This window comes from Pelagihabitans pacificus (genome assembly GCF_009371985.2).
Taxonomy (GTDB): Bacteria; Bacteroidota; Bacteroidia; order Flavobacteriales; family Flavobacteriaceae; genus Pelagihabitans; species Pelagihabitans pacificus.
The window spans coordinates 1-101,788 of sequence record NZ_VIKU02000008.1 but is presented as its reverse complement, the minus strand read 5'-3'; the positions used below and the strand labels follow the sequence as shown (position 1 = coordinate 101,788).

Genomic DNA, 101,788 nt, shown 5'->3' with positions numbered 1-101,788 from the left:
AGCGTTCATCCTGAGCCAGGATCAAACTCTTCATTGTCGATTCTTATATAAGTACAAGTGCCCACTCCGAAAAACCCGTCCCGGCCCCGTCTCGCCCGGTTCAAATTCTCTTGAGGCCCGGTCAAAGCCGCCCATCGGCGGCGGGACCGGGCCCGTTGTCTTTACAATCTGTCAATGAACTACCAAACTCGCCCGGGCAATCCCCTTCATCGTCCCCCTCATAGCCCCAAAGCGGGTGCAAATATAAGAGGGTTTTTTTGCTTACACAATAGTTATCTATTTTTTTTTGAAAAGCTTTTCCGAAATAGGTCCAATAATCTGATAATTAACATGTTAAGGACTCAAAAAAATATCTTAAAAAATTCGATTTCACAACAATTCCGCTGTCCCGGAAAGACAGTTATACATCACAAAACGACAGAAGTAGTAATCTAACATTCTGAAAACGAATAAAATATTAATGGTTACTGGGTAAAATAGATCCCAAAACCAATTTATCTTTTTAATTTCCCGAAATTCATATTGCTATGAAACCAGTATTCCCTTTTCCCATCATTTGAAACCATCCCGATCCGAGCCGGTCAAGAAACTGGTCATGGTTGCCAATATATACTTTAAGAGAAAAAATTCCACACCAGCCCAAACCGAATGACGAAGTCACGATAAGGGTAATCCGGTGCTGCAAAGTAGTTATCGGTCTCGCCAAAACCGGAATTGAAGTGTTCCGCTTTCAAATAAATCCTTGTCTGTTGTACCCTTGCATTGATGAAGAAATCGAGCAAGGGGTATCCTCCAAATTTTTCACTGTTCTGAATGTAGAACTCCCCCAAAACAGGATTATACGCATTCATAGTATACTCGCTAAAATACTTAAAGGTTACCCCTGTCTGAATATACATGGCCTTTTTGAATACGTCGGAAGAGAAGTACAATGTGTTTCTGGTTACCATTTCCGGCAGATTAACCACTTGATTGGTCTGTGATACGTTCTGGTACATCAACGTATTGGCCAATGCAAATTTTCCCAGCCTAAACTCCTTAAAATACTTTAGTTTGATATAATTGACACTATTGGTTTCCTGAAAAGGCTTGATAATAGCGTTGTCAAGACCGGCCGTTACTTGTTCCTCGGTAGCCGTATCGAAATCAGGGGCGAAATAGGCATAATTGTCCAATCTGGTGTACTTGGCAGTAAGGTTACCCAGCAACTTTGATTCAAGGTCAAATTTCAGACTGCTCACCCGCTCATTTTCAAAAGTGTCGGAGTTCTGCCAGTTATAATTTCGATAATCGCTCTGGTAGAGCAGAAAATTAAAATTAGGCAGGTTGGCCGACGAATGAATCGCGACCCGAAATCGATTATTCTCGTTCAATTCGTAGCCTGCGGAAGCATCCAATATAGTACCGGTAAGTTTCCCGGATACGGTATATCTAAAAGACCCCTCGATATCAAAACCTTTGATTCTCTTTTCATAATCGGCTCCGACTGCTATCTCCTCCCCTTTTAGTTGATTTTCAATCAATTCGTCCTCCGTAATTAGAAGACTATCGAAATAGTAGTTATAATTATAAAGACTAATATTCCCTTGCAGCCTTCCCAAGACCGAATTGTAAAAAGTGGCATTGAACTGATTGTACATTGTCTTTAAAATGGCCTTATCATTAATGGCAGTCAAAAATGAGTCACCGTAATAGTCGTCCTGTTCTTCCTGGGAATAGACATAATATTTGGTTTCATAATTGAACTCATGACCAATGGCCAGGGAGGTTTTTTCCGTAATACTGGAATCTTTCCGTTTTCGAAGCACTTTATATTGATGGTCTAAGAAATACCGTTTTCCCAATACTTGGTTGTCGGCATTGTCGAACCTTATTTCCAACTTTGCCCGATCGGAAAAATCGGATCCCCCATTTACAAATTGGTCCTCGCTAAATGCGAGACCGCCATTTTCCTCCGTCTCAATGTTTTGCGCCGTGACATGCGCCCTAAGACTATACCGTTTGTTCTTGCTCTCGTAATTCGTGGTAGTTCGGAAATTACCTGACTGCGCTTGATTAAAACGATACTTACCCAAAGACCTAAAGCCCTTGTAGGCGATGGAGAAATTCAATCTACGGGAGGTATTGAAGGTGAGCATGGCATCCAACATTTGTCCTTGTTCGAAAGTAGTCTTGAAAAAAATATCGGTCATCGGGGTGGCCACATTGTAGTAATTAATGTCCTGTAGCTCGAAATAGTTGAAATGTTTGGCCTTGGCCCCAAGAGAAGGATACATTTGCCATCGTTCAAAATTCAATCCCAGCCTGTTATAAGGTTGACCCACGTTAGCAAAAGGCATCAACTCAAAATCGTCGCGCCTTAAAAAATTGTACTTATATTCTTTTTGAATGGTAAGGGTGGTATCCAGAAACGTGGTGTCGCGGGCATGGGAAATAATCTTGTAGTCCTTAATAGTAATCTCGGGTTCTTTCTCCTTTTCACTCCTGGTATTCGACTCGGGCTTGGTCTTTCCAAATCTGACTGCTTTACCGGACTTTTTACCAGGTGGAAGGGAATCTTCCTGGGCAAGGAGCGGCATACTGAGAAAGAACAAAACCGATAGAAGGAGATATTTCATAAAGCGGATTACGGGGGTAAAGTTAAATTTTTTTGTTCGTAATAAAATGTGAAATTTTTCAGGTTGTTTCAAAGACAAGGCCCACGATGGACATAAACCCTTTTCCATTGAATTGGATTATATTCGTAATTATCATTCGAACAATCATTGCTTAAATCATTTTTTAAGATAGTTGAAGAAGCCGGTACGGATGAGGCCGGTAGGGGTTGTCTTGCCGGTCCGGTGACCGCGGCCGCAATTATGTTGCCCCAGTCCTTCGAGAACGAAGTACTCAATGATTCCAAACAATTATCCGAATTTAAAAGAACCGCCCTTAGGCCTTTATTGGAACAGGAGGCCGTCACCTATGGCGTGGCCCATATTTTTCCGGATAAAATCGATGAAATCAATATTCTAAATGCGTCCATCTTGGCTATGCATCAGGCGATTGCCCAGCTGCAACCTTCACCAAAACTTATTCTCGTCGACGGCAATCGATTCAAATCCTATGGGAAGATCCCTTTTGAGTGTATCGTCAAGGGCGATAGTAAATTCATGAGTATTGCAGGGGCATCGGTGTTGGCAAAAACCTATAGGGATGCCTACATGGAACGGATACATGAGGAATTTCCCGTATATAATTGGAAACAGAACAAAGGTTACCCCACCAAAGAACATCGGGAAGCTATTCGCACCCATGGGGTCACTAAATATCACCGCCAAAGCTTTCGCTTGCTACCCGGGCAATTGACTTTCGACTTTTAAAAAGTATAGCTCTTCGCCCCAAACTTCCAGATGCTCCCCTGATCAGGTTAATGAAGATAATAAGGTGAAAAAAACTTTTATATGATAACTTTGTACAAACACCTCTTATGAAGCTTAAATCCTTGGTTTTTTTGCTTCCCCTATTGGTCTTTAACTGTGCAAAGGAAAGAACTGCCAAGAAGACGTTGGCAGATTATATCCCTACGAACAGCATTGCAGTCCTGAAAATCAATCATCTTTCGTCCTTGATGGATAGCCTCCCTTCCAACGAATTCGTTGGAAGATTGACTGAAACCGACCCTTATCACCGGATGGTCGAATCATTGGCCTTTTTAAAACAAATGGGGCCGGAGTCACAGGGTATTTTGATTTTTTCAAAACGCGATACCCTACCGATGGACTTTCTCTTTATAACGGAAAATCTTGAAAACATCTTTGGAACCGATAGCCTGCGAATCAAATATGAACAAGGATCGGGTTCTGAAAATGGATTCTCAAAATTTATGATTGAAGACCGGGAGGTATACAGCGCTATTGACAAAGAATTGGTATTTATCGGCTCTTCCGAAAACGCTATTAGGAACGCCCTTGATACCCAGAGCCAGAATCGCACCGACACTATTTTTAGGAAGCTTTTCAATGTTTCGGACTCGAATCAACCCGGCACACTGTTTGTGCGCTTGAACAAATCCGATTCATTCCTATCCCAGATAGTCGCGCACGACTCCCGCTTTAAGCCATCATCCTTTTCGGATTGGATGTCTTTGGATATCCATAGTGAACCGAATCAATTATTACTCGGTGGGTTGACCACTGTGAATGATTCAAGTTCGAACTTCCTGAACTTGTTCCGAAATACAAAACCACTGCCAAATACTACCCCCTCTTTTGCACCAATACAAGCCAGCGGTATGCTGTCTTACTCCTTTAATGACTACCGGGTTTTTGCGAACAACCAAGAGCACTATCTGCAACATTCACCCGTTACCGATTCCTTATTTAGCGCCGTAGAAGAAATAGGCTTCATATATACCGGGAGTGATAGGGCCATTTTACTGAATACCTATGGATCGGAGGATATTACCAACTTTTTGGCCGAACTGCGCCAAGGTGCCCTAGAGCATCAAGGAACCACTATCCTTGAGCTTTCAAAAACGGATTTTCTAACTAACGGATTTAAACCCCTCATCGACGGGTTCGAAGCGAGGTACAGTGTAATTTTGGAAAACGCCTTTTTATTTTCCGAAAATCCCGAGGTATTACGGGAAATTATCAGTAATTATAAAAATGGAACCACCTTCAACCAAGGTTCATTATACAAAACGGCCCAGAACAACCTATCCGCTGCTTCCACCATTCTTTATATTGGAAGTCCAAAGCACATGGAGAACCTTATAAAAAAGGAACTAAAACCTGAGTTTTACCGGCAAATTAAAACGCCGAAGCTCTCGGGATATGTATTCAGCACCCAGGTCGTGGCCGATGGAGGCTTTTTCCATACCAATCTCAGCATACAAAAATCAAGCTCGATGAGGAGAAGCCTTGGCGTACAGCCCTTATTTCGGGTTCAGTTGGAGGCAGAAATAGCGAATAGGCCGCAATTTGTCATCAATCATCTTACGAACCAAAAAGAAGTAGTCGTTCAAGATCAGGAAAATCGGCTCTATCTCATTTCAAAGGATGGGAAAATACTTTGGAAAAAAGCATTGAATGCCCGTATACGGGGCAAGATACATCAAGTAGACCTGTTTAAGAATGGCCGTTTACAACTGGCGTTTACAACTAACGATCATTTATGGGTACTCGACAGAAATGGCAAAGAGGTGAAAATGCTCTGCAAACGTTTTCCGGGTGGTAATCTGAATCCGCTCGCCGTATTCGACTACGATCAAAAAAGGGAATATCGACTGGTGGTCACCCAAGGCAATCGGATTTCGATGTACGATCGAAAAGGAAAAATTGTCAAAGGCTTCACGTACACCCGATCGGAAGCGCCCGTTCTCAACGCCCCAAAACATTTGGTTATCGGCAACAAAGACCATCTGGTCTTTCAACTGGAGAACGGCCTCCTAAAAATTCTAAATCGAAAAGGAGCGGTTCGTGTAGAAGTGGCAGAGCCTATCGATTTCTCTACCAACGAGATCTTGCTTTATCAAAGTCAATTTGCCATCACCGATACCAAAGGGGTGTTGCACCAGATCGACCAAAACGGAAAAGTAACCCGCACCCCACTTTACCTCAATCCAGAACATGGTTTGGACGCTACCTCAAAAACCTTGGTGTACATAAACGATAATGTGCTGAGCATAAGGGGTAAAAAAGTAACCTTGGATTTAGGGGTCTATAGCCCGCCTATAATATTTGTAGTAAATGATAAAATTTACATCAGCGTGACCGACCTGCAAAGCGAAAAGATATATCTATTTGATAGCCAAGCAGAAACCATTCCCGGCTTCCCTATTTATGGAAACTCCATGATCGATCTTGCGGATATGGATGGTGATAAAAACCCGGACTTGGTCACTAAGGAAAAAGACAGTTCCTTAACCGTATACAGGATATATCGAGATTTTTGAAACTGTAAACCATACACGATTTAGAACCAATAGCACAGGATTGGGGCCCGACCATAAAAATTTTCTTCCGTTTAAGGTTAACCTTTCTATTTTTCAAGCATTAAATAGGTGCCAAATCGTCTCTTTTTTCCTTCAAATCAACTGATTACGAAGTATTTAGATGATTTCCGTATCTTTAGATAATTCAAAAAAATCAATCTCTATGAAAACGTGTAGAACACTTTTAAAATGTAGCTTTTTATTGTTATTCCTCTTCGCTTTTGCCCCTAATGCCAATAGCCAGCTTCTCAAAAAACTGGGTAAAAGAGCCGAAAAGGCGGCCGAACGGGCGGTAGAACGAAGGGTCGAGAAGGAAACCACCGAGAAAACGGAAGCAGCCTTGGATAGTATCTTGGAACCGGGCCAAAAAGGCAAACAAGGAAAAAGCCCCGTCCCACAGGGTGATGCTCCGAACGAAGGCGACCAAAATGACAACAATACCAATGGCTCATCAAGTGCGCCAAACGAGGGGAATGCGGACAATGACCCCGAATCGATAACCGTTTACAGCAAATTCGATTTTGTTCCCGGCGACAAGGTGATGTTCTACGATGATTTCCAAAACGACTTTGTGGGTGACTTTCCGTCCAAGTGGAATACCAACGGAGGTGGTGAAATCGTTACGGTCAACGATTCCCCTGAAAAATGGTTGGAATTGATTTCTGGCTATAATATCTATTTTTTACCCGACGTACCCAATTTACCGGAAGAGTATACCATAGAATTTGATCTTTTTACCGTTGGACTTGACAGGCGGACCTCTTCCACCTCCAAATTTTCCATTTACTTAAGCGATGACGAGAAGTTCAAAGAGGGTAGCAACTTTGTGCAGGCCAGCCTTCCCTTTTGTCAATACTCTCCTATTGGAATCACAATGGAGAATCGAATCAATGATAAAAGAGAGATTTACAGTGTCGTTAAGGCAGACCTAAGGGACGAAGTGTTGAATCGACCACACGTTTCCATTGCCGTGAACAAGCAACGCTTTCGTTTATGGGTCAATGAGGAAAAGCATATCGATATACCCCGTATTGCCCCTGAAGGAGCTGTGTTGAGTACCCTCAAATTCCATATGAACAATCTTAAGGATGGAAAGGAACGCGTTTTTATTACGAATCTGAAGGTAGCCGAAGGAGGGGTCGATCTTCGAAGAAAATTGATTTCCGAAGGAAAGATTTCTACCAATGGCATTTTGTTCGATAGTGGTTCGGCCAACATCCAACCGCAATCAATGGGCATTATCCGTCAGATTTCCCAGGTATTGCAGCAAGAGACCGCCATGAAGCTCAATATTGTCGGGCATACCGATTCCGACGGGGAGGAAGCGGCCAATTTGGCCCTCTCCAAAAAGCGTGCGGAAGCCGTCAAAAATGCCCTGGTTTCTATTTATAACATTTCCGGCGACCGTCTGCAGACCGATGGGAAAGGGGAGACGGAACCTGTTGGAAACAATGCCACCCCCGACGGTAAGGCACAGAATCGAAGGGTCGAATTCATCAAGACATGATAGTGCCCCGAAACCCTAAAGATCGTCCAAGCGACAAAAATTGAAGTATTGCTTACATCCAAACCCACTAATAAACGTATATCCATGAAAAAATTAATTGCACTCGTACTCGTATCAGCCTCATCGTTCTCCCTGGCATGGGGCCAAAATTGTAGCAAGTTCTACCCCATGACCGAGGGAACCAGCTATGAGTATACCAATTACAACAAAAAAGGAAAGGTCGATGGGGTAACGAGCTATACCGTGGCCAACGTCACTTCGGAAGGAGATGCGACCAAGGCGACGATGGAACTACGGTTTACCGATAAGAAAGGAAAGGAAGTCTTTAATTCGGATTACAACATCACCTGTCTTGATAATGTAGTCCGAGTGGATTACAAATCGTTGTTTCCCAGTCAGATGATGCAGCAGTACAGCGATATGGGCATGGAAATGGACATCAGTGGAACCGATATCGAGCTGCCAAACGATCTGAGCGTTGGGCAAGAACTGGCCGATGCCAATGTAGCGGTTGCGATGAGCATGACCGGCATGACGATGAATATCAATGTAGCCATGACCGATCGAAAGGTCGAGACCAGGGAGAGCGTGACCACCCCGGCGGGCACCTTCGATTGCTATCTCATTACCGAAACCAACACCTCGGAGACGATGGGTGCCAAACAACAAATGAACACCAAACTGTGGTTGGCAGAAGGTGTGGGAATGGTGAAGCAGGAGACGTATAAAAAAAATGGCGATTTGATGTCTCGCACCGAGCTTACGAAGTTCGATCAATAGGCAAATTCTTTATAAGTAAGAAGCCAGGCTTGGCGCCTGGTTTTTTTTCCTACAATGCTTTCAAGCCCTAATAGTTCCAATCACCTATAAAATAGGACCATTGATACAGAATATTTTGCCAACGATACATAATTTTTAGTTTTACAGGTTGCCAAAGCTAACTTGTGACTTCTTCGAAAACAGACCTCCTCGCTCGTATGGCGGAAAGTTTTGGAAGCAACCATGTTAACCTTTTGAATAATCGAACCATAAAAGAATAAACTATAAACGACAATTATGAAAACGAAAGTACTATTTAGCACGCTACTGCTGGCTCTCGTAGTATCCTGTGTAAAGGATTATCATGGCGGAGGTGAGGAAGAACCTTATGAGGGAATACTCACAGAAACCAATTACCTGTATTTTGACGATTTCAGAACCGCTTTTTTGGAGAACCGTATTATGGCTCTCGATGCAGAAATTGAAGAGTTGAATGATAGAATTGGTTCGGGCCAAGGAGATGCCAAAGATGAAGAACGCTTAGAGGAAGCCAAAAATGAAAGGACCTCAAATCAGGAAGAAATAGATTTTATTTCGGAGTATCGAGAACAAGTTTTTAGGGTACGGCCCATGCCGCCCCCGCCACCATGTCCTTCACCGCAAAGCTGTACTGACTGGTTAGACATTGTTATTGTAACACCACCCCCGACATATACAAATTTTCAATTGATAATTTATTCTGAAAATCAGGAAGTCATTGCCGAGACCGATGGTAATCCTGAACCATTGGACGGTTTGGACGGGCTTTTAAACTTCGTGAACCTAAATTGGTACGATCAGGAATACAGGGGGAGCATTTTTATCCAAGTCTTCACGGAGGATCAGCAAGGTAATCTACAGCAAAGTTTCATCGATTCGAGAATAGATTGAAGTGACATATTAATATTCCTCAATAAACCAAACCCCTAATAATAGGGGTTTTTTGTTTTTTTGGATAATTCAAAGGTACTTTTCAACCTATCCATATTCATCTGCAGCTCTTTATCGCATAGTTTTCTTATTTTTAAATTACTAGAAAAGTGCTTTGATCATTAAAAAACCTTTTGTTCTAATTTTTGTCGCATTAAGCGCTTCAGTATTTGGTCAAGAATACGAGGACCGACTTGCATATCTGGAAAGCAAAGCCTTTGAACACTACTATACCCGCAAAGACTCCGCATACTACTATTTTGAAGAAGCCAGAAAACTCGGATTATCAAACGACGATACTATCTATGGCATTGATGCTCTTCTCAGTATTGGCAACATCGCCAGTTTTCACTACGATTTCGATAAGATGAAAGGAGTAATCCAAGAACTGGATTCCTTACTTGCTGTCCACGGGGACAAATTGGATACCCTTCCAGACCGAGGAGATTTTCAACGAAATTATTTGTTATATCACCGAGGCAACTATTTTCACAAACTGGAAGAGTTCAATAAATCTGAGCTATTCTTTGATACCATAGTACAAAAAATTACAGAAAAGCCAGAATACTTGCAAACACCGGATAATGTCAACTTTTTATCGACCAGTTACAGTTTTATTGCCAAAATGAATGCCCTTCAAAACAGGTTTCAAATAGCTGACGAATATTATCAAAAAAACATTCGGCTATTCGCTCAGGCACAACCGGACGACGTCGCCGGTCTGCATCGCGTATATAATCTGTATGCCAATTCGCTGTACATCCAAAAAAAAATCGAGGAAGCCAAAAAACTATGGTTAACTACCCTAAAATACTCCGAACAAAACTTTACTTCCCGAAATCGAAACAGTATTATAACTACCAGTTTTTTGCTTGCAAAGGCTTACAGCGATCTTGGAAAAATCGATAGTGCATATTTTTTCCTTGATAAATATGATAAGTACAAGATACCTCAAGATCCCTTTGCCTACCGCTATTTCAAGACCAAAGGGGAAATTCTTATAGTTGAAAACAAAAACGAGCAAGCATTAAATTCTTTTGGTCGGGCCTTGGAATTGGCACCTCAAGAACAAAAACCGGTAATTCTCAAAAGAATAGGCGATTTTCAATTTGAATTGGGTCAACCGGAGAAATCGCTTGCTACGTACCAAAAAGGACTTCGGGAATTAACACCAAATTTTAACTCCGACGAATTTGATGAAAATCCTAGGCCCTACCAAACGGCGCAAAAACAACTATTGTTAAAATTACTTAACGGCAAGGCCCAAGTTTTAAACTCGATGAAGGAAGAATCAAGCCGGTTAATGGCCTTGCATGCCGTAGAGACCTCCGTTGCCACATTGGATTCTTTAAAACCAAAATTCAAAAACGAGAAGGATAAAGCATTTTTAATTGAAGATGCCTTCCCCACTTTTGAACATGGGCTTCAAGCCCTCTATTCACTTTATCGGAAGTCCAATCGCCAGGACTACCTAGAACAAGCGTTTCATTTCTTTGAAAAAAGCAAAAGCGTTGTATTGTTAGATGCTATTCTAAGTGCACGTGCCAGCGAGTTTTCGCAGATACCTAAGGAACTGTTGGAGCGTGAATCCGAGCTGAAGTCCAAAATATCCATGCTTGAGAAACAAATCGATCTTGGTAGTGATCAGAAGACCTTTTTGAGAGATGAGCTTTTTGACATAAGGAACCAATATCGGGGATTGATTAAATTAATTGAAAAAGAGCATCGGCAGTATTTCAATTTAAAATATAACTCCCATGTTCCTACCTTGGCGGAAGTTAGAGAAAACCTAAACCAGGCGGAACTTATAATCTCCTATTTCTATGGAAACAATGCCCTCTATTCCATTGGGATTTCGAAGGAAAAAAACTCATTTTATAGAACACCGATAGATAGCTTATTTGCGGAAAAAATAAGCGCCTTCTATAGAATGTGCAAAAACTCCAAATCCGATATTGGGAATCTCGCTAAGGAGGGATATGAAATTTATGCTACTATTTTGAAGCCTCACCTTGAAGAACGATCGTTTTCAAATATCCGTATTATGCCCGATGGACCCCTCAACTATCTCCCCTTTGGCGCACTAAACATAGGGGAGAACACCATTGAATATCTAGTTGAGAGCACTTCGATTTACTATGCAAACTCGGAGGCTTTGTTACAAGAACTGAAACAGACAAAGAAAGAAAAAAACTACCTCCTAGCGGTGGCTCCTACCTTTAACGGAATAAAAGTCGAACCTGGAACCACACGAAATACACTTTCAGCCCTTCCCCACAATAAATCGGAGGTAGAACAAATAATGTCCTTTTTTGAGGGAAGCGCTCTGGTGAATCAAGACGCTTCCTTGACAAACTTTTCTTCGAATCTCCAAAATTTTGATATGCTGCATCTGGCAACCCATGGTGACTTTAACGATATGTCTCCCGAATACTCCTACTTGGCATTCACTCCAAAATCAGAAAAAGACTTTCTTCTTTATGTAAAGGATATTTATAATTTAGAACTTAAAGCCAATCTTGTTACCCTAAGTGCCTGTGAAACGGGTATCGGGGAACTCAAGCGGGGTGAAGGTTTTTTGAGCCTCGCCAGGGCTTTTTTCTACAGCGGCGCCAAAAGCATCGCCAGCACCCTTTGGAAGGTCAATGATGCTTCATCTTCCGAGATTATGGGCGATTTTTACCGGTATCTGGCCGAAGGAGCCTCCAAAGACGAAGCACTAAGGCAGGCCAAACTTGTCTTTTTGAAAAACAACAACCAAAATGCGCGGCAACACCCCTACTATTGGGCGGGTTATGTCATTTCCGGCAATATGGAGCCTATTCACAAGACCGATCATAACTGGGTGTGGTTTGTTGGAGGTCTGGTATTGGTAGTGGGAACCGTTTACTGGGTCCGCAAAAAAGCGGCCTAATCTATTTTTTGCAACAATGCCTCCGCCCGTTCCCGGTTGTAGTCAAAACCGGCCGTTAATTTTTGAAGATATCTGGTGGCGTTCTCTTTGTCCCCATTTTTTAAGTGAGCCAGCGCGGTATACCAATGGGCTTCCGCTTCAAACTCTTTTTCCGAATCCATAATTTGTTGGAACAAGGCCAGGGCGGCCTCCGTATTGCCCAGGTTCAAATGGGATTGTGCCATATAGAATGCGATATACGCTTTGTTTTCTTCCCCTTTTAACTCCTCGAGATAATCGATGGCCGACTCGTAATCGCCCGATTCGTAGGCCACAAAGGCCTTTCGCTCCAGGGAATCGTCGGTGTCGCCCCTAGTAATGGTGTACACCGTATTGGGGTACGCCCTAAAGTGCTCTTCGTACAAGGCATCGGAGCTAGTTCCCAAAAAGGTATTGAAGCCCACCCATCCCAAACCGATCAATAGGGCAATCGAGGCCGCAATGGACCAGTTTCTAAATCCGCCTTTGGGTTTGGAGCTAGGTGATTTTTTGGCAATGTCGACCTCGAAACTGTTCAGTTTCGCCTTCAGGTCCTCCCCCTTTTTATGCCGGATTACCTTTTTGAGGCTTTTTTCAAACTCGAACCGTTTCCGGAACTCGGTATCGCTATCCAAAAGCTGGTTCAAAACCGCCTCCCCTTCCTTGTCGAGTTCGTTGGCAAAATATCGATATATGAGGGTTTCCTTATCCATTTTACATACTATTGGCCGCGATCCGTTCCTTTAAGCTTTTCAAACAGCGTGATTTAGCACTTTTCACTACGTTTTCACTATTGTAATGTTCGGCTTCCATAATTTCCTGGATGGTATAGCCTCGATAATAGAAGAGTGTTAACAATTCCTGACATTTTTTTCCCAAGCTATCAAAGTGTTTTCGCAACAGTTGTTGTTCCGAGGTCAGGCTTCCTTCCTCGATATCCAAGTTCTCTATCAAGTGGTCCTCGTCTTTTACAATATCCATGTTAAACTGGGACCCCACTGTTTTTTTATTCTTCCTCATCCGATCAAAAATCAAATATTTTCCAATACTGAAGAGATAGGTCGAAATACTGCTGGTCAGGGTTTCCAACTTTCCACTCATCACGTTATCGTGAAAAATGATAAAGGCATCTTGGTATACATCAACATTTTCCTCTTCCGGCAGGTCATACCTCCGCGCGAAATTCAGGAACTTGTCCCGATTCTCCTCGTACACCTGCCGCAGTACCTCATCGGAACCCTGCCTAACGTCTTCCAGCCTAATCGTTCTTCGTATTGCTTGCACTTTTATGAAAGGGAATAAAAAAGGTTAACACCCATTGAGGCTAATTTAACATTTTTTATAGGAAGAAAATTCACCTAGTGCATAAAACCCCTGAAAAACAAGGGTTTGTAGTAATCGTATTACAACTTGAAATCTGAGCGATAAAATAAATCCCGTTCCTGTTAACCTTTTATCCGCACTGCCATAAAGAGGCAAAATATCAAATTTTAGCATTATGAAAACATTGACATTTAAAAACAATTGGAGATTGCTCGGGCTGTTCACTATCCTGAGCCTGGTAAGCTGTAGCAAGGATGATGGTCCGGAAATACAACCGTTGCCGGACACTATGGAAACTCCTGGCCCAACATCCGAAGAAACGCCTACCGTTTTTGGTATTTGGGAAGCCAAAAGCGGATCCATTGGCGGAGGCGATACGAAATACGTCTTTATCAACGAGGACAATACCATCGATATTCTCGACGAGGATGAACTGGGATTCCGGAGCGATTTCAACACCAACATCACCGTCTCCGAAAATCAAATCACCCTGAGTGGCGGCGGTGAGGGCGGTACCCCCATATATAACTATTCCCTGGAGGGCGATGAGCTCACCATCATACTCCCTTACGAGGCAGATCCGGTAAAATTTGAAAGGGCTTCGTCCGCACCCGATGCCGATACTTGGGTCAAGCCCCTATCTATGTTGAATGAAGGAGTGGTGCCGTGGGAAAGGGACGTAGATATTGCCTTTGATGGCACCTATCTGCTGGGGTTCTATTCGGAAGATCGTGAAATCCTGAAAATAGACCCTACCGACTTTTCGATCGCAGACCGTATGCCCACCACCCGTTCGGCCTATTCCGTAGAAATCGAGAAATCGGATTCGGAATTTAAACAGCTCTTTCAAAGCAGCAACGGCTCCAATAAGTTTTATTCCTATATCTACAGCTCCAACACGCACTACTATGATTCCGAAGAGCTGGGCAGTTGGATCCGAGGCCTTGCATCGGTCAATCCCGGCAACCTGTGGGTATCCAGCAGCAATGCCGAGGCACTTTATCATTACAAATCAAATGGTGCGCTTTCGCCAGGAGAGGTTCTAAAGACCGTGGGGTTGGATTTCCAGCCCGGCGGGTTGGACTACCAAGACGGTTATTTGTACCTAACGGAACGCAATAGGATACATAAGTGTATAACTTCGCCCGAGTTCAGGGCTGTAGCAAGCTATAAGCTATCAGGCCAAAGCGTTAACGGCATTGCCTTCGATGGCAGCCATTTTTGGTTAAGTACCAAAGATTGGGCAGAAGGCACCAGTAAAGTAGTGCAAGTGGTATTCCCTGATTAAACGAACACGTCCCTAAAGAAGCGACCTGTTGCCTATATTGAGGTAGCAGGTCTTTTTTTTACTATTTCCAAATCCTTTTGTTAACCTAGGCCTACCTTCTTCATTAAATAGCGAACCTTAAAATAACAAACAATGAAATCAATCATCAGTTTAAGCCTAGTAGGTCTATTCGGTGTTTTGGGAAGTTGCCATGCGCAAGACAAAAAACAAACCGATACGGTAAAACAAATGAACATTATTGACGAGCAGGTGAAAATCCTGAACTCCGTCTTCGAAATGGGCGATGCCTCGGAGAATCCCCTCGGCGGAGCTACCAACTATATAGAGCTTTTGGAACAAAGCGATATGGACCCTGAGCTTAAAAAAGAACTTCGGGAACAATACAAAATCTACGATCTGAGCCTGGATCCCAAGAAGAAGGATTCGTTGGCCCTCGTATTCAATAAAAAATTGAAGGAGGCCATGGACAAAAGTCTCAATGACCCTCAAAACAAATAAAACAAACCCTTATGAAAACATTACAACTATTGAGTATCGTACTGGTATCAGGAATACTGATTTCCTGCGAAAAAGAGGAACTATTCGTCACTCCGGATGAAAATGGCATCGAGGAAACCGCGACAAATGGGAAGGGTTTTTTGTTCCCAAGCGGTCCCCTGGACTTTACCTTACAGGCCAATTCAAGTAATATGGGTGGTTTCGCCAATCATGAGATTGCCTTATTCAAGGGAAACCTTTGGTTGGTCGGTGGCCACAATGACCATACCCCACCATATACTTCCAGTTCACAGGTCTGGGCCAGTCGTAACGGAAAAGACTGGAAACTTATTACCGAAGGCCTCTTTCCGGAACGGCACAACCATTCCCTCATCGTATATAAAGACCAACTTTGGTTAATTGGAGGAATCGACAGTTCCGGGGAAATCCTTAGCGATATATGGAATTCGACCGACGGGGTGCGCTGGAACCGTGTTACTTCCTTAAATCCGTTAGTAGACATTGGGCAGAACAATTCAGTGGTCTTTAATGAGAGAATATTCGTGTTCCGAGGAAACGGAAGGGAAAAAGAGGAAGTCTGGTCTTCTTCCGACGGTAGCAACTGGAGATTGGAAACCGAAGCTGCATTCCCTGTGCGTAACCATTATAAAACAGTGGTCTTTAATGGCTTCATTTATGTGTATGGTGGTTGGCTGCGCGATGGCGGGTTGACCAATGAAGTCTGGACCAGCCCCGATGGACGCTATTGGTATCAGAAGCCTCCGGCAACGGATATTTTTGCACCCCGTATAAACCACTCGGCTACCGTATATGATGGTTACGTCTGGATCATAGGGGGCGAAAGCTGGGACGCCTCTGGAAAACGAACCTTTTACGGAGATATTTGGTATTCCGAAAATATGAAATACTGGACCCGGTATGAGGGCAAACCGCCCTTTTACAAAGGGCTTCATAGTCATATTGGTTTATCCTATAAAAATGAACTATGGGTATTCGGGGGGTACCGTCCGGATGGTTCCTTGGCAGACGTTGCCACCGGGAAAATCTGGAGTATCGACCAGTAACACCCTAGTGATGTTACTATGAAAACCGAGGCCAATACCTCGGTTTTTTTATGTGCCGATGTTAACCCTTGCACTTCACTAACATAAAGGGATATAACCATAAAAACAAATACGATGAAAACGTTCAAATTTTTAAAAACTTTAGGAATACTGGCAATACTGCCGTTCGCACTTCTAAGCTGTGATCCGGATGAGGAACCTATTGTGGAAGAGACCAGCCCGACCATAGACCTAGCGGTCGAGACCATTTCGTTCTCGGTCGTAAAGACCAGTGACTTTGTCGGCGTTGCGACCATTACCGGCAGTATTAAGAATATTGCCGACAATTTTGTCTCCGGAACGGGGCAACAAAAAGTTTATTTGTACGAACGCAGTTTGGGAACCCCTACCGACCAACCGGGAAATCTGGTAGCCGAAAGGAGTTTTACCAATCTTGCCGCGGGTGAGACCCTGGAAGTTTCGTTCAGCAGGGCATGGAACGCCTCCTCGCCCGCCGAAGGGGAGTTTCCGCCGGAATATATTCTTTACATCGGCTACGATCCCGATATCTACATTGACGGAAACGAACATAACGATGATACCAATACCAGCAACGACGAACTGTTGGAAAGCGGTATGGCCATCAACGACTTATTCCGATAAACTAACATAGCAGCTCATATACTAGGGACCTATCCCCAGTTTTTTGTCTTGATGTTTACCTCTTGACAGAAAACCACTAGAAAAAAGAACAATCACTTTAAAATTAGAAATCATGAAAAAAACAATGAAAACATTCGTATACGGATTAATGGCCTTATCGATTACCATAACCTCCTGTTCAAAAGATGGGGATATCGGTCCGATCGGACCTCAAGGACCGCAGGGTGAACAAGGACCTGTGGGACCACAAGGTCCGGCCGGGGAGGATGGCGAGGCACTCGGGGTGCCCGGGCCACAAGGCGAACAAGGAGAGCAAGGGCCTGCCGGGCCGGCAGGACCCGCTGGTCCGCAAGGAGCAACGGGCGACACAGGTCCGGCCGGACCCACAGGACCAGCAGGGGCCGATGGCGATGATGGGGCTGATGGAAATGCCAATGTTCGTGCGTTTATCTTTGATTTGTCGAGCAGATCTGGGGCAACCGTCATTCAAAATATTCCAGCATTGACACAAGATGTGCTAGACAACGATTTAATTCTAGGATATTTGAAAGCAGTCGATCGGGAATTTAATCCAATTCCCGCCCCAAGATTTCTTGCTGCCGGACAAAAAGATGTGGCGGTCGATTTTGAGGTAGGACAATACCAGATTTTCTTTTATGAAGTAGGAAGCTCGACCCTTACACCGGTATCAACAGGCACGTTGGACGAGCTAAAAGTTATTATAGCAGAGTCAACCAGTACTTCTTCCGGTAAATCAGGAAGACAAGGTATTCTACAAGATATGAAGGTAAATGGGGTGGACGTGAACGACTACTATGCGGTTATGAACTATTTTGGCCTCGATTACTAGACAAATTGGTCAGCTGAAATGTAAAAAACCGAGGCTCACACCTCGGTTTTTTCTTTTATCAATTCCGCTTTGAAAAGCATTTCAAAATGTCGAAGTAGTTTTTGCTTTACTTCCTCCGGGTCCACTTCTTTTTGTCCCAGTTCCACGTTCAGCGAGGTCACCGCCTTGTCCTTGATACCACAGGGAATCATCAAATCAAAATACCCCAGATCGGCATTTACGTTCAGCGCGAACCCGTGCATGGTCACCCATCGGCTTGCCCGAACACCCATGGCGCATATTTTCCGGGCGAAAGGGGTGCCTACATCCAACCAGACACCTGTTTCCCCTTCGGAACGCGTAGCCTTCACACCGTATTCGGCCAAGGTAAGGATAACCATTTCTTCCAAGAGTCTCAAATATTTGTGGATATCGGTAAAGAAATTATCCAAGTCCAATATGGGATAGCCAACGATTTGCCCGGGACCATGATAAGTGATGTCCCCACCCCGATTGATTTTGTAAAATTGGGCCCCTTTTTCTGCAAGAACCTTTTCATCGACCAATAAGTTGTCCTTGTCCCCACTTTTACCCAAGGTAAATACATGCGGATGTTCTACAAACAAAAAATGGTTAGGGGTCGGGATGTCTCCCGCTTCCCGTCGATTCTTAATTTTGATATCGACCGTCTGTTGAAAAAGTGTTTCCTGATAGTCCCAGATTTCCTTATAATCCCTGAGACCCAAATCCTGAAATTGTACTTTTTTGTTCATCGCTCAAACTCGACTTCGATATTAAAATATTCCGGGTCGTTGTTCATTTCGTACATATTGGCTTCGAGTTCGACCCCCTTGAAATCGGAGAGGATTTTCGCATTCGGGTTGCTAACGTTTTTCACCTTAAAAGGAAATCGATACACCTGCTTGAACCGCATCATATCCACAAAAGGATCGTCTGCCTTGAGGGTGGTATCCTTCTTTTGAAGCATATCGGCCATCGCTTTTTCGGTCACCTTTCTCGAGAACCTTTTTTTATTGAATTCCGTGTCGAACGACTCCGCCATTTTGAAAAGGTCTTCCATTCCATTTTTTGGAACGGAATCAGCCCCTCCCGCATCGGCTGGCATCATGCCCTCCATCGGGTTCACTCCTTGGTCGAGCTCCTTGATATCGGCGGCTTCCACAGCTTCCGCAAATTTCGAAATATCTTCCAGTTTGTCAAATGCGTAGCTAAGGCGAATATTCATTTGATTTTCCTCTTCGCTCATCTTCATGGCAAACCGAAGCGGTCTCAGGGCTTCCAATTTTTCCTGCTCCGCCTTTGGCAGTTGGGCGATACTGTCCTTCTTCTCCTCGAGAAAGGTAGCGAAGATGATCAAGGTATCGATAGCCGCCTGCGGTGGCAAGGAGTCGTTTCCCTCTCCCATTTTCATCATCTCCGACATATCGAAGCCAACCTCATAGCTTCCACTACCGTCCTCGTTAAACCGAATTTCCTCCCTGATTTGGCAGCTTGCAAAAAGTAATAACGAAAAGACGCATAGTATTGTATTTCTCATAAACCTTCCGTTAAAGAGATACAAAGATAGGCGATCAATTGGGATTGTTCAGGATGACCAAAGCGGCGATAACTCCCGGGACCCATCCACAAAAAGTGAGTAGCAACACAATTAAAAAAGAACCACAGCCTTTACCAAGCACGGCAAGTGGGGGAAAAATAATGGCCAGTAAGACTCGAATAAAACTCATTGATTTGGAATTTTGATGATTGACGTATCTATTTGACGTAGATTGTGCCCTTTTGTTACAGAATATTTTCACACGGGTTGATTACCACAATAAATCACCGAAATAGTATCTTTGCTGCCTTAATCACCAAGCAAATGCAACTTTCGGAACAAGAAATCGTAAGAAGGGAAAAATTGACCAAATTGAGGGAAATGGGTATCAATCCATATCCTGCCGCACTCTATCCTGTAGACGCTACGGCAAAAAGCATCAAGGAAAATTACGACGAAGGCAAAAAAGTGGTCATTTCCGGTCGATTAATGTCGCGCCGTATCCAAGGAAAAGCCTCCTTTGCTGAACTGCAGGACAGCACAGGGCGCATTCAGGTCTACTTCAACCGGGACGAAATCTGCCCTGGTGAAGACAAGACATTATACAACGAGGTGTACAAGAAGTTGCTCGATATCGGGGATATCATCGGCATCGAAGGCACGCTTTTCACTACCCAGGTTGGTGAGAAAACGGTGATGGTCAAAAACTTCAGTATCCTAAGCAAGGCCTTACGACCGCTTCCCTTACCAAAGAAAGATGCCGAAGGCAATGTATACGACGAGTTCAATGACCCCGAACTACGATACCGTCAGCGGTATGTAGATTTGGTGGTGAATCCTTCTATTAAGGACACCTTTATCAAACGTACCAAAATCACCAACAGCATTCGGGAATTCTATAACGATCGGGGCTATCTGGAAGTAGAGACCCCTATTCTACAACCCATACCGGGAGGGGCCGCCGCACGACCGTTCCTGACCCACCACAATGCCTTGAATATACCACTATACCTACGAATCGCCAACGAGCTCTATTTGAAAAGGTTGATTGTCGGTGGCTTCGATGGCGTTTACGAGTTCTCAAAGGACTTCCGCAACGAGGGGATGGATCGAACCCACAACCCGGAATTCACCGTCATGGAGCTCTATGTGGCCTATAAGGACTATAACTGGATGATGGATACCACGGAACAATTACTGGAGAAAGTGGCCATCGACGCCACCGGTAGTTCCAAGGTAACCGTTGGCGCGCATGAAATCGATTTTAAGGCCCCCTACCCAAGGGTTCCTATCCTGGAGGCTATCAAAATTCACACGGGCATCGACGTGGCCGGAATGGACGAACACCGACTTAGGGAAACTGCCAAAAGCCTAGGCATCGAAGTCGATGAAACCATGGGGGTAGGCAAATTGATCGATGAGATTTTCGGTGAAAAATGCGAGCATCACTACATACAGCCCACCTTTATCATCGACTACCCAAAAGAAATGAGCCCGTTGACAAAAGAACACCGCAGCAACCCTGCCCTGACCGAACGTTTTGAGCTCATTGTCAATGGAAAGGAAATTGCGAATGCCTATTCCGAGTTGAACGATCCCATCGATCAACGCGAACGTTTCGAGGAGCAGTTAAGGCTTTCGGAAAAAGGGGATGACGAAGCCATGTTTATCGACCAGGATTTTCTACGCGCCCTCGAATACGGAATGCCCCCTACCTCGGGCATCGGTATCGGCATCGACCGTTTGGTGATGCTGTTGACCAACAATTCATCGATACAGGAAGTGCTTTTCTTTCCACAGATGCGACCCGAGAAAAAACAGGTAGAACTAAGCGAGGAAGAAAAAACCATTATCAACTTATTGAAACCTACCGGGAGTATGGACCTCAACGCGCTCAAATCCCAAGCCGGACTCAGCGGCAAGAAATGGGATAAATCGATGAAGGCACTTTCGAAGGCCAATTTAGTAAAGGTCATGGTCGAAGGGGATTCGAAGACTGTCTCCCTACAAGGCTAGTTTTGAGGCACTGTCACTGGGAGAAATCCCTAAGCGTATCCTTTTAAATAATCGAAGCACCGTACCAAGAACACAGCCTGGTAATCGGAATAAACGACCCAATGCGTTTTTATACGTGAGCTTTCTTTAGAGCTGGTACCGACTTTTTTATTTGAATCCCTTCAACCTGGAAATTTATTACCTTTAGGATTACGAGCTTATTGGGTCCTATCTATCCGTTATGAATAGACAAATGCTTATCGGAATCACTGGCATCGTCCTCGTGGCGATCGGAACTATTCTTTGGGTTACGCTCCCCTCTTCCGAAAAAGTAGATTTCAGTACGCAAATAAAGCCCATCTTGAACAACAAGTGTATTAGCTGTCATGGTGGGGTTAAAAAAAATGCAGGCTTCAGCCTGTTGTTCGAAGAGGAGGCATTCGCCGCAACCGAGTCGGGAACACCGGCCATTTTGCCAGGCGACGCCTCCGGCAGTGAGTTCATCCGACGGCTGCGCGAAAAAGACCCCGAATTACGCATGCCCTACCAAAAGCCGCCCTTGTCCGATGAGGAAATCGAATTACTGACCCGATGGATCGATCAAGGTGCCGAATGGGGCGAACACTGGGCCTATTCCCTGCCGCAAAAAATCGATGTACCCAAGACCTCACAAGAAGCGGGCTTAGGTTCGAATACCGCATCAACCTTTATCAAAAACGATATCGACCCCTTCATTCTGGCCCGAATGGAAGAACACCAGTTGGTCCCCTCCAAACCGGCGGAGACCAATACGCTCGCACGAAGAGTGGCGCTGGACCTAACGGGACTTCCTCCCGACCAAGAGTTGTTCAGTGCGTTTACGGGAGGAACGCTTTCGTACGGAGGCTTGGTCGATTCCCTGTTGTCACGTTCATCCTATGGCGAAAAATGGGCCAGCTGGTGGCTGGATCTGGCCCGCTATGCCGATACCAAAGGCTACGAACGGGATGCCGGCCGCAGCATGTGGGCCTATCGGGACTGGGTTATCCGCGCATTGAACCGGGACATGCCCTATGATGAATTCACCATTGCCCAGTTGGCAGGCGATTTGCTGCCCGATCCCTCCATCGACCAGCTGATAGCGACCGCCTTTCACAGAAATACGATGAACAACGACGAGGGTGGTACGGAGGACGAGGAGTTCCGAACCGCTTCCGTCATCGATCGGGTGAATACCACTTTCGAGGTGTGGCAAAGCACCACCATGGGTTGTGTACAGTGTCATAGCCACCCATATGACCCTTTCAGGCACGATGAATATTATCGGTTGATGGCCTTCTTTAACAACACTCGGGACGAGGATACCTATAACGAAGATCCGAATCTTTATTTTTTCGGCGATGTCGAAAAGGCCAAAATTGAAAAAATCAAAAAATGGGTGACCGCTTATGGTGATTCCACACTATTGAAACAATACAGTGATTTTCTCAGGTTCAAGGAACCGGTATACCAGGCCCATTTGAGTGAAGACTTTGTCAACGGCGAGCTGGCCGATACCAAATGGCTGGCGCTGTGGGACAATGGCTCGTGCAAACTGAAAAACATCGATACCCAAGGGGCCACATCGATGTATCTTTATTACCGTTCGGGCATCGACGGCACTACCATGACCATCAAAAAGGGCAATGCCCAGGGACCGATATTGGCGCGTTTTGGAATCGATAAAACCCAAGGAAATATCATCCGACGGATTCCCTTTAAAAAAGTGGATGAAAAAGTGACGCTTCACATCGAGGCGAACAATAATGCCATTCCACGGGAAACCTCAACCAGTGCCATCACATGGTTTGCGTTTTTACCGGATCTGCCCGGAAAGGGCAAACCCGGATATCAGGAAATCCTGTCGCTTTTTTTGGAGGTAATGAACGTCCAGGTCCCGACGCTGCCCATCATGGTCGAAAACCCGGACTATATGAAACGTAGCACACAAGTATTTGAACGGGGCAATTGGTTATTGAAAGCGGATACAGTTCAGGCAAAAACGCCGGAAGTCCTTAACGAATGGGAGGCGCAATGGAACAAGGACCGCATGGGACTGGCCCAATGGATGGTGAGCAAAAAGAATCCCTTGACAGCCCGGACCCTGGTCAATCGGGTCTGGCATCAGCTCTTCGGAAGGGGCCTGGTAGCGACCCTCGAGGACATGGGCACCCAATCGGACCCTCCTTCCCATCCTGCACTGCTCGATTGGTTGGCCTTACGTTTTATGAACGATCATGGCTGGAGCATAAAGGCCCTGATCAAGGATATTGTGCTGTCCGGCACCTACCGACAAAGCTCGGAAAGCAGTCCAGGACTTTTTCAAAAAGACCCAGGGAACCAATGGTATGCACGGGCGCCCCGTATGCGATTGAGCGCGGAACAGATCCGGGATCAGGCATTGGCAATCTCAGGTTTATTGAGCACTAAAATGTACGGCCCTGGAGTAATGCCCCCACAGCCGGAGGGTGTTTGGCAAACGGTCTACAGCAATGAACAGTGGGTAGAGAGTAAGGGAGCCGATAAAAATCGAAGAGCCGTTTATACCTATTTGAAGCGAACGAGTCCGTACCCTTCCTTTCTCACCTTCGATGCCGGAAGCCGCGAGGTATGCACGGTTAGGCGAACCGTGACCAATACCCCCTTACAGGCCTTGGTGACCCTCAATGATCCCGTCTATCTGGAAGCTGCCTACCATTTTGCAAGAACCATGCAGGGCAAAGACGTCTCCCAGGCCATATCGGATGGATACAAGAAGGCCCTTTACAGCGAGATCACGCCCGGGAAACTGGAGGCGTTACGGCAACTCTTTGAAACCTCGCTTTTAGAGTTTCAAAATTCGGATGAGGCCGTTACGGCGTTTTTGCCCTTTGAAGAACGACCCGATGCAACATTGGCCGCATTGACGGTAGTTGCCAACGCTATTATGAATTTGGACGAATTCTTGAACAAAGTGTAATGTTTTGAAAAACAATTTAGACCGACTCATACAGGAAAAGATACAACGCGAACTCGGGGCGCAGACACGACGGCATTTTATCCAAAAATGTGCGACGGGCATGGGCGGACTGGCCCTTGGCTCGTTGTTTCTTGGTTGTGATGCGTTCAAGGGAAAACAAGAAAAAAAACAGCTCGGATTTTCGGAGCGCGACCTAAATCCGTTGGCTCCTTTAGCACCCCCTTTCGGGCCCAAGGTCAAGAATGTCATTTTTCTACATATGGCGGGAGCGCCTTCCCAATTGGAGATGTTCGACTACAAACCTGAATTACAAAAACTGCACGATCAGGACTGTCCGCAGTCCTTGCTGGAAGGCAAAAAATTCGCCTTTATCCGCGGTACTCCAAAATTATTGGGTCCCCAAGCAAAATTTGAAAAAGTAGGCGAATCGGGTAATTGGGTTTCGGACAATCTGCCCCATTTCAAAAGCGTTGTCGACGAGGTGGCGTTCTTAAAAGCCGTACATACCGACCAATTCAACCATGGACCCGCACAGTTATTTATGCATACGGGAAGTCCCCGGTTGGGAAGGCCCAGTCTGGGGTCCTGGATTACCTATGGCCTGGGTTCCGAGAATCAAAATTTGCCAGGGTTTGTGGTTTTGACCTCTGGCGGAAAGGTTCCCAGTGCCGGGAAAAGTGTTTGGGGCAGTGGTTTTTTGCCCTCGGTCTATCAAGGGGTACAATGCCGTTCACAAGGCGACCCCGTGCTCTACATCGAAGACCCCCAAGGGATGTCGCGTACCCTGAAAAAACGTACCATAGAGGCCATCAATGCCATTAATAAGGAGGAATACGCCAAATACGGAGATCCGGAGATTTTGGCGCGGATCAATCAATATGAGATGGCCTACCGCATGCAGATTGCGGTGCCCGATGTGATGAACATCAACGATGAACCCGACTACATCAAGGAATTATATGGGGTAGAACCGGGTAAGGAATCTTTCGCCAACAACTGCCTCCTGGCCCGGAAGCTGGTCGAGGACGGCGTGCGATTCGTTCAGCTCTATGACTGGGGATGGGATGCACATGGAACCGCGGAAGAAACATCGGTCGATATCGGTCTTCGCAGCAAATGCCGGGATATCGACCGTCCGATGACCGCTTTGTTGCTCGACCTGAAACAACGGGGGCTGCTAGAGGAAACCCTTGTGGTCTGGGGAGGTGAATTTGGTCGCACCCCCATGCAGGAAAATAGGGAAGGTAAGACCATGGGCTTCAAAGGTCGCGATCACCATGGCGATGCCTTTACCATGTGGATGGCCGGTGGCGGCATTCGAAAAGGAGCGTCCCACGGACAGACGGACGCCATCGGTTTTTCGGGAATCGACGGTCGTGTATCGGTACATGATGTGAATGCGACTATTTTGCATTTGTTGGGCTTTGACCACGAACAATTTACCTTTCAGTTTCAAGGAAGGCCTTTTCGATTGACGGATGTGGAGGGAGAGGTGATTCGGGAGGTACTGGCTTAACTCCTTGATTTGGTAAATACACTGGATATCAATCCAATACATTTTCCAAGAAAAAGCAATTGATTTGGCATTTTTCAAACCAAAAGAAATAGCATAGCTTAGGGGCTCAATTTTATGGTATGCATGTCAGCAAAAAAATTGGCCTTTTTCTAGGGCCGCTTTTGTTTCTTATCGGTAGCAACCTCCCTTTTGAACTCGTATCGAATCAAGGTGATCAGGTCGTCGCCATTGCCGCTTGGATGATTGTTTGGTGGATTACGGAAGCCGTATCGATTTCGGTTACCGCCTTGCTTCCTTTACTGCTTTTTCCTCTGATGAAAATTATGCCTATTGGGGATGTCGGCGCCAACTACGGGAGTCCGATTGTCTTTCTTTTCTTCGGGGGCTTCGTATTGGCCCTTGCCCTTGAAAAGGTCAACTTGCACAAACGAATCGCGCTTAACATTATTAGAATCACCGGTACCACCCCCAACAAAGTAGTACTGGGTTTTATGATTGCCACTGCGGCCTTGAGCATGTGGATCAGTAATACCGCTAGCACTGTGGTGATGTTACCGATTGCGATGTCGGTCATCGGGCTATTGATCAACGATGCGGACGGTTTTACCAAAGACGACCAGAACTTCGCGTTAAGTGTGATGTTGGGCATTGCCTTTTCGGCGAATGCGGGAGGCATTGCAACCGTCATCGGAACACCGCCCAATTCCGTCATGATCGGACTCTTGGAAAATGAATACAACATTCAGATCTCATTTTTGAAATGGATGGTCATCGGACTTCCCTTCTCGATGGTCATGATCGCCATTAGTTATTGGGTGCTGGTCAAATGGATGTTTCCCAACAGACAGCTAAAATTTACCGCTTCAAAAGAAGTTATCCAAAGCGAACTCGCCAAATTGGGGCCCATGAACGGAAAGGAAAAGATGGTGTTGGTAATTTTTGGTGTAACGGTCTTTCTGTGGGTCTTCCGAACCGTTATCAATGGAGTCTTTCCCGATTTGAAGTTGAACGACACCATGATCAGCATCTTTGCCGCCATCGCGCTTTTTTCTATTCCTTACAACCTTAAAAAAGGGGACTTTATAATTGTATGGAAGGATACCTCCAGACTTGCTTGGGGCATATTGATATTATTCGGTGGCGGACTCGCCCTTGCCAAGGGAATGTCGGTAAGCGGTATTGTGGATGTGGTCGCCGATGCGATTGCTACCAGCGACATCAGTATCCTTTTTACGGCTACCTTACTAATTTTTCTAATGCTTTTTATGACGGAACTCATGAGCAATGTAGCCTTGGTAGCAGTTTTGGCCCCGGTGGTGGCGGGTATTGCCATCGGTTTGGACATCCCTATTCTCTATCTACTGATTCCTGTGACCATTGCGAGTAGCTGTGCCTTTATGCTACCGATGGCGACGCCCCCGAATGCCATTGTGTTCGCCAGTGGTTATGTAAAAGTACACGAAATGGCCCGGGTGGGAATTATCTTGAACCTCATTGCCGTGGCCCTGCTGGTAGTGCTATTTCAGTTTATAATTCCCTTGGTTTTTTAAACCACCGAACCCCCGCGTAATACACAGGGGTTTGGTAAAAACTTATTTAAGTCAAAAGGGGTTACTTTGCCTTTTTATATGGGTCAAAGCCTTCGGGCAAATACTGCGTAGTATCGAAGTCCACTTCAAAATCATCCCGTGGATCGATGAAATTGATACCTTCCACATCCGTCGGGAACGCATAGGGGTTAAAATCCTCGGGAAGATACTCCCTTGTATCGAATCCCAAATCGAACTCGATGTCTTCCTCGATTTCTACGATACTGTTTAAATCAAATTCTTCTTTTTCTTTTTCCGGATCGATGGCGAAAGCGTTGTTCGCCAATACGAGTCCAAGAGCGATACTTAATTTCAAATTGCTTGTATTCATAACATGTAGGTTAATTGCATGAACCTGTATAACGCCGTTTTCCCGTATTATTGTGAAGTTGAATGCAAGCCGGTTTTCACAAAATCCTGGTAAATGCGGAATTCACAAATTTTCTGATTAAAACTGGCCAATTTAATAGAATCTACCGTTTTTTATTGGCGCCGCGTCAGGAATAGAAACGAATTTTTAACAAGAGGAAATGAAGAAATTTGGTGTTATTTTTTTGTTAACAGGTTTAAGGAGAGCCGTTTGCCTATCGTTCTATCGGTAAACGGACCCGTATACACCTTTGGTCGGTGCCTCTATTGTAAAAGGAGTTTTGGAAATGGGGCATCGCAAAAAAAATAAAGCCATCCTCAATGAGGACAGCTTTATTCTTGACTAATTCAAAAATGAGAAAATTTATACTTAATAGACTGGTAAAAACCAAAAATGTTACAATACCCAACAATATTTCTATAAAATACTTTTTTTAGTCCTGGTATTTATACCCCAACAATCGCAAAGCGTTGAGCACTACCACTAGGGTAGAGCCCTCATGAAATACAACCGCTACCCCAATATTCGCCCAATTGAAAAGAGTCGCCGGTATCAACAAAGCGACCATGCCCAAACTAATCCAGAGGTTTTGAACGACGATCGCTTTTGCCTTTCGGCTCAGCCCTATGGCGAAAGGCAGGGTCTCCAACATGTCGGCCATTAAGGCAATATCGGCCGTTTCCAGGGCTACATCACTTCCAGCGGCCCCCATGGCAATGCCCACGGTGCTATGGGCCATGGCAGGGGCGTCATTGACCCCATCGCCGACCATGGCCAGTTTATTTTCCTGCTTCATCAGTTCCTTGACCGCCGCAACCTTTTCCTCGGGTAAAAGGCTTCCACGTGCTTCCGTAATCCCGATTTGCCGGGCAACTGCATCGGCTACCTTTTGATTATCCCCGGTAAGCATGATCATTTTTCTGATCCCCAATTTTCCCAATCGCTCCAAGGTACGTTTCGCTTTTGTCCGTGGAACGTCCATCAATCCTAAAATTCCAATAAATTCCGTTCCCCGCCGTACCAACATGGTGGTCTTCCCCTCCTGTTCCAGTCGGGCCACTTGTTCTTTGATCTTAGTAGGGATGACCGCTCCTCCACCCTCATGGATCTTGAGGTTTCCGATGAATACGGTACTTCCCTCCAAATCGGCCTTTACTCCCATTCCTTGAACCGCCTCCAAATTTTGCGCCTGGGGCGGCTGTTTGTTGTTTAGTTGTTGCTTCCCGTCCCGTACTACCGCTTTCGCCAAGGGATGCTCACTCAATGCCTCCACGGCAATAACCGTCTGTAGTAGGTGCTCCTTGCTGGTATTCCCTAGCGGGAGTATATCGATCAATTTTGGTTTTCCTTCGGTCAAGGTACCTGTCTTATCAAAAGCCATGGCCCTCAACACTCCCAAATCTTCCAAAGGCCGTCCTCCCTTTATCAGTACGCCCCCACGGGCCGCCCTTGCGATCCCACTCAATACCGCAGAGGGGGTCGAGATGGCCAACGCACAGGGACTCGCAGCCACCAACACCGCCATCGAACGATAAAAACTATCGCCCCAGGTCTCGTCAACGAACAAAAAAACCAAGTTGAGTAGCGCTACCAACAAAATGACCAAGGGAACGTAGTATTTCTGGAAACTATCGGTCAACAATTGGGTAGGTGATTTCTGTTTTTGCGCTTCCTGTACCATAGTCACCAAACGACTCAAGGTGGAATCGGCCGCTACTTTGGTCACTTTTACTTCCAACAAATTGTTGCCATTAATAGTACCCGAAAACACGCGGTGTTCCGCAGCAATTTGCCTGTCTTTGCCCATTTGGATATCGTTTTGGGTCACGGGGGTCTTATCTACAGGTATGCTTTCCCCGGTAATGGGCGATTGATCCACGCTGCTGTTACCTGCTATGATGTAACCATCCGCCGAAATCTTGCTGTTGGGGGGCACAACAATCGTATCCCCTATCCTCAAGGCCTCGATAGGTACTTCCGAGGTACCATCCTCCTTCTTTAAAAAAGCCGTTTTTGGCGCCAAATCGGTCAAAGCGGCGATTGATTTTCGTGCTTTGCCCATCGCATAGTGTTCCAACGCATGCCCTAGACTAAACAAAAACAAAAGAAGGGCTCCCTCTGCCCATTTATCCAAAAACCCGGCACCGATGGCAGCTACCAGCATCAGAAAATCGATTTCGAACCGCCCCTTGGAAATTTCCTGGATGGCTTCCTTCAACGTATAAAAGCCTCCAAAAAAATAAGACACCAAATAGAGGTACCAAGGAACAGTGTCAAGCACATCGGAAAACGTTTCCAGTAAAAACCCAACCAATAGAAAAAGACCACTTAGAATGGCAAAATAGAGCTCGGTCTGTTGTCCAAAGATTCCCTTTTGGTGGGAATGGTCTTGACCTTCCTTACACATAACGATTATTTATACCAACAAAGATAAATCGACTTTGGATGCAATGGAAGTGCATTAATCGACATTGCAGGAATCACAGAGTCCGTTTACCACGAGATTCATATCTTCCACCAAATAGCCCTTGGGCAGGTTTACCTGTGGAATTTGATGATCGGTAAGGCAACTGGTCTCGTCACAACGTGTACAATGAAAATGCAGGTGCAGATCATGATGTTCCCCATATCGGCAACCTTCGGCACAAATCGCATATTTGGGTATACCGCCACCGTCGTTGATTCGATGTACAATACCGTTTTCCTCAAAGGTCTTTATGGTCCTGTACAGGGTGGTTCGGTCAGATTTCTCAAAGAATACCTCCATATCGGTAAGCGTCACCGCCGTTTTTCTTTTGGCCAACCATCGGAATACCAAGATGCGCATGGCCGTGGGACGCACATTTTTGGAAGCCAGAAAAATTTCAATCTCATTCATACTTTTCCAATTGAGGGAAATTCCTTGCCAAGACAGTGGAAAGGGATGTTTCGAGCCTCTTTATCGGTCATTGGGTACAACCTGCCCAATACAAATATAGCACAATACGCATTACGTATTTCCCAAGCGAATCCCATCAAACCGGCTTATGATTTCGTTAACAACATCTGTCCCATTTTTTTCGGTTCTTTGAAAAAATCCAAAACCAACGTTAGCATGGCAATGAAAAGTTGGGCCCAACTACTGCTGGCCCTTTTTATCTTAAACGTAAGCCCGACGGAGGCACAAATCTTCAAAAAGAAAAAAAAGCAGACCGAACAGACGAACGGAAAATCAAACGACAAAAAAGACAAGATCAAACCGTACGATAAGGTCATCACCAAAGAAGCCAAATCGGACGAAGGGCTGTTCACCGCCCATCAGGTGGAGGAAGACCACTTTTATGAAATACCGGATTCCCTTTTTGGCAAGGAGATGCTGATGGTCACCCGTATTTCCAAAACGGCCAGCGGTATCGGCTTCGGAGGAGGCAAGATTAACACACAGGTGTTGCGGTGGGAGAAGAAACCCACCAAGGTATTGTTAAGGGTGGTATCCCATGATATTGTGGCGGCAGATTCACTTCCGGTGCACGAAGCGGTCGTCAACTCCAATTTTGAACCGGTATTGTACGCCTTCGACATCAAGGCTTTCAAGAAGGACTCCCTGCATCCGGCTACGGTCGTTCAGGTAAACGATCTCTTTGAAAAAGATGCCCAAGCCTTGGGGATGCCCAATTTTTATCGCGAGCGCTACAAAGTATCCCGATTGGATGAAAGTCGCAGTTATATCGAATCGATCAAAAGTTATCCGTTGAACGTTGAGGCGCGCCATGTAAAGACCTATTTGGCCAAAAATCCACCCAGCAACGGTAGCCTCGGATCCATATCGGTCGAAATCAACAATTCGATGATCTTATTACCGGAGAGGCCGATGAAGCGGCGGTACTTCGATGAACGGGTCGGTTGGTTCGCCCGGGGGCAGGTCGATTACGGACTCGAGGCCCAGGAGAGCAAAACCATCAAGTTCTTGGACCGTTGGCGTTTGGAGGTCAAGGAGGAAGATATCGAAAAATATAAAAGAGGGGAATTGGTCGAACCCAAAAAACCAATTGTCTATTATGTAGACCGTGCAACCCCGAAAAAATGGGTCCCCTACATCAAGCAAGGTATCGAGGACTGGCAAACGGCCTTTGAGGAAGCAGGATTCAAGAATGCCATTCTGGCCAAAGACCCACCGACTCCGGAAGAAGACCCGGAATGGTCCCCTGAGGATATCCGCTACTCCGTTGTCCGCTACTTGGCCTCTCCGATTCCCAATGCAAACGGTCCACACGTGAGCGACCCCCGAAGTGGGGAAATCCTGGAATCCGATATTAATTGGTACCACAATGTTATGACCTTGCTGCGTAATTGGTATTTCGTTCAGACCGCGGCAATCAATCCCGCAGCCCGAGGTGTGGAGTTTGAGGATGAAGTCATGGGAAGGCTCATTCGATTTGTGTCCGCCCATGAAGTGGGACATACCCTAGGCCTCCCCCACAACATGGGAAGTAGCGTTGCCTATCCCGTAGATTCGTTGCGCTCGGCGACTTTTACGCAAAAATACGGTACGGCCCCTTCGATCATGGACTATGCCCGTTTCAATTACGTGGCCCAACCGGGGGATGAAGGCGTGGCCCTTATGCCCAATATCGGTGTGTACGATAAGTACGCAATCCGATGGGGGTACAAGCCCATATTTGACAAAACAGCGGAAGAAGAGAAAGCCACCCTGGACAATTGGATCTTGGAACATGCCGGGGATCCCCTGTACCGTTTCGGACATCAACAGGTAGGCGATATAGTCGACCCCAGTTCCCAAACAGAGGATTTGGGCGATGATGCCATCAAGGCAAGTGCCTACGGAATCGAAAATCTGAAACGCGTTCTGCCCAAGCTGGAGGAATGGACAGCCGAGGACGGAAAAAATTACGATGATCTTGAGAAGTTATACGATCAGGTCATTGCCCAGTTTAATCGCTATATGGGGCATGTCTCCAACAATATCGGTGGAGTCTATGAACATCATAAGACCTACGACCAAGAAGGCGCGGTCTATACCCCTGTGCCCAAGGAACATCAGGCGAATTGCATGCAGTTTGTGCAGGAGCAACTGTTCAGCACCCCTGTGTGGTTGTTAGATCAAAATATTTTTAGCAAGACCCAGTACTCCGGTTTTGTAGAACAGGTAAGGGCCATGCAGGTACGGACCTTAAACCGAATGTTGAGTCTGGGCAAAATGGCGCGCCTCATCGAAAACGAGACGGCCAATGAAAGTGAGGCCTACCGTCTCCTGGATATGATGCGGGATCTGCGAAACGGTATCTGGTCCGAACTACGTAACGGAAAAACCATTGACACCTATCGAAGGAATTTACAGAAAGCACATATCGACCGGCTTGAATACCTAATGACCGCAGAGAATCAGAAAAAGAAACCCGAGTTCGGCGGCTATCAAAAATCGACTGTTGTGAACACGAGTCAGTCTGACATTCGTTCGGTGGTCCGGGCAGAACTCAATATCCTACGCGGAACTATTCGGAGCGCCATCGGCAGAACTTCCGACAGCATGAGCAAATACCACTTGCAGGATGCAGCGGAGCGGATTACCGCGATTTTGGAACCGGCCAGGTAATCGATTGAGTGATCAAAAAGCTGGTCTTTGATTTGGCAAAAAGACCGTCGGAAAGATTTTTGACCTGCCAAGCCTGCCCGCGCCGAGCATCGTCGACGCGTCTAGTGCTTTCATCGAGAAACAAGGTCCGCGACAGGTGTACCCTGAACAAAGCTCTGGGGCTCGGATCGACGGCATCATTGATTTGGACATTATCCAGGGGGATGTTGTATTGATTGCCCTTGTCCCAGCCGTCATTACTACAAAGGAAAACTCGATGAACCGGAAAAATATCCGACCAACAAATACCGTTGACTACAACTTTTGCGCCATTGACCACATGGTAAACGCATTTGGCAACAAGTCGCTTTTACAAGTGCTTGCTTTTTATAATTTAGTTCCAGTAATCAAAACCCCGAAACCATGTCCGATAAAGTAAAAAGTCTTATTTATCTACTGTGCTTTTTAACTGCCAGTGCGGCTTATTATAACGTAACCCACAAAGATTCCGAAAAGAACGAGGTTGCACGGGAGATGGTGAACACACCGGTCCAAACGATTTCGGTAAGCAAATAGAAAATGTAGAACTCCCCAACTTCTTACCCTTTACACCATACGGGCGCGACATACTTGTCGTGCCTTTTTGTTTGTTCCAAGGAAGTTAAATGATTCTTAAATCCCCATTCGGGATTAAACCTACTATCCTCCAAGCTGTCCTAGTCTTATAAATCATTAAAAATCAAAACACATGAAAAAAGTTTTATTGGCTACCCTGCTCCTGTCGGGAGTGATGGGAATAGCCCAGGAAAGAATGCATCGCCAAGCGATGGAAGACCTCAGTGCGGAGCAAATCGCCACGCTTCATACCAAAAAAATGACCTTGGCCTTGGACCTCAACGAGGAGCAACAGGCACAGGTGCAAACCATCCATTTGGAAAACGCCCGATTAAAAAAGGTACGGATGGAAGAACGAAAGGCAAAAAGAGAAAATGAGGAAGCTGACAAACCCACCCCCGAAGAACGATACGCCATGCAAACCGAACGGTTGGACCACATGATCGCCCAAAAGGCGAAGATGAAAGACATACTTTCCGAGGAGCAATATGCACGATGGGAAAAGCTTCAGCTGCACAAGGCAAAACAACATCGCGGCAAAGGAAAAGGAGGTCCTCACGGTAAGCACGGTGACCGTAGAAGGTAAGTAAACCTTCCACCACAACCGCAACCATTTGAATAAAAAAGAATGGGCGGCCCGGAAAAATGAACAACCTTGTCATTTACGGCGGAGTCGGGAGCTATTCCCCCTTTATGGGAGTGCTGTTTCGACATTTCTTCGGGAAGACCCTTAGGGCCTCTATGATATAGGTGTTGTGCTTTTCCGGGCCGCCTTTTGCTATCCGTACCCTTGGTGGGACCGTCATTTATCGAAGAAAGCAACCGCTTCGTCCAAAGGTCTTTTTACGAATTTCAAGGCTATCGAATGCGACACCACACAAAAAACGCTTTTGACATCAAAATAAGGGAACTTTCACAACAAACCTGCCTCCACCGCTCAAAAAACGTTGTACTTTGGTATCAGAAATCAAACGCTCATCACAGCGGAACCAAAAGCAAAAAAGCCATGTCGTACAAAGAAAAAAGCCTTCTGTATTTTACAGCCCTAGTGACCGCAAGTATCGTGTATTACCAAGCGGAAACAAAGACCCCGGACACACAGGACATCCAGAATGAATTGGTACGGATGGAGGCCCCTGCGACAAACTCCCAAACAGACCAAATCTTACCATAAATCCCCTATCTTTTTTAACCTACTGTAAGAAAGCGCGGCAAATGCCACGCTTTTTTTATATACTTTGGGCAGCTTTCACAAAATCCGGTAAAAAGTACCGCACGACATCTTAGATAAGCCCGCTTAAAACCTAAAATAGGTTAAAACATCCTTTGGAAGTTGTATATACAACTTTTTAATGTACCTTAGCGTTGTGAACACTATAGATCTGAACACATTTCATCCACAACAGTGCATTTCGGGCAAGGTGATGCGGCTCAACCGAAAGATAGCGAACATCTTTCGACAATACCTGCGCCCTTTTGGAATCACCGATAGTCAGATGAGCTTGTTATTCATCCTTACGAAACGGGACGACCTGAACCAAAAGCAACTCTCCGAGATGGCAGCACTGGAAAAATCCTCCTTGAACCGTAACCTAAATCGACTGGTCGACGCACGGTTGATTACCAAGGAACACTTCCCAACAATCCGTATCACCAAAAAAGGACTGCAACTGGTCCAACAAATCATCCCCGAATGGAACAAGGCGATGGACGAAACACGGGAATTATTGGATAAAGAGGGGATGGCCGCCCTGGACGTATTGATGACTAAAGTGAGCCAAAAATGACCGACGAAAAGACCATCCAACTGACCTTGGAGTATCTCTCCTTTGCCGTTTTGGGGGCGCTGGTCCTATTTCAACTGCTTCATTTTGTGATGGCCGGTTGGCGTTTTTGGAAGGAGAGCCCATGGCGAATCGTTCGTACACTAGCGGTTGGGGCCTTCTGGGTTTTTTACGGACTTTTCTTTGTAATTACCGTCACCGGTATCCCATCCTATAAAGAGGCGGTCCCCTATGTTTTGTGCGGACTTTACGCCCCATCGCTTCTGGCAATCGTTCTGCTGATCCTCTCCCAAAAATTCCGGAAGTTCGTGGATCGGATGTCATTGCGATGGACCATACAAAGCGTGGAAGGACCCGCCCGTATGATCGTCGGGATCCTGTTCCTTTTTTGGTTTTTTGCCGGTCGCTTGCCAGGAGTCGTCGCCTGGGTGGCCGGACCAGGGGACTGGATCGCCGGTTTTATCGCTTTCCATGCCGTTCGTCGATTGCACATTTTTAAGGACGTTGCCGGTATTGGGAACCAACACTGGTCGATTTCGGATTTTAGAAAAGGAATACAAGGGAAGTCGTTCTCCCCGTACAAAGACCGCATGAAGCGCCATCTGAACCTAGCCATCGCCTTTGTCGGCTTTGGTATACTGGATTTTATCCTGGCTCCGGCCTCTACCGCCTTAAGCATTATGCTGGGCGAAGTGCCGGAGGAAATGGGCCGTTTGCCCTTGACCTTGATACCTTTGGTGTTGGTGCCCCAAGTATTGTTGTTGGAGGTATTTGCCATGCACCAATTGATAGGCTTCAAACGCCTCCTACAAACGAACGAAATAAAATAAACGGCCATGATCGAACATCTGCCCCTCTGGATAACCCTCCTTTTTTTACTGACACTCGGTGCCACGGTGTGGCTGTTTTATCTCGCCAACGGAAAACGCAGGATGTTCGCCGGGTTCATTGTCCTATGGTCGTTTGCTCAGGGAATGCTGGCCTATGTTGGATTCTATCAAGAAACCGATACGACCCCGCCACGATTTGCGCTGGTGCTGTTGCCGGTAACCTTACTGCTGATCTATGGGATGCTCCCCAAGCAACGAAATTGGATCTTTACCCATCGAAATACCCAGATAAGCACCTTTTTGCATACGATACGGGTACCGGTCGAAATCGTGCTTTGGCAACTGTACCTTTACGGCGCTATCCCGGAACTGATGACGTTTGAAGGGCGCAATTTTGACATTCTTGCCGGACTCACCGCTCCGGTCGTCGGCTATTTTTATGGTACGGACCGCCAGTCTAAAAAAGGGCTGTTGTGGTGGAATGTCGCGGGACTGGCGTTGGTTAGTTTTATATTGTTCAACGGTATATTATCGGCCGAACTCCCTTTTCAACAATTTGCCTTTGACCAGCCCAATCGGGGTATCACCTTCTTTCCCTTTGTACTGCTCCCGGCCACTATCGTACCCCTAGTCATCTACACCCATCTCACCGATATTCTAAAACTACGACGGGAAATCAGGAACGAAAGGGACGACTGAAAAAGAACTCGATGCCCTTTTCTTTACTATTTACAGGCGTTGATACACTTCTATAAATGTTTACATCGAGAGAAGACTTACCTGTCATGAGCGAAGATTGTCAATCTATACTGAGTACAGAACTTGAAAGATTTTCCTCTGCGCAGCGGATTTATGGGATGCCAATTTATGAAAAAGTGGAGCAAGCCCAGTAGCTAACAAAATATCCTATGGGTATATAAATCAAACCACCCTCAGATCCAGCCGATCTAGGGCCGCAATGGTCTCGTCCAAATCGGAATAGGACAGGGCGTCGTTCAAAAAGTAGCTCTCAAAAGCACTCGGGGGCAAATACACCCCTTGCTCCAACATGCCGTGGAAATAGCGTTTGAAGGTGGCGTTATTTCCCTTGGCGGAAGTAGCAAAGTCGACTACCGGCGTATCGGTAAAATGTACCGACAGCATGCTGCCAAAACGGTTAATCTGGTAAGGTAGTCCTTTCTTTTTAAGCGCATTGTCAAAACCTTCGTGCAGGTGTATGGTCTTTTCCTCCAGACTTTCAAATATCTCGGGCCGTTCGTTCAATTCGGTCAGCATGGCGAGTCCGGCACCCATCGCCAAAGGGTTGCCGCTCAAGGTCCCCGCTTGATATACCGGTCCCTCCGGTGCCAAGTGGGCCATGATTTCCGCATTGGCCGCAAAGGCGCCTACCGGGAGTCCGCCACCGATGACCTTGCCAAAAGTGACAATGTCGGCATCGATGCCCAAGACCTCCTGCGCGCCCCCGCGCGCTAAACGAAATCCGGTCATTACCTCATCAAAAATCAGGAGGATGTTTTCGGCCGTGCAAAGGGTACGCAAGCCTTGGATAAATTTGTCCGTGGGCGGGATACAGCCCATATTCCCCGCGACGGGTTCGATGATCACGGCCGCGATGGCTCCCCGATTGGCCTCGACCAAGGTTCGAACGCTTTCCAAATTGTTGTAGTCGGCCAACAGGGTATCCCTGGCAGTACCCTGGGTCACCCCGGGGCTATTGGGACTCCCAAAGGTAACCGCCCCGCTCCCCGCCTGAATCAAAAAGGAGTCGGAATGACCGTGGTAACAACCTGCAAATTTGATGATCTTGTCCTTCCCGGTATACCCCCGCGCCAAGCGCACCGCACTCATACAGGCTTCTGTACCACTGTTCACAAAACGGATCTTATCGATATTGGGCACCATCGATACCGCGAGTTGGGCCAACTCGGTCTCGATCTCGGTGGGCATCCCAAAGGAGGTCCCTTTCTTGGTCTTCTCGATTACGGCTTGAACCACAGGCTCATGGGCATGTCCCAATATCATCGGGCCCCAGGAGGCGATATAGTCGATCAGGCGGTTGCCATCTTCGTCATAGAGGTAGGCCCCCTTGGCCTCCTTCACAAAGATGGGGTCGCCCCCTACGGCCTTAAAGGCACGGACCGGGGAATTGACCCCTCCGGGAATGTATTTTTTGGCTTCGGCAAAAAGGGCACTGCTGCGTTGGTAGATCATGTATGAATCAGACTTTAGATGTTAAACGTTAGAAGTGAGACTTTAGACACAGGACTGGGCATACGAGGTATTGCTTCACAAGTGTTTGATTCCGTATTAACATGGGTTTTTGGTCACTTATTCACCCGGGAGGGCTGCACGGTCAGTTCCTGCCCCACCGAGATGGTATTGTCGGGTATTTGGTTGATGCGCCGTAGGTCTTCCACGGAAACACTGTACCTTCTTGAAATAGAATAGAGCGTATCGCCCTTTTTGACAACGTAGGTAGTGGGGTTCCGTTGTACACTTGTCGTCTCCTGACCGTATCCCTGCTGTACGACCCCTCGGTCGTATTGATACAGTCGATGCTGCTCAATAAGGCTGATCAACTTTTGGGGATAGCGTTTGTCGGTGGCATAGCCGGCTTGTTTCAGGCCTTTCGCCCATCGTTTGTAATCATCGCTGTCGAGTTCGAAGAGGCCTGCATATCGGGAGCGCCCGGACAGAAAGATACTGTGATCTCGAAAGGAGTACATGGGGTGATTGTACTTTCGGAAGCATTCCCCCGCCTCGTCATCGTCGTGATAGGTACGGTCGCCCTCCCAACCCCGATGGCATTTGATCCCAAAATGATTGTTGCTCTTCAGCGCGAGTTCCCCCCGACCAAAACCGCTTTCCAATAGGCCCTGCGCCAGGGTGATACTGGCCGGGATACCATAGGCCTTCATTTCCATTTGGGCGATTTCGGAAAAGGTATCGATGTATTCCGCGACGGAATTGATGGGAAATTGTACAAATTGGCCCGTATCCTCGGGAAGTGTATAGTAGCCGTTGTCTTCATACGGCTGTTTCTTTACAGGCTTTGAAACGACCTGTTTCTTCGGTGCCGTCCTTGCATAGGTGGTTCTTTTTTTTGCCTTACAGCCGATCAACAATACTCCCAATACAATGAATACTATCCCTTTTTTGATCATAGTTCCAATAGTGGCAAATGTTTTCTTTTCAATCGTTGGTTCATTCCCGCTATCCCTTGCAAGCCTCCGGTATGGATGGCCAAGATGCTGGTGTTGGGAGGAAAAAAATCCTTTTTGATTAAATCCAGAATCCCAAAAACCATCTTTCCGGTATAGATGGGATCTAAGGGAATTCCTGTTTTTCTCCTGAAATCATTGATGAATCGAATGAGCCTTTCGTCTACTTTCGCATACCCTCCGAAATGATAGTCGGTTTGTAACTCCCAATTCCCCTTTTGGGCAAATTTACGAATATCTTCCTTTAAAAAATCGCCCTTTAATGCCGGAAAGCCCAAAACCGACTGTGTCGGGGCCGAGGAATTGATGATGCCTGCCAGCGTGCCACCCGTACCCACGCAACTACAAAGTACGTGAAACCGGGCATCGACATCCTTTAGGATTTCCTCGCAACCCTTAACGGCAAGGGCGTTGGCACCCCCTTCGGGAAGAATGAAGGCCGGACCGTACTGCGTTTGAAGTCCGTCCAGGAACCGGGCATCCGTTTTTGTTCGATAGGTTTCCCTCGATACAAAATGCAACTGCATGCCCTGCGCCTTGGCAAAACGCAAGGTGGGATTTTGCGACCATTGGTCCGCAAGTTCCTCCCCCCTAATAACCCCGATACTCTTGAACCCTTTTTCCCTGGCTGCATAGGCGGTCGCGGCGATATGGTTGGAATAGGCGCCCCCAAAAGTCAAAAGGGACTCAAAACCCTGTTTTCTTGCCTCGATCAGGTTGTATTTTAGCTTTCGGAACTTATTCCCCGATACAAAGGGATGGATGAAATCTTCCCGTTTAATATGGAGTATGATGTTTTTTTGGGATAAAAGGGGTAGCTGTACCGGCTGATTTTCGATCGTCACTTCAAGGGAATCCACTCCCTAAAGATATTTAATAAAGCTAAAAACGCTCCGCTGTTCGGGATAGTCCAGATCGTGCTCATTGAAATAGGCTTCACGTTCAAAACTAATATTCTGGTAACCGCGATAAAAACTGAGAAGCAATAGGGAACGCACCAACCATTCGGTCACATACCAGAGGTAAAAAGGGAGTACCAACAACTCGAGTTGTTGCTTTAGATGGATCTTTTCGTGATTGATCAAGACGGTATCATCCTTTAAGGCATCATCCTTTAAAATGATGAACGGCCATACGGAGAGTCCGACGTAGTTACGGTAAAAAAGATGTTTAAAGACTAGTATCATAATACATCATTTAAACGGCCTTTTTCAAAGATAATTGTTAAAAAGGCACTTTTGGTATCAACAGGCAATTCTTTCCAACAATTGTTCCGGTGGGATGAAAACCGTATAAACTCCTATAAAATGTACGTTTTGTGTCGGATGTTTGGTCGTTTATTAACACAAATGGAGTAATTTTGGGGTAGGACAGACCGGAAAAAAAGGTCCTTTTGAGAGGACCATTCAAGGTTTTTATCGTTCGTAGACGGGGTACTTGGTCGAGCAACGATGGTATCCGTCAAATTTATAATCGGGAGCGCTGTTCCCCGGTATCTAATCGAAAGGAATGAAAAAAACGATTCCCTTGGAGGAAGGCGATTTTTATTGGGCGGAAAACGGGTATCGTGTTTTTACCGCCCAGTATCATCTCAAACGGGGCTATTGCTGTGAAAGTGGCTGTAGGCACTGTCCTTACGGCTACGATCCCAAAACCAATTCGCAATAAAAAAGAGCGTGTTTCGGCATGATTATTGATGCAAATTGGATAGTAAATTTACTACCATAACCCATTAAAAAAATTGATATGAAGGCATTGAAAATATTGGCACTACCCCTGCTGTTGCTAGCGTTCCTGAGTTCGTGTACCTCGGTTAGGGTGCTGACGGATTACGACCGGGAAGCGGACTTTAACGAGTATAAAACCTATGCTTTTTCAAAAACAGGCATTGACAAGGCCCAAATCTCCGATTTGGATAAAAAACGCATATTGAGGGCCATTGAAGATGAGATGGCTACCCGTGGCTTTACCAAGTCTGACAATCCCGATATGTTGGTCAGCATCTTTACCAAAGAGCGCGAGCAGGTCGACGTCTACAACAACAACTTCGGTTGGGGTTGGGGCGGTTGGGGCGGCTGGGGCTGGGGCTGGGGTGCCGGCTGGGGCTGGGGTCCCGGTTGGGGCTGGGGCTGGGGTCCCGGTTGGGGCGGAAGCCAGGTCAGTACCCGAACCGAAGGCTCTCTTTACATCGACTTGGTCGACACCAAAAGCAAATCCCTGGTATGGCAGGGTAGAGGTGTTGGCACCCTGAACAACATCAGGAACATCGAGAAAAAAGAAGAACGTATCCGGGAATTCGTTTCCGAAATCATGAAGGCGTATCCGCCCAATGCGGTCGCCGTGAATTAAGAGACCCTATTCATACATATCCCGAAAAAATCAAAAAATCCCGTTACCGGAACAAAGGGATTTTAATTGTGAGAGTGGTACGATTGCCGATTTCGGAATCCCCCTCCCTACAATATGCACGACCTTTTGTCAAAGCAGGGGAAAACGATTTGTGTGTTTTGGTTCGTTCAACACAAAGGCGCTCTTTACCGTACCAATGTGGGGTAACGAAGCCACTTTGTCCTTTGAGAATTGAAAATAGGCATCCAGATCCTTTACAATGATCTTTAAAAGAAAATCGAACTCACCACCCACTACGTAACATTCGACCACTTCGGGATACTGTTTGATACTATTCGCAAACTCGTCCATCATTTTGCCTTTTTGGGCCTCCAGGGAAACAAAGCTGAAAACGGTAATGGCACCTTCAATCTTGGAACGGTCCAACAAGGCCACGTACTTTTTGATAAATCCTTCTTTTTCCATTCGACGAATACGTTCGTAAATCGGTGTTTTGGTCATATTTAAACGCTCCGCGATTTCCTTGATGTTCATTTTGGCATCCGCTTCCAAAAGCCGAAGGATGCTACGATCTATGTGATCCAATTTTGATGGCGTCATTTTTCCTGATTCTCTTTCCTGCTGAATTCAAAAGTAAAATTTTTCCTTTATAATTCTTTATAAAAGGAATTTTTACTTAATAAATTTATTTAATACGTTCTTTATCCCTTTTTATGTACATTTATTAGAAAATAGGTAAGGATGAATCACTATTTAGCTCAAATTAATATCTCCCGGTTCAAAGCTCCCCTGGGCGACCGTTCCATGAAGGAATTTGTGGATTTTCTAGAGCCTGTCAACAAGTTGGCCGAGGAAAGCGAAGGGTTCATCTGGCGATTAAAGGACGAAGACGGGTTGCCCTCGTCATACCTTCCCTCCCCCTTCGAGGATGATGGGATGATGGCCATGAACATGAGTGTTTGGGAAAATATGGATTCTTTTAAAAACTTTGTATACGGCACGGTACACAGCTACTTTTTAAAGAACAAAAAGCAGTGGTTCGAACCTATCGGAAAACCCTATTTTGTAATGTGGTGGGTTGCGAAGAATGAAATTCCCACGATCCAGGAAGGTAAAGAGAAGCTCGACCTTTACCTAAAAGTGGGCCCATCGCCCCAGGCTTTTACCTTTAGGGAACTCTTTGATGCGCAAGGCCTTCCCATGACATAAATCAAAAAAACGCAACAATGGCACAGCTATATAAAAGTAATCCCATCCTAGATAAGCTGCCAGTGCATTTGCGGCAGTATATCAAACCCCAGAATTACGGGGACTATACTGCTATCGATCAAGCGGTATGGCGTTATGTGATGCGGAAAAATGTCGACTACCTCAGTAAGGTAGCGCATAGCTCCTATTTGGAGGGACTCCAAAAAACGGGCATATCAATCGACCATATCCCGAATATGTATGGTATGAACCGTATTCTAAAGGAAATCGGATGGGCCGCCGTCGCAGTGGATGGTTTTATTCCTCCCGCGGCCTTTATGGAATTCCAGGCATATAATGTATTGGTAATCGCTTCCGATATCCGGCAGCTGGAAAATATCGAATATACCCCTGCCCCCGACATTATTCATGAGGGTGCAGGACACGCCCCTATCATTGCGAATCCCGAATACGCCGAATACCTGAGGCGGTTCGGGGAAATCGGCTGCAAGGCCATTTCCAGCGCAAAGGATTTTGAACTCTATGAAGCCGTACGCTACCTATCGATTATCAAGGAAGCGGCCGGCACGCCCCGGGAGGACATCGAAAAGGCCGAAAAGCATATCGAGGAACTCCAGCAAAATATGGGCGAACCCAGTGAGATGGCCCTTATCAGAAACCTGCATTGGTGGACAGTGGAATACGGCCTTATCGGTACCGTAGAGCATCCCAGGATTTATGGGGCGGGACTACTCTCTTCCATTGGGGAGAGCGCTTGGTGCATGACCAATAAGGTGAAAAAAATACCCTATTCCATCGAAGCGGCCACCACTTCCTTCGATATTACCAAGCCCCAGCCCCAACTATTCGTGACCCCGGATTTTGCCTTCCTTAGCCAGGTTTTGGAGGAATTCGCCAATACGATGGCACTGCGAAAAGGTGGACTGGACGGACTACAGAAACTCATTGATTCCAGGGAATTGGGCACCATCGAACTGAGTACCGGGCTACAGGTATCCGGCAATTTCGAAAAGGTGATTGCCTTCGACCGGAAGCCCGTATTCTTTCAGACGACAGGACCCACCGCGCTCGCCTATAGGGAAAAAGAACTGGTAGGACACGGTATCGCCAACCATTACGATGGCTTCGGATCGCCGATAGGGCGTTTGAAAGGCATCAATCTTGCCATAGAGGATATGAGCCCCAGGGATTTAAAAGCCTATAATATTTATGAAGGGCAAACCGTAACCTTGGAGTTTGAAGGCCACATGAAGATTACGGGCAAGATCATCACAGGTACTCGAAACCTACGCGGCGAAATCATTCTGATCACCTTCCAAAACTGCAAAGTGACCCATAAGAACAAAATCATTTTCGAATCAAGCGATCGGCTGTACAATATGGCCGTGGGCGAACATATCGTTTCCGCCTTCAACGGTCCGGCCGATACCGACAGTTTTGATTTGGTCACCCATGAAATTTCCTCGACCACCATCAAACCCCAACTGTCGGAAGCAAGGCGAAAGCTCATTCAGTATTATCAACAAGTACGGGAGTTTCGGGAAGGGAGAAACACTACCATTTCGAGACACAAGGTGTTCGATGAAATAAAAATGGCCTATCCGAACGACTGGTTGTTATCGGTCGAATTATATGAGCTGGCGAAAAACAATGGGGACATCGATTTTGCCGAAGAAATCGTGCAACATCTTGAAACGGTAAAGCAACATAATCCAAAAGTAGGGCATTTGATCGATGATGGTTTGGCCTTAGTCGACAAAAGTTTAGTAGCTTAGTAGCTCCCTTACCTATTTGACGAACCAATTTTATGATGAAACCAGTCTTTATTTTACTGGCCGTTACGTGTATGATGCAATCCGCTTTCACACAATTCGAACCCAACTACGATGAAAGTAAGGTGCCCCAGTTCGAGGTACCCGACCTTTTGACGACTTTTAATGGGGAAAAAATTACCAAGGCCGAACAATGGGAAGACAAACGCAGACCGGAATTGTTGCGATTTTTCGAGGAAGAGGTCTACGGAAGGGTACCCGGAAACTTGGACGCCTTTTCGTTTAAACTGTTGGAACAGGACGATAGCGCGGTCAATGGAAAGGCACGGCGCAAACAGGTCGCCATTACGCTGGAGAAGAATAAGCGTTCCCTGAACTTCAACTTGTTGCTCTACTTGCCAAAAGGAAGCCCTAGTGCCCCTGTTTTTCTGGGATACAACTTTCATGGCAACCATACCGTGACCCATGACCCCAAAGTATTGATTACCGACGCGTGGAACGAAAACAATGAGGCGTTGGAAATTTCCAATAACAAAGCCACCGAGGCCTCTCGGGGAAAGCGTACCAACCGATGGGCCATCGAAAAGATGATCGATGCCGGTTTTGGATTGGCAACTATCTACTACGGGGAGGTGGATCCTGACAAAAATGACTTTACCGACGGACTGCACGCCCTGTTCTACAAGGAGGGACAGGAACGACCCGAAACCAACGAGTGGGGAAGCATCGCCGCATGGGCCTTTGGGCTACGATGCGCCATGGATTATCTCGAAAACGATGGTGATATCTCGAAGGTCGTCATCTTCGGACACTCCCGCCTGGGCAAGGCAGCCCTCTGGGCAGGAGCCACCGATAACCGGTTTGCGGGAGTTATCAGTAACGACTCCGGTTGTGGCGGGGCGGCACTTTCCAAACGACAATTCGGGGAAACCGTGGGCCGCATCAACCATTCATTCCCCCATTGGTTTGCCGATGCCTTCGAACAGTACAATGGGAAGGAGGAACAACTCCCTGCCGACCAGCATCAACTCTTGGCGCTCATCGCCCCAAGACCCCTCTATGTAGCCAGTGCGGTCGAAGACCAATGGGCAGATCCCAAGGGAGAATTTTTGGCGGCCTATTATGCCTCTACGATTTACGGCTTGTACGGTAAAGCGGGAATCACCACCGATGAGCTACCGGCGGTCGACCGACCTATCCAAAACACCCTTGCGTACCATATTCGCAGTGGTGGGCATGATGTGATGGATTATGATTGGGAGCAATATATCTCCTGGGCAAAAAAGCTCTTTAACTAGCGTCTTTCCCGTCAAAGAAAACGATTAGTCCACCCTACTTTTGATGTATCTAATTTGCCCATTGTGGTTCGATTCGTGTTCGACCACATGAAACCATTTGCAGTAATTGTTCGTAGGCCGACCCCCGAAGAAGGTGGTAGACTCCATCAGCCAATCGTCTCCCCGGTTTTTTAGCTCGGCCAGTGAAAACGCCCGGACCTCGGCCAAGGTATCCAAATAGAACGAAGGGGGTCTTCCCTTGAACGTTTTACGTCCTTCCGCCCCCAAATTACCGGCAGCATTCCATTCCTGATCGCTCAGACCATAACCGAGTTCTTTTCTAGGAACTCCGGTAAAGGTATCGATCTGGTAATAGCGTTCCGTACCGGCCAGATGGATCAACATGGCCCCGATGGTGTTCGATCGATCGTCCAAGAGGAAATCTATCTCTTTTTGGCTGATTCCCCGCACATCCCTTTCGACCACACTTCGCATCCAATCCATCATGGAGACTAGGATGCTGACCTGGTCGGTATAGCCCTCCCGTTTTCCAAATTCATGAATGTTATCGTTCAAGGGCATTGGCGTAGGTGCTGCCTGTTGCAGATTGGGGAGCAGTAATCCGGCTCCTAAGATTCCCGTAGACCTGATAAAATTTCTTCGTTGATTTTCTGTCTTATTAGGTTGCATATGTTGATTTTTTGTCAATGTAGCAACAAAAGGGCATTTTGAAAATCCCTTTAACGATAGTTTAAGGGATACCGGGGGCCAACAGTGGGTCGGAAGCTTCGTGGCTTACGGGGGGCCTACTAAGAAAAATTACGGTACCTGAATCCAGTACATCTACGACTTTACCTATTGCCGCCCGTTTTCAACCGCTAATCCTGGAAGGGTAAACGAAGAAAGTTTTGTTCAACGACCTCGCCCCTATACTCCAATGTCCATCCCAGTGAACTCGTCAGGATGTAAAACTTCTGCAATTCGCTTATTAGGCGGTTTTGGGCATTACTTTTCAGCGATGAGGCCTGTACCTTTTTCATTAGGGAAGCGTTTACATTTTTCTTTATCTGGTTGTAATCGGAAGCGGTAAAGGGGTTCAGGTAATCGGCCGTTACATCGTAGTATTCAAAATCGGGATTCAATTTTATTTCCGGTTCGGGAATGCTTTTGATACGTAAGGTTTTGGTCGCCTCATCGACCTCGAATTCTATCTGGCTTAGGTCATAGGCAATCGTAACATAGGCGTTTACGACCACCAAAGCCTTCTTGTCGGCCGTGATCAATGGCCCGAAAAGCTCCTGGGAATCTTTGTAGTTATAGACCTCGGCAAAATGACCCTCGATCACGATCAATTTGGATACATTGTCGATTTGCTGTTGTATCAACATGGAATTTTCCTGTAGAATGGATTGCTTACGCCGATCTTCCATACAGGAACGAAACACCAGTACCACTGCCAGGGTGATGAGGATGCCAACAAGTAACTTTTTCATTTAATTCAAATCTTCCGGCTTATTCCTAGGTACAACTATCGCTCTCAGGCCCGCTATATTGACTCCCTTGCTAGTTGGGAAACCCCAATCGCATATGAGGGTACTGTTTTTCAAGATACGTAATTTTCCGCTCCAAGGACCTTAAAAATTCCTGATGTTGCTCCGAAAGGGGGTTGAAAGGCCGATGGGCTAGCCCTTTTTGAATCTCCTCCACCTTGTCCATTATTCCGAATACTTCACTGGAAATGAACGTTTGCCGAAATTTTTCCCATATGTACTGAATTCCCACCTGATTCGGATGCACCATATCCGGCTCATAAAAGCGATAGTCCCGAAGTTCATCCATCATAATTTCATAGGAGGGAAAATAGTGTGTATTTATCGATTCCGTCCCGACTGACAGCAGCTCGTGAACCGCGGTGATCAAGTGTGCCTTGCTACGTTGATTTTCGATAAAACCATCCTTGAGATGGCGTACCGGCGAAATGGTCAATACCACTTGACTATTGACATTCTTAGATTGTACCAACTTTAAGATATGTTTTAAACTTTCTACAATTTCGCCGACCGAAAGCAGTTCTTTGGCGAATTCCCGTTGGGGTACCTTGTGACAGTTGGCTACTATGCGATCCGATTCCAAATGGCGGTACACCCAAGCGGTCCCTAAAGTCAGGACAACATGGGTACTTTGTCGAAGTTGATCGAAGGTCGTTTTTAGCCCGTGGTTCAATTGATCCATCAGTTTTTTGTCGGAACTGGCACGCCGATCGGAATGGGCATCAAAACTATGCCATTGACCGTTGAGGGAAAAGAGGTCTTCCTCAATGTATTTTTTGTCGTTGACCGCCCGATCGATCAGATTTTCGATGGCCTTCGGATGAAAGAGAATCCCAAACGGATTTCGAACGACCTGAAATTGATAGTAGTTTAGCTTACTCCCGATATGCTCCGAAAAGCAAGAACCTAGCAGCAATAATCGACTTCGATAGTCGATGGGACCATCCGATGGTGGTAGCGGGATTTCCGTTCGCAGTTTCATGGGGTTTTGGGCCGCACGTTTTGGTTCAATCGGTGAAATACCTGATAGGGATAGATCTCGTAGATGGCGTTGTCCTCATTGATGGTGTTATCGGAATATTCGAAAGCCTTTTGCTCGACCCATTTACCTTGTTCCGTATCCCCTGATTTCGACATGCTTCTGCCCTTAAAATAGAGCGCATCACCGAAATTTCCATAACCCATCAAGGACCGGTCAAAACTTTGAATGGCTTCTTGATAATTGCCCATTTCGAAATCGGCTATTCCTAGGTAAAACCAGTCGAGATAGTGGCAGGCTTCCTCTGGTGGGTCGTTTGGAAAATCCTTTAGTTGCTGTTCCTTGCTCCTAATCAGATATTCCTTTGCCTTTTCAAACTCATTCAGTTGCAGGTAATCCAGTCCGATATAAAAATTATAGGTATGATCCATGACATAGCCATCGCCGAACCTTTCCGTAGCCTCCATCAGCTCGTCTATCGACTCCTGGTATTCCTTGGAAAAAATACACTTTATAAAACCACTGTATTCCAACCATTTCCCGGCGTCATGCTCCACCGCCTTTGCCAAAAAAGGCTTTCCCAATTGGTATTTTCGGGTCTTATAGAGGGGCATTGCCTTTTGTTGCCAAAGCCATCCATCGGTCGGGGTGATCAGCAGGGCGGAGTCTAGATATGCCTGATGTTCCCTGGAGTGCAATGGCGCGGCGTAGGCCCGCACCACATATTCCCGTAGCCTAAGCGAATCGGAGGTGGTCAACTTTCCCTTGACCGTCACCGCCTCGGGGGCATTTATTTCCGGACCCCTTTTGGATTCAGGTGGTTTGACATCCTTGCAAGCGACCATGAACAACAGTGTAAAAACTACTTTTTTAATCATCTTTAGTATGTAATGCCGTTCAGGTCCTTTGCTAAGGAAGCGGGAACAATGTTATACGATGTAGGACCGGGATTTTTCCAGTGCCTCTTTGATTCCAGCCGGATTCTTGCCTCCGGCCGTAGCGAAAAACGGTTGTCCGCCTCCGCCACCTTGGATATACTTACCAAGCTCCCGAACGATGGTGCCGGCATGCAGGTTTTTTGAAGCCACCACCTCCTTCGAGATATAGCATGAAAGGAGTGCCTTTCCGTTCTGTTCGGTCGCGAAAAGTAGAAAAAGATCGTTCCGCTGGTTGCCCATTTCAAAACAGAGGTCTTTGATACCGGCAGCATCCAACTCCACTTTCTTGGCAAGGAATTGCACACCATCGAACGCTTCCAGCTCGGTGATCAGTTCCCTTTTTAGACCTTTTGCCTTTTCCTTCAACAAGTGTTCGACCTCTTTCTTCAAACGGGTGTTTTCCTCCTGCAACGCCTCCACCGCCTTCAAAGGGTCCTGTGCATTGTTCAAACGGTCCTTGATTTCGAAAAGCATTCGGTAATTCTCGGTAAAAAAATCCTTGACCGCATCGGAGGTAATGGCCTCGATACGGCGAACACCGGCGGCCACGGCTCCCTCCGAACGAATCTTAAAATGCCATATATCGGCCGTATTCCGCACATGGGTCCCGCCGCACAGTTCAATCGACTGCCCGAAACGGACGGTACGTACTGTATCGCCATACTTCTCCCCAAAAAGCGACATGGCGCCCTCTTTCAACGCCTCTGCCTTTGGGACGTTTCTGTTTTCCTGCAGGGGCAGGTGCCCTTCGATCCGCGCATTGACAAAATTCTCCACCGCACGCAATTCCTCCGGAGTCAGCTTGGCAAAATGTGAAAAATCGAAACGCAGGTATTTGGAATGCACGGCAGAGCCCTTTTGCTCGACATGGGGGCCCAAAATCTCCCGTAATGCCTGGTGCAATAAATGGGTCGCGGTATGGTTGGCGGCCGTTCGCTCGCGTTGTCTCTTATCAACGACCGCTTTAAAGGTGTCCGAAGTAGTTGTCGGCAACCCTTTTGCAAAATGAATGATCTCGTTATTCTCCTTCTTGGTATCGACAATGTAAATGACATCGCCGTTCGGGGCCTCCAGATAGCCTTTATCCCCTACTTGCCCGCCCCCTTCCGGGTAGAAGGGGGTAAGGTTGAATACCATTTGGTACTGTTCCCCTTCTTTTTTGGAGGTAACTTTTCGGTATTTTGTCAGTTTTACGTCGGCTTCCAGCAAATCATAGCCTATAAACTCCTGCTCCAGGTCTTCCGTCAATACCACCCAGTCTTCCTTCGATATTTCGGAGGCCGCCCGGGACCGGTCTTTTTGTTCCTTCATGGCCTTCCCAAATCCGTCCTCATCCAACGACAAGCCTTTTTCGTTCAAAATAAGAGCCGTCAGATCAATGGGAAAACCATAGGTATCGTAGAGTTCAAAAGCTTTTCGTCCGTCGACCGTTTCACCTTTGTTTTTCCTAATGATATTTTCCAGGAGTAAGAGTCCCTGCTCCAAGGTTTTCAAAAATGAATGTTCCTCTTCCTTGATAACGTTCTCGATGAGTTGCCGTTGTTCCTTTAATTCCGGAAAGGCCTCGCCCATGGTATCGGTGAGCACCTTCACCAAGCGATACATAAAGGGTTGTTTGGTGTTAAGAAAAGTAAATCCGTACCGGATGGCCCTCCGCAGGATACGACGGATAACATAGCCTGCACCGGTATTACTTGGCAATTGCCCGTCTGCAATGGAAAAGGCTACGGCCCGAATATGGTCTGCCACCACCCGAATGGCGACATCGGTTTCGCCTTCTTTTCCGTAATCGGTATGGGTGATGGTCTCTATCTCCCGAATAATCGGTGTAAAGACATCGGTATCGTAGTTCGAGCGCACGTTCTGCAGCACCATGCACAAACGCTCGAAGCCCATGCCGGTATCGACATGTTTGGCGGGTAATGGCTCCAGCTGTCCGTTCGCCTTTCGATTGTATTGCATAAAGACGAGGTTCCAAATCTCTACCACTTCCGGATGGTCCTGGTTCACCAATGAAGCCCCGGATACCTCCGCTTTTTCCTTAGCGGAGCGGATATCGACATGTATTTCGGAACAGGGGCCACAAGGGCCTTGATCCCCCATTTCCCAAAAATTATCCTTCTTGTTCCCTAGGATGATTCGATCCTCGGGTACGATGGCCTTCCATAGATCAAAGGCTTCGTTGTCCATCTCCAATGTATCGTCATCTTCACTTCCTTCAAACACCGATACATACAGGCTGTCCTTGTCGATTTTCAATACGTCCGTTAGCAATTCCCACGCCCATTGAATGGCCTCTTTTTTAAAATAGTCGCCGAAACTCCAGTTGCCCAGCATCTCGAACATGGTGTGGTGATAGGTGTCTTTGCCAACCTCTTCCAAATCGTTATGCTTACCACTCACCCGCAGGCATTTCTGTGTATCGGCGACCCGGTTGTGCTTCGCCTTGCCAATTCCAAGAAAAAACTCCTTGAACTGGTTCATGCCTGCGTTGGTGAACATTAAGGTAGGGTCGTCTTTGATTACCATGGGTGCGGAAGGCACAATTTTGTGGCCTTTTTCTTTAAAAAAGTTCAAAAACTGCGCTCTGATTTCGCTTGAGGTCATGAATATGGTAAGGTTTTATAAAAATTAACAGTTTGTACAAAACAATTTTTATATTTGTTTGTTCTGATAAAACGAGACAAAAATAGGATAAAATACATTCATGTCTAAGGTTAAGTACTATTACGATCCCGATACGCTGTCCTATCGAAAGATAGAACCCAAGAAATCGCGCCGGTATCGGAATATAGGCCTGTTCGTATTGGGTTCTTTCCTTTTCGGACTCCTATCATTGGTGCTCTTGTTAAACACCAACTTGATCAATACCCCTGCTGAACTTTCCCTGCGCAGGGAAGTAAAGAATTACGAATTGCAGTTCGAACTGTTGAATAAGAAAATGGAGCAGATCGAAGATGTACTTTCCAACATTGAGGAACGCGATAACAATATTTACCGGCTGTATTTTGAGGCAAATCCTATTCCAGAGGAACAACGCCGTGCCGGTTTTGGCGGGGTGAACCGTTATAAATCATTGGAGGGTTTTAATAATTCCGAGATGGTCATCGCCACTACCAAGCGATTGGATATCATCAAGAAACAAATGGCCATTCAGTCAAAGTCCTTGGATGAAATCACCAAATTGGCCGAAGAGAAAGAAAAACTATTGTTAGCCATACCGGCGATACAGCCTATCAGCAATAAGGAATTGACCCGCATGGCCTCTGGTTATGGTTGGCGTTCGGACCCCTTTACGAAAGCTAGAAAGATGCATTGGGGTATGGACTTTACCGCTCCCAAAGGCACTCCTATTTATGCCTCGGGGGATGGAAAAGTGACCCGTGCCGACAATAATGCCTCGGGTTATGGAAAACATATCCGTATTGACCATGGATACGGCTACATGAGCCTCTACGCGCACATGAGCGCCTACAACGTAAAAAGAGGCCAACGGGTAAAACGAGGCGACCTCATCGGTTTTGTGGGCAGTACCGGCCGTTCGGAAGCCCCCCACCTTCATTATGAGGTATGGAAAGACAAAGATCGGATCAACCCGATCAATTTCTATTACGGCAGTTTATCACCACAGGAATTTGAAAATATGTTGAAATACGCGAACCAAGAGAATCAATCACTTGACTAATGCAAGTAGAACTTCCTGAAAAATTATATTACGGTATCGGCGAAGTAGCCAAGGCCTTTGGTGTAAATACCTCCTTGGTCCGTTTTTGGGAAAAAGAGTTCGACGTACTGAAGCCCAAGAAAAATGCCAAGGGCAACCGAAAATTCACCCCCCAGGATATCAAGAACCTGCAGTTGATCTACCATTTGGTAAAAGAACGGGGATTTACCTTGGATGGCGCCAAAATACACCTGAAGGAGAACAGGCAAAAAACGCTCGACAACTTTGAGATTATCCAAAAATTGGAGCGTGTCAAGAACGAGCTGATCAAAATCAAGGAACAACTATAATAACCCTATAAAACACTGGAAAATGAAAAAAGGATTAATTGCATTAATCGTCCTGGGAATATTGGCGTTCGGCATTTATCAATGGGCCGTGGGCTTCAACAACACCGCTGTTGAATATGAAGCGGATGCCAAGACTGCTTGGTCGAACGTTGAAAGCGCCTATCAACGAAGAAACGATCTCATCGGAAACCTGGTCAAGACCGTGCAGGGCGCTGCCGACTTCGAGCGTGGCACCCTTACCGATGTCATCGAAGCAAGGGCGAAGGCGACTGCCACCAATATCGATGCCAATAACCTCACCCCTGAAAACATGGCCAGATTCCAGGAAGCCCAAAGCGGCTTGACCGGGGCACTGAGCAAATTAATGGTGGTGGTGGAACGCTATCCCGATTTGAAGGCCAACCAAAACTTTTTGGAGCTTCAATCGCAGTTAGAGGGCACCGAAAACCGCATCAACGTAGAACGAAATCGGTATAACGAAAAAGTGAATATCTACGACATACACACGACCAAATTTCCGGGCAAACTCCTGGCCGGCATGTTTGGGTTTCAGGAGATGGCCCGCTATCAGGCGGATGCCGGTTCGGAAAATGCGCCTGATGTAGAATTCGACTTTAACTAATTTATGTCAAGGGTAGAGGATTTTTTAACGCGCAAGGAAGAGCAGGAAATTGTTCAGGCAATCCTTGAAGCCGAGAAAAATACCTCCGGGGAAATTAGGGTACATATCGAGGCCCACACCCGTCTCGACCATTTTGAACGTGCCAAGGAGGTATTCCACATGTTGAAAATGGATAATACCAAGGACGAGAACGGAGTCATTATTTATGTAGCGGTCAACGACCGAAAATTCGCCATCTATGGCGATCGTGGTATCGATAAAGTAGTGCCCGATAATTTTTGGGACACTACCAAGGATACCATCGAGTCCCAATTTCGAAAAGGAAACTACAAACAGGGCCTCATCAACGGTATTCTAAAGGCCGGAAAAGAGTTGGAAGCCCATTTTCCCTGGCATCATGGAAACGAAAATGAACTGAGCAATGAGATATCGAAAGGCTAGCATACTGCTGTTCTTATTATGTGGCCTTCAATTTGGTTTCGCGCAGTTTCAAATACCGGAAAAACCCAAGGTACAGACCAGTGTCTATGACTATGTGGACTTGCTACCGGAACCCCAGCAAAAGGCACTGGAGCAAAAGCTCATCCGTTATTCCGATAGTACCTCTACCCAGATCGTAGTGGCCATCATCAATTCTACCGAAGGGGAGGATATCGATTTCCTCGGTGCACAATGGGGTCAGAAATGGGGCATCGGACAAGAAGGAAAAGACAATGGCGTACTGATACTACTTGCTAGGGGCGACCGACGCATTGCCATTAGTACCGGTTATGGGGTCGAAGCTACCTTAACGGATGCCATGTCGCGCCGCATTATTCAGAATATTTTGATTCCCCGATTTAAAGAGGACGACTACTATGGGGGGCTCAACGATGGGGCCGACGCCATTTTTAAGGTGCTGAACGGGGAATTTAAGGAAGAACGTACCTTTGATAACAGCGGGGGTGGATTCCCATTTGGGGCGCTTTTGCCGATTATCATTTTCTTTATCATTTTGATCATTCTATCAAAACGCAACCGTGGTAACCGGGGAGGCAGAGGCGGTAACCGTTCCAGAGGCTTGGACCTATGGGACATTATTATTCTTAGCAATATGGGCCGTAGCGGTGGTTCCCGAGGTGGATTTGGTAGCGGAGGAGGATTTGGTGGTGGCGGCTTCGGAGGTGGCTTTGGTGGTGGCGGCTTCGGTGGCGGTGGCGCTTCAGGTGGATGGTAATGGAAAGTGCACCTTCAAAAATAAATGCAGACTCAAGTATACGCCCAAACTCAACGATCAAATTCACACATCAAGATTCACATCAACCTAACATCAGTGCTCCGATGGGTACCATATCGCAAGGGAGATTGTTCTATCTTCTAGCATCCAACTTCCAGCAAACCTACTTCTTCCGCATAAAGATCGTAATCGGTACGCCGGTGAAATCAAAATGCTCCCGTATCTTGTTTTCCAGGAAACGCTTATAGGGATCTCGGACGTATTGCGGCAGATTGCAGAAAAACGCAAATTGCGGATACGGGGTGGGTAATTGGGTAATATATTTGATCTTTACGTATTTGTCCTTATAGGCCGGTGGGGGCGTATGCTGTATAATGGGTAACAACACATCGTTCAACTCGCTGGTCTTTATTTTCTTTGAACGGTTTTTATAGACCTCGACGGCAGTCTCGATTGCCTTGAAAATGCGCTGTTTGTTCAAAACCGAAATAAAGATGATCGGCACATCCACAAAAGGTTCAATGGCCTGCTTAATACGCTTGGTGTATTCTTTCATGGTATTGCTCTGCTTGTCTTCGACCAGGTCCCACTTGTTCACCAAGATTACGATGCCCTTGTTGTTTCGCTGTGCCAACCAAAAGATATTGGATACTTGTCCGTCGAAGCCGCGAGTGGCATCGAATATCAAGATGCACACATCGCTATGTTCGATGGCCCGTACCGAACGCATCACGGAATAGAACTCCAGATCTTCCTTTACCTTGGACTTTCTTCGTATGCCCGCCGTATCGACCAGATTGAATTCAAACCCAAAACGATTGTATTTCGTATCGATGCTATCACGGGTAGTACCTGCAATATCGGTCACGATATAACGGTCTTTCCCGATCAGGGCATTGATGAAAGAGGATTTCCCGGCATTGGGTCTTCCAACGACGGCAAAACGAGGAAGTTCTTCCTCCTCGTCTTTGGTCTCCGGCAGCTCCTGGACCAATGCATCGAGCAGTTCCCCGGTACCGCTTCCGTTAATACTCGAGATGGTAAAGTAATCCCCTAATCCCAAAGCATAGAACTCCACGGCATCCGCGGCTCTTTTCGCATTATCGACCTTGTTCACCACTAAAAAAACAGGTTTTTTGACCCGCCGTAGCAACTTGGCCACATCTTCATCCATTCCTGTGATACCTGCCTCTACATCCACCATAAAAAGAATGGCATCCGCCTCATCGATGGCCAGTTCTACCTGTTTATCGATTTGCTGTTCAAAGATATCGTCACTACCAAGGACATAACCTCCCGTATCGATTACGGAAAATTCCTTGCCATTCCAGTCGCTCTTCCCATAATGACGGTCCCTGGTAACCCCGCTTACGGCGTCGACAATGGCTTCCCGGCGTTGAATCAATCGATTAAAGAAAGTCGATTTGCCCACGTTGGGTCTTCCTACGATGGCAACAATAGCGCCCATACTTTTTAATTTGGAGGCACAAAAATAAGGTATATATGTCGATTGTTAAGAAGTTCGGAGCTTTAGTTTCCCATTCGAGCCCTGACGCTACGAGAGATGCTCCACGCTCGATACCCGGAACTCAGCATTTAAGTGTTGTATCCAAAGCGTCTCAATTGTCGCGCATCACTACGCCAATTCTTATTGACCTTTACATACAGTTCAATATGCACCTGTTTTCCAAAAAACCGTTCCAAGTCTTTTCGGGCCTCGACCCCTACTCTTTTTAGGGCACTCCCTTTATGGCCGATAATGATACCTTTTTGGGAATCGCGCTCCACCATGATTACCGCCCGCATGCGAATGATGTCGTCATCTTCCAAAAACTCCTCGGTTTCGACCTCCACCGCATAGGGAATTTCCTTTTTATAATGCAGCAATATTTTCTCCCGTATGATCTCGTTTACAAAGAAACGTTCAGGCTTATCGGTCAATTGATCTTTTGGATAATACGGTGGTGATTCGGGCAAGAGCTCCAAAATGCGCTCGAACACTTCCTTCACATTAAAGTTTTGAAGGGCAGAAATAGGATGAATCTCTACGGTGGGCAGCATTTCCTGCCAATACTGCACCTGTTCTTCCAACAGTTCCTGGCTCGCCCCATCAATCTTGTTCAACAGGAGCAGCACTGGAATCTTACTGTTCCCGATTTTTTCAAAGAATTTCTCGTCCTTCAAGGCCTTTTCCCCGATTTCGACCATGTACAATAGTATATCGGCATCCTCAAAGGCCGATTTTACAAAATCCATCATGGAGGCCTGTAGTTCGTAGGCGGGTTTAATGATGCCCGGGGTATCGGAAAGGATGACCTGAAAATCATCCCCGTTCACAATCCCTAGAATGCGATGCCGGGTAGTCTGGGCCTTGGAGGTAATAATAGAGAGCTTCTCCCCTACAAAGGCGTTCATCAAGGTAGATTTCCCGACGTTGGGATTACCGATGATATTTACGAAACCTGCTTTATGTTCGGCCATCTTTTAGTTTTTTAAAATACGCTGTTGCCGCCTTGTTGACCTTTGGTGCCAAGAGCAGCACGGCTATCATGTTCGGAATAACCATTAAGGCATAGGACAGGTCGATCAGGTTCTTGACCAGTTCCAAGGAAGCTACCGCTGCGAAAACGATCATCACCACAAAATAGACATTATAGAACTTCCCGATTTTGGCATTGGTCAAAAATGATAGGCACTTCACCCCGTAATAGGAATAGGTGAACAAGGTCGAAAGGGCAAAGGCCGTCACGATCAACATCAGCAAATCGTCCCCATAGCCGAAAAGGGTGCGTTCAAAGGCGGTCAAGGTCATTACGATGCCGCTGCTATCTTCCAAATAGGCGCCGCTTAGAATAATGACCACCGCGGTAAAAGTACACACCATAATCGTATCTATGAAAGGCCCGAGCATCGCCACCAGTCCTTCCCGAATCGGTTCATCGTTTCTTGATTGCCCATGATACATCGGGGCACTCCCGAGTCCGGCTTCGTTCGAAAACATGGCCCTTCGGATACCAATGATGACCAAGCCCCAAAATCCGCCGGTAACCACCGTTTTAAAGTTCCACGCCTCTGTGATGATCATCTTCAAGGATGGCAACACCTGGGAGGCATTCAATGCCATCACCACAATAACGGCGATCAAATATATCGCGACCATAAAGGGCACCAGGGCCGAGGCCACCTTGGCGATTTTATGAAGGCCACCGAAAATGACGAAAGAGGTAATAATGGCCAGTAGGAAACCGATGGTCCATTTCCAATTGAGTTCGCTCATCTCGAACAAGGTGCTGGAAGGTTCTACCACACTCATAAAGGTTTCGGTAAACTGGTTGGCGGTGAATACCCCCAAGAATCCGAATAAACCGCATACCGCAAAGAATATGGCCAGCGGTCTTGCCCTTTGGCCCAAACCTTGGGTGATGTAGAACATGGGGCCACCTTGTAATCGACCCTCCGAATCGGTACCGCGGAACATGATGGAAAGGCTGCAGGAATAAAACTTGATACACATACCGATGAGGGCCGTAGCCCATATCCAGAATACGACTCCGGGACCCCCGTCATGGATTGCGATCGCCACTCCCGAGATATTGCCCAAACCCACTGTAGCCGCCACCGCGGCAGATAGCGCCTGGAAGGAACTCACATCACCCTTGGCATTTTTGTCGTCGTATTTACCGGCCGTAATCGCAATGGCATGCCCAAAATAACGATACGGCAAAAATTTGGAATATATTACTAGAAAGAGGCCGCCTGCGATCAACAAAAGAAACATGGGCCATTCGGTGTAGGGAAGTGCCGAGGAAATAAAATCGTTGATTGCGTCCATAATGAATACTGGTGCCGAAGGTATGCATTTTCACCTTTTTTGCAGCGATGAACTGCAAAAATATTCCTGTCCGAAGTTTTGAATAAACTAAAAAATGGTTGTATCTTTGCCATCCACATCGCGGGATAGAGCAGTAGGTAGCTCGTCGGGCTCATAACCCGAAGGTCACTGGTTCGAGTCCAGTTCCCGCTACAAGGAAGACCATCAATTTCGATTGATGGTTTTTTCGTTTACGGCCGGGCCGGAGCCTGATCCGGTCCTGGAGCAAAGGAAAAAACAGGACCCCGCAAGGCGCATGGCCTTTCTTGTAAAGCCCCTCCCATAGGCCGCTTCCGAAACGCCGGCGAGGAAGCAATCCAGTTCCCGCTACAAGGAAGACCATCAATTTCGATTGATGGTTTTTTCGTTTACGGCCGGGCCGGAGCCTGATCCGGTCCTGGAGCAAAGGAAAAAACAGGACCCCGCAAGGCGCATGGCCTTTCTTGTAAAGCCCCTCCCGTAGGCCGTTTCCCTTCCCACAGTAATTCGATTTCACTATATTTCGGCAAAAATTACCGAACTGCATTCAGCCATACCGTTGAGCAACTACCTAAAACTCACCATACATCATGAACAAACTGTCGAAATTGATTGTCATTCTATTAATGTCAACGATTTGCTTCGGGCAAAAGAAAGCCAATTTTGAGCCAACGTTTACGAAATCAAAAGAAACGACCCACAACATTCCAAAAGGACAGGAATACACTTTTGGATATTTGGAAGTTTTGGAAAATAGGAACGACCCAAATAGCCAAACGATTCAAATCCCTGTCTATATATTTAAAAGCAGAAATGCCCGTCCAAAAACCGACCCGATCATTTATACGGTAGGAGGTCCAGGGTCCACTACTATGCCTTCTGCACAATACATGAATTATTATAAGTACCTTGATGATAGGGATTTCATCCTTTTGGAACAACGAGGAAACTTTTATGCCAAACCACACTTGGATTGCCCTGAATGGTCCAAGGCTTTATCCACTTCAAACCTTCCCGATTTCGATTCAAAAAAATCAGATTCACTTTTTGCGGCAGCTGCCCAATCCTGTAGGGAAAGACTTGTCAATAAAGGGATTGACCTTGAGGGATACACTACGAATGAAATAGCAGCCGATATTAATGATTTGGTCAACGTATTGAACATCAAGGAATACAACTTGCTTACCATATCGTATAGCACAAAAATTGCCCAGGTTCTATTACGGGACTATCCCGAACGAATTCGGAGTGTGGTGATGGATTCTCCACTTCCCTTGGAAGTAAACTATGATGAGGAAAGCGTTAAAAACCTATTGGAATCGGTAGATAAATTACTTTCCGATTGTGAGGCCCATAAGGAATGTATCGGTGCTTTTCCAAATATCAAGAAACGTTTTTTTGATTATCTGACGGAAAAAACAAAAGACCCGCTTGAAGTCACTATAGAAAATCCACAAAGTGGACAAGTAGAAACATTCTATTTGACGGGAGCCGATTTGATTACCGTTTTCACCTCGGCTTCAACGGGAGATGTCGTTCATATTCCACTCGAAATAAATAAGCTGTTCAATAACGATATGACTTCTGTGAAAGAACGGCTTTCATACGTATTTCGGGAACCGGGCAATGGTGCGGGTGTAGGCATGCGACTTTCTGTTTGGTGTGCGGAAGAAAACCCATTCAGTTCAAAAGAAACCATAGATGCCGAAACTACAAAATATCCACAGGTCGAGGGTTTATCGCCAAGCGTATTTGCCAATGAAATCTGTAAAATATGGAGTGTCAAGAAAGTATCGGAAATCGAAAACAAGGCGGTTAGTAGTGCTATTCCGGTGTTGTTAATAAGCGGAGAATATGACAATGAAACGCCCGTTAAATGGGCAGAATCAATGAAGGATAACTTAACAAATAGCTATCATTTGATTTTTAGGGGATGGAAGCATACACCAACGACCAATTGGGGAAATCAATGTGCCATGCAAGCTGCAAACGATTTTTTTAACAACCCAAATACCAAACCGAATCCAGATTGTATCGCGCAAATAGAAAGCCCTGAATTTAAAACGGAGTAAATAACCGCCTACACCGATGCATACGTATTCCTTGTCCCTATCATTGGAACTGCGCGTGTGCCAAGCGTTGTTATATAATAAAGAGTCACCCTATAATCCCGGAAGTCACCACTGTAGAGCCTACGGCTATCGGTCGGTCGCTCCCCGTTACGGATATGGCAGCAGCAAGGGCAGCTTAAAGGTTGGTTGCCCGCCGCGAGATACCGGCATCTTCCGCTTCTTCTTTGCGGCGTTCCAAACTAATCTTTGAAAAGGTACTTACCCTATTTTAGGTTTATAGAATGGTACTATTGTCGAGCCAGCGTTGCATCAGAGTCGAATTATTGGAGATGGCCACCAAATGAAAGGTCGTATAACTCTGAAACACCCTGGAATCCTTCAGGGATTCGATGCGTACCAACGCTGGATACAAATAGTTGGAATGTACCAAGTACAACGCACTATTTCTTTTTAAGACATACCCGACATGGCCTTTGTCGAACCCGATAAAGTAGATGCCGTCTTTTGTAATGCGATCGATTTCACTAAAGGCTTTTTCCGGGTCCATTTCGACCACACTATAAATTTTTTCACCACAGCTCAACGCCTTCGCTTCATCCAAGGGTCCTTTTTGGGCGAGCTTATAGCGGTTCAGTCTTAATCCCATATCACGCAAGGTAGTAGAAATGAAGTAGCCACAGGCAATCTTCCCATGCTTGGGCACAGCGGTATGACCTTCAAAACTCCAGGGAGTATCCAACCAGTAGGGAATGATGTTATCGACTAAATTCTCGACAAACTTCTCTTGGATGCTATCCATCGTTACCGTTCCCTCACGAAAATTCTCCGCAAGGCTCTTGCGCAAATTTGCTATGCCCGTTTTCATCTCACCGTATGACAGGCTATCGGGATCTTTTTTAGTATCAAGGGGCCTAGTGTCGACAGCCATGAGCGCACCCGCGGGATTTACCATATTAGTATTCCCTAAAGGAAGACTCTCCAGTGGGTGACTCTCGGGAAGCATCCCGTTCCAACTTCCAAACAACAACAATGCGATAAATACGTTCATAGCAAAAAATACTTCAGCGATACCTCTCTTTAAACATAACGCAGTTTTTGGGTATCCATTTTGTTTTTAGGGATATTTTATGATAGAAGGCCCTTTAAATCGTCAAATTTGCGGCCCACCACACCTCATAATCCTCAGGAACCAAGGGTCGGTAGCTCTGATACCCTTGGTCTGCAATTCGTATGCCAATGATCTTGCCATTGTCATCGCGTTCATACCGCAGAAAAATGAAGGAATGGCCAAAGGGGTCAAAATCCTTTCCCCGGATACCACGGATTACCTTTTTATAATCATCGTTTCGCTTCCAAACCTGCATTACCGCTCCCGGTCGTAACTCCCCACTCCAGATACCGAACCAATCAACCAAGTCACCCATGCCGGCGTATGCAATGGCACCCGCCCCGCCCCTGCCGCGGTACTTTCTAGGAAGGGTTCGCCACCCTTGATGCCGCCCAAAGGTAGAGGCATAGAGATGGTCGAACACCTGGGAGGGAGAATAGTAGTTCGATGCAATATCGGAGGGTAGATCCCGGTACATCGAATGACCATGAATCGCTTCATAAGCCTTTTGAAAACGGGATTTACTGGCCGCCAAACAATGTCCGCCAGGCTTCTTATTTTGGCTGTTCTCATAATTTTCCACAATCTTCGCCGCTACGGCGCTCAAGGGTTTCACAGTCTTTGGTTCCGGGAGCGCTTCGGGCTCCACGGTAGCCACCTCTAATACCTCGGAAGTATCCATTATAGGATTCACGGGGGCGGGCCCCACCACGGGAACCGATTGAATGTTGTTGTGGTCATCGTTTGCCACGCGTACCAGCTCATCCGCTTCCTCCGTTGGCGAAGCGCCTTGTCCTTGCCGCGACGAGGCACATCCAAAAATCAAAAACAGTACAGGGATGACCAACAGATAGGAAGGCCCATATCCCGACCGTCTGCATTGATTGCTGTATGCGTGTTTCATTTTATTACGTATTATCCACTTTCCCATTTAAGGATTTTTCATCCGTAGCATTGATTTGCTTTCGCAGTTTCATATTCAAAAATTCGACCAACAGGGAAAAGGCGATGGCAAAATATAGGTAGCCCTTGGGAATGGCCCCGACCGATTGCCCAAAAACGACCGTATGGGAAAGGTGGGCGGCCTCGGTAATCAACATAAAGCCTATCAGAATCAGGAAAGACATCGCCAAAAGTTGCATGGATGGGTGTTTGTTAATGAATTCCCGAATCGGATTGGCAAACAACATCATCACCAAAATGGAAACGACCACGGCGATGACCATCAATATCAATGCATCGTTCTGACTTTTGCCAATACCACTGGTCATACCGACCGCCGTGAGTATGGAATCGATGGAAAAGATAAAATCTATAATCACAATTTGAACGATCGCCCGTCGGAGCGAGGTGATTTTCTTGGCCTTTAGCACTTTCTCGTCGTGCTGTGGCATATCCAATTTTTCATGTATTTCGGAGGTGCTTTTGTATAGAAGAAACAATCCGCCGAAAAACAAAATCAATGCCTGCCAACTTACACCCATTTCGAACCACGAACTTTCAATGGTGTAAAAGGGTTCCTTGAGGCCTACCAAAAAAGAAACTCCCATCAGCAATACGATTCGCTGTACCATGGCCAAGATCAAGCCCCAATTCGTCGCTTTTCTTTTTTGTTCCTCCGGTAGCTTATCGGCAGCAATCGAAATAAAAACTATATTATCTATTCCCAATACAATTTCTAAAAACGTAAGGGTAAGCAATGCTACCCAGGCGTCTGCACTTGTAAAGATTTCGAACATAATCCTTGGATTGTGGTAGGCAAAAATAGCATCCTTTTGATAGTTCCCTTAGCGGCAACCCCTTTTTGTTTGATGCAAACCCTATTTTCACCGAGTTTATACAGTAGGCAAATTAAAGAATTTTATGGAATGCTTTGAAAGTGGTTCGTTAATACTGATTGATGCCACTATGATAGAATGCCCACTAGCGCTAACGCCCTGGATGGGAAGATGGCATTGCCAACACCCGATCGACCCAGCCGTCAATTGTACTCTGTTATTACCCCGCCTATTGCGGCCCTAAAGTGATTTCGATTATCTTAGGAGCCTATAAAAGCCTAGCTGCCATTCCGTGGTCCGGTAGTGATGTTACCCACGGCCGGCATTCAAAATGTTCCAAAATGAAACTCGATTATACCAGCATAAAGGAGGGGAGCTCCCTTACCCTCACCGATTTTAGCTGCGCGCCATCGATGCGGTTGCTGGAAACAAAAGGGCTCTATAAAATACTATGGACCAAAGGCAAAGACACCACCATCGTGGTCGACGGGTACCGCATGCCCCTTATAAAAAATCAAGTGGTCTTTTGCACCCCGTTGAATGTGATGGAGCTACGCAAGGATTCCGGAATGGTCGCATTGGTGTTTAACAGGGAGTTCTACTGTATCCGCGATCACGACCAAGAGGTTTCCTGTAACGGATTCCTATTTTTCGGTTCTTCATTGCCGCCCGTAATCACACTGAACGAGAAAGATATCAAAAGCTTTGAAGCCCTCTTCTATATGTTTCAGGAAGAATTTGAAACACGGGACCACATTCAAGGGGAAATGCTGCGCGCCCTATTAAAAAGAATGCTCATCAAAGCAACCCGTTTGATTAAAAATGAGATGCCCGAAACGAAACTGCCCAAGCCCCAGTTCGATACGGTTCGACAGTATCACATTCTGGTAGAGCAACACTTTCGGGAGAAGCACTCGGTGGCCGAATATGCCGAACTTTTGTTCAAGTCCCCCAAAACCCTATCGAACCTGTTCAAAAAATCTGGTGATCGTTCGCCTTTGAAAATCATCAACGAACGTATTATCCTCGAGGCCAAAAGACTGCTATTCTACTCCGATAAGACCGCCGAGGAAATCGGATATGAGCTGGGATTCAAGGAGGCTGCCCATTTTTCAAAATTCTTTAAAAATCAGGTAGGTTCACCTCCGGCAACCTTTAAAAAAGACTTCAAGGAAGCTCTCTGAAAAAGAAAAGCCCCGACGTTTCCGCCAAGGCCTTCTACCACAGGTTTCTGTTCAACGGGAACTACACTATTACATCCTGCAAGGAAGGAGCTGCTGGAAAATCGACAGGAATCCTGGTCGTATTGTTCAAATAGTTAGAGATGGTCTTATTACCTACCAACGAAATCACATCTACCAAGTTCTCCTTTGTCCACCCGGCGTCGAAAAAGTTGTCCAGCACCCCGGCATCGGTATTGCCCCGATTTTCGGTGATATTTCTTGCCAGTCGGGCCAGCGCGTCCAGCTTGCTGTCGAAAGAGGCGTGGCCACTTCGAAATTCCAAGAGTTGCCCGTCGGTAAATCCGTTCATTTTTCCGATTGCGGTGTGGGCGGCCAGGCAATACTCACAGTTATTCACTTCGCTAACGGCAAGGTTGACCACTTCTTTTTCCCTTGCTCTCAAAGAGGATTTCGCATTCGAAAAGTCCAGATAATTTTTCAAGGCATTTTCGGAATACGCATAGGTTGCAAAGAGATTGGGAACAAAACCGACCACTTTTTCCAAGTGGTCAAAAATGGCTTGGTTGTTAGGACTTACTTCTTCCCTTGTGGGTACATTGAATGTGCTCATACTAATTTGATTTATTGAATTCCCTCATCATCGGAAATCCGGGTTACTACTTATTTCTTGTTCTTTTTCGCTAGAACTCACAGCGTGTTTATTGAATGGCGAAAAAGGGTTTCTCCGCATCACAGTAATAATCGTGGTGGTATTTTGTTTCACAATCGGTAGTGGTAATCCCTTTTGTGGCCACCTTCGGGCTTGGTTTTGCGAATACGGTTATCAGGTTGAAGATCGACGTATGTGTTGTTTCCATGGTATGTTGTTTTTAATTACAGGGCAAAGATGCGACGATACTAGTGGCCAGTACCTATACGTTCTTCCTGTAGACTTGTCGATTTTTCCCGTTGATGGGGAAATCGTTCAAAAAATCGCCAAAATCGGCTCCTTTCCTTTGAAGGAAGGCATAAGGAAGTTGGCCGACACCAAATTCTATCCTACTTTTATAAGGGTTCCCTCGAAAATGACGACCGGTATCCTTGGACGCGGTATCGTTATAGATTGAAAGCAACACAAGAATGGGAGAAGAAAAACCAAGACTGGCACGATTGACGGCGATCATCACCCAGCTACAGTCCGGACAGCTAGTGACCGCCAAGGCGATTGCCGAAAGACATGGGGTAAGTATTCGAACGGTGTATCGGGACATTCGAACCTTGGAAAAATCCGGAATTCCAATAGTGACCGAAGAGGGAAAAGGCTACTCCATGATGGAAGGCTATCACCTACCTCCGGTCATGTTTACCGAAGAAGAAGCAAATGCCCTGGTCACCGCCGAGCGGTTGATCGCTAAAAACAGAGAGCAATCATTAGTGGAATACTATCAGCGGGCCATCATCAAAATCAAATCGGTCTTACGACAACCCCAGAAAACAAAATTGGAGTTTCTTACCGATCGGATCCAAGTGCGGAACAACGCTTCCAATGAAAAGACCAGCAATTATTTGATTCAGCTTCAATCGGCCATTGCCGCCTTTCGCGTAGTGCAAATGAACTATCGGTCGTTGAACGGGGAGGAAAGCAAACGGTCCGTTGAACCTTTTGCCCTCTATACCACCCAGAATAATTGGATATTGATAGCGCTCTGTCGTAAAAGGGATGATTTTAGGGCCTTTCGACTAGACCGTATTCAACAGCTTCAGAACACCCACGAGCATTTTGAACCGCATAATCTTACCTTGGAAGGGTACTTGGAAAAATGTCGGAAAGAATGGGAACACCCCTGACATACCCTTGACACCGCCAAGGGCTACATTTGCCCAAACCAATAATTATAACATATGGAACAGGTAACCATCGAACCATTCAAGCTTATCGGAATCAGCTTACGAACCACCAATGAAAACGGGCGCGCCGCCGAGGAAATAGGTGCCTTGTGGCAGCAATTTATGGCAAATGGAATCATCGACCGGATTCCGAACAAAACGGATAACGCCGTGTATTCGCTTTATACCGATTATGAGGGCGACCATACCAAACCCTATACAGTGCTTCTCGGATGTAAGGTCACTACCCTGGAGACCGTACCGGACGGAATGGTCGGCCGCTCTTTTGAGGGAGGAAACTATGTTAGGATAACCGCCAAAGGCGATTTGACCAAAGGACTCATTTTGAACCAGTGGGCCCGAATATGGGAACTCGACCTTCAAAGGCGGTACACGGCCGATTTCGAGGTCTTTGGCGACAAAGCACAAAATCCCGTTGATGCGGAAGTCGATTTTTTAGTAGCGGTGGAATGACTTTATTCATGGTATGTTTCAATCAAAAAACGATAACAATACATGGGAATCTTTCTTTTTTCCTCCTATCCTAACGGATGAAAGAAAGATTTTTTCCATCTGCCCTTGGCACATTCGAAGAGGGGGCAGAAGAACAAATGAAATTCAATGGGAAAGGTAATGGAAATCACCTTGATCTGAATCATGCGTTAATTTAGAATACAAATGCGGGAACTTGATGTCTTTTACCTTTCCAAAGAAGAGCCGGGCAAGAGCTGCCTGCTCGCCTTACGCGAACTTATTCTGAAGCAGGATGCCCAGGTGACGGAAACCCGCAAATACGGAATGCCCTGTTTCTGCTATCAAAAGAAGCCCTTCTGTTACCTGTGGACGGATAAAAAAACGAAGGAGCCCTATATCCTGTTTGTGGAGGGAAAACAGCTGCACCATCCCCAATTGGAGGAAGGCAATCGTGCCCGGATGAAAATCTTTCGCATCGACCCGAACAACGATCTGCCCTTGAAAGTCATCAATTTGTTGCTGCAGAGCGCTTTGGAGCTCTACCGCAAGGGCACCATCAAGACGAAATAATCTTAGTTTGCATACTATTTAAGTCCGTACTCTTCGAAGTTGGCACGGCGGAATTAGCTCCCTGGCGTACCAATGTCCTAAAATACCTACCATCTTTCGCCTTTAATGGTACTATATGGTCATTTGCATCCTTTACTGCCGCGCCCTACTTCCGATCCTCCAAATCGCTTGCGAAATTGGCCCTTGACTCAAAGGTTTTTATCAAGACATGACAAATGTTAGAAAATAATACTCCCATTCATCGTATCTTCATATCCAAATTGTAAACCGATGAAAGAGTCCACCTTTTTCAAGGATTTCGATGCCATTTCGGCCAAGGCATGGAAACAGAAAATACAGTACGATCTTAAGGGAGCCGACTATAACGAAAGGTTGGTCTGGGAGTCGTTGGAAGGCATTAAGGTTAAGCCGTTTTACAATCACGAGGATCAAAAAAATGGTGCCGTGGATCTCGACACTACCCCTCGGCATTGGAGCATTGGGGAAACCATTTTTGTGGCCGATGTGGATAAATCCAATCAAAAAGCACTTGAGGCGCTCCGTCAAGGCGCGGAAAGCCTCGTCTTTACCATTCCCAACGAAACGGTCGATCCAAAACAATTGCTAAAAGGGCTCGATTTGGGAAACGTACCCCTTCATTTTGAATTTCAATTTTTGAAGCCTTCCTACGTTCAAGATCTGCTGGGTCTAGTACGGGATTCCGCTCCGGAAATACACTTGCATATCGACCCTATCGGACACCTGGCCCGAGAGGGCAACTGGTTTATTGGAATGGAGGAGGACTTTGCCCGTTGTAAGAAGATCTCCGATCTGGCACCATCCCCTTATTCCGGAAGTATCTTTTCGGTGGATGCCTCGCTCTATCAAAATGCCGGGGCCAATAGGGTTCAGGAGTTGGCCTATGCCCTCTGTCATGCCCATGAGTACTTGAACCAAAATACGCTTTCCGGAATCAACAACATCACCTTTAAAATAGCCATTGGCGGCAACTATTTCTTTGAAATTGCCAAGTTACAGGCGTTACGCCTTTTATGGAAAACGCTGGCCAAGGAATACGATAGCGATCAGGATTGCCATATCATGGCCATACCCAGCCTTCGTAACAAAACGGTATACGCCTACAATTCGAATATGCTCCGAACCACTACCGAATGCCTATCGGCCATCTTGGGGGGTGCCGACACGGTTTGCAATCTAGCCTACGACGGGCTGTACCATAAAGGCAATGACTTCGGGAATCGTATTGCACGCAACCAGTTGTTGTTGCTCAAACACGAGAGTTTTCTGGATGGTTCGTTCAATCCCACCGAAGGTGCTTATTATATCGAAAGCCTGACACAGCAGCTTGCCCAAAAAGCGCTGGAATTATTGAAGCAATTGGAAGCTTCCGGGGGATTCCTCCACCAATTAAAAAGCCATTCCATCCAACGGAAAATCAAGGAAAGTGCCGATAAGGAACAATCACGGTTCGACCAAGAGAACGAAATCCTGGTGGGCACCAACCGCTATGTCAACCCGGCGGAACGGATGAAAGGGGAATTACAGCTGTACCCTTTTGTAAATACGAAGCCGAGAAAGACCTTGATCGAACCTATTATTCCAAAACGATTGGCAGAAGCGATGGAGAAAGAGCGACTGGAGAAGGAAGGTTGACCTGTGAAATTGGAAATATGAGGTATGAAAGAGGGAAGAAAAGAGAGATGCGGGAAGCTTTAAGCGTACAGCGATAAGCGTTCAGCGACATTTGATCTTAGGAAATTTGAAATACTTGGAATCTATAGATCAAAACTTTAGAAAGGGAGACTAAAAAAATAGAGCGACCAACGAATAGCAATGATCATGAAACGAAAAGACGTACAGCATTTGGAACTTCCCATCAAAAAAGATATTCCAACCGAGGAACCACGTTTTGGCCACCTTGAATTTGCGGCAGGTTTTCCGCCCTATCTCAGGGGTCCATATGCCACGATGTACGTGCAACGCCCATGGACGATTCGGCAATACGCCGGTTTCTCCACGGCCGAGGAGAGTAACGCCTTTTACAAACGCAACCTCGCGGCCGGACAAAAAGGGTTGTCCGTAGCCTTTGACCTTCCTACCCATCGTGGATATGATAGCGATCACGAACGCGTGGTCGGCGATGTGGGCAAAGCGGGGGTCGCCATCGACTCGGTGGAGGATATGAAAATTTTGTTCGACGGGATACCATTGGATCAAATGTCGGTTTCCATGACCATGAACGGGGCGGTATTGCCTATCATGGCCTTTTATATCGTGGCGGCCGAGGAACAAGGGGTCGAACCGAAACAACTTGCCGGCACCATCCAGAACGATATCCTAAAGGAGTTCATGGTACGCAACACCTATATCTATCCGCCGGCCCCTTCGATGCAATTGGTGGCCGACATTTTTGAATATACCAGTCAATATATGCCCCGCTTTAATAGTATCAGCATCTCGGGCTACCATATGCATGAAGCCGGGGCCACCGCTGAAATCGAATTGGCCTATACCCTGGCCGACGGACTGGAATACGTTCGAACCGGACTGAAGGCGGGCTTGGATATCGACCGATTTGCGCCCCGCCTCTCGTTTTTTTGGGGGATTGGTATGAACCACTTTACCGAAATCGCCAAAATGAGGGCCGGACGTCTGCTTTGGGCCAAGCTGATGAAGCAATTCGGGCCTGAAAACGAAAAATCGCTCTCCCTACGTACCCACAGCCAAACCAGCGGTTGGAGCTTAACGGAGCAAGACCCCTTCAACAACGTGGCCCGTACCACCATTGAGGCGGCGGCGGCGGCCTTTGGAGGTACCCAAAGCCTGCATACCAATGCATTGGACGAGGCTATTGGCCTTCCCACCGATTTCTCGGCCCGCATCGCCAGGGAAACCCAATTGTTTTTACAGGAAGAGACCAAAATCACCAAAACCGTCGACCCTTGGGCCGGTAGCCACTATGTGGAAGAACGTACCGACCAACTCGTCCATCAGGCCTTGGAACTGATACAGGAAGTGGAGGAACTGGGCGGTATGACCAAGGCCATTGAGGCCGGTATTCCCAAAATGCGGATCGAAGAGGCAGCGGCCCGTAAACAGGCCCGGATCGATAGTGGGGAGGAAGTCATTATCGGCGTGAACAAGTACCGTTTGGAAGAGGAGGAAGACCTTGTTATTTTGGAGGTCGATAACAACGAGGTGCGCCGACAACAGTTGGCGCGATTGGCCACTGTCAAAGCAGAGCGAGACCCATCGGCAGTGGAAAACAGCTTGAAGCGGTTGGAACAGGCCGCCCGGAATAAAATGAAGGGGAACGGACAGGCAGACCCGGACCTTCGTCGGGATGAAGATAATTTGTTAGCTTTGGCCGTAGAAGCGGCCAGGGCCCGGGCCACTCTTGGCGAAATTAGCACGGCCTTGGAGAATGTCTTTGGCAGGCATAAAGCGGACATCAAAGCGATAACAGGCGTGTATTCAAAAGAAATCAAGAACAACGAGGCCTTCAAAAAAGCGCAAGCGCTAGCGGACCAATTTGCGGAACAGGAAGGGCGAAGACCGCGTATCCTAGTAGCTAAAATGGGGCAGGACGGACACGATCGCGGGGCCAGGGTCGTCGCGACGGGCTATGCCGACTTGGGATTCGATGTGGATATCGGGCCGTTATTCCAGACACCGGCCGAAGTGGCCAAACAAGCCGTGGAGAACGATGTGCATGTACTCGGTATTTCTTCCTTGGCAGGGGGCCATAAAACCTTGGTACCCCAGGTCATCGAGCAGTTAAAGGCCTATGGCCGTGAGGATATCATGGTGATTGTGGGCGGGGTCATCCCCAGACAGGACTACGACTACCTGTTCGAGCACGGGGCCGTCGCCGTATTCGGTCCGGGCACTAAGATTCCGGAGGCCGCGATACAGTTGTTGGAGATTTTGATGGATTGACTTAACCCTGCATAAGACAAACCTGCGATTAATCCTGGACAACATTTGCAAAAATTTCTACCATTCTACTTTCGAATTTATCCAAAGTAAACTGTTGTTCAAACCGTGTTTTCCCCGCCTTTCCCATCTTAACACGCAATTCAGGATTTTGAATTAAAATTTCCATTTTATCGGCCAATTGAATAGCATCGTGTTTTTTTACTAAAAAGCCTGTCTTACCGTCCTGCACTACATCAGGAATACCGCCTTCGATGGTAGTGATAACGGGCAGTTCGGCTTGCATTGCCTCTAATAGGACCAAAGGGGAACAATCGTTCAAGGTAGGTAGCACAAAAACATCCGAATTGGATAGCAGCTCATTCTTTCTTCTTCCCACCTGACGTCCATGCACTACTACGTGTTTCGTTAATTCCCTTTCTTTAATATTCGCTATTAATTCATCTTCTGTTATGTCTCCCCAATCCCCAACAATATGGCATTCAAAATCGACATTTCTTGTTTTGAGTAATCGACAGGCGTCTAAAAGGATGTACGGACCTTTTTCAATAATGAGGTTGGAGAGAAACAAGAGTTTTGGAATATTATCAATCTCTTTCGAAGATTTTTCGACCGACTGCTGGTAATCGGTGGGAGGAATACCATAGAAGCAATAGTGCACATCCTCTTTTGACACATATTTCTTTATATCAAAGTACAATCTTTCCGAACTTAAAATACATTGGACGTTCTTAAAGGAATATCGGTAGAGCAAATGATTAATGGTTCTGTGTTGAGTTTTGGAGACCCCTTTATTATGGAAATGGTAGAGTATGTTTTGATTAAAGAGTCTCAAAAGAAAAACAATTACGATTTCCTTGTAGTAGGCAAACCCTCCAGAATTAATGGTCATATAGCAACTATCATAGCTAGAACTTCTCAAGGCAATAAATACCTTTCGATAGAGACTTAAGAAGCTAGTAAACTTCGAAAAGAATCCTTTTCCCGTATCACTTAGTTTCTTGGAGGTTTGTAAATTAATAAAGGTACATTCAAAAGAATTATTGATTTCGGCACTTTCAAAAAGGTGTTGCCCAACTTTTGCTGCCCCATGTAAGGGCGGGGGCATGTGCAGTATAAACAGTATTTTAGGTCTAACCTTTATTTCTATCAAACTACTGAATTATTTGCTCATCTGTTGGGCAGAAGTGGACCATTTTTCCCTGACCAAATAGTACAGAAATACCGCACCATAATATATATACCGTTTCCACATACGTTTTGGTTCTTTTACCAACCGACCTAACCACTCCAGTCCCGAATCTATCCAAATCTTATTGGGACGTTTAACAGTCCCGGCATAGAAATCGAAAACGGCCCCAACGGAACAAATCATACCTGCCTGAATCGCTTCCTTATGAGCAGCACTCCATTTCTCCTGTTTAGGGGCGGTCATCCCAATAAATAGCACATCGGGTTGAAAGGCATTGACCTGCCGCAGCATCGATTCATTATCTTCCCGGGAAAAACTCGGTTTAAAGGGAGGTGAATAGCTAGCTACCTCAACATTAGGATAATCTTTCATAATGCGATTTCTTATTTTATCAAGAGTGCTATCGGTAGCCCCCAAATAAAAACATTTGCCTTTCTCACTATCCAATTTCTGTAACAAAAACCGGTGCAAATCGGCACCGGCCACCTTTTGTACCCGTTTCCCATTTAAGAATTTTGCAGCTAATACTACGCCAATGCCATCAGGGAGCAACACGTCGCTATCCAACAAAGCCTTCTTGAATCGGCTATCTCTCTCTGCAATGCAATAGGAGTACTGATTAAGAGTATTTACAATAACTTTTTGATTCGTGGGAAGGTGACTTAAATCATTTGTAAAAATGCGATATCCTAAAATTTTTTCTGTGGTATTTTGCATGTAGGAAAAATAAAAAATGGGATTAATCATGAAATCTCTTAGGATTTGTTCTTCAAATATAGCTTATATACGTTACGGTGATCCTCACCGGATTTATGAATGTTTAAATGAATAGAAATACTATTTTGAGTATCGACAATCTTTTCGCCATAATGAGCCTACTTTAACAAATGGTAATACCATATATTACCGAATAGATGAAATTAGCATATCTTTATAAAGTTAATTCCTGTAATTAGGTGGGTAAAAGCAACCAGTCGTAAATACTTTGTAAAGTATTGCTCCGAATAAAACAGATCTAGTGATAAGGGTATGAACCTAAGATTACAGCTACAGTATATTCTTGTATTACTTGTTTTTCGAGCCTTGGAATGGTTCAATGAAGATAATCATACCCACATTTGAATGCTTTACCGCCTTTTCGTTTACAACCCCACTCTTTTTTCCCGTACCCTTCGAAGGAGACCCTTACTTTGTTGTATCTTATTGCTCGTAATTCATTCCTGCTCCTCGCCCGTCCAAAAGGACAAAAGGCCTAATGTATACATAGAAAAAACAGATCACGGGTATCAGATGATAAGGAACGGAAATCCTTTCCATATAAAGGGAGCCTCTGGAAATGCCTTTTTGAAGGAACTAAAAGATGCCGGAGCCAATACAATACGCGTTTATGACACCATGAACTTGAAAAAATACTTGGTAAAGGCAGAGGAATTAGGGCTGGCAGTGGTTATTGATATCCCCTTACCGAGATACCAAACTAACTCGGATACCATTTACAAAAACCCTGTTCTTTTCGCGAAATTATTGGAAGACACCGGAAAATTTGTAAATCGATTTAAGGATCATCCAGCAGTGCTCTACTGGATTTTGGGAAACGAGGTCTACTACCCCAAATTGTATGCTAATGATTTCATATCTGGCTACAACCGCTTACTTGAGAAGGTCCGAGAGATAGACCCCAATCATCCAATTAGCACAACGGTTTCTTCCTCAGGACTCAAAAAGGTATTTAGCATCTTGGTAAAAAGCCCAGATCTGGATTTTATCTCCGTCAACAATTTTGGCTCCTTAAACGATTTTACCTTGGACAAAAACATCTTATTTTTTTGGCAAGGACCCTATGTCATTTCGGAATGGGGAATTAATGGCCCTTGGGAGACCGAAACTACCAAATGGGCCGCCCCATTGGAAGAAACCGGTACCAAAAAAGCAGAACAGTACAAAAATCGATACGTAAAGAATATTCAGGCTATTGATGACGGAAGGTGCCTAGGAAGTTTGGCCTTCTTTTGGGGACAAAAACAGGAGCGAACACATACTTGGTTCAGCCTATTTGCGGATAATGGCTACAAATCGCAAGTCGTATTTGAACTTCAAAATCTCTGGCAAGATGTTGACCGCCAATTTCAAGGTCCAAAAATCGACTATCTCCTATTAAACGGCCAGTCGGCAAGCGAAAACATCCTGATAAGTCACAATAGAGAAGTGAAAGCCGCGCTTTTTTACCTTAAAAACGATTCTGTCGCCTCTTATGATACCGAATGGACGGTACGCCCTGAAAATTGGAATTACCTACCCCAGGAAGTTGAACAAAGACCGGACAGTATTCCCGATTTGATCGTACGAAAGGATAATTTCGGCCTAACCTTTAAGACCCCAACTCAAGAGGGCCCCTATAGGCTCTTTGTTAAGGTGTCAAGTGAAAGTGGCTATTATACAACAGCGAACATTCCGTTTTACGTGATTAAGGAACCCTTTAACCTTTAATGTTACAAGCTTATCAAAAAACCCTCGAAAATAGAATTGCTTTATATAAGACTAATGATTGTCATTGGAGTGGCATCATTAATTTATTTTCTGATTTTCTTTTTTAGGCCGGAATTCAGGGGATATCTGCCTCTTTATATTTTACTTTCGATAATTTTGATTTATGGTGCCCTAAAAAAGGTATATCTGTGGTACCATTATTTCAGCATCTCCATACCCAAGGAGGTAATTGGTTCGAAGACTTATTCCGTCGATGTTCTTACTACTTTTTTCCCAGGCGAACCTTACGAAATGATCATAGAAACATTGGAGGCAATCCAGAAAATAAGGTATCCGCACACTACTTATTTATGTGACGAGGCCAATGACCCGTTTTTGAAGAAAGAATGTGAACGGTTGGGAGTAATTCACGTAACACGCGACAATAGAATAGATGCCAAGGCAGGAAACATCAACAATGCCTTAAAAATGGCCAGAGGCGAAATTTGCCTGATATTAGATCCGGACCACATTCCAAAACCAAATTTTTTAGACGCCGTTATACCCTATTTTGATGATGAAAAAATCGGCTATGTCCAAACGGTTCAAGCCTATTATAACAAACCCTTTACCCTGGTCGCACGAGGTGCGGCCGAACAGACTTTTCAGTTCTATGGGCCTATGATGATGACAATGAACACGTATGGTACCGTAAACGCGATTGGTGCGAATTGTGTTTTTCGGCGATCTGCTTTAGATAGCATTGGGGGGCATGCCCCGGGACTGGCAGAAGATATGCATACGGCTATGTTATTACATGCGAAGGGTTGGGAATCGGTGTACGTTCCTAGAATCCTTGCGAAAGGCCTGGCACCAGCCGACCTTACCTCCTACTACAAACAACAATTGAAATGGTCCAGGGGAACCTTCGAACTCCTCTATAGGGTGTATCCCAAAATTTTTAAATCCCTTACATTTCGACAAAAAATCCATTATGCACTTTTACCACTTCACTATTTAATCGGTTTCATATATCTCCTCAGCTTCCTAATTCCAGTTGTATCGTTGTTCTTATCAAAAATGCCTTGGACGGGCAACATCATTACCTTTGTACTCATCAGTCTTCCCGTAGTGTTAAGCTCTTTGTTGATTAGAACGTACATACAAAAATGGGTCATTGAAAAAAATGAGAGAGGCTTTCACGTTATCGGGGGACTTCTACAAATAATAGCATGGTGGGTGTATATTTTAGGAGTGGTATATACCTTTTTAAGAAAAAAGGTGCCCTATTTACCAACTCCTAAAAATGAAGAGGAAGAAAACAACCTTAATATCGTAATTCCAAACCTAATAGTAGCAGCAATATCACTATTTGCTATTTTATATGGTTTATACCAGGATTTTACTCCTTTCAGTATCATCATGTCGTTTTTCGCTCTTCTCAACGCTCTATTTATGTTTTTTGGTGTTTACCTTGCCTTTAAGGTTACCAATAGAAATCGAATCTTGAGGACTGCTTTGGAGAACGAGACCATTGAAAACTTGAAACGCGTCAAAAAGACTTTCGGTATGTTTATGGACCACCTCTTTACTTTTACCAGACGCCTGGCGGTACCCATACTGTTGATAACCATATATTTCACGAACAGCTCATTAAAAAAAATAGAACGGAATAGATGGAATTATCCCCAAACGGAGGTAGACCAAAAAAAAACAATGAAATATTTGGGAATATTCAATCCTACGGCCGCCAATGGTGTTACCGACTTAAGACAAACTAGTTTATTTGAAAGACGGGAGCAAATTAAGTTCGATATCATTTCGTTCTATATGGCTTGGGGCGACGAGGATAAAACGCTACTTAAAAGTGATTACTTGCAAAAAATCAAAGCTCAGGGATCGGTGCCGATGTTAACCTGGGAACCTTGGGCAAGTAACTTCAGGATTAGCGATTCCATTCCTGCCTTAAAGAAGGAGCAAAGCATATTATACTTTATCAAAGAGGGTTATTTTGATGACTATATCAAGGAAGTGGCTCGAATTGTCAAGGAATTTAAAGAACCCTTTTTTGTACGTTTTGCCCATGAATTCGACAACCCATTTTATCCTTGGTCCCAGTCAGGGGGGAATACCGCTAAGGATTTTAAACAGGCATGGCAGCATATTCATCATATTTTTAAAAGTCTACGGGCAGACAATGTACGATGGGTCTGGAACCCGTGGAAAGCAACTGCCATTTCCGATTATTATCCCGGTGATAACTATGTAGATTGGTTGGGAGTGAATTTGCTCAACTATGGCACCTTTAATCCTGATCAAAAATGGTACGGTTTCCGAGATTTATACCGCCCTTATCACGAGGGTTTTAAAAAAATCTCCGCAAACAAGCCTGTGCTACTAGCAGAATTCGGCTCATTGTCGACAGGTGGCGATCAGGAATCGTGGCTCAAGGACGCCTTTATTGCCATCGAAGATTCCTTTGATGATATCAGTGGTCTCGTTTTCTTTTACTCCAATCTTGATAAAAACATTCCAGCAGAGTACAAAGCAAGCGAATCGACATATCTAGACTGGAGGTTCGCACCAGAGATTCTGCAAGGTTCCTCTTTCGTTGAAAAGAGCGCACGCCTGAACAGCGTAAAGCCCCTACCGGAAGCCCTAGAAACGAAAATTGTGAATAAACCCATTAAATTACCTTTAGAACTCAGCGGTATCGGATATTCAAAAACTACCGACTGGGCAAACAATAATTACGTGGCCAGCAAACAAACCTTGGAACGGGATTTTAAGTTGATGGGAAAGATGGGATACAATCTTGTCAAATGCACGCCGTCGCCTGTATATGAATATAATTTATTTAAATACGGAAAAAAATACGGAATAAAAATCTTATACAGTTTTCAGATTCCCGCTTCATTGGATTTCCAAGAGGATAAAGATCAATTGGAAGTACTCAGTAACACTGTTATAAGTACGGTGCGAAGACTAAAGGACAAAGAACAAATAGCCGGTTGGAATTTTGGGAACGACCCCTGGAACAATGCCAGCTTCAAATACGACTATTCCAAGGCACTAGCTCAACGAAAGGCCTATTTTTCATGGCTACGGGAACTAGTGAGCGCAATCAAGCAAATCGATCCAAAAAGTTGGGTTACGAAGGATCTTGTCGTATCGCAGTTGGCATCGCTGCAACTCAAGGAACTAGATAGCTTGGATATCTCTTTGGATGCGATTGAACTAATCGTTAGCGACACTACATTCCTCAAAGAGTCGTTGGAAATGGCCCATTCTCGTAGAATCCCCTATATAATAAGTGGGATTGATCCCGAATTGGTTAGTCAACAAAGAGAACACTTTGCGAATACGCCGATAATTATGTCCAACTGGCAAAATCAATGGCAAAATCATCTAATCACCTATGACGGTCTTTTGGATTTTAACGGTTTCAAGAAGAAAGGGTTTCTATTGGTTGAAGAGTTGAAAGGAAATCGTTTAAAAATTCCCTCCTTTCCCAAAGTAAAAATCTTGCGACCTTCCACTCCGTTGTTATCCAAAAAATTGTTGAAATACTATGCCCTGATCCATCATGACAATGGATGGTCTTACTTAGAAGACGAATCAGGTTATGAAATTGAATGGCGACTTGCCAAACGGAATAGATGGGGCCAGGTGATCGCACTAAAAAAAATAGGAGAAGGCGCCTCCATCAACGTAGAAATTCCAAAATCCTATAAGCGTTACGAACTAGTGCTTACCGTTATAAGGAATGGTTGGTCCACCAGCACCACAGCCACATTAAATACCCCATCATCGCCCTCCATAGCAGCATCAGGGCCGGATTAATTGCAATGCCCACGTATCGGTTCGAGTTCCGAACCCGTCAAATCGTTTGTATCAACCCCTATTATGAAAATCACACCTTCCGATGACTCTTTGTGGGCCATAAGCTATCTACCAAATAGAAAGTAAGCCATAAGTTCTAAGAGAAATCAGGACTTTTAAAAACGGCTGAAATTTGAGAAATATTTTGAAAAATACCTACCTTTAAATTAAAACTGTACAGTGGCCAATTCTCTTAAACGCAAATTGAAAAGTTCCTTTTTACGGTATACCGGCAGAACTAGCCACCTCAAAAGAGGCGTAACCTGTGACCATATTTGGTATGGTGATCGCCATGCAGGGTTTTTCGTGAACCCCACTATCCTTCAACGGAATGCCATCGTTTATTCTTTCGGAATTGGTGAGAACATTTCCTTTGACAGGGCCATTATTGCTAATCATCAAAGCCATGTATTTGCTTTTGATCCAACACCAAAATCGATCAATTGGCTTAAGTCGCAGCAATTACCGCCAAACTATAGGTACTTTGAATATGGTATCGCCGCCCAAAGCGGATTGGTAGACTTTTATTTACCCAAAAATCCAAATTTCGTTTCGGGAAGCCTAGTTGATCAAGATAATGTAAACAAGAACGAGAAGGTACAGGTACCAATGAAATCGCTAGGAGATATCATGTCGGAACTGGGACACACGCATATCGATGTGTTGAAGATGGATATTGAAGGAGCGGAATACGAGGTGATCAATAATATTATGAATTCGGATGTATCGATTACCCAAATCTTGATCGAGTTTCATGATCGATTTGTTAAAAACGGTGTGCGAAAATCAAAGGACGCCATCTCGCTTCTAAAACACCGCGGATTCGAAATATTTGCGGTTTCGGATAACTATGAAGAAGTGTCGCTGGTAAATACCAGACTACTACGGCCTACAGGATAATGGCTTCAGGTAGGCTCTACTATCATCGCTTTTACAAGAATCGTTTTCATGTTGTGCTCGAAGTTCGAAAGGGTAAAACACTTTTCGTATAACCTTCTACCTGCCATTCCCATGGCAACCCTAGACCCAGGACTATTGATAAGGAATATCATTTTTTCGGCAAGTTCACTAACGTTGCCCTGATTGGTAAGAAATCCCGTTTGGCCATCCAAGATCATCTCGGGGATACCACCCTCCGGAGTCGAAATGATAGGGAGGCCTTGCTGCATCGCCTCCAAATTGACAAGTGGGAAAGCTTCGTTATGATAGAATGTAGGGAAGACAAAAACATCGGACTCCTTAAAGAATCGGATTTTTTCCCCTCCGTATTTTGGACCGTGGGCAATAACCTTTCCCTTCAGACCTTTTTCCGAAACTGCCCGATTGAATTCAGTCTCCGAAATATCGGACCAAGCCCCTACAAAATGGCATTCAAAAGGCAAGCCCATTCCATCGAGTAAAGCGCACGCTTCCAAAAGAACGAAGACACCCTTTTGTCTCATCATATTTGATAGAAATAGAAACCTACAAACGGGGTCGCCTGTAATGTCCCGACTGCTGGAAGGGCTATCCTGTTCGATATCCGGTATCCCGTTAGGACAGAAGTACACGTTTTCTTTATGTACATAGTCAGACACATCGGAATATAATTGTGGTGCCAGCAGTATCGATTGGGTATTTTCGAATGTTAAACGGTAAAGCCCGTTTTTTATAAAATTGGACTTGCTTTCCTTTATACCCTTGTTGTGAAAATGAAAGATAATTTTTTTTCGAAATAGTTTTAGAAGACAAACGATAAGAAAATCTTTATAAAACCCAGCCCCTTTGGCAGTTAGGGTTACGTAACAGAGATCGTAGTTGGTTTTTAACAGAGCTTTGGCAGTACGTAGTATCACTTTCATGGTTGTAAATATCTTCCCTATACTCCCTTTTCCTATACTGCCCAAGTCAAAAGATGTTGTAAGGTTGATGTAATCGGCATCAAACGTTTCGTTGATAGATTGGCTATCCATAATATATTTGCCCACCATTGCAGCACCGTTCACTGGTGGTGGAATATGTAGTATGAGCAAGACTTTAGACTTCACCTTCATGTTGAATATCGTATAAATGCTTGGTGCGTTTCTAGATGCGCGCAACACCGATGATCGATTACATGCTCATGGACCAATTTGTGGTTGCCTAATTTACCAATGGGTCATCGCCCGATGGTTCAACCCCTTCCTTGAGACCTGCTATCGGTACTTTATCTTTCTCTACGAATTTCCCGTAAAACGCATTCCATTTTTCCCTAAAAACTTTGTTGTCATAATCCAAAACCGAAGATCGAGCCGAGGCTCCCATACCGATCAGGTCATATTTTTGGTCTACTATGTCAGCCAAAACCATTGCGACAGCTTTGGCATCCCGTTCGACTAGCCATCCATTCTCTCCTGGTCGTAGGTAGTCCTGTACGCCATATAGATCGCTTACGAGTAAGGGGAGACCAGCAGCGGCGGCCTGCAACGAAGCCAGAGAGAACGTTTCGTACAACGAAGGCAAGGAGAAGAGGTCACTGACCCACAACAACGATCGTATGTCTTGTTGAAAGCCCGCGAATATCATCTTTTTTTCAATAGCCATCGCCTTCGCCCTTTTTCGATATTTATTTATTTCCATCGGATTACCGCCTATTACCAATACTTTAATTGGTGCATTTAAAATGGGTTCCGCCCTCAAGCTATCCATTAATATGGGCAGTCCTTTACGTTCAAAATCCCCCAAGGCCATAAAAACAATGACGATATCGTGAGCGTCAAATCCCCAAAGCCTTCGTACGGTTTGCTCCTCAAAATTGTCAGGCTTACGATAGAAATCGATATCAACGGGATTTCCAATTATTTCTATTTTTTTGGTAATACTTGGATAGAAGCCAATAAGCTCCTGAGCCAATCCTTTAGAAGGGACAACAATACTCTTGACCTGTTTTATTGCCTTCGCCTCGCTTCGGGCATTATAAATATGGTTTAATTTTCTCAGATATCGCAATGGCCCACTCAATGTATTGGTTCCCCAATATTTTTTGAGGTAGGCTTTGTGGCAAAAATGCAGGTACAAAATATCGCTGTCGGCATATTGGCCCGCCGTCGACTGAACGATGCATGGAACATCCTGACTCCTTAAAAAACGTCGCAGTCTATATCTTACTTTTAGCGAAAAATGAATGTATCTGAACAGTAACGGAAATTTTAACGTTCGAATAAGGTGAGTGGTTATATTTTCCGGTATTTTGGAACCTATCTCCGAAGTAAACAGATGAATATTGTAGAGGGTGCTTAGGCCGATCATTTGCGATAGGACACAACTACCGGCCGGACTGCCAGTCTTTACCGAGAGATCGACAATCACAACCTTAATTGAACTTTTATCCATACACATCCACGGAAAGTAACATCTTGTCTGGAAACAACAACTCAATGTCGCGACATCCAATTTAAATATACTACTATTCTTTGGAATGAATACCCCCCCGATTTGTCGTTTTTGAAAAGAAGGTTTGCACGAACATTTTGTTCGGCATTAACAGCACCCACACTGCAGGTTTAATTGATTTGTTGCCAATCGGTCCCATCGCTTTGAAGCCAAAGGACACCCTTTTTTATTGTCGTACTGGACTCCCCATCCCCACTGACATAGGGGATGTTCGAAGTAGTGGGCACCCCTCCCAAGTCCTTGATGATATATACGTGTCCCGTATTGCTTGGTCCTGGAGGTGGTAAGACTATTTGGGTCACTGTTCCCTCGAGAATCACCGTATCATCACTCTTGGACAGTACTACTTCAGGCGTCGAAAGTCGTCTGATACCTTTGGTGTCCGTTGGCGATTTACTGAGAACGGTGCCCCCTCCCCCGTAAGTAATCGTCCCATCCACAATAAGATTTCCCCCAACATGAAGGGTAGCTTGCGGGTTGGTGACCATAATACCGACTCGATTACCGCCGGTTACGCGCACCACCTCTTGACCTTCGGAGGCCAACGCCATGGCACCACTGGCAGGTGAAAACATACCGGAGTTGAAATTGGTCGTAAAATGATAGGAGGGGAAATCGGCCGTCCCAACCGAATTGCTGATTCTGCCCGATTTTATAATTCCATCGACCTCCAGTTCGTTGGTAGGGGTATTGGTACCTATGCCCAATCTTTTGTTGGTGTTGTCCCAAAAAAAATCGTCGTTGGCTTCGAAAGGAGCTCCCGTTGAGCTATTGGCAAAAAATACCGATCCAGCGGTACCGATGTGATCCCCTCCCAGAATGCCAGTGGTAATCAAGGTCTCCAAACCATCCTCGGCCCTGTAGGTGTACGAACCATCATCGTTGTCGGTGATGGAGGTAAGTGTTTCCGGGGCACCGTCAAAAGTAAAAGGAGGATTTACCCCGTCATCAACAGTGTAGGTGCCATCCCCATTATCCGTGATAGATGTTCCGCCGGGGCCGCCGGTAGAAATTATGGTCTCGCCCCCTTCCTCGTTGGTATAGGTGTAGGTACCATCTGAATTATCGATAAGGGTCGAAACCGTCTCCAGCGCACCGTTGAAAGTAAACGGAGAATTCACCCCGTCATCTACGGTGTAGGTGCCATCGCCATTATCTGTGATGGTGGTCCCGCCAGGGCCTCCCTCGGATATCAATGTTTCTTCCCCAATTTCATTGGTGTACGTATAAGTACCATTGGAATTATCGACCAAGGTAGAAGTGGTTTCCGGGGCACCGTTAAAGGTTATGGGACCGTTCCCTACATCGATGGTAAACGTGCCATTCCCATTATCGACGAAAGATACACCGTTGCCGCTCGAATTGCATAAATTGTTCCACTGGCCGCTGTTGTAATAAAAAACGCATTGGGAAGTAGTATTGTATACGATAGCCCCCTCCAGTGGCACTAAACTCTGCATTTGGGCCTCCGTAAGCCGACTCAACACAAGCACCCCGTTACTGCTTTCCAATTCTAAAATGGATGCTGCATCGATGGTCTCGGGGTTGTCACCGATTTTTACTTGGGCCACTGCTAGATTTAGGGTAAAGAAAACACAGTAGAGCCCTATTTTATTGATTTCCATTTCTTTCCTTTTAAATAGTCATGTGCAGGTCAGAATGGAGGGGAAAGATATAAATAAATCTTGTGCCGACAAGATAAAGATCGATGTATGGTATATTGGATGTATAGTTAACAAGAATATTTAGTTTTTGGTTCTTAAGCCCGCCATTCAATATAAAAACTAAGTTAGACGCTCTTCCTTCATTACCTTGCATACTTTCGAATTATTGATTGCACTAAGACTATTTTTATCGAAAAAAATCAAAATTTAAGGATAACAATAAGACATTAATATAAGTTTGCACGTATATTCTTTGTCCTGCAGACCACAGAACAAATTTTCACTGAACCCCATATCATCTAATTCGGTCTCTTATGAAATTGTAATTATGAATTCAAAATTATACTGAGCGTAAATAACCAAAAAGAGTCGCTAAACCTTTAATTATTTGAGATTGCAAAATTTAATCAATAATTATACCTACAAAAAGTAAGTAGAATGGAAAGTAATAGATATCGTTTGTGCTAAACATGAAACTTTTCTGCAATTTGATTAAAAAAAAGAGTTATTTCTTTTGAAAAGTAAATTAGAGTTATTTACAACCAAACTTAAATTTTAAACTATGAAAAATAACATTAGAAAAGTAACACCTGGCAGATTAGAAGGACAGGTTAAAATAAGTGGAGCGAAAAATAGTTCATTAAGGCTTCTAGCAGCCTCTATTCTTACAGATGAGGTAATTCATATTGGTAATTTCCCAAATGAATTATTGGATATTCATATTCATCTCGACATGTTGCGAAATTTGGGAAAAATATGCCAAACTGGTAAAGACAAAGTTATCATTTCTGAAGACGATGGCAATGTCAGCACTATTCTGGACTGGAAAGGAAGATCTATCAGGAACACTTTGTTGATACTAGGTGCTCTGACAACCAGATTTGGTGAGGGGAAAGTTCCTTTACCTGGTGGCTGCAAACTAGGTGATAGAAAATATGATCTTCATGTAATGATGCTTGAGCAACTTGGGGCAAAGGTTTGGGAGGAGGACAATTATCTTTGCACAAAGGTTGAAGATGGTCGGCTTAAAGGCAAAGACATTAACCTGCCAATTAGGTCAACAGGCGCTACAGAAAATACCATTTTATGTGGAGTCTTAGCTTCTGGAACGACTACCCTTTGGAATCCTCATATCCGCCCAGAAATTATGGACCTGATTGCCATGCTTAATAAAATGGGAGCAAAGATTAGTGTTTATGGTCAAAAATGCATAGTAATCAAGGGGGTCGAAAGACTGAAAGGAACCGATCATACGGTAATACCGGATAATATGGAAGCTCTTACTTGGGCTATCGGTTCAGTAATTACAAATGGCAATGTAGAAATTTTGGATTTTCCTTTTAGCCATTTAGAAATCCCATTAGTCTACCTCAGGGAAAGCGGAATGAATTATTACAAAGGCACAAAAAGTCTAATAGTTACTGGAGGATCTCCTTATCCGGTAGATATTAGTACTGGACCGTATCCAGGAATCAACTCCGACATGCAGCCATTATTTGCAGTTTATGGTGCAATTTCTAAAGGCGAGTCAAAAATTATCGATTTGAGATTCCCGGGAAGATACGGCTATGCGCATCAACTAGCGAAAATGGGCATGAGATTTCAAATTGAAGGCGATTTGCTTGCCATTCAGGGCGGTCATAACCTCAAAGGGACAAATGTGAGGGCACTAGATTTAAGAGCTGGAATAGCTCTATTGCTGGCTGGTCTGGTTGCTGAGGGAGAAACAATAATTGAAGACGCCTGGCAGATTCAAAGAGGATATGAAAATTTAGATGAAAAATTGAGTGCTTTAATTGTCTAAAAAAATGAGTCTGAAAAGTCTTAAGTCAAAAATCAAATCCGATTTAAAATGTCATGGGGCTACATGTTTTTTGACCGTATTAAGGATTTATTTTTTTGATACCAGATTCAGATTGCTTCTGAACTATAGATTAGGTAGATTTTTAATCGAAAAGCAGGTAAAAATATTGCCTGAGTTTTATAAGCGCAAACAAATTATTAAACGAGGTTGTCATATTTCCTTTTTTGCACAAATCGGGCATGAAATCAAGTTTATGCATCCTTTAGGCATTGTTATCGGTGATGATGTATGCATTGGTGACAATGTTCAGATATGGCAACAGGTTACTTTGGGAAGTCACGGCAAAATAGGTTCTGAACGCAAATATCCTAAAATTGGGAACAATGTAAAGATCTATGCGGGGGCAAAGATTATAGGAGATGTAATAATAGGGGATAACGCCACAATTGGGGCTAACGCGGTTGTGCTAAAAAATGTACCTCCGAACAGAATAGCCGTTGGTATCCCAGCTAAAATAATATAAGCGTATGAAAGTCTTCTCAAACTTCGATTTGACTCATTACAACAGTTATAAAATAAAATCTGCATGTAAAAAGGCCTATTTTCCAGAATCGGAAGCTGATATAATAAGTATATATAAAACTGAGAAAAACACTAAAAAGATAATCTTGGGTGGTGGTTATAATATTATTTTCTCACAATCTTATTACCATGAAACCTTCATTATATTCGGTGACTCCTACGCTAACATCCATAAACATGGCGATAATCGAATTGAAGCCGAAGCGGGCATCAATATGAAAGCTTTGAGTGAATATGCTTACAATCAGGGACTTACAGGACTCGAGATTTTTTATGATATTCCAAGTTCTTTGGGGGGGGCAATCGTTATGAATGCGGGTGCCAGCGGTGAAGAAATAAAAGATGTGTTAATAAGTGTTAGATATTTGGATTTAGCGACTCTAAGGGTTAAAGAAATCTCATGTCAAGAAATCGAGTTTGACTATCGTAATAGTTTTTTTCAGCGAAATATCAATACAGTTATCCTAAGGGTTTTATTGGAGCTCAAACATGAAAAACCTGAGTTGATTAGGGAAAAAATGGAGGGAATTAAAAAAGCAAGGTGGGAAAAACAACCAAAAGAGTATCCAAATGCTGGAAGTGTTTTTAAAAGACCCAAGGGCTATTATGTTGGCACCATGATTGAGAACTTAGGTCTTAAAGGATTAACGATTGGAGGAGCACAAGTTTCAACCAAACATGCTGGTTTTATCGTTAACATCAATGATGCATCAGGACAAAATATTTTGGATTTAATTACAATAATCAAAAAAAAGGTTTTTCAAGAATATGGCGTCAGTCTCGAGGTTGAACAAAGAATCATATGAATTCATTTAACAAGGATGTCGCAAGTGTAGGTTTCAGCAAAGTTATTATTGTTGTTTTCGGTTTACTAAATTCTGTATTGGTTGCTAGATTACTTGGGCCTGCTACAAACGGAATTATTGATTCCTTCACAGTTTATACTTCCTTATTTATGACAATAGGATCTTTAGGAATAAGGCAGGCCACCACATTCTTCGTCGGCAAAGAAAAGTACTTATTGGAAGATATAAAAAAGGCCATAGTTTTTATCTGGTTATTCACCTCTGTCATAAGTTTTTTAGCTTGCTTTTTCCTCATTTATAAATTTAGCAGTAATGGTCAGAATACTACCTGGAGCCTTTTAGCCGTTGCTCCCTTACCCTTTTCCCTATATAATACTTATAATTCCGGCATCTATCTGGGTCAAAATAAGATAAGTAATTTTAATAGAATTAACTGGATCCCGGTATTTGTAACGTTTGTGTCAAACACTATTCTGTTATTAGTCTTTAATCTAAAAGTCACAGGGGTCTTGATTGCTGTATTGATAGGAAATATTTCAATTACCCTTGTCCTAATTAGAAAAGACAATATTATTAGGTATTTTAATTCTTGGCCTGAAATAAAAATAATCAAGTCAATGTTATCTCTTGGTCTTGTCTATGCCATCGCTCTTTTAACCATAAGTTTAAACTATAAAATAGATGTAATTTTATTAGACAAACTTTCTTCAGCATATGAGATAGGTATCTATGGGAAAGGGGTCAAAATAGTAGAATATTTATGGCAAATACCTATGCTTTTAAGTACGATAGTTTTTGCTAGGAGTGCAATAGCGAAAAATGGAAAAGATTTTTCCTTTAAGGTATTGAAGTTATTGCGGTTTTCTTTTGTAATTGTCGGTATTTTATCTGTTGTCTTATTCTTTATGGCTTCTTTCATAGTCATATTAATGTTCGGCGATGATTTTACAGGAAGTACAACGGTTTTAAGGTTACTGCTACCAGGGGTGGTTTTGATGATTATATTTAAAGTGTTAAATATGGATTTGGCCGGAAAAGGAAAACCTTGGATAGCAGCAAAAGCAATGATTCCTGCGTTATTAATCAATATAGTCTTAAACATAGTTTTAATTCCTAAGGATGGGGCAAACGGTGCCGCCCTATCATCCACTATCAGTTATAGTATTGCAAGTCTATTATTTTTATTTTTTTATCTGAAAGAAGTCGAAATCTCTTTCAAGGAGGTTTGGCACCTCAAGAAAACCGATTTCGATATAGTTTTTACTATCTTAAAAAAATTAACAAATTAAGATTATACCGTTTTCAGTTATGCTTTTCATAGCTAAATAAATATAATTTGATACTGGGAACTACCTGTTTGGATCAAAACTATGCACGTCAATTGGAAACTGTATTTTTTTAGACTTACTTTTCGGAAAATCATCAATAAATAAAATCACTGAAAGCAGTAATGAAAGTCATATTTTTTATCTCAACAGTAAAAGGACGGAATAGTGGAAATGGGGGACACTATCGAAGTCTTTTGACCTATTATAGCCAACTTTACGAGAGGGGACATGGTGTACAGATCATGCACTATAATGAACTGGATAGTTCCATATTGGATTCGGAAGGGAAAAACTTACTTGAGGATGTGAAGGGAACTGCTAATTTCATTCGCAAAACATCCGAAATGCTTGACCGTAGCAATGTTGATGTAATTATCTCTTTTGGAGAAAGCCTGCAAAGCCGAATACTACGTTATTATTGTTGGAAATACAATATATTATTTATACAAGTTTTACCGGGAGGGGCGAGCCGGATACATCCATTATTCTTTATGAATTGTATCTATTTTAGTCAGGAGAACATCAAAAATCCAGTTGACTTCACTAGGAATAAGTTTTTATTGACCAATCGAATCGACGAATTCTCAGTAGATGAAGAGCTCATATACGATTTCGAAATTTCATACCCGAAAAAGACTCTTAATATTTTGAGGGTTTCCAGAATTTGTGAAGCGTATCTAAAGCCTTTTCTATCGGCAATAAAACTACATGTATTCTTAAAAGAAAAAGGTTTGGATGTACAAACGCATTTAATAGGTCATATACAAGACCAAAAAACATATGAAATCCTTAAGCAACAAGTTGATAATTTGGAAGACATTTTCGTAATTACCGAAAATAAATATACAAAAGAGGTCAAAAAATTAATGACTTATTATAATGTTGCTATAGGTATAGGCAGAGGTTTTGGAGAGGCGGCCAGTAAGAATTTGATGGTATTTGGCTATAGCGCCAAGTCTCACTTGCCCGTAGTAATAAATCAACATACCTATGAAAAAATTCGCGCTGCCAATTTTTCCCCCAGAGCAAAGGTCAGTGCGAAATATGGAGTTGACAACTATTTGAATTTATTTTCTTCCGATTCAAAAGATAGGGATGAGTATTGTAATTTTATTTACAAGAAATTCACCGAAGATTATTTGTCAAATAAATTGGGGCCTAAACTTGAAGAAATCATTGATAAATCAAGGAAAGATAATTTTGTGTACATCGTGATTTCGCTTTTTTTTATTTCTTTAAGTGAAGTATGGCATAGGACCAAGTATAAATTACATGGATAAGCTCAAATCTTACAAACAGAAATGGCATTTTTCCATAAACTTTTTCAGTGTTTTTTTACTGGTCACGTTTATACCTGACGTTATAGGTATCACCCCACGACTTGTAATTTATCCTTACTGGGCGGTAAAAGGTACTTTGGCTTTACTTCTCATCTTTAATTACAAGAAAAAGGTTTATAATCTCAACCTCTTAGAACAATTATTTGTTTTTACGGCATTTGTTTATTTCATCAATATGTTCATCGATATATTTATGCAGTCATACCCTATCGGCATTGGCTCCGCCTTCGATCTGTTCAGCTTCTTAGTAAGTATACTGATTGCCCTGTCCTTCCGATATGACAAAGATTTTTGTTCGAATGAATCATTTTACACCTTTATAATAACTTTGGGAATTGGCCTAATTATCGCTTTCTTTCTTGCTCAAAAGAGTCCCCCCCCCCTAAAGGGTCGTTTTGACGCCAATTCCACGGTCAACACTATTAATTACGGGCAGATGGGTTGTGCGTTGTGCATAATAGCATTATACGGTCTGGTAAACAAGACTTTCAAATGGAGCAAATTAATATTCTCCCTACTTTTTTGTTTAGGAGCTTTGTCCATTATGAAAGCTGGTTCGCGTTCTCCTATCGTGGTGCTTTTAGTTGTCACTACCATTTACACGTTTGCAAGATGGGGTATGCTAAGGGGGCTTCTGGTATCGGCTTCCTTGGGGTTGCTGGTTTATTTATCCTTGGATTTTCTTGTTGAAATAGGCCAATCGGTAGATAGTGGCCTAGCCGATCGAGTTGTAAATGCATTGGAGAAAAAAGAGACCAGCGGGCGAGATCAAATTTATGCAAATGCCTTACGACTATTTCGTGAATCTCCTTTATTCGGTGATTTTTATTTGATTTCATCCGGAATAGGGCGCAATGGATATCCGCATAACTTTTTTCTAGAGGCCTTCATAACAACAGGTCTTTTGGGAGGTATTCCTTTTGTAATTATGACAATGATTGCCTTTGTAAAAAGTTACAGATTACTACTGAACGGACACAAATCCAGTTGGATTGTACTTATGTTTTTACAACTTTTAATCTATGGCATGTTTTCCTCTGCTTTGTATAGCTCCCAAGATTTTTGGGCCCTTTGCTTATTTGTACTATCGGTTCCCATCAAGGAAGAAGTCAGGAAAAAAAAGCGACAGCGATATCCAAGAGAATCGATTGCTACGTAAATTGAGGTAGCGTACTTTTATCGATGAGAAGCCCACACCAAAATATTGGTAATGGGTTAAAACGAATCTTATGCACCAAACAGGTACAAGCCCCATTGCCGTATTTGCCTATAACCGATTGGACCATCTCCAAGAAACCATTTCAGCCCTACGACAATGTACCCTGGCCGATGAAAGCGAGTTGTTTATATTTTGTGACGGTCCAAGGGAAAAAGATATAGCTGCAGTACGGGCGGTTCGGGATTATATTAAGACCATTGAAGGTTTTAAAAGAATGCAGTATAGATTTTCAGAAAGCAATAAGGGTTTGGCCAATTCTATTATTCAAGGCGTTACGGAAATTTTGGAAACCTACGATTCCATCATTGTTTTGGAAGACGATCTGGTTACAAGCACGAATTTTTTAAGCTTCATGAACCAAGCAGTACGTGCTTTCAAAAAAGAACAAAAGGTGTTCTCTATCGCAGGCTATACCATGCCCATAAAATTGCCTGATGATTACCCCTATGACAATTACTTTACGGGAAGGGCCAGTTCCTGGGGATGGGCTACCTGGAAAAATCGTTGGGAGCAGGTAGATTGGCATGTTTCCGATTATCGGTCTTTCTCCAAAAACCCAATAGAACAAAGAAGATTTAATCGAATGGGATCAGACTTATCAGGTATGCTGAAAAGCCAGATGAATGGCGAAATCAGTTCCTGGGCGATACGCTGGTGCTACCACCAATTCAAAAATGATTTCTATACGGTTTACCCGACGGTATCCAAAATCGTAAATATCGGTTTTGGCGAACAAGCGACCCACACTTCCAGCGTCAACAATAGATTTGCGACCAATCTGGACGTAGCGGAAAAACATCAATTTAATTTTCAGCTGCAACCAATGCTGATGAAACCAATTATTCATCAATTTACCGCCATATATTCCTTAAAAACCCGAATTTATTATAAAATTAAAGCGATATTAGGGATGTAGTACCCTGGGCATATACCAAAACCTGTTAACACTAAGACAGAGTGACCGAACAACCTTCAATGATTATCGACAATAGGATGGAACTGGCATCGTTTTAATCAAAAAGCACTTACTTTTTTATGGCAAGGAAAAAGGACATCTACAGCACCACAAAGCAAAAAGAACCGGAGTTTCGGGAATTACTGGATCGGTACCTACGCTATTGGCCCTTATTTGTTTTATCAACACTTTTCATACTTATTTGTTCATTGATATACTTAAGTTTTGCTACCCCGACCTATTTCTCGGTCGCTAGTGTCATTATCAAGGACGAGAAAAGCAATGGTTCTTCTAAAGACACGGATAACTTTACAAGTTTGGGCTTTTTGGGTGGGATAGGCACCAACAGTATTGAGAATGAACTCGGGATATTGCGGTCGAAACGAATGATGACCAACGTCGTCAGGGCTTTGGATTTGAACGTGGTTTACTATGACATGGAAGGTTTCCGAACCCGTGAATTATACAAACAAAGTCCGTTTCTGTTGCAGCTACAGCAGCTCGATGAAAAAAAACTGAGAGAGGCAATCAGGGATGAAAAAAATTTTTTTGAACTTACTATCATAGGTACACAACAGGTGCAAATTAAAAACCTGGGAGATGAAAGCATCCTTCAAACGGAACTGAATACCCCGGTTACTCTTGAGTTCGCCACATTTACGGTTCGAAAAAATGAAAATTATCAATCTTCAAAAGAAGAACTGGCACCCCCTCCGGTCACTATTCAATTTAAATCAATCGAAAGTATCGCAAGCCAGTATCAATCCCAATTAATAGTAGAACTCATCGACGAGAATGCTACCCTTATCATGCTGAGCATGGAAGATCCCCTACCGCAAAAGGCCAGGGATGTCTTAAATCAAGTGGTTTTTGAATACAATCGGGAGGCCATCGAAGATAAGAATCTGATCGCGGAGAATACCGCCTTTTTCATTGATGAACGGCTGAGCATTATAAACAAGGAGTTGGATTCCGTCGAGTCCGGTAAGGAACGTTTTAAGGAAACAAATAGTCTGGCGGATTTGCAGTTGGGGTCGGAATTGATCATGCAAAATGCCAGTGAGTATAACATAAAACAACAGGAGGTCAACACACAATTGGAATTGGTCACTTCGATGATTCGATTTCTCGGTTCCGGTAAATCCGAATTATTGCCCTCGAACATCGGTATCACCGATCCAGGAGTACAACAACTGATCAATGAATACAACCAGTTGATCATTGAACGAAATCGACTCCTTGTAGGCTCTACAGAGAACAATCCGCGTGTAGTCAATTTAGAGAGCCAAATCAACCAGTTAAGAAGCAACCTACGCACTAGTTTTGAACGAATCCGGACCAACTTAAGAATTTCGCGAAATAGTTTACAAAAACAGGCAGGTCTTCTAGGCTCCCAAATCTCGGAAGTGCCGGCGCAAGAAAGGCAGTTTCGGGAAATAGAACGCCAACAAAACATCAAGGAAGCGCTCTATTTGTTTTTGTTGCAGAAAAGGGAGGAAAATTCATTGGCGCTTGCCGCTACTGGTCCAAAGGCCAAAATAGTGGATCAGGCCTATACCTTACCTTATAAAATTTCCCCCAACTCCAACATCATCCTTTTCGCTAGCCTCCTTTTTGGTTTGGCGTTGCCCGTTCTCTACATCAATAGCAAAACCTTATTAAATAATAAGGTGAGAAATCGGAACGATATCCGTAAGGTCGTGCCCACTATTCCACTGGTTGGGGAATTACCACACCTCACTAGCGATGATCAGGTTTTTCAGCCCAATAATCGCTCCAGTATGTCGGAGGCCTTTCGAATCCTGAACAACAACATTCAACACGAATTATATAAGTCGGGCGACACCGGAAAAGGAGCTTGCTTCTTCGTAACCTCTACTATTAAAGGGGAAGGGAAGACTTTTACCACTATCAATTTGGCGATGACAATGGCAAGGGGCGGTGAACGTGTATTGGTGGTCGGTTTTGACCTAAGAAATCCCCAATTGAATCAGTATGCAATCGATGGTAAGTCGCTGCCTGGGGTGAGCAACTATTTAAAAAACAATCAGGAACATTTAGAATCGCTGATTACCGATTCAAAACTTCATCCTAATCTTAAACTCTTGCTTTCAGGTCCGATACCTACAAATCCTTCCGAGCTGTTGCGTAAAAAGAAGGTTGGTGAACTATTTAATGAGATAAGAGGGAAATTCGATTACATCATCGTCGATACGGCTCCTTCGATGTTAGTAGCGGATACATTTATTATCAACAATCATTCAGATTTACTACTCTACGTAGTGAGAGCGGGCTATACCAAGAAGAAGATGTTGGATTTTGTCGCCGACGCGCAGGCAGACAAGAAACTGACCAATGCCCTCTTCATCCTAAACGACGTAAAGTTATCCGAATTAGGCTATGGTAACAAGTATGGGTACACCTATGGGCAAGAGCGCCCGAATGCTATAAAACTGTTACGCATTTCATTAAAGGACAAACTGAACTATTTGATGTCACTATTTACAACATCGAGCGTCGATAAGGCAGATAGTGGGACCGATCTATATTGAAAATCGCTTTTAATAGGCTTTGGCTTCGCCTCTCACCACATTGAATACGGTTAGGAATAAAATATAGAAATCCAACGCCAAATTCCATTTTTCCACATAAAAAATATCCAATCTGGTTCGGTTGAGGATGTCGGCCGGTTTGACAATTTCCCCCCGATACCCCTTAATTTGGGCCAATCCCGTGATTCCCGGTTTTACAAAATGCCTGACCAAATATTTGTCCACGGAGGTTTCGTAATTCCAAGTGTGTAACTCCATATGGGGTCTGGGGCCAATCACGCTCATATCGCCCATAAACACATTAAAGAACTGGGGCAATTCGTCGATACTCGTCTTTCGCAGAAACTTACCAATCTTTGTAACTCGGGCATCGTTTTTTGTGGCCATTTTATTATTCGCATCGGTATTGGTAGTCATCGAACGAAACTTGTAGCACCAAAAGGTTTTTCGCTTTAACCCATGCCTTTTTTGTTTAAAATATAGCTTTCCCGGCGATTCCAATTTGATGAGTGCAAACAAAATGGGCGTGAGCCACGACAGCACAAAAACGATGACCAAAGAGGAAAAGACAATATCAAAAGTGCGTTTAATGATTCTGGCATACTCGGTATCCAAGGGTACTTTACGTAAATTAAGCACCGGGATTTTCTCATAGGACTCAATGGACATGGCCCTGGAAAAAATATCCTTGTTGTCAAGAATCACCTTAAACCGCAATAGATTGTTATCGGCAAAATTGATTAAATTTTTCAACTCTGGCGAGTTGAACTTTGAGGCGACGCAATAGATTTCGTTCACGTTATTTTCCAAGATATATTTAAAGCAATCGATTACGGGACCCAAATAGGTAGGGCTCTTGGAGGGGCGATCATCAAAATACCCCTTGTACCGGTAGCCAAGTCCGGGTTCATCGAAGACCTTTCGAATTTTTTTTAAGCTGGGGTCTCTCCCAACGACTACAACGTTTACAAAGTTGCCCCCTCTTTTGCGATACTTGCCACGAATCCAAAAGAAGAGTACCCGGTACCAAAAAAGGCATAAGAAAATCAGTAGCAATACAAAAAACTGATATTCCAAAGACTCGTACAGTCTTCCAGAAATTCCAAAAACGGCAAAATAAGATAGGCCAAAGATGAGATAAATTTGAAATACCTTATGTATGTTCGTGATGAATTTTTCCTTTCGAGCGGTGGGGTAATAATTCGTAAAATACGTAGTCAACAACCACGAAAGGTTGTAAAATAGGATGCGGGAGCCGTTCAGGTAGGTTTCCGGGGTCAACAAATACAACACGCCGTTGATGATTCCCAAATGAACTAGAATGGAGATGGGAATGATCAAGTCGGAATTTCTAAATCGTTTCATTGGCTGGTCATAGCTCTCAGATAAACCAAGAAATTAATTGATTACTGAGAATACGTACGAATCGAACACCGATTCGGATTAATTCTTGAAACTCATACTAATAAAATACCGTACAGGAGACGGGGGATACAAGGAAAGTTTGGTCTTTATCAAATTTAGAAATTAAGATGTAAGCCCACAAACCTAGGTAAGGGTTTTTACAATAATTTAAAGAAAATTCGATGAAATGCACCAACCCTTTAAAAACACCCCTGGAAATTCCGAAATTACCATTTCCCGGCACTCATCATTGGCCTTTTATTGACACTTGGAGGTTCACAAACAAACTGCTCCCATCATTCCTTCACCGGCTGTTGTATTAGATTCAAAAGAGGGAACCTTATGTTGACGGAATAATTATTCGATAAAAGACCAAAGCTTCTTTTCAAATCGTCTACCTAGTCTTTCGATTTCATTTTTTTATCCAAAAATCTATAATTTTTACTAACTTCGCCGCTCATTTGAAGACACTTGAATTCAAGTGAAAAAGCGCGGAGCTTCGGCCTCCTCCCGCATGTGCGGGATACCGACGGACAGGCAGCCTAGGAACACGACATACGGTCGCAGGGCTGCCGCGATCAATTGAAATATTGGATTATGGTCATATAAGGTCGCATAGCTCAGCTGGATAGAGCATCTGCCTTCTAAGCAGACGGTCGCAGGTTCGAATCCTGCTGCGATCACTTAAAGCGGGAAAGTCCATTACGATAGTAATGGATTTTTTGTTTTGTGGAAAGTGGGAAAGCCCAAGGCTTTCCCGTTCTTGGAACAAAACAAAAACAGCTGCGTAGCAGATGGACTTTCCCATTTTCAAATGGGACCGCAAAGGAAAACCGAACGCAGTGAGGTACTCCCCTTTCATGGGCGGTACGCCGACTCGGGACCGCAAAGGAAAACCGAACGTAGTGAGGTACTCCTCCTCCATGGGCGGTATGACCGGCCGCTACAGCAGGTCCATCATGACAGTAATGGATTTTTTGTTTTGTGGAAAGTGGGAAAGCCCAAAGCTTTCCCGTTCTTGGAACAAGACAAAAACAGCTGCGTAGCAGATGGACTTTCCCATTTTCACATGGGACCGCAAAGGAAAACCGAACGCAGTGAGGTACTCCTCCTCCATGGGCGGTACGCCGACCCTTGACCGCAGAGGAAAACCGAACGCAGTGAGGTACTCCTCCTCAATGGGCGGTACGCCGACCTGGGAACGCAAAGGAAAACCGAACGCAGTGAGGTACTCCTGCTCCATGGGCGGTACGCCGACCCGGGACCGCAAAGGAAAACCGAACGCAGTGAGGTACTCCTGCCGCGATTACTTTTCTGAAGAAACCACCCTGCTATTTATTGACAATCCTTTACAACACGTTTTCCTTCTTCAACGCGTTTTTATCCCGCTCCGAATGTCTATAGTATCAGAAGGTATATTTGAGAAAAGGGCTTTGTGCCGCCTCATAAAAGACACACATCCTAGCTTGACAAAGATTGCCCGATTCCCATTCTCTGAAGTTACACAACAGTAAAACCCCCAACCATTACTAATTCGTTGAATATAAGCCAACTTTGTTCCCTTCGGTGTCCTCGATAATGGCGAAATAACCCATGTTTGGCCCTAAGGCCGATTTGTTTATGCTGATTTGACCGCCTGCATCCCTTACTCTATCGGCAACCGGTTGTAAGTCCTCGCCTGTATGTAAATAAACCATGGTGCCTTTGTCGGACGGGACCATACCTTCGCTTTTGATGATCGATCCCCCGACACCCTTATTGAAATCAAACTGAAATATGCCCAGTTTGTAATCTGGGGTTTCCATGATTTGTAACTCATATCCCAAAATGTTACTATAAAATTTATGGGCTCTCTCGAAGTCAGTTACAGGTATTTGAAAATTTTGTATCGCATTTATCATTGCCGTTGATTTTAGTCCCCAATATTGGAAAAGTAGAATGTTATATCTTGTAAAAAAACGAAAAGTTTCATTTTATGCACATCCCATTCCCATCCATTTCCTTCAAATCATATGATGTTGGAAGGATATACGGGTGAACGGACAAAATTCTATCCTGATGCAAATAGTAACTGCGGAGATAACCCATAGACTTCGACCATTCATCAAGCATATGTGGATTGTGGAAGAGGGAGGCGCTTTGGATATTTCAATAAAATCCTTTCCTGTGGGATATGCATTTATCAACGTTATTGATGGCAACCCTTTCCGTATAGCCGATAAGGACATAACGACTACCTATAAAAGTTATCTCGCCGGGCCACGCGCTTCATTCTATGACCTCGACATGGCGTTCATCAAGAGGGCACTGACCATTCAATTACAGCCTTTTTCATTGCCTTATTTCTTCTCCATGCCCGCCTCGGAGTTTACCGGGCAGATTGTTCGTTTGGCAGATATTATCCCGTCGTTTGCCGAAGAATTGGAAAGCTTCATTTGCTCGGACCTAGGTTCTTCGGAGGTACTGGGCAACGTAGCCGATGTTCTTTTGAAACGACTGGACGTACCGATAGTTGACAAAAGGATAGTGCATTCCCTGGATATCTTATTGCGGACGGGAGGTGATATACGAATAGATGCGTTGTCCTCGCATTTAAATGTATCCCAAAGAAGACTCCAGCAACTTTTTCAACAGTATTACGGCCTCTCCGCAAAAAAATACAGCAGAATTATTAAAATGCAGCACCATACGTTCAACCTTCTGAACGGCCAGGATGTAGCTGCCATCATACCCGACGGGTACTACGACCAATCACACTTCATTCATGAATTAAGGACTCAAACAGGTATGTTACCTACAGCGTTCTACGAATATATCACCCATGAAAATCGCAAAGGTGCTTACCTAAACTCCTGTTTATTCCTAAAACATCGTAGGCCCTAAACCAAACCACTACGCACATAAATTACATAGAACGTTCTTTTTTGAAATTTGTGCAAAATAGCGGTGGCACTTGCTACTTGCCAAAAGTTACAGCCCCGCGATTCGGAGGAGCGTCTTGCACGAAAGGGCATCGTTTTAATTCACCATTGTGACCAATGAAATGGAAGTTGGTTTCGTTCGTTGAACACCTTGCCGATATAAACTATCCCGAATATCCATTTATCCGTGAATTGGAATTTCGTCTTTTTACAATCGTCCTAACCGAATTAGGATTATCTTGGACTTTACCCCACCAATATACAAACTTTGTATCTTAACGGATAATGGCAACGAAACACATCATTTGGAGGCTACATCTGAAATCTCCCCCGAAGCATGTTTTTACGCTTTTGAATACCGCGGAAGGTAGGGAGCGGTTCTGGTGTGAAAAGTCCTCGGAAACCGATACCGGGATTCTTTTTGAGTTTCCTAATGGCATGAAGTATATCGGAAAAGTCTACGAAAGGGCAACCGACAAGGTTTTTAAAATCGATTACTTCCATTCATCGGTGGCATTTGAATTGGAAAAAAATGCCATCGGTGGTACCGACTTAACACTCACCAACAGTAGGGTTTCGAATGATGAATATGAGCAGATGAAAGCCGGCTGGGTATCCGTGTTGTTGAATTTAAAGGCGGTTGCCGATTTCGGTATCGATTTGAGAAACCACGACCAGGGAAAAACTTGGGACCAAGGCTATGTAGATAATTGATAAAAGCATCGATATATAATACTTCAGATTATGAAAGGAGCCATAGCGAATCTTGATACCCGCCAAGATGATTATTGGCCAATTATATCTGACCAATGCAAAACAATAAAAACAACCAGATGAAAAGAATACTGTTTTTTGCGTTCGTAGTTTTTACGATAAGCCAAGGGGTTTCACAAACATTTTTTGATACCGCTACCAAAAAATCCTGGGAAGGGGAAGGCACCTTGATGGGTGCGGATGCCAAATTCAAAATGCAATGGGATAAAGTGCTCGATGGCCGGTTTTACCGACTAAAATTTGAAAACCAAAGAGAAACCACAAATGGAAAAATTGTGTTCAAAGCCATTGGTTTTTATAGGGTTACGGATAGTCTTTCATTTCATGGAACATGGTTCGATTCCAGGGGAATTTCCTTTCCTTTAAAAGGGGTTTTGGCCGAAAATCAATTGGTGGTCCACTGGGGAACTCCCGATACTGAAATAGGAAAAACCGTTTATACCGTAGTAGCCGGAGGAAAAATAGCGGTGGAAGACTTTATTGAACAAAATGGCGAGCTCGTTAACTTTGGTAAGTCGATATACCGGTAACCAGTTGAAAAATCCAGGCTTCATTGCATTATATGAACCCTATCGCTTTTCCAAACATTCCATATAAGTAGTGCGCTCTAGCCAGCGTAAAATTATAGGAGACCACCACAACATCCGGTTTAAAAACATCTTTTACCATTCTTCAGGAGTAGGCTCTTGCCACTTGTCTTGAAGTTCCCAGACCATCGATCCCGAGCTCGACCACATCGCCCGGCTTTAAGTATCTGGGGGGATCAAACCCCAACCCGACCCCAAAGGGCGTTCCCGTAGAAATAATATCCCCAGGAAGCAAGGTCATGAACCGGCTGATATAACTGATGGAAGTAGGGATGTCAAAAACAAAATCGGAGGTATTGCTGTTCTGCAGCATTTCCCCGTT

The 101,788-nt window shown here is 44.7% G+C and carries 89 protein-coding genes, 2 tRNA genes and 1 pseudogene; 56 read left to right on the top strand and 36 right to left on the bottom strand.

Annotation, left to right across the window (positions count from 1 at the left end; translation table 11 throughout):
• Positions 1-614: 614 nt before the first annotated feature.
• On the bottom strand, positions 615-2,618 hold the full coding sequence (locus FK220_RS19045; RefSeq protein WP_152575955.1) for a putative porin: 2,004 nt from the start codon (positions 2,616-2,618) through the stop codon (positions 615-617).
• A gap of 147 nt (positions 2,619-2,765) precedes the next feature.
• On the opposite strand from FK220_RS19045, the gene FK220_RS19040 reads away from it, so the two are divergent.
• From FK220_RS19040 to FK220_RS19015, 6 genes are all read left to right on the top strand, one after another.
• Positions 2,766-3,362, top strand: coding sequence for a ribonuclease HII (locus tag FK220_RS19040; RefSeq protein ID WP_152575954.1), 597 nt, complete (start codon positions 2,766-2,768; stop codon positions 3,360-3,362).
• A 107-nt stretch (positions 3,363-3,469) separates the two neighbouring features.
• Positions 3,470-5,938, top strand: a complete 2,469-nt coding sequence (locus FK220_RS19035; RefSeq protein WP_152575953.1) for a ribonuclease HII — start codon at positions 3,470-3,472, stop codon at positions 5,936-5,938.
• Between the two features lie 202 nt (positions 5,939-6,140).
• The gene (locus FK220_RS19030) at positions 6,141-7,484 is read left to right on the top strand and encodes an OmpA family protein (RefSeq protein ID WP_152575952.1); all 1,344 of its coding nucleotides are present in this window, start codon (positions 6,141-6,143) and stop codon (positions 7,482-7,484) included.
• 84 nt (positions 7,485-7,568) lie between these two features.
• A complete protein-coding gene (locus FK220_RS19025; protein WP_152575951.1) occupies positions 7,569-8,264 on the top strand; it encodes a TapB family protein in 696 nt (231 codons plus the stop codon).
• 276 nt (positions 8,265-8,540) lie between these two features.
• Positions 8,541-9,173, top strand: coding sequence for a hypothetical protein (locus tag FK220_RS19020; protein ID WP_152575950.1), 633 nt, complete (start codon positions 8,541-8,543; stop codon positions 9,171-9,173).
• A gap of 154 nt (positions 9,174-9,327) precedes the next feature.
• Positions 9,328-12,126 carry a CHAT domain-containing protein gene (locus FK220_RS19015; protein ID WP_152575949.1) on the top strand — a complete coding sequence of 933 codons (2,799 nt, stop codon included), beginning with the start codon at positions 9,328-9,330 and terminating at the stop codon, positions 12,124-12,126.
• Here FK220_RS19015 and FK220_RS19010 read toward each other — a convergent pair.
• Positions 12,123-12,857 carry a tetratricopeptide repeat protein gene (locus tag FK220_RS19010; protein ID WP_152575948.1) on the bottom strand — a complete coding sequence of 245 codons (735 nt, stop codon included), beginning with the start codon at positions 12,855-12,857 and terminating at the stop codon, positions 12,123-12,125. The genes FK220_RS19015 and FK220_RS19010 overlap by 4 nt on opposite strands.
• Position 12,858: 1 nt before the next feature.
• A complete protein-coding gene (locus tag FK220_RS19005) occupies positions 12,859-13,428 on the bottom strand; it encodes an RNA polymerase sigma factor (protein ID WP_152575947.1) in 570 nt (189 codons plus the stop codon).
• Between the two features lie 214 nt (positions 13,429-13,642).
• Here FK220_RS19005 and FK220_RS19000 point away from each other — a divergent pair, with 214 nt between their 5' ends.
• The 5 genes from FK220_RS19000 (at position 13,643) to FK220_RS18980 (ending at position 17,809) form a co-directional block, all read left to right on the top strand.
• Positions 13,643-14,755: a hypothetical protein gene (locus tag FK220_RS19000; protein ID WP_152575946.1), complete on the top strand. Its 1,113-nt coding sequence runs from the start codon at positions 13,643-13,645 to the stop codon at positions 14,753-14,755.
• A 132-nt stretch (positions 14,756-14,887) separates the two neighbouring features.
• Positions 14,888-15,253, top strand: coding sequence for a hypothetical protein (locus FK220_RS18995; RefSeq protein WP_152575945.1), 366 nt, complete (start codon positions 14,888-14,890; stop codon positions 15,251-15,253).
• A gap of 11 nt (positions 15,254-15,264) precedes the next feature.
• Complete coding sequence (locus FK220_RS18990) at positions 15,265-16,317, top strand: kelch repeat-containing protein (RefSeq protein WP_152575944.1); 1,053 nt, start codon at positions 15,265-15,267, stop codon at positions 16,315-16,317.
• A gap of 114 nt (positions 16,318-16,431) precedes the next feature.
• Positions 16,432-16,959: a hypothetical protein gene (locus FK220_RS18985; RefSeq protein ID WP_152575943.1), complete on the top strand. Its 528-nt coding sequence runs from the start codon at positions 16,432-16,434 to the stop codon at positions 16,957-16,959.
• A 112-nt stretch (positions 16,960-17,071) separates the two neighbouring features.
• Complete coding sequence (locus FK220_RS18980) at positions 17,072-17,809, top strand: collagen-like protein (protein ID WP_152575942.1); 738 nt, start codon at positions 17,072-17,074, stop codon at positions 17,807-17,809.
• A gap of 35 nt (positions 17,810-17,844) precedes the next feature.
• Here the strand turns inward: FK220_RS18980 and lipB are convergent, their stop codons facing one another.
• From lipB to FK220_RS18965, 3 genes are read right to left on the bottom strand one after another with little or no spacing between them, the layout of a single operon-like run.
• On the bottom strand, positions 17,845-18,561 hold the full coding sequence (lipB, locus tag FK220_RS18975) for a lipoyl(octanoyl) transferase LipB (RefSeq protein ID WP_152575941.1): 717 nt from the start codon (positions 18,559-18,561) through the stop codon (positions 17,845-17,847).
• A complete protein-coding gene (locus FK220_RS18970; protein ID WP_152575940.1) occupies positions 18,558-19,346 on the bottom strand; it encodes a hypothetical protein in 789 nt (262 codons plus the stop codon). Before FK220_RS18970 ends, lipB begins: the two co-directional genes overlap by 4 nt.
• A gap of 34 nt (positions 19,347-19,380) precedes the next feature.
• Complete coding sequence (locus FK220_RS18965; RefSeq protein ID WP_149277609.1) at positions 19,381-19,536, bottom strand: YqaE/Pmp3 family membrane protein; 156 nt, start codon at positions 19,534-19,536, stop codon at positions 19,381-19,383.
• Positions 19,537-19,670: 134 nt separating this feature from the next.
• On the opposite strand from FK220_RS18965, the gene lysS reads away from it, so the two are divergent.
• From lysS to FK220_RS18945, 4 genes are all read left to right on the top strand, one after another.
• A complete protein-coding gene (gene lysS, locus FK220_RS18960) occupies positions 19,671-21,362 on the top strand; it encodes a lysine--tRNA ligase (RefSeq protein ID WP_152575939.1) in 1,692 nt (563 codons plus the stop codon).
• A 220-nt stretch (positions 21,363-21,582) separates the two neighbouring features.
• Complete coding sequence (locus FK220_RS18955) at positions 21,583-24,318, top strand: PSD1 and planctomycete cytochrome C domain-containing protein (RefSeq protein ID WP_152575938.1); 2,736 nt, start codon at positions 21,583-21,585, stop codon at positions 24,316-24,318.
• 4 nt (positions 24,319-24,322) lie between these two features.
• A complete protein-coding gene (locus FK220_RS18950) occupies positions 24,323-25,834 on the top strand; it encodes a DUF1501 domain-containing protein (RefSeq protein WP_152575937.1) in 1,512 nt (503 codons plus the stop codon).
• A 119-nt stretch (positions 25,835-25,953) separates the two neighbouring features.
• Positions 25,954-27,384 carry an SLC13 family permease gene (locus FK220_RS18945; protein WP_152575936.1) on the top strand — a complete coding sequence of 477 codons (1,431 nt, stop codon included), beginning with the start codon at positions 25,954-25,956 and terminating at the stop codon, positions 27,382-27,384.
• A gap of 61 nt (positions 27,385-27,445) precedes the next feature.
• On the opposite strand, the gene FK220_RS18940 is transcribed toward FK220_RS18945, so the two are convergent.
• From FK220_RS18940 to FK220_RS18930, 3 genes are all read right to left on the bottom strand, one after another.
• A complete protein-coding gene (locus FK220_RS18940) occupies positions 27,446-27,754 on the bottom strand; it encodes a hypothetical protein (protein WP_152575935.1) in 309 nt (102 codons plus the stop codon).
• A gap of 472 nt (positions 27,755-28,226) precedes the next feature.
• Complete coding sequence (locus FK220_RS18935; RefSeq protein WP_152575934.1) at positions 28,227-30,200, bottom strand: heavy metal translocating P-type ATPase; 1,974 nt, start codon at positions 30,198-30,200, stop codon at positions 28,227-28,229.
• 54 nt (positions 30,201-30,254) lie between these two features.
• Positions 30,255-30,671 (bottom strand): Fur family transcriptional regulator, encoded by a 417-nt coding sequence (locus tag FK220_RS18930; protein ID WP_152575933.1) that lies wholly within the window; start codon positions 30,669-30,671, stop codon positions 30,255-30,257.
• A 216-nt stretch (positions 30,672-30,887) separates the two neighbouring features.
• Here FK220_RS18930 and FK220_RS18925 point away from each other — a divergent pair, with 216 nt between their 5' ends.
• The 7 genes from FK220_RS18925 (at position 30,888) to FK220_RS18895 (ending at position 37,293) form a co-directional block, all read left to right on the top strand.
• On the top strand, positions 30,888-33,386 hold the full coding sequence (locus FK220_RS18925) for a zinc-dependent metalloprotease (protein WP_152575932.1): 2,499 nt from the start codon (positions 30,888-30,890) through the stop codon (positions 33,384-33,386).
• 402 nt (positions 33,387-33,788) lie between these two features.
• Complete coding sequence (locus tag FK220_RS18920; RefSeq protein WP_166205006.1) at positions 33,789-33,941, top strand: hypothetical protein; 153 nt, start codon at positions 33,789-33,791, stop codon at positions 33,939-33,941.
• A 172-nt stretch (positions 33,942-34,113) separates the two neighbouring features.
• Positions 34,114-34,566, top strand: coding sequence for a hypothetical protein (locus tag FK220_RS18915; protein ID WP_152575931.1), 453 nt, complete (start codon positions 34,114-34,116; stop codon positions 34,564-34,566).
• Positions 34,567-34,986: 420 nt separating this feature from the next.
• Positions 34,987-35,154 (top strand): hypothetical protein, encoded by a 168-nt coding sequence (locus FK220_RS18910; RefSeq protein WP_166205004.1) that lies wholly within the window; start codon positions 34,987-34,989, stop codon positions 35,152-35,154.
• 178 nt (positions 35,155-35,332) lie between these two features.
• Positions 35,333-35,767: a MarR family winged helix-turn-helix transcriptional regulator gene (locus tag FK220_RS18905; protein WP_152575930.1), complete on the top strand. Its 435-nt coding sequence runs from the start codon at positions 35,333-35,335 to the stop codon at positions 35,765-35,767.
• A complete protein-coding gene (locus tag FK220_RS18900) occupies positions 35,764-36,594 on the top strand; it encodes a hypothetical protein (protein WP_152575929.1) in 831 nt (276 codons plus the stop codon). The genes FK220_RS18905 and FK220_RS18900 overlap by 4 nt, the downstream gene beginning before the upstream one ends.
• 6 nt (positions 36,595-36,600) lie before the next feature.
• Entirely contained in the window at positions 36,601-37,293 is a 693-nt protein-coding gene (locus tag FK220_RS18895; protein ID WP_152575928.1) for a hypothetical protein, read from the top strand.
• Positions 37,294-37,515: 222 nt separating this feature from the next.
• On the opposite strand, the gene hemL is transcribed toward FK220_RS18895, so the two are convergent.
• The 4 genes from hemL to FK220_RS18875 all read right to left on the bottom strand — a co-directional run bounded on the left by hemL (position 37,516) and on the right by FK220_RS18875 (position 41,002).
• A complete protein-coding gene (hemL, locus tag FK220_RS18890; protein ID WP_152575927.1) occupies positions 37,516-38,805 on the bottom strand; it encodes a glutamate-1-semialdehyde 2,1-aminomutase in 1,290 nt (429 codons plus the stop codon).
• A 113-nt stretch (positions 38,806-38,918) separates the two neighbouring features.
• Entirely contained in the window at positions 38,919-39,758 is an 840-nt protein-coding gene (locus FK220_RS18885; protein WP_152575926.1) for a glucosaminidase domain-containing protein, read from the bottom strand.
• A complete protein-coding gene (locus FK220_RS18880; RefSeq protein WP_394352437.1) occupies positions 39,755-40,675 on the bottom strand; it encodes a 1-aminocyclopropane-1-carboxylate deaminase/D-cysteine desulfhydrase in 921 nt (306 codons plus the stop codon). The genes FK220_RS18885 and FK220_RS18880 overlap by 4 nt, the downstream gene beginning before the upstream one ends.
• Positions 40,676-40,678: 3 nt before the next feature.
• Positions 40,679-41,002, bottom strand: coding sequence for a hypothetical protein (locus FK220_RS18875; RefSeq protein ID WP_152575925.1), 324 nt, complete (start codon positions 41,000-41,002; stop codon positions 40,679-40,681).
• A gap of 322 nt (positions 41,003-41,324) precedes the next feature.
• Here FK220_RS18875 and FK220_RS18870 point away from each other — a divergent pair, with 322 nt between their 5' ends.
• Together FK220_RS18870 and FK220_RS18865 are read left to right on the top strand one after the other, a co-directional pair.
• Positions 41,325-41,483, top strand: coding sequence for a DUF5522 domain-containing protein (locus FK220_RS18870; RefSeq protein ID WP_166205002.1), 159 nt, complete (start codon positions 41,325-41,327; stop codon positions 41,481-41,483).
• A gap of 78 nt (positions 41,484-41,561) precedes the next feature.
• Positions 41,562-42,164: a DUF4136 domain-containing protein gene (locus FK220_RS18865; RefSeq protein WP_152575924.1), complete on the top strand. Its 603-nt coding sequence runs from the start codon at positions 41,562-41,564 to the stop codon at positions 42,162-42,164.
• A 129-nt stretch (positions 42,165-42,293) separates the two neighbouring features.
• On the opposite strand, the gene FK220_RS18860 is transcribed toward FK220_RS18865, so the two are convergent.
• Positions 42,294-42,764, bottom strand: a complete 471-nt coding sequence (locus FK220_RS18860) for an Lrp/AsnC family transcriptional regulator (protein ID WP_152575923.1) — start codon at positions 42,762-42,764, stop codon at positions 42,294-42,296.
• Positions 42,765-42,905: 141 nt separating this feature from the next.
• Between FK220_RS18860 and FK220_RS18855 the strand changes: the two genes are divergently transcribed.
• The 3 genes from FK220_RS18855 to FK220_RS18845 are packed head-to-tail and all read left to right on the top strand — an operon-like array spanning position 42,906 to position 46,443.
• The gene (locus tag FK220_RS18855) at positions 42,906-43,373 is read left to right on the top strand and encodes a DUF3291 domain-containing protein (RefSeq protein ID WP_152575922.1); all 468 of its coding nucleotides are present in this window, start codon (positions 42,906-42,908) and stop codon (positions 43,371-43,373) included.
• Between the two features lie 17 nt (positions 43,374-43,390).
• Positions 43,391-45,148 (top strand): aromatic amino acid hydroxylase, encoded by a 1,758-nt coding sequence (locus FK220_RS18850; protein ID WP_152575921.1) that lies wholly within the window; start codon positions 43,391-43,393, stop codon positions 45,146-45,148.
• A 32-nt stretch (positions 45,149-45,180) separates the two neighbouring features.
• Positions 45,181-46,443 (top strand): glucuronyl esterase domain-containing protein, encoded by a 1,263-nt coding sequence (locus FK220_RS18845; RefSeq protein WP_152575920.1) that lies wholly within the window; start codon positions 45,181-45,183, stop codon positions 46,441-46,443.
• A 24-nt stretch (positions 46,444-46,467) separates the two neighbouring features.
• Here FK220_RS18845 and FK220_RS18840 read toward each other — a convergent pair whose 3' ends face one another.
• From FK220_RS18840 to alaS, 5 genes are all read right to left on the bottom strand, one after another.
• On the bottom strand, positions 46,468-47,112 hold the full coding sequence (locus FK220_RS18840) for a DinB family protein (RefSeq protein WP_152575919.1): 645 nt from the start codon (positions 47,110-47,112) through the stop codon (positions 46,468-46,470).
• 188 nt (positions 47,113-47,300) lie between these two features.
• Positions 47,301-47,915, bottom strand: a complete 615-nt coding sequence (locus FK220_RS18835; protein ID WP_152575918.1) for a DUF4230 domain-containing protein — start codon at positions 47,913-47,915, stop codon at positions 47,301-47,303.
• Between the two features lie 70 nt (positions 47,916-47,985).
• Positions 47,986-48,954 (bottom strand): GSCFA domain-containing protein, encoded by a 969-nt coding sequence (locus tag FK220_RS18830; RefSeq protein WP_152575917.1) that lies wholly within the window; start codon positions 48,952-48,954, stop codon positions 47,986-47,988.
• The gene (locus FK220_RS18825) at positions 48,951-49,829 is read right to left on the bottom strand and encodes a tetratricopeptide repeat protein (RefSeq protein WP_152575916.1); all 879 of its coding nucleotides are present in this window, start codon (positions 49,827-49,829) and stop codon (positions 48,951-48,953) included. Before FK220_RS18825 ends, FK220_RS18830 begins: the two co-directional genes overlap by 4 nt.
• Before the next feature lie 51 nt (positions 49,830-49,880).
• Positions 49,881-52,496, bottom strand: a complete 2,616-nt coding sequence (alaS, locus tag FK220_RS18820) for an alanine--tRNA ligase (protein WP_152575915.1) — start codon at positions 52,494-52,496, stop codon at positions 49,881-49,883.
• Positions 52,497-52,596: 100 nt separating this feature from the next.
• Here alaS and FK220_RS18815 point away from each other — a divergent pair, with 100 nt between their 5' ends.
• From FK220_RS18815 to FK220_RS18795, 5 genes are read left to right on the top strand one after another with little or no spacing between them, the layout of a single operon-like run.
• Complete coding sequence (locus FK220_RS18815) at positions 52,597-53,574, top strand: M23 family metallopeptidase (protein WP_152575914.1); 978 nt, start codon at positions 52,597-52,599, stop codon at positions 53,572-53,574.
• Positions 53,574-53,903, top strand: coding sequence for a MerR family transcriptional regulator (locus FK220_RS18810; RefSeq protein ID WP_152575913.1), 330 nt, complete (start codon positions 53,574-53,576; stop codon positions 53,901-53,903). The genes FK220_RS18815 and FK220_RS18810 overlap by 1 nt, the downstream gene beginning before the upstream one ends.
• Before the next feature lie 22 nt (positions 53,904-53,925).
• Positions 53,926-54,525 carry a LemA family protein gene (locus tag FK220_RS18805; protein WP_152575912.1) on the top strand — a complete coding sequence of 200 codons (600 nt, stop codon included), beginning with the start codon at positions 53,926-53,928 and terminating at the stop codon, positions 54,523-54,525.
• Between the two features lie 3 nt (positions 54,526-54,528).
• Entirely contained in the window at positions 54,529-54,966 is a 438-nt protein-coding gene (locus FK220_RS18800) for a TPM domain-containing protein (RefSeq protein ID WP_152575911.1), read from the top strand.
• Positions 54,947-55,741, top strand: a complete 795-nt coding sequence (locus FK220_RS18795) for a TPM domain-containing protein (RefSeq protein ID WP_152575910.1) — start codon at positions 54,947-54,949, stop codon at positions 55,739-55,741. The genes FK220_RS18800 and FK220_RS18795 overlap by 20 nt, the downstream gene beginning before the upstream one ends.
• 163 nt (positions 55,742-55,904) lie before the next feature.
• On the opposite strand, the gene der is transcribed toward FK220_RS18795, so the two are convergent.
• From der to FK220_RS18780, 3 genes are all read right to left on the bottom strand, one after another.
• A complete protein-coding gene (der, locus tag FK220_RS18790) occupies positions 55,905-57,209 on the bottom strand; it encodes a ribosome biogenesis GTPase Der (protein WP_152575909.1) in 1,305 nt (434 codons plus the stop codon).
• Positions 57,210-57,337: 128 nt separating this feature from the next.
• Positions 57,338-58,222 (bottom strand): GTPase Era, encoded by an 885-nt coding sequence (gene era / locus FK220_RS18785; protein ID WP_152575908.1) that lies wholly within the window; start codon positions 58,220-58,222, stop codon positions 57,338-57,340.
• Positions 58,209-59,573, bottom strand: coding sequence for an alanine/glycine:cation symporter family protein (locus FK220_RS18780; RefSeq protein WP_152575907.1), 1,365 nt, complete (start codon positions 59,571-59,573; stop codon positions 58,209-58,211). Before FK220_RS18780 ends, era begins: the two co-directional genes overlap by 14 nt.
• A 119-nt stretch (positions 59,574-59,692) precedes the next feature.
• Between FK220_RS18780 and FK220_RS18775 the strand changes: the two genes are divergently transcribed.
• Together FK220_RS18775 and FK220_RS18770 are read left to right on the top strand one after the other, a co-directional pair.
• Positions 59,693-59,765, top strand: a tRNA-Met gene (locus FK220_RS18775).
• A 416-nt stretch (positions 59,766-60,181) separates the two neighbouring features.
• Positions 60,182-61,663, top strand: coding sequence for an alpha/beta fold hydrolase (locus FK220_RS18770; protein WP_152575906.1), 1,482 nt, complete (start codon positions 60,182-60,184; stop codon positions 61,661-61,663).
• Between the two features lie 274 nt (positions 61,664-61,937).
• Here FK220_RS18770 and FK220_RS18765 read toward each other — a convergent pair whose 3' ends face one another.
• The 3 genes from FK220_RS18765 to FK220_RS18755 form a co-directional block, all read right to left on the bottom strand.
• Positions 61,938-62,711 carry a hypothetical protein gene (locus FK220_RS18765; RefSeq protein WP_152575905.1) on the bottom strand — a complete coding sequence of 258 codons (774 nt, stop codon included), beginning with the start codon at positions 62,709-62,711 and terminating at the stop codon, positions 61,938-61,940.
• 94 nt (positions 62,712-62,805) lie between these two features.
• Complete coding sequence (locus tag FK220_RS18760) at positions 62,806-63,675, bottom strand: hypothetical protein (protein ID WP_152575904.1); 870 nt, start codon at positions 63,673-63,675, stop codon at positions 62,806-62,808.
• 4 nt (positions 63,676-63,679) lie between these two features.
• Entirely contained in the window at positions 63,680-64,510 is an 831-nt protein-coding gene (locus tag FK220_RS18755; protein WP_152575903.1) for a TerC family protein, read from the bottom strand.
• Between the two features lie 380 nt (positions 64,511-64,890).
• Between FK220_RS18755 and FK220_RS18750 the strand changes: the two genes are divergently transcribed.
• On the top strand, positions 64,891-65,733 hold the full coding sequence (locus FK220_RS18750; protein WP_152575902.1) for a helix-turn-helix domain-containing protein: 843 nt from the start codon (positions 64,891-64,893) through the stop codon (positions 65,731-65,733).
• A gap of 61 nt (positions 65,734-65,794) precedes the next feature.
• Here FK220_RS18750 and FK220_RS18745 read toward each other — a convergent pair whose 3' ends face one another.
• A complete protein-coding gene (locus tag FK220_RS18745) occupies positions 65,795-66,343 on the bottom strand; it encodes a carboxymuconolactone decarboxylase family protein (protein ID WP_152575901.1) in 549 nt (182 codons plus the stop codon).
• Positions 66,344-66,431: 88 nt separating this feature from the next.
• The gene (locus tag FK220_RS18740) at positions 66,432-66,590 is read right to left on the bottom strand and encodes a hypothetical protein (protein WP_166205001.1); all 159 of its coding nucleotides are present in this window, start codon (positions 66,588-66,590) and stop codon (positions 66,432-66,434) included.
• A gap of 262 nt (positions 66,591-66,852) precedes the next feature.
• Between FK220_RS18740 and FK220_RS18735 the strand changes: the two genes are divergently transcribed.
• From FK220_RS18735 to scpA, 5 genes are all read left to right on the top strand, one after another.
• A complete protein-coding gene (locus FK220_RS18735) occupies positions 66,853-67,560 on the top strand; it encodes a helix-turn-helix transcriptional regulator (RefSeq protein WP_166204999.1) in 708 nt (235 codons plus the stop codon).
• Between the two features lie 54 nt (positions 67,561-67,614).
• Complete coding sequence (locus tag FK220_RS18730) at positions 67,615-68,073, top strand: GyrI-like domain-containing protein (RefSeq protein WP_152575899.1); 459 nt, start codon at positions 67,615-67,617, stop codon at positions 68,071-68,073.
• 204 nt (positions 68,074-68,277) lie between these two features.
• Positions 68,278-68,643: a DUF1801 domain-containing protein gene (locus FK220_RS18725; protein ID WP_152575898.1), complete on the top strand. Its 366-nt coding sequence runs from the start codon at positions 68,278-68,280 to the stop codon at positions 68,641-68,643.
• Positions 68,644-68,913: 270 nt separating this feature from the next.
• On the top strand, positions 68,914-70,296 hold the full coding sequence (locus FK220_RS18720) for a methylmalonyl-CoA mutase subunit beta (RefSeq protein WP_152575897.1): 1,383 nt from the start codon (positions 68,914-68,916) through the stop codon (positions 70,294-70,296).
• A 186-nt stretch (positions 70,297-70,482) separates the two neighbouring features.
• The gene (gene scpA / locus FK220_RS18715; protein ID WP_152575896.1) at positions 70,483-72,582 is read left to right on the top strand and encodes a methylmalonyl-CoA mutase; all 2,100 of its coding nucleotides are present in this window, start codon (positions 70,483-70,485) and stop codon (positions 72,580-72,582) included.
• A 28-nt stretch (positions 72,583-72,610) separates the two neighbouring features.
• On the opposite strand, the gene FK220_RS18710 is transcribed toward scpA, so the two are convergent.
• Together FK220_RS18710 and FK220_RS18705 are read right to left on the bottom strand one after the other, a co-directional pair.
• Positions 72,611-73,732 carry a glycosyltransferase gene (locus FK220_RS18710; RefSeq protein WP_152575895.1) on the bottom strand — a complete coding sequence of 374 codons (1,122 nt, stop codon included), beginning with the start codon at positions 73,730-73,732 and terminating at the stop codon, positions 72,611-72,613.
• A 9-nt stretch (positions 73,733-73,741) separates the two neighbouring features.
• Entirely contained in the window at positions 73,742-74,488 is a 747-nt protein-coding gene (locus FK220_RS18705; RefSeq protein ID WP_152575894.1) for a WecB/TagA/CpsF family glycosyltransferase, read from the bottom strand.
• A gap of 573 nt (positions 74,489-75,061) precedes the next feature.
• Here FK220_RS18705 and FK220_RS18700 point away from each other — a divergent pair.
• From FK220_RS18700 to FK220_RS18690, 3 genes are all read left to right on the top strand, one after another.
• Positions 75,062-76,258, top strand: a complete 1,197-nt coding sequence (locus tag FK220_RS18700; protein ID WP_166204997.1) for a glycoside hydrolase family 2 TIM barrel-domain containing protein — start codon at positions 75,062-75,064, stop codon at positions 76,256-76,258.
• A gap of 291 nt (positions 76,259-76,549) precedes the next feature.
• Entirely contained in the window at positions 76,550-80,080 is a 3,531-nt protein-coding gene (locus tag FK220_RS18695; RefSeq protein WP_166204995.1) for a glycosyltransferase, read from the top strand.
• A 219-nt stretch (positions 80,081-80,299) separates the two neighbouring features.
• A complete protein-coding gene (locus FK220_RS18690) occupies positions 80,300-81,019 on the top strand; it encodes an FkbM family methyltransferase (protein ID WP_152575891.1) in 720 nt (239 codons plus the stop codon).
• Positions 81,020-81,024: 5 nt separating this feature from the next.
• Here the strand turns inward: FK220_RS18690 and FK220_RS18685 are convergent, their stop codons facing one another.
• From FK220_RS18685 to FK220_RS18675, 3 genes are all read right to left on the bottom strand, one after another.
• Complete coding sequence (locus tag FK220_RS18685; RefSeq protein WP_238719115.1) at positions 81,025-82,152, bottom strand: glycosyltransferase; 1,128 nt, start codon at positions 82,150-82,152, stop codon at positions 81,025-81,027.
• An 88-nt stretch (positions 82,153-82,240) separates the two neighbouring features.
• Positions 82,241-83,470 (bottom strand): glycosyltransferase family 4 protein, encoded by a 1,230-nt coding sequence (locus tag FK220_RS18680; protein ID WP_166204993.1) that lies wholly within the window; start codon positions 83,468-83,470, stop codon positions 82,241-82,243.
• A gap of 170 nt (positions 83,471-83,640) precedes the next feature.
• Positions 83,641-85,155 (bottom strand): hypothetical protein, encoded by a 1,515-nt coding sequence (locus FK220_RS18675; protein ID WP_152575889.1) that lies wholly within the window; start codon positions 85,153-85,155, stop codon positions 83,641-83,643.
• 601 nt (positions 85,156-85,756) lie between these two features.
• On the opposite strand from FK220_RS18675, the gene FK220_RS18670 reads away from it, so the two are divergent.
• The 9 genes and pseudogenes from FK220_RS18670 to FK220_RS20310 all read left to right on the top strand — a co-directional run bounded on the left by FK220_RS18670 (position 85,757) and on the right by FK220_RS20310 (position 95,780).
• Entirely contained in the window at positions 85,757-86,998 is a 1,242-nt protein-coding gene (locus FK220_RS18670) for a UDP-N-acetylglucosamine 1-carboxyvinyltransferase (RefSeq protein WP_152575888.1), read from the top strand.
• Positions 86,999-87,002: 4 nt separating this feature from the next.
• Entirely contained in the window at positions 87,003-87,521 is a 519-nt protein-coding gene (locus tag FK220_RS18665) for a serine O-acetyltransferase (RefSeq protein WP_152575887.1), read from the top strand.
• Between the two features lie 4 nt (positions 87,522-87,525).
• Positions 87,526-88,386 (top strand): UDP-N-acetylmuramate dehydrogenase, encoded by an 861-nt coding sequence (gene murB, locus FK220_RS18660; RefSeq protein WP_152575886.1) that lies wholly within the window; start codon positions 87,526-87,528, stop codon positions 88,384-88,386.
• Entirely contained in the window at positions 88,383-89,675 is a 1,293-nt protein-coding gene (locus FK220_RS18655) for a flippase (RefSeq protein ID WP_152575885.1), read from the top strand. The genes murB and FK220_RS18655 overlap by 4 nt, the downstream gene beginning before the upstream one ends.
• Before the next feature lie 161 nt (positions 89,676-89,836).
• On the top strand, positions 89,837-90,994 hold the full coding sequence (locus FK220_RS18650) for a hypothetical protein (protein ID WP_152575884.1): 1,158 nt from the start codon (positions 89,837-89,839) through the stop codon (positions 90,992-90,994).
• Positions 90,954-92,213, top strand: coding sequence for an O-antigen ligase family protein (locus tag FK220_RS20270; RefSeq protein ID WP_152575883.1), 1,260 nt, complete (start codon positions 90,954-90,956; stop codon positions 92,211-92,213). Before FK220_RS18650 ends, FK220_RS20270 begins: the two co-directional genes overlap by 41 nt.
• A gap of 70 nt (positions 92,214-92,283) precedes the next feature.
• The gene (locus tag FK220_RS18640) at positions 92,284-93,189 is read left to right on the top strand and encodes a glycosyltransferase (RefSeq protein WP_152575882.1); all 906 of its coding nucleotides are present in this window, start codon (positions 92,284-92,286) and stop codon (positions 93,187-93,189) included.
• A gap of 119 nt (positions 93,190-93,308) precedes the next feature.
• Positions 93,309-93,626 (top strand): annotated as a pseudogene (locus FK220_RS20315) (Wzz/FepE/Etk N-terminal domain-containing protein); the annotation flags it as partial.
• A 1,383-nt stretch (positions 93,627-95,009) separates the two neighbouring features.
• Positions 95,010-95,780 carry a tyrosine-protein kinase family protein gene (locus FK220_RS20310; RefSeq protein WP_394352438.1) on the top strand — a complete coding sequence of 257 codons (771 nt, stop codon included), beginning with the start codon at positions 95,010-95,012 and terminating at the stop codon, positions 95,778-95,780.
• A 9-nt stretch (positions 95,781-95,789) separates the two neighbouring features.
• Here the strand turns inward: FK220_RS20310 and FK220_RS18630 are convergent, their stop codons facing one another.
• Positions 95,790-97,145, bottom strand: a complete 1,356-nt coding sequence (locus tag FK220_RS18630) for an exopolysaccharide biosynthesis polyprenyl glycosylphosphotransferase (protein ID WP_152575880.1) — start codon at positions 97,143-97,145, stop codon at positions 95,790-95,792.
• A 648-nt stretch (positions 97,146-97,793) separates the two neighbouring features.
• Here FK220_RS18630 and FK220_RS18625 point away from each other — a divergent pair.
• Positions 97,794-97,867, top strand: a tRNA-Arg gene (locus tag FK220_RS18625).
• Between the two features lie 260 nt (positions 97,868-98,127).
• On the opposite strand, the gene FK220_RS18620 is transcribed toward FK220_RS18625, so the two are convergent.
• Positions 98,128-98,427 carry a hypothetical protein gene (locus tag FK220_RS18620; RefSeq protein WP_152575879.1) on the bottom strand — a complete coding sequence of 100 codons (300 nt, stop codon included), beginning with the start codon at positions 98,425-98,427 and terminating at the stop codon, positions 98,128-98,130.
• 286 nt (positions 98,428-98,713) lie between these two features.
• Positions 98,714-99,085, bottom strand: a complete 372-nt coding sequence (locus tag FK220_RS18615; RefSeq protein WP_152575878.1) for a VOC family protein — start codon at positions 99,083-99,085, stop codon at positions 98,714-98,716.
• Between the two features lie 157 nt (positions 99,086-99,242).
• Here FK220_RS18615 and FK220_RS18610 point away from each other — a divergent pair, with 157 nt between their 5' ends.
• The 3 genes from FK220_RS18610 (at position 99,243) to FK220_RS18600 (ending at position 101,409) form a co-directional block, all read left to right on the top strand.
• Positions 99,243-100,067: a helix-turn-helix domain-containing protein gene (locus FK220_RS18610; RefSeq protein ID WP_152575877.1), complete on the top strand. Its 825-nt coding sequence runs from the start codon at positions 99,243-99,245 to the stop codon at positions 100,065-100,067.
• A gap of 323 nt (positions 100,068-100,390) precedes the next feature.
• Positions 100,391-100,819 (top strand): SRPBCC family protein, encoded by a 429-nt coding sequence (locus FK220_RS18605; RefSeq protein ID WP_152575876.1) that lies wholly within the window; start codon positions 100,391-100,393, stop codon positions 100,817-100,819.
• A 119-nt stretch (positions 100,820-100,938) separates the two neighbouring features.
• Entirely contained in the window at positions 100,939-101,409 is a 471-nt protein-coding gene (locus FK220_RS18600; protein WP_152575875.1) for a hypothetical protein, read from the top strand.
• A 142-nt stretch (positions 101,410-101,551) separates the two neighbouring features.
• Here the strand turns inward: FK220_RS18600 and FK220_RS18595 are convergent.
• A partial coding sequence (locus FK220_RS18595) for a fumarylacetoacetate hydrolase family protein (protein ID WP_166204991.1) occupies positions 101,552-101,788 on the bottom strand: 237 nt, incomplete at its 5' end.

Excerpts from the sequence above, each read along its gene's own strand:
- FK220_RS19045 (WP_152575955.1), bottom strand. The coding sequence starts at position 2,618 with ATGAAATATCTCCTTCTATCGGTTTTGTTCTTTCTCAGTATGCCGCTC.
- FK220_RS19035 (WP_152575953.1), top strand. The coding sequence starts at position 3,470 with ATGAAGCTTAAATCCTTGGTTTTTTTGCTTCCCCTATTGGTCTTTAAC.
- FK220_RS19030 (WP_152575952.1), top strand. The coding sequence starts at position 6,141 with ATGAAAACGTGTAGAACACTTTTAAAATGTAGCTTTTTATTGTTATTC.
- FK220_RS19025 (WP_152575951.1), top strand. The coding sequence starts at position 7,569 with ATGAAAAAATTAATTGCACTCGTACTCGTATCAGCCTCATCGTTCTCC.
- FK220_RS19020 (WP_152575950.1), top strand. The coding sequence starts at position 8,541 with ATGAAAACGAAAGTACTATTTAGCACGCTACTGCTGGCTCTCGTAGTA.
- FK220_RS19010 (WP_152575948.1), bottom strand. The coding sequence starts at position 12,857 with ATGGATAAGGAAACCCTCATATATCGATATTTTGCCAACGAACTCGAC.
- FK220_RS19000 (WP_152575946.1), top strand. The coding sequence starts at position 13,643 with ATGAAAACATTGACATTTAAAAACAATTGGAGATTGCTCGGGCTGTTC.
- FK220_RS18995 (WP_152575945.1), top strand. The coding sequence starts at position 14,888 with ATGAAATCAATCATCAGTTTAAGCCTAGTAGGTCTATTCGGTGTTTTG.
- FK220_RS18990 (WP_152575944.1), top strand. The coding sequence starts at position 15,265 with ATGAAAACATTACAACTATTGAGTATCGTACTGGTATCAGGAATACTG.
- FK220_RS18985 (WP_152575943.1), top strand. The coding sequence starts at position 16,432 with ATGAAAACGTTCAAATTTTTAAAAACTTTAGGAATACTGGCAATACTG.
- FK220_RS18980 (WP_152575942.1), top strand. The coding sequence starts at position 17,072 with ATGAAAAAAACAATGAAAACATTCGTATACGGATTAATGGCCTTATCG.
- lipB (WP_152575941.1), bottom strand. The coding sequence starts at position 18,561 with ATGAACAAAAAAGTACAATTTCAGGATTTGGGTCTCAGGGATTATAAG.
- FK220_RS18970 (WP_152575940.1), bottom strand. The coding sequence starts at position 19,346 with ATGAGAAATACAATACTATGCGTCTTTTCGTTATTACTTTTTGCAAGC.
- FK220_RS18965 (WP_149277609.1), bottom strand. The coding sequence starts at position 19,536 with ATGAGTTTTATTCGAGTCTTACTGGCCATTATTTTTCCCCCACTTGCC.
- lysS (WP_152575939.1), top strand. The coding sequence starts at position 19,671 with ATGCAACTTTCGGAACAAGAAATCGTAAGAAGGGAAAAATTGACCAAA.
- FK220_RS18955 (WP_152575938.1), top strand. The coding sequence starts at position 21,583 with ATGAATAGACAAATGCTTATCGGAATCACTGGCATCGTCCTCGTGGCG.
- FK220_RS18945 (WP_152575936.1), top strand. The coding sequence starts at position 25,954 with ATGCATGTCAGCAAAAAAATTGGCCTTTTTCTAGGGCCGCTTTTGTTT.
- FK220_RS18940 (WP_152575935.1), bottom strand. The coding sequence starts at position 27,754 with ATGAATACAAGCAATTTGAAATTAAGTATCGCTCTTGGACTCGTATTG.
- FK220_RS18935 (WP_152575934.1), bottom strand. The coding sequence starts at position 30,200 with ATGTGTAAGGAAGGTCAAGACCATTCCCACCAAAAGGGAATCTTTGGA.
- FK220_RS18930 (WP_152575933.1), bottom strand. The coding sequence starts at position 30,671 with ATGAATGAGATTGAAATTTTTCTGGCTTCCAAAAATGTGCGTCCCACG.
- FK220_RS18925 (WP_152575932.1), top strand. The coding sequence starts at position 30,888 with ATGGCAATGAAAAGTTGGGCCCAACTACTGCTGGCCCTTTTTATCTTA.
- FK220_RS18920 (WP_166205006.1), top strand. The coding sequence starts at position 33,789 with ATGTCCGATAAAGTAAAAAGTCTTATTTATCTACTGTGCTTTTTAACT.
- FK220_RS18915 (WP_152575931.1), top strand. The coding sequence starts at position 34,114 with ATGAAAAAAGTTTTATTGGCTACCCTGCTCCTGTCGGGAGTGATGGGA.
- FK220_RS18910 (WP_166205004.1), top strand. The coding sequence starts at position 34,987 with ATGTCGTACAAAGAAAAAAGCCTTCTGTATTTTACAGCCCTAGTGACC.
- FK220_RS18905 (WP_152575930.1), top strand. The coding sequence starts at position 35,333 with ATGTACCTTAGCGTTGTGAACACTATAGATCTGAACACATTTCATCCA.
- FK220_RS18900 (WP_152575929.1), top strand. The coding sequence starts at position 35,764 with ATGACCGACGAAAAGACCATCCAACTGACCTTGGAGTATCTCTCCTTT.
- FK220_RS18895 (WP_152575928.1), top strand. The coding sequence starts at position 36,601 with ATGATCGAACATCTGCCCCTCTGGATAACCCTCCTTTTTTTACTGACA.
- hemL (WP_152575927.1), bottom strand. The coding sequence starts at position 38,805 with ATGATCTACCAACGCAGCAGTGCCCTTTTTGCCGAAGCCAAAAAATAC.
- FK220_RS18885 (WP_152575926.1), bottom strand. The coding sequence starts at position 39,758 with ATGATCAAAAAAGGGATAGTATTCATTGTATTGGGAGTATTGTTGATC.
- FK220_RS18875 (WP_152575925.1), bottom strand. The coding sequence starts at position 41,002 with ATGATACTAGTCTTTAAACATCTTTTTTACCGTAACTACGTCGGACTC.
- FK220_RS18870 (WP_166205002.1), top strand. The coding sequence starts at position 41,325 with ATGAAAAAAACGATTCCCTTGGAGGAAGGCGATTTTTATTGGGCGGAA.
- FK220_RS18865 (WP_152575924.1), top strand. The coding sequence starts at position 41,562 with ATGAAGGCATTGAAAATATTGGCACTACCCCTGCTGTTGCTAGCGTTC.
- FK220_RS18860 (WP_152575923.1), bottom strand. The coding sequence starts at position 42,764 with ATGACGCCATCAAAATTGGATCACATAGATCGTAGCATCCTTCGGCTT.
- FK220_RS18855 (WP_152575922.1), top strand. The coding sequence starts at position 42,906 with ATGAATCACTATTTAGCTCAAATTAATATCTCCCGGTTCAAAGCTCCC.
- FK220_RS18850 (WP_152575921.1), top strand. The coding sequence starts at position 43,391 with ATGGCACAGCTATATAAAAGTAATCCCATCCTAGATAAGCTGCCAGTG.
- FK220_RS18845 (WP_152575920.1), top strand. The coding sequence starts at position 45,181 with ATGATGAAACCAGTCTTTATTTTACTGGCCGTTACGTGTATGATGCAA.
- FK220_RS18840 (WP_152575919.1), bottom strand. The coding sequence starts at position 47,112 with ATGCAACCTAATAAGACAGAAAATCAACGAAGAAATTTTATCAGGTCT.
- FK220_RS18835 (WP_152575918.1), bottom strand. The coding sequence starts at position 47,915 with ATGAAAAAGTTACTTGTTGGCATCCTCATCACCCTGGCAGTGGTACTG.
- FK220_RS18830 (WP_152575917.1), bottom strand. The coding sequence starts at position 48,954 with ATGAAACTGCGAACGGAAATCCCGCTACCACCATCGGATGGTCCCATC.
- FK220_RS18825 (WP_152575916.1), bottom strand. The coding sequence starts at position 49,829 with ATGATTAAAAAAGTAGTTTTTACACTGTTGTTCATGGTCGCTTGCAAG.
- alaS (WP_152575915.1), bottom strand. The coding sequence starts at position 52,496 with ATGACCTCAAGCGAAATCAGAGCGCAGTTTTTGAACTTTTTTAAAGAA.
- FK220_RS18815 (WP_152575914.1), top strand. The coding sequence starts at position 52,597 with ATGTCTAAGGTTAAGTACTATTACGATCCCGATACGCTGTCCTATCGA.
- FK220_RS18810 (WP_152575913.1), top strand. The coding sequence starts at position 53,574 with ATGCAAGTAGAACTTCCTGAAAAATTATATTACGGTATCGGCGAAGTA.
- FK220_RS18805 (WP_152575912.1), top strand. The coding sequence starts at position 53,926 with ATGAAAAAAGGATTAATTGCATTAATCGTCCTGGGAATATTGGCGTTC.
- FK220_RS18800 (WP_152575911.1), top strand. The coding sequence starts at position 54,529 with ATGTCAAGGGTAGAGGATTTTTTAACGCGCAAGGAAGAGCAGGAAATT.
- FK220_RS18795 (WP_152575910.1), top strand. The coding sequence starts at position 54,947 with ATGAGATATCGAAAGGCTAGCATACTGCTGTTCTTATTATGTGGCCTT.
- der (WP_152575909.1), bottom strand. The coding sequence starts at position 57,209 with ATGGGCGCTATTGTTGCCATCGTAGGAAGACCCAACGTGGGCAAATCG.
- era (WP_152575908.1), bottom strand. The coding sequence starts at position 58,222 with ATGGCCGAACATAAAGCAGGTTTCGTAAATATCATCGGTAATCCCAAC.
- FK220_RS18780 (WP_152575907.1), bottom strand. The coding sequence starts at position 59,573 with ATGGACGCAATCAACGATTTTATTTCCTCGGCACTTCCCTACACCGAA.
- FK220_RS18770 (WP_152575906.1), top strand. The coding sequence starts at position 60,182 with ATGAACAAACTGTCGAAATTGATTGTCATTCTATTAATGTCAACGATT.
- FK220_RS18765 (WP_152575905.1), bottom strand. The coding sequence starts at position 62,711 with ATGAACGTATTTATCGCATTGTTGTTGTTTGGAAGTTGGAACGGGATG.
- FK220_RS18760 (WP_152575904.1), bottom strand. The coding sequence starts at position 63,675 with ATGAAACACGCATACAGCAATCAATGCAGACGGTCGGGATATGGGCCT.
- FK220_RS18755 (WP_152575903.1), bottom strand. The coding sequence starts at position 64,510 with ATGTTCGAAATCTTTACAAGTGCAGACGCCTGGGTAGCATTGCTTACC.
- FK220_RS18750 (WP_152575902.1), top strand. The coding sequence starts at position 64,891 with ATGAAACTCGATTATACCAGCATAAAGGAGGGGAGCTCCCTTACCCTC.
- FK220_RS18745 (WP_152575901.1), bottom strand. The coding sequence starts at position 66,343 with ATGAGCACATTCAATGTACCCACAAGGGAAGAAGTAAGTCCTAACAAC.
- FK220_RS18740 (WP_166205001.1), bottom strand. The coding sequence starts at position 66,590 with ATGGAAACAACACATACGTCGATCTTCAACCTGATAACCGTATTCGCA.
- FK220_RS18735 (WP_166204999.1), top strand. The coding sequence starts at position 66,853 with ATGGGAGAAGAAAAACCAAGACTGGCACGATTGACGGCGATCATCACC.
- FK220_RS18730 (WP_152575899.1), top strand. The coding sequence starts at position 67,615 with ATGGAACAGGTAACCATCGAACCATTCAAGCTTATCGGAATCAGCTTA.
- FK220_RS18725 (WP_152575898.1), top strand. The coding sequence starts at position 68,278 with ATGCGGGAACTTGATGTCTTTTACCTTTCCAAAGAAGAGCCGGGCAAG.
- FK220_RS18720 (WP_152575897.1), top strand. The coding sequence starts at position 68,914 with ATGAAAGAGTCCACCTTTTTCAAGGATTTCGATGCCATTTCGGCCAAG.
- scpA (WP_152575896.1), top strand. The coding sequence starts at position 70,483 with ATGAAACGAAAAGACGTACAGCATTTGGAACTTCCCATCAAAAAAGAT.
- FK220_RS18705 (WP_152575894.1), bottom strand. The coding sequence starts at position 74,488 with ATGCAAAATACCACAGAAAAAATTTTAGGATATCGCATTTTTACAAAT.
- FK220_RS18700 (WP_166204997.1), top strand. The coding sequence starts at position 75,062 with ATGATAAGGAACGGAAATCCTTTCCATATAAAGGGAGCCTCTGGAAAT.
- FK220_RS18695 (WP_166204995.1), top strand. The coding sequence starts at position 76,550 with ATGATCATAGAAACATTGGAGGCAATCCAGAAAATAAGGTATCCGCAC.
- FK220_RS18685 (WP_238719115.1), bottom strand. The coding sequence starts at position 82,152 with ATGAAGGTGAAGTCTAAAGTCTTGCTCATACTACATATTCCACCACCA.
- FK220_RS18680 (WP_166204993.1), bottom strand. The coding sequence starts at position 83,470 with ATGGATAAAAGTTCAATTAAGGTTGTGATTGTCGATCTCTCGGTAAAG.
- FK220_RS18675 (WP_152575889.1), bottom strand. The coding sequence starts at position 85,155 with ATGGAAATCAATAAAATAGGGCTCTACTGTGTTTTCTTTACCCTAAAT.
- FK220_RS18670 (WP_152575888.1), top strand. The coding sequence starts at position 85,757 with ATGAAAAATAACATTAGAAAAGTAACACCTGGCAGATTAGAAGGACAG.
- FK220_RS18665 (WP_152575887.1), top strand. The coding sequence starts at position 87,003 with ATGAGTCTGAAAAGTCTTAAGTCAAAAATCAAATCCGATTTAAAATGT.
- murB (WP_152575886.1), top strand. The coding sequence starts at position 87,526 with ATGAAAGTCTTCTCAAACTTCGATTTGACTCATTACAACAGTTATAAA.
- FK220_RS18655 (WP_152575885.1), top strand. The coding sequence starts at position 88,383 with ATGAATTCATTTAACAAGGATGTCGCAAGTGTAGGTTTCAGCAAAGTT.
- FK220_RS18650 (WP_152575884.1), top strand. The coding sequence starts at position 89,837 with ATGAAAGTCATATTTTTTATCTCAACAGTAAAAGGACGGAATAGTGGA.
- FK220_RS18640 (WP_152575882.1), top strand. The coding sequence starts at position 92,284 with ATGCACCAAACAGGTACAAGCCCCATTGCCGTATTTGCCTATAACCGA.
- FK220_RS20310 (WP_394352438.1), top strand. The coding sequence starts at position 95,010 with ATGTCGGAGGCCTTTCGAATCCTGAACAACAACATTCAACACGAATTA.
- FK220_RS18630 (WP_152575880.1), bottom strand. The coding sequence starts at position 97,145 with ATGAAACGATTTAGAAATTCCGACTTGATCATTCCCATCTCCATTCTA.
- FK220_RS18620 (WP_152575879.1), bottom strand. The coding sequence starts at position 98,427 with ATGGAGCAGGAGTACCTCACTGCGTTCGGTTTTCCTTTGCGTTCCCAG.
- FK220_RS18615 (WP_152575878.1), bottom strand. The coding sequence starts at position 99,085 with ATGATAAATGCGATACAAAATTTTCAAATACCTGTAACTGACTTCGAG.
- FK220_RS18610 (WP_152575877.1), top strand. The coding sequence starts at position 99,243 with ATGCAAATAGTAACTGCGGAGATAACCCATAGACTTCGACCATTCATC.
- FK220_RS18605 (WP_152575876.1), top strand. The coding sequence starts at position 100,391 with ATGGCAACGAAACACATCATTTGGAGGCTACATCTGAAATCTCCCCCG.
- FK220_RS18600 (WP_152575875.1), top strand. The coding sequence starts at position 100,939 with ATGAAAAGAATACTGTTTTTTGCGTTCGTAGTTTTTACGATAAGCCAA.